The sequence below is a fragment of the Enterococcus sp. 7F3_DIV0205 genome, from assembly GCF_002141365.2.
Classification (GTDB): domain Bacteria; phylum Bacillota; class Bacilli; order Lactobacillales; family Enterococcaceae; genus Enterococcus_L; species Enterococcus_L palustris.
In genome coordinates this window covers 3,344,945-3,460,287 of record NZ_CP147244.1, presented here as the reverse complement: position 1 = coordinate 3,460,287, position 115,343 = coordinate 3,344,945, and the positions used below count along the sequence as shown (strand labels likewise).

Sequence of the window (115,343 nt, the reverse complement as noted above, 5' to 3'; positions counted from 1 at the left end):
TACATATAAAAATAAATACTTACTAAAACAATTTTGATTAATGAACCTCGACAATCCTACTTTTTTCCTCTTGATCCTTTTCTCATAGACAATCTTGTTATTATAATTGCTTAAAAAACGAATTGTACCAATTTAACTAAAAAAAGTGCTTGACTATACTATTGATAAAACATATTATTTAAAAGAAATTTAAATAATAAACATAGAAAGAAGTTTAAAAATTGAAAAATATATTTAAAAACAAGCCTTTGTTGACAATTTTAGGTATTTTATTAATCGGCACATTTACTTTATTTAGCTTAAAATCTGTAGCGGATAAAGTTGTCTTATGGGGTGGTGAGGAAAACGTTGAAAAAATCAACAACAACCTAGACCAATTAGATACAATGTTAACTTCAAAAGAAAAAAAAATTACCGATTTAGAAGTCCAACTTAACCAAAGAAGTAGTCAATTGACCCAAAATGAAACAGATTTAACGAATTTAAGAAGTCAAATAACAAATTTAACCAATGATAAAAATCAAATACAAGGAGCAATCACCTCCTTACAATCACAGCTAACTAATAAAAATGATGAGATCAAGCAAAAAATTGTTGAACTACAACAAAAAGATACCCAGATTCAGCAAAAAATTGAGGAAGGCAAGCAAAAAGAAGCCGCCAAACAATTAGAAATCGATGCAAAAAGTAAAGAAATTACTATATTAAATCAAAAGATCAATGATATAAACAATGAAAAAAATACACTTCAAGCTCAGTATGACGATTCACAACGAAAATTAGTCGATGCTACCAACCAAATCACCAGCTTGCAAGACTACGTCAAAAAACTAGAAAAAGCTAAAAATGATGCAGCTTCAGTGACTGCAAAATCCAATAGAATTATTGAGCAACATAAATAAAAATAGACCTCTGCTAAAGCTTCCGTTAGAATGTTCGAAAGTTTGAGACAGAGGTTTATTATTAATTAACTAATTGACTTTCAAAAAAATCGGCTACGACGTCCATCATCTCACCTTTGACCAAGTGCCCCTCTCCTTCTCCAGTAAGAAACTGACTATTCTTAGCATAAGGTTCAGTCTCTATCCTTCGATAAAAATCCGCCATATCTTCATAAGGTATTTTAGGATCTTTTGTTCCGTGCCAAAATAAAGTAGGACGCTGCGCTAACTTTTCAGGATTCTGTGAAAGGTCATAATTAGCGACCCAACTGAGCAATAAAGGTAAATCTTGCGGGACAAAAAAATCCAGTTCTGCAGACCGTTCCATTACACGCTCAATATAGCGTAGTGGAGCAGGTGTCCCCATCATACAAGCTGCCGTTTTTATTTCTGGATGTTGTGTCAATAAAGCACATGTAGTGATTCCCCCCATTGAAACACCTCCAACACCAATGTTTCCCTCTTCAATCAGTTGTTGCTTATCGAAGTGACGGACTAGCTGTGCAAATTCAATAATATTGTATTGAATACTCGACCAAAACGTTACTGACGGAATCGGAGACACTGGTCCAGTTTTTCTTTCACCATGGTTCATCGCATCAGGCAGAATCACACGTATTCCTTTTTTGGCTAACTTTCTAGCTTGAGTTAATGATAACTCCTTTGATGATTGCCAACCATGATAATAGATAACTAAAGGCAATATGTTGTTTTTATTTTCTTCCGCGACAACTTCTAATACGGGAATTTTTTTAATATATCGATGCCTAATACTAATTTTCATATTTTCACTCCTAAAAAAACTTCTTGTTTTCTAGTATACATCTTAAACTAACATTCACTACTATATTTAATATTACGCATTAAAAGACTCTATCGCTTATTTTTTTTTCGTCGTTTTAAAAGAACCCTTATGCGCAGCAGTGTTAAAATTATTACAACTACACCTATTATTCGAATAAAAATGATCATAACCATTCCTGATAAATCATTTTTATTCTTATTCTTTACCTCATAACTTTCTTTTATCACCTTTAAAGCCTCTGGTGGAATAGGATAATTCGTTACTCCTTCTTTTGTAATATCACAAGCATCCGCATAATTGCCTAAACCATCGCTTGCTCTGAGGTACATCTTTCCTTCAACAGCTTCTCGATTTAAATCAATAGTAAATCGGCCGTTTTTATCAACTAAAGCTTCTTGATAGTGATAGTCTTCATTATCCGTATAGAAAAGTTCGATTTGATACGTATTTATTGATAGTGGCATTTTCACTTCACCAGATATTGTTTTCTTTTCTTTATTAAAATTTATCTCTGAAAAATATATCGTTGGCTTATCACTACGAACCTGATACGGTACATTTTTGTAATGATAAATAACTCCTTCTTCTGAAGTAAAACATAAATCGGTTGAATAAATTCCAATTTTATTGGTTTTGACTGGATCCTTCTCATAATACATATCTTTGATCTTAATTTTATCCCGATAAAAAATCGTTTCAATGAATCCACTGTAACAGTTCGTTGGACCATTTAATACGAATTGCGCAAAACTCATGTATGGACTATTATCAAAAGGAAACTCCAAATAGACTTCCTCTTTTTTTCTTTTACTATTCGTTGTTTTCCCATTTAAAATCTGCTTACGAGCATACCTACTCGTCAAGTCACTTGAAGCATCGAAACTTGATTCAGAAGAAAACTCTCCAGTGTTCTCTCCGTAGCAAATGCTAGGTAAAAATAAAAATACCAGACTAAACAACACCATCATCTTTTTCATAAAAAAACTCCTTCAACAACCTTGTAACAAAATAGTAACACAACTGACATCATATAGACATCTTTTAGATATTTTTAATTTTTTCTTAACTTTTGGTCATTAAATAACTAACGTCACCTTTTATAAAGTATAAAGAATTTTTTCTATAAAGCAAAGTTTATTTTTTGCTTTTGCTTTTATTTGAGTATAATGACAAACAAAAAAGCTTTGAATCCATAGATGACAAGGATTCAAAGCTTTGAGTCAAAACCTTATTTTGTTTCACGGTGTAAAGTAACTTTTCTTTCACGTGGGCAATATTTTTGCTTTTCCAAACGATCAGGATTGTTACGTTTATTTTTGCTTGTAAGATAGTTACGTTCTTTACAAGAAGTACATTCTAAAGTAATGTTTACGCGCATGTGTTTTCCCTCCTATATCTAATTTCGTATTTCTAAGATATTTCTTAGCCTCAAATATCATATCATGTTTATTCAAGAATTTCTACCCTTTTAGCTAAATTTGTAAAGGAAAACTACTTTACAAATCTTATTGCGCTTTATATTCAGCATACGCATTAACGATGGCTGTAACCATTGATTGATTCGGTCTAGTACTTTCGCTGGTTAGATGAGGTAAAATCACACTAACGGCAATCTCTGGGTCATTATATGGGGCATAAGCCACTACATTACTATTGACGGTAACATGTTCCCCTACATTGGTTTCAGCTGTACCCGTTTTAGCCGCAATATCAAGTGCTGCGCCTTGCATATATTTTCCTGTCGTAAAGACGCCATTTCCGTGTACAACATCATAAAAACCTTTTTGTATAATTTGCATTTGTTCCGGAGTGATATCAACTTTATTCAATTCTTTAGGTTTCGTCTCTTCTTTTAATTCGCCAAGTGAACCATCTGATTTATTATCGTAAATCCCTTCAACCACATGTGGAGCTAATCGAGTACCGCCATTGGCTACAGTCGAAGCATATTGTGCTAATTGCATCGCTGTATACGTATCATACTGACCGAAAGACAAATCAAGTAAATGCCCTGGCATTGGCGCACGATCAGGATTATCAAAGTCTTTATTTGTGAATCCTGTTTCTTCTCCAGGCAAATCGATTCCGGTTGGAACTCCCATTCCATATTCACCAAATGTTTTACGTAATACGTTGAACAGGGTTGGGTCACCTGTTTTATAAGGCAATTGCATATTATATTGATAATCTGTGTTCATCATTTTTAATACTAATTTCATCATGTAAGCATTGGACGAATACTCCAGCGCTTGTTCCGCACTCAGAGGAATTTGATTTCCTACAATCGTGTTATTAAAGACAGAAGCTTTCTGCTTACTCCCAAAAATTTGAATTGGTTCATCGATCAACACATCATTTCCAGAAATCACACCTTGTTCATAACCTGCTGATATCGTGGCACCTTTGACGACAGAACCTGGTTCAAAAGCCTTATTGATCGTTGCCAGTGGATTAGATGTCAACTCATTTGTCGCTAAATCGCGATCTAACGCAACCATAGCCATCACAGCCCCTGTCTTAGGGTTCATGACAACAACATAAGCACCATCAGAATAAGCAGCATTTCCTGTTGCTAATAGTTGTTGATACTGTGCCCGGACCACTTCCTCGATTTTCGCCTGAAAAGCCATATCGATCGTTAATTTTAAGTTCTCACCTTTTTTACCTTCTGATACAGGTGTTTGTGTCACAATTTTTCCATTACTATCTAACGTTACTTCTGAAATTGCTTTTTGACCTTGAAGAACATCTTCGTATTGTTTTTCTAAGTAGCTAGTCCCTACACGATCATTTAGTTCGTATCCTTTAGCGATATACTCATCTGCTTCTTCTGCTGGTAACCCAGCCTTTTGAGAGGATACTTTTCCTAATAGGTTTTTGAGATCTGTATCGGTTGGGTATTCTCGATCCCAGTCCATTCCAGTTGAAACACCAGCGATTTCTGAAGTGTGTTCTCCGATTATCGCAATTTCATCTTGAGTGACTCCTTCATTTTTGATGAAGGCCGTATTTAATTCTCCCACAGAATTCATTCGTTTAAAAATTGTCGCAGCCTGTAATGTATGCTCGTCAAAATTGATCTCTTCCGGTGTTACTTTTTCCACCGTTTTAACATACAATGTTCCTTCATCCGTAATCTTATTCCCTTTTTCATCAACCTTGTCTGCATCTTTCAATCGCTTTTGGGCAGCTTTTAAATTCTCTGGATTAGCCAACCAAAAGTCTTTTTTGTCCCGCTCGGTCAATTCATCTGCTGGAACATGGATCAAATCATTTACTTTATTTGCAATCGGCACAAGATCTTTCGTCTGAACCTTTTTACCACGTGTGTAGGTAATAGCTAAATTAGCTTTATTCCCAACAAGTAAATTGCCTTTAGCATCATAAATCTGTCCACGAGGTGCACTACTTTTGATTTTTAATATTGAGTTCTCTTCGGCTTTTTGTGCATACTGCTGTCCTTCAGCAATCTGCAAATAGCCTAAGCGAACAATCAACGCCACAAACAAACCAAAAATCACAAAAAACAATAAGTTCAAACGGAACGGAATATGGGATTTTTTATTCTTTTGTGTGATGGGTTCTTCACTGTCATTTTTTAATTTATCTAAAAAGCTCATTTTTTTCATTTATTGTTAATCCTCCATATGAGAAAAGTCTCGCTTCTCTATTGTAACGAAAAAATGCAAAAAAAAATAGAGGGAATCCTCTTACTAAGAAAATATTTAATTTTTATTGAATAAATGAAGAAAAAAGTGTTTAGCCTCTCGTGATTTCCCAGAACTAAACACTTTTTCTTCATTTCTTTACGATTATCTTCTACTATAATTGCCTACATCAGCAACCATGCTATCAACAAAGATATTTAAATCGATGACTTCTGTTTCTTTACTGCCATAACGACGGATGTTAACCGTTGCATCATCCATTTCTTTATCTCCAACAACGATTTGATAAGGAATTTTTTGTGTTTGAGAGGCACGGATCTTGTAACCCATTTTCTCATTGCGATCGTCTACTTCTATACGTAAACCTTGTTCTTGCAAACGTTTTTTCACTTCATATGCATAATCTGAATGTGCTTCAACTGATACTGGAATAATTGTCGCTTGAATTGGAGCTAACCAAGTTGGGAAAGCGCCTTTGTATACTTCTGTCAAGTAAGCTACGAAACGTTCCATTGTTGAAACGATCCCTCTGTGGATAACCAGTGGACGATGTGTATTTTCACCATCTTCACCTACATAAGTCAAATCAAAACGTTCTGGTAATAGTGCGTCGATTTGAATTGTAGAAAGTGTTTCTTCCATTCCTAATGCAGTTTTTACTTGAACATCAAGTTTAGGACCATAAAAGGCTGCTTCACCTTCTGCTTCAAAATAATCAATTCCAGCTTCATCTGCTGCTTCTTTGATCATTGTTTGAGATCTTTCCCACATTGCATCATCATCAAAGTATTTTTCTTTATTGTTTGGATCTCTTAAGCTTAGGCGGAAACGATAATCTGTTACATCAAAATCAGCGTATACTTCTACCATTAATTTTAATGTACGCAAGAATTCTTCTTTGATTTGATCTGGACGAACAAACGTGTGGCCATCATTCAACGTCATTTCGCGTACACGTTGTAACCCAGATAATGCTCCTGATTTTTCATAACGATGCATCATACCAAGTTCGGCGATTCTAATTGGTAGTTCACGGTAACTGTGGATATCGTTTTTATAAACCATCATATGATGTGGACAGTTCATTGGACGTAGAACTAACATTTCGCCATCTCCCATATCCATTGGCGGGAACATATCTTCATGATAGTGATCCCAGTGTCCTGATCTCTTATAAAACTCAACATTGGCCATGATCGGTGTATACACATGTTGATAACCTAAGCTAATTTCTTTATCTGTGATATAACGCTCAATGGTACGACGAATTGTTGCACCTTTTGGCAACCAGAATGGCAAACCAGAGCCAACGTCTGGATTAAGCATGAATAAATCTAGCTCTTTCCCTAATTTACGGTGGTCGCGTTCTTTGGCTTCTTCACGCATTTTGATAAATTCTTTTAAGTCTTTCTTATCGAAAAAGGCTGTTCCGTAAATGCGTTGCATCATTTGGTTGTTAGAATTCCCTCTCCAATACGCACCTGCTACTGATAATAATTGGAATACTTGGATACGTCCAGTTGATGGTACATGGACACCACGACATAAATCAACGAAATCACCTTGGTCATAAACAGTGATAACTTCATCTTCTGGAAGCTCTGAAATCAATTCAACTTTGTAAGGATCGTCTGCAAACAATTCTAATGCTTCGTTCTTAGATACGACTTTACGGACGATTGGGTTGTTTTCTTTCACGATCTTCATCATTTCAGCTTCGATGGCTGGCAAATCTTCTGCTGTTATTGGATTTTCACCATTATCAGTATCATAGTAAAAACCAGAATCAATGGCTGGGCCTACACCGAATTTGATCTTTGGGAATAAACGACGTAAAGCATTGGCCATTAAGTGAGCAGATGAATGACGTAAGATACCTAACGCATCCTCATGATCTGGTGTTACGATTTCAATACTTCCGTCTTCTTCGATTGGACGAGTCAAATCTATTAATGTACCATTGAATTTCCCTGCTAATGCTTTTTTAGCTAAACTATTGCTGATGCTTTTAGCAATGTCTAACGTTGACGAACCAGCCTCAAATTCTTTGACTGCGCCATCTGGAAAAGTAATTTTGATTGACATTTTTGTTTCCTCCTTTAGTAAATTATGATTGAAAAGATCGTATATTCACTTTATTTAGATCGTCTTTTTCAAACTTTTTGCAAAATACAAAAAGTCCTAGTACCTGACACTAAATCAGATACTAGGACGAAAAATTCGTGGTTCCACCTATTTTTAAACACAGCAAACAGCCATGTTCCTCAAGCGTATTAACGGTACGACCGCCTTTGTTTCGACAAAGGTTGGAAAAAGTGGTCATTCCTTGCGCGGGTCTGGAAAATTTTCAGCCAAGATTTTCCTCTCTAAAAGACTGCTTACAAGTTCAGTTGTCTTTCTCATCAATCATTTATGTGTTAATTTAAACACTTCTTCAACTAAAAAGCAAGTATTTCTTAAAAATGATTATTTTTTCCATTTTCCGCCTTGCGCATAGCGGTCTTTTTTCATTTCATTTACGATAACATGGATATTTTCTTGTGGTGCTCCTGTATTTCTAGAGACAACTTCTGTGATCTCTTTGACCATGTTCGTTAGTTGTTCTTCACTACGACCTTCAATCAACTCTACATGAATAAATGGCATCTATTTCCCTCCGTTCACTTTTTTTAATTCTTTCTAGTACAATCATAACATGTTTAGATTCTATTCATTCATTTTTCTGCACTCAAAATAAATAGTGACGCCTCTTGATTCATAAATAGTTTCTCGCCATGATAAAACGTTCTACTTATAACAGATTTAAACCCAAGTTCCTCTAATTGCTTACCTAGTTCGGTCTGTGAAAAGCCGTTATGCACTTTCTCATGTTGAACGTTTTCATTTTTGTCAAAGTCAACGATCAAAATACGCCCCATTGGATTCAATGCTGAATACAATGATTTCAATAGATCTAGTGTGTCTGGAACATGTAACAGAACCAAAGAAACAACAATTAAATCAGCTTTTATATCAAAAGTATTCTCATTAGAAAAACTTCCAACAATCGTTTTTGCATTTGTTTCTTCCAGTTGGTCGATTTTTTGTTTCACGATACGAATCATTTCTTTTGATGGATCAACAAATACTATTTCTCTAAATTTATCTGCAATCTGAAGCCCAATCAATCCCGTCCCACAACCATAGTCTAGTGCGATTTCTCCTGAAAAATTTCTTAAATCTTTCTTGATTTCCTCAGCGATAATACTTGCTAATTCTAATTGTTTCGGTGAATCATACCGATGGGCGATTTGATCAAAAATATTCATATGCTCCTTCTCCTCTTTAAACATTCTTACTATGATAAAAAAAGAAGCCCTATCGGACTTCTTTTAGTTTCTTTTTAAGCAGGTTCACCATAGTCAACAGGCTTATCAAATTCTCCTGGGGCATCATCATAGATATGTCCATAAATGATTACAGGCATTCCTGCATACGCACCATTAAAGATTTGAGCTACAGCTGCTCCTGGTGTATTGATACACCCATTACTCCCAAAGTTGGTCTTATATGCTTCTTTGTTACCAAAATACTCTGCTTTATAATCTGCATCATGAATTCCAATTTGGGTTACCACACCACCGAAACTCTTCAATGGCATCCAATACTTGACCGGTACACTGTAACTTGATCCGTCTAACATTTCTCCTTCCAATTTTGTATCTGTGTCTTTATACAAAATTGTGTGGAAGCCAGGAACAGTTGCTGTTCCCTTATTGTAGCGACCTGTGATCACATCTGTTTCAACTACTTTTACACCATCTTTAAAGAAATACATTTTTTGATCATTTAAATCAATTTCCACATAATCTTTATCAACTGTGGTTGACTGATTTACATCTCCATCGATTGGCACTGTGATCGTTTCGGTATCTTTATCACTATTGATCGCTTGAACAAGTAGATCTCTTGTTTGCGGCATATTGATATCCCAACCATAGCTACCATTATTTTTATACTTAGTCGTCACACCATGAACATTTTTAAAGATGATCGGTTTGTAAATTGAACCATATTTTTGATTCGTTTGTTCCACCCAAGCATAAACTTTATTCGGATCGACATTTCCACTTTCATCCATAAAGGATTGCAATTCTTCTTTGGTCAAAGTTAATTTTTCACCATTGATGTCAAGTGTGATTGCTTTATTTTCTTTTTTTGATAAGAGCGTTAGTTTTTCTTGAAGACCTTTATCATCTTTTGTCACTGCTGGCTTTTGATAAAACTCTTTCACATCATATACATAACTACCCTTGTTTTCATCTACATCTTTTAAAACTTGGTTCATCAAGGCTTCTTTATCAACAGTTGTTCCTGTTTGCTCAGGTATAATTTGATAATTACCCTCAACTTTTTCGATTCTAGCATCCTGACTTGGCGTTCCTTCTTCAAACGTCAACTCACTTAATTTATTTTTCAATTCTGATTTATAATCTTCATTGATCGGTAACTTGATTGCTCGGTCACCAATATTTTGTTTCAAATATTCTTCTGTAATCTCATATTTTTCAGGTAACTCTATCTTTTCTTCTTTATCATTTACTTTAATGATAACAGATTCGGCTTTATTCAATTCTTCCAGTTTCTTTTTTGCAGCTTTTGCATTCAATAAACTGATATCAACACCATTAGCCTTTGCTGAAATAAAAAAGTGAGATTGGAAATAAACAAGCCCACCAGTAAAGACTAGTGCTAAACAAATCAACAAACCAACTACTGGAACTAACCATTTCTTTTTCTTATTCGGCTGATTTTTATTTTGGGGTGATCTTGCATTTTTCGCCGAGCGACTAACTGATTCTTCATTTTCCATTGAGCTATCTTCCTTTTTGATTATTTATATGCTTACTTTGATTCCACGCTTTTTCCTGTTTTAGACATAAATCGAAAGGAAGTCATCTTCCTGAGTATCTTGAAATTTTTCTACAATCTTCTGTAAGAAAGTTAGTTTAACGCTAGTTTAGTTAAATTTCTCTCAATCTTCAATTATTTTGCTTACATATGAGAAAAAATTCATATTTTATGTATAAATGCTAGTTTTTGACTTTTATCTGTTAAACAGGACTCAGCAACTCTCAAAATTTTGATACAGTGTACCTATCATTCTACCACACATGAGGGAGAGGAAAAAAGACTATTTGATGATATCTTTTATAAAATTCTAATTTATTTACGATAAACTTTAAAATGTGACTTGAACTTTGCTCAATACATCAAAAAAGTGCGATCTATTCAGTAAACTTATTGTCTGAAACTAAAATTTTTTGTATAGTCCATCACTTTTTCAGCGGTTTTTTGATCATAAATCAAGCTATTTTTTTGTGAGATTGCCTTTGCCACAAAATCAAATTGTTTTTGTAAAGTGAGCAAAGCAGTCCAAGCAGTAGAAACACTCGAAACATCCATTGTTTTTAAGACAGCTTTGTATTGTTCATCCGACAAATAATTAGGTAAATATTTATAATTTTTCCCTACACTAAAATGATCTCCCTGATCAAAGCCCACTTGCCAAGACAATAATCGGAAAAGTTCTTTTCGACAGTTCTCATTCAAATGATCAGCTGCATAAAACAACTCATTACGACACAACCCCTTAACAACATATGTGCTGACCCACCAAAATTCATTACAGCAATCCGAAAATTCAGCTTGATTAGGACGTTTGATCCAATATTCTTGATCTGTGGCTTCTGTTAAGCTAGGTAGTAATTGATTTTTATCTAATAAAATAGTAGCTAAACGATCTCCTTCATTCCAATTGTCCGCCTGCTCCTTTGGACAAAGAGTCAAATCAATCCGATTGCCATCTTCAAATAGCATCAAATAAGTAAATTTCCCGTTTCTTGATGGTGGAAACAAAACCATATCTTCTGGTGTCTGCATAATCAAACGTGACCCAAACTGATCGATCCACGTAGGATCTTCGATAAATTCCTCAATCGAATCCACAATATAAACAATATCATAATCTTGAAATGAATCTTTCGGAACATTCTTGTTTGTCCGAGAACCATTCATTCCAACAGCAAGTATTCTAACATCATTTGCGGCTATATCTAAAATCAATTGAAACATCTCTTCCTCTGCCCTCATAATTCCGCCTCCTATTTTTAGCTTTGTAACTATAGTATAAGACAAGAGAGCCTGCTATGTTATACTTTCTCTTAAAAACGTTAAAAAATTGTTAAAAAGAACCATATCCTATCTATTAAAATTTGTTTATCTACTACACTAGATATGAAAGGTTGTGTTGTTATGAAATGGGTGAAACGAATTATGTCGATTGTTGTAGGTTTAGGAATTATATATGCTGGACTGATTCTTTTTTTGATTTTAAGTGGAACAAAAGATCAGCCAACGAAAACCCCTGATACAGTGCTTATTTTAGGTGCTCAAGTAAAAGGTTCGTCAAAAGACAATGCCTATCCAAGTACTGTTTTAAAAGAACGATTAGATGCAGCGATCCCTTATTTGAAAGATCATCCAGATGCAACAGTCATTGTTTGTGGCGGTCAAGGATCTGACGAGCCAGATAGTGAAGCCAATGTGATGGCTGAATATTTAAGAGTACATGGGATCACACAAAAACAAATCCTGATCGAGAATACATCCACTCGTACAAAAGAAAATATTCAAAATGCTCAACATAAACAAGCGCTAGGAAACACAGTTATCGTTACAAGTGATTTTCATATGTACCGCTCAAAACTTTTAGCAAAGCGCTTAGGAATAACCAAAATCAGCGGACTTCCTGCGATTTCTAAGTCTTCTGCTACTTTCAAAACCTATGTTAGAGAAATCTGTGCGTTAGGCTATGGATTGCTTTTTGATCATTGATTTTATCTTAACATGAGAAAAAGAACCCGTCCTTTGGGGAAGGACGGGAAAGGAGTTAAAAATGAAAAAGTGTTTTGTTAGGGTTGTTTTTGGTATATTTACATAATACTAGGTAACTATGAAAAAAATGTGATATTTTTTCTTTTATTCTATTACTATTTACACTTTCCAATTTAAACCTCTATTCTTCTGATTTAGTTAAGCTTTTTTTTAACTCCTCATATTTTTCCTGTTGTCTTTTTTGTTCTTTTTTCATTTTTTGATTAAAGTAATAAATAATACCTAAAATCACTGCTAAAATTCCTGCTCCTATTCCAACAATCAAATTCCATGGAAATTGATTGTTGGAACCAGGAGGCAAGTTAAGTGCTGTCGCATTATATTTTTTTGCTTCTTTTTCCTCTATTTTGAACTTTCTTTCCCATGACCAATCTTTATAACCATCATTTGCCTTTAGCTTAACAGTGTAATTTCCCGCAACAAAAGGTTGGTCCTTTAAATCTATTTTATAGTTAAAATTCGTATTGGGTGCCATCGTTAAAGATTCTTGATGGTTTTCATAGCGTGGTTTGGTTTCATCTTCATAGTAAAGTTTCGCATCTAATTGTAGTTTTTTGATCATTGCCGCTTTTTTATCTTGAATATTCATAATGACAGCATTATTCCCATTTAATTGAGTCGCCTTAACATCATTCAATGCTAACTCTGGTTTGACTTCTTTATCTGTCTCGCTCAGTAAAACCCCTACAACATATGAAAAACGGTTACCAACTGCTAAAGCCCCTTGACTTTGTGCTTCTTTTTCTTCTTTTTGCTCAAAATAAAGACCACCTAAAACGTATCCGTCAAACGGATGTTTTGGGATATCCACTGTACATTCAATTGTCTTATTTGATTTTTTTGGTAAAATGATCTCCTTAGGCATAGAGGCGATTTCACTGAATGTAAAAACTGCAGATGAATCCTTTTTGGTATCCTTATAAGAGTAATCAACAACACCATTGTCGTTTGTGATAGCTGAATTTGCTGAAGCATAAACCGTAATCTCTTCGTCTGTATCATTTGTCAATTCTATACTAAGTGTTTGAGTTTCTCCAGGCACTACTCTTAAATCGAAATAACTAATCTCTTTACTACGCTGGTTTTCTGGTAAGATCGCCTTCACACTAAAATCGATTTCACTAGCTTGACTGACTGATCCAATAGTCAAAAATAATAATAAAATAATAGCGGCTAAATATCTCCTCTTCTTCATACCTAAAACTCCTTATAATTATACTGAAAAGAAGCCTATCACAAAACAGCTTCTTTTCAGTCTCTTAACACCCATTTTCAGATAACCTATTCGTTAAAGCGGACTATCATTCAATGTCCAAGTAAGTGTCGTTTTATATTGATTATTCGCAACTTTGGTCGTTGCGTTAGGCACGGTCAATTTAACTCCTTGAGCTGCTCCCGCACCTGATCCAAATGCAAGTGTCCAAGTCCCCATCCCTGTAGAAACTAATGCTGTAGCTACTGGTGATGAAGCTGCACCGGTAGGATCCAAAGTCACTGGTAATGTTGTCGGTGCTAATGCAATTAATTCTGTAGAATTAGGTGTTGCAGCTACAAAACTCATCTGAGCATTTGTTAAAACAGCTGGAGTACTATCGGCTGTTTGAAACTGACCATTTTGCTTCACAGTTAATTTCCAGCCAAGATTCAAGCCCCGTTTATCCGTTACTTGTGCGTAATTAGGGACACTGATCAGTGTCGAAAGTGAATTTTGAACTTGGTCTAATTGCGCATAGTAGGTGGCATCAACAGTTTGAATCACTTTAGTTCCAAAGTGAAAATTAGAGACATAGTCCAAACTAAGCGGACCGCTAGTTCCTGGTTGATGAGGATCTGCTGGATTAGGCGTTACTGGCTCAGTTGGGTCTGTCGGATTAACTGGTGGTGTTATTGTAGTGTCTTGAGAGAAACTGATATCTGCATTTGACGTCAACGACCCTACATTAACGGCTTCTCCAACTATTTCTCCTATAAATCCGCAAGAAGCAATGACACCAATTGTTAACAAAGAACCTAAAATCTTTTTCATTATTACTACCTTCTTTCAGTTTTTATTTTAACTTCTCACTATTTTAAGAAGCCAAATCAAAATTATAAAGGAGCATCTGATAATATCCATTGTAATTGAGCTGTGTATGACTCATTTACATTGATATTTACACTAGGTGTAAGATTTAAAAAAACACCGTTCTGTTGATTCCATGAAATCACAACATTATTATTATCAGAAGAAGTATAAGCATACGCTTCTGAAGCAATTGTAGTTATTGCAGCATCTTGACCATTTTTCCGATAGACAAAAGCTTGGTTAATCGTTTTATTCGTCGTTGTAGATTTCATCGGTTGACTTTCTCTAACAAGTAAGTGCCACTGACTTTTAGCCACTCGACCGTCAGCAACGATCATTGAAGTATCTACTACGCTCGGACTGTATGTTGTTGTTTTAGTCGGAACAGGTATACTTTTAAACGAGATCTGCTGAGGTGATTGAACAAAACGCAACGTACCATCTCCTACTGGAATTGAAGTGGCACTATTTTGCGGCGTGATTGCTGTGTTACCACCATCAACGCCTCCTATAATACTGGAAAACGGCAGCGATTGTCCTGTCATATTTTGAGCAATAACACCGGTATATTGCAATTTAAAACTTGTATTTGGCTGTGTAAAATTATTTATTGCCAAGGGATTTTGATAATACCAATATTGCATGTTCAAAGTAGAGTCCGTTAAAAGCTGTGCTCCTAACACCGGTGTTTGAACACCAGTATTGGAAATTCTGGTCAGAGTTACTGGACTTAACTGGGATAGTCCATTTGGAACGTATGCTTTTAACATTTGCTGTCCCCATGTTGCTGGCTGATTCGTCAAAGTTGTTGTCAGTGTATAGCGAATGGTTTGACCTGTGACTGCAGATGGTGCTGCTTCCCAATTTCCTTGAGCATTTAATCGTTCAATCGTCTGTATAACTGAAATAGTGGGTGTTAAATAAGGAATCGTTTGGCTGTATCCCGTGCTCGTTACCAACACATTTCCAGTACGGTCACTTAATCCTTGAACCGATAAACTAACTGTTTCCCCTCCATTAAACATTGGTAAATTTGAAAATTGAAAACTCCCATTTGCATTTAATGGCGTTGTGTATACAGTTCCCCCATTGATTTGCAGAGCTACTCGATATGTCCCTGCATTCGTTTGTCCTGCAGATCCAGAAAGCTGAGTACCGCCTGGTGTTGCTTGAATGGCTGTTACTGGCTGAATCGGCCAACTAACTGATCGCGCTATCGATGATGGACTTTGAATGTAATTACTTGTCGTTTTTGATTGGGCAATAATAAGTGCTGTAACACTATCACCATATTGTAAAGCAGATGCTAAAGATGTGCTAAAATTTCCCGCTGCATCAACTGGTATACTATTGATAACAATCGGCGCAGATGTCCCATCGGAGCGAGTAATTGTCAGTTGAACAGTGTAAGTATAAGCACTATTTTGGACTTGTTGAATCTTACCTCCAATAGATGTCTGTAAATTCAAAAGTGGGCTATTTAAACTAGGCGCTGTAACATTAGGAACACCAGTCCCGATTGACATAGAAGGCAGAGCAATCACACCAGACTGGGAAACATTTCCTAAAACTAAATTTATAATGTTCAAGCCATCCGTAGATGAACCAAAGACTCCTTTAATAGGATAGTTTACGCCGTTACTTGCTGGTGGAATCGTGATGCCATTTTGATACAAAACTGCTACATCAAAACTGAAACTAACTGCCCAACGGCTAAGGCCTAATAGACCGACAAGATTGGTAGGAAATGTGACATACACTGAATTATAGGTGCTACTATACGCCAACGTAAATCCACGTGTCGTATCATGAATATTATAAGAGGTACTTCCAATTATCGGAGCAGGAACAGTTACCGTACCTGTAAGCAGAGCTAAGAAACTCTGTTGCTTTGTCGTACTGCCGTTGATTTGATTTGCTATTTCAGCCGGCAATTGAAGCATGATTAGAGGTTGTCCTCCTAAGGATAAATCTAGCGTAGGTGTATAAGTATACGTCATTGTAATAATTGATTGCCCTGTTCCACCAGTTGTGTAAGTTCCACTTAGTGCACCAGATCCAACAGTAACTAGTCGTTCCTGAACATCCCTCATTACTTCTGGTTGCTCGTTTTCAACTTCAGTTTGTTCACTGATCGTTTCATCCTCTGCAAACGCTTGATTTACCCCGACCTGAAAAACACTCAGTATCAATCCTAAAAAAAATAGAAATAACCACTTATGTTTCACTACGACGCCTCCTTTTACTAGCGGTTGTTTAGCGTACCTGTTTCCAATAGTATAAAATAATAAATAATTATTATTTAAAAATTATTTTAGATAAAAAAAAGCCTAATAAATATTGGTTCAATTGTTTCGTTACATTGATTCTATACTGTGGTTACAATAAAGTAAAATATTTGCGATTGCTATTTTTCGTTTCAACGATTTGAAAATACTGGTCTAAAATTGGCTTCTCTTCTTTCTTATTGATAGTTTTTCATCAACTGGTTGATTACAAGTTCTCATCTATATTTTCACACGACACTAAATTCTCAAAAATTTAGATAAAATGCTAAATATTTGAGAATTTAAAACAAAAATGCTATTATACTATTGTTCTTAGTTTTTTCATATTGTGTTTCCCTTCATATAGTGTGTGTATGAAGGGTTTTTTTTGCTCAAAAAAATGGTTGGGCATAACTCTACGAGTCACATCCCAACCACTATTTTCTTACTCACCTAAATCAACATTGTGATAAACCTTTTGAACATCATCAAGATCTTCCAAAACATCGATCATTCGTTCAAATTTTTCTAGGTCTTCTCCAGTTAATTCCACATCATTTTGTGCAATCATTTCTAATTCAGCTACTGAAAATTCTTCAATGCCTTTTTCTTTCAGTGCTTCTTGTACTGCATGCAGTTCTTCTGGTTCTGTATAAACGATGATTTGACCTTCTTCTTCTGTAACATCACGAACATCAATGTCTTTTTCCATCAAATATTCAAGGATATCATCTGCATCATCACCAGCAAACCCAATAACACCAGTATGGTCGAACATATAAGCTACAGCACCACTGACACCCATATTTCCACCATTCTTACCAAATGCCGCACGAACATCTGAAGCTGTACGATTCACGTTATTCGTCAAAGCATCCACAATGACCATTGAGCCGTTTGGTCCAAATCCTTCATAACGTAATTCAGAATATTGTTCATCACCAGAACCTTTTGCTTTTTCGATTGCTCGATCGATGATATGTTTCGGTACATTATATGTTTTTGCGCGCTCGATAACAAACCGTAATTTCTGATTTGCTTGAGGGTCAGGATCACCCGATTTCGCTGCTACGTAAATTTCAATACCGAATTTTGCATAAACTCGGCTGTTATTTGCGTCTTTGGCAGCTTTTTTCTCTTTAATATTTGCCCACTTACGACCCATATTCTCACTTCGCTTTCATTCATTATTATTATTTTTGATTGTATTGCCTTTATCATTATACTTGGCAAATGGACTTTTGTTAAGTGTTTTTTGCTTTTAAGAGATACGAATTGGAAAACGGCCAAAACTTTGTTCTAAAATGCGCTGATTACCTAACTGATAAAGCTGATTACTGCGGATATCTAACGCTAATTGAGAATTCAAACGCTTTGACACCTTTGTGACCAAGGGCAATGCTAGATTCTTTTTTTCTTCTCGTAAAAAATGTTGTCCTTGTTCTGTGAAACCCAGAACTTGTAAATGACTGTTATTCCAAGAATTTTCTATTTCCTGTTGTTTCACATTATTTAGAATGTAAGTCGCCAATCGTTGCAAGCGCGTCCATGTATAGCGTTTTGTTTTTGCCTGCTCCATAAAATTTTGAAAAGAATCAGAAGTCTTAGCTGCTTCTTGCAAGCGATATTCGATGCCTTCTTTCATTTGGTAAATCTCTTGTAATTCAGTAATCGAACTGCTGATCAACTTATATTTTAATAAAGTCCAATAATCTTCCCATGAAACGGTAGCTGAATTCGCCAAATCAATTGCTACTTGCTCTGGCAATACTTGCTTAATTTGATCTAATTTCTCTGAGAAAACAGCTTTCCTAATTGCAGTAGCACTGGCAAAATTTTGATATATGTTGGTATCATGATACCCTGCTTGTTCTCTCTTTAAAGGATACAATGTCATCGGTTTTTCATACGCAGCATTTTCTTTTGCATAACTTAATCCTAAAATATGATTAGGTGAAGAAAAATCCAATCCATTTTGCGGATATAACCTACGAAAAACTTCTGTCATCTGTTGTGGATAGCTCATACCGTTATTTTTGATTTGTTGATACGTTTGATCGATTTCTGTTTGGTTCTTATTCACAAAATCCCCAAACTGTTCATAATCCATCTCTGTCTGATTATCTGTACCAAAACATAGTCCATCACAATGTAAAGCCTGAAGCAACTTGATTCCACCTGCGGCAAAATAGTCGGCTGATTGCACCGCATACGCAAACGGTAATTCAATAACTAAATCGATGCCATGATTCAAGGCTTCTTTAGCTCTTGTCCATTTGTCTATAATCGCAGGTTCGCCTCGTTGTAGGAAATTCCCACTCATTACAGCTATCACAACTTCTGCACCACTTAACTCTCGTGCCTTTTTTGCATGATACAAGTGTCCGTTATGAAAAGGATTGTATTCAACAATAATGCCGCAACTTTTCATCTTTTTCTCCTTCATTCAGATCATTTCTATTTGAATTTCATCATACCATGTTTATTTCGGTACGAAAACAAAAGAAAATGAGCGAACTAAACTTTTAAAAGTTTTGCTCCGCTCATTTCCTTGATTATTTTTTACACACAAAAAACCAGCGTTTGCTTTCTTCTGTAGGTGCATCGTCTGTGAAATCTGCATAAACTGAAACATCCATAAAACCAGCACTTTCCAACATCATCAAATAGTTCTCCATTGTATAAGTGCGTTCTTGATGCAATTCATCTTGTCGAATAAACAATTCGTCATTTCCATGCTCTTTCACAAAAAATGTTAAAAAGTGTTCGATGCTATGCTCTTTTTCTCCTGGATAGCTATCCCATAAGAAAGCAAATTCTTCTGTCTGGTAATGATAGCTGTATTCAGGAAATACTTTGTCGACTTGATAAATAGAATGGACATCAAAAATAAAGACACCCTCATCTTCTAAGGCTTGATAGACATCGTCAAAAACTTGTTGTACTTCCTGACGGTTTGCCATATAACAAAGTGAATCAGAAAAACAAGTGATGGCATGATATTGACCCATTTCAGATAAATCCATCATGTTCCCTTGGACAAACTGAACCTGAACTTCTTCTTCCGCTGCTCGTTTACTCGCCATCATCAACATTTCTTCAGATAAGTCCAACGCTGTTACTGTAAATCCCGCTTTAGCAAAATTCACAGCTAAAGCACCTGTTCCACAAGCCATTTCTAAGACATCCTTTTTTCCTTCTGGTAAATGACGTTTTGAAAACGCCAACCACTGATCATAAAGGCTGTCATCCATTACTTCATCATAAACGAAAGCAAATGTTTCATATGCCATATTACTCGACCCAAGCGTGAAGATCAACCATTGGTGCATCTGACCAAAGTTTTTCTAAATTATAAAATCCGCGTTCTGCTGATTGGAATACATGAACAATGATATCACCTAAATCGATCAATACCCATTTGCCGCCATCTTTTCCTTCAATTCGTTTTACTTCCACATTTGCTTCTTCTTCTTTTTCGATAATTTCTTCTACAATGGCATTGATTTGACGTTCACTTGTTGCTTGGCAAATCATAAAGTAATCTGCTAAAAGTGAAATCTCATGCACATCTAAAGCGACAATTTCCTCTGCTCTTTTTGAATCCGCTGCTTTTACAGCGATTTCTAAAATCTGTTGACTATCTATGATGGTTTCCTCCCATTATCTAATTAAATTTTTTTATCACTGATGAACGAGTTCAATCAGCTTTTCCTTGATTCAGCTTCTCAAAGCAGCCCTTGAGGAAATTAGACAATCTTCCCATGAAACAAGTAACCTCCCATGATCAGTTTCCTTAATCTCTAAAGAGCTAATTGCTCTGCTCAGCTTTTCCTACTACCCAATAATTATATGTCTCAATTGTTTTAGGATAAATTTTTTGCTCTTGTTCAATAAGATGTAACAAGGTATGTTTTGTTTCGTAAGCAACTGCTTCATCCAAATCAACTAAAGCAAGTTCTCGCGCTTCTTTTACACCAGGAAAATTCCGACCTGGTTCGATATAGTCTGCAACATAAATAATTTTATCTAGTAAACTCATTTTAGCAGCACCTGTCGTATGCAGTCGAATTGCTTCTAAAATTTCTTCATCGTCAATTCCAAGTTCTCGTTGAACCATACTCGCACCGACAAGACCATGCCAAATCGCATTGCCATAATCCAGTAAATCTTGATCGTAGCCATCACGCTGTATGATTAGCTGAAATTCTTCATCTGGACGTTCTTTAGCATAATCGTGGGTCAAAGCCGCAATACTTGCTTTTTCTTCTGAGGCACCATATTTAGCCGCAAGCGCCACAGCCATTTCTTCAACACCTAAAACATGTTTAAAACGGCGCTCACTCATATGCATCTGGACTTTTTGCATCAGTTCTTCTCGTTTAAACGTCGTATATTTTCCGCTAAAATCCATCTACATACAGCCCCTTCTCTTCTATATAGTGTATCACACTATCAGGCAATAAGTAGCGTGCTGAACAACCATTGTTGATTTTTTCGCGAATCAGTGTGGAACTAATATCCATTTGCGGAACATCTACCCAAATGATTGGATAAGGGGTAATCGTTCCATAATGCGGACGACGAATACCGACAAAACTTGTTAAGGTCAATAATTCATCAATTTTATGCCACTTTGGTAAATATTCTACCATGTCTCCGCCAATGATAAAATAGTAATCTGTATCTGGGTTATTTTGTGTTAAAGCTTTCATTGTGTCATATGTGTAACTTTTTCCTTTTCGGAACAATTCGATAGGCTCAACAGCTAAATTATGATTGTCAGCAATTGCAAGTTCCAACATTGCTAATCGATGTTTACTATCTATCGTCTTTTTTTCATCTACATGAGGCGGTAAATAAGTAGGCATCAAATAGACTTTGTCCAACCCAAGCTGTTGTTGTACTTGATCGGCCATTACTAAATGTGCCAAATGAACCGGATTAAAATTCCCGCCTAAAATTCCTACCTGTTTACGCTTTTGAAAAAGCTCTGCTTCTTCTACAATTACTTCTGCTTTTAATGCTGCATTCGTATTTGTCCCCATTTTTCTTACCTCCAAGTTTTAAATTGCTTTAACTTCTTTAGAGATCTTTTGATATTTTTCGTTAGATGATGGTTTAAATAAAACTAATACACGACCAATGATTTGAACGATATCACAATGAATATCTGCTTTTAATGCAGCGGCTACATCTTCAGCGATTTCATCGGTATTTTGTAATAATGTGACTTTGATCAATTCACGTTTTTCTAATGCTTCATTGATTTGTACCACCATCGCAGAATTTAACCCGCCTTTACCAATTTGAAAAATCGGTTGTAAATGGTGCGCTTGACTACGTAAAAAACGCTTTTGCTTTCCTCTTAAATCCACTAATTTTCCTTCTCTCTGTTCCTATCTCTTATTAAATCAAGGCTTTTCTTCTTAACACATCGACACCTTTTGGAGCCCAGCCAGCAACTACACATGGTTCTGTTACTGTGATCCAGCCAAGTCCAGCAAACACAATATCTGTCTTCTCTTTAATTGAAAATTCAAAGCGAACCAACTCTGGAAATGCCGTCACTTCATCTGGACGTGGTGGTTGCAATAATCCGCCCACATGTTTTTCGTAAAAGGCATCAGCTGTAACTGATTTAGTACGGTGGATCGATAAATCATTTGACACATAAGCAATAAATGAACTACGCTCTCCCTGAATGAAATCAAAACGAGCCAAGCCGCCAAGAAATAGTGTTTGTTCAGGATTTAATTGATACACTTTGGGCTTGATTTCTTTTTGTGGCGCAATGATTTTTAAATCTTTTTTCCCAAGATAATGCGCCATTTGATGACGATGAATGATTCCTGGTGTATCGATCAAGAAATGTCCATCATCTAAGGGAATTTCAATTTTGTCCAATGTCGTTCCAGGAAATTGTGATGTTGTAATAACATCTTGAACACCAGCAGTCTGCTTAATGATTTGATTGATCAACGTTGATTTCCCAACATTTGTCACCCCAACTACATATACATCTTTACCTTCACGGTATTTTTCGATCGTCTCAAGTAAGTTTTCCATTTCTTGAGGTTTCTTGGCACTAGTCAACAAAACGTCAACAGGACGCAAACCTTCTTCATGGGCGCGTTCTCTCATCCATTGGATCATTTTAGGTTTCTTTAATGATTTCGGCAGAATGTCGACCTTGTTTCCTACCATCAAAACAGGATTATCACCGATAAAACGATGTAACCCAGGAATCAGCGAACCATTAAAATCAAAAATATCAACGACATTTACGATCAATGCATCTTCTTTGCCCAATTCATTTAACAAACGTAAAAAATCATCATCCGTCAATTGAACGTCTTGAATATCATTGTAATGTCTTAAACGAAAACAGCGTTGGCAATAAACTTCCCCAGTCTCCATTCCCTTTTCAAATGCTGCTCTTGGCGTATAACCTAACTCATTTGGGTGTTCTGTTTGAATGACCGCACCACAACCGATGCAGTGAATTGCTTCTTGCTCACTCATTCTAGCCCGCCTTTCCATATCATATCTGGATGCTTCTTCGCTAAATGTTTCATGATTTTCCGTTCAAAAAAACGATTGATTCGTGTATTCCACCCGTCTGTATCAACGATTGGACGAACTAAAATATTTCTGATCCCAGCAGCATTTGCCCCACGAATGTCTGTCATGATCTGATCACCGACCATCACTAGTTCTTCTGGTTTTAACTGCAGTCTTTTTTCAGCTTCTCTGAACCCTCTTGTAGAAGGCTTCAATGCTCTAGATACATACTCTAGATCAAATTTTTCTACCGCACGTTTGATACGGCTAGATTTATTATTTGAAACGACCACAACTGGAATTCCTGCATTTTTCATTTCTAGAATCCACGTCAATAACTCTTCCGTTCCATCTGGATTATCCCAAGCGATCAAAGTATTGTCCAAATCTGTCAACACAGCTTTGATTCCTAATTTTTTTAATTGGTTCGGCGTGATTTTATAAATCGCATCGACCATCCAAGTTGGTTTAAATTTTAAAAACATAGTAACTCCTCTCATCTCCACGATGAACTTTCTCATAATGAAAGGAGTACTAAGCTAGCACTCCTCCAATTTGTATTATACTGCATTTTCCTAAAAAATTCTATAAATGCCAACCATAATTTCGCTCATTCAAAATATAACTAACAATCACTATTTTTCTCAAGTACCTATTAATGTGCTAAACTTCTTCTAAAGTAAAAAATGAAGTGAGGGAATTTAATGACGGTCAATATAAAAAAAGCATCTATCAATCTCTTTGTTCCAGATACAGAGATAGCGATGACACTTTATGAAAAAATATTTGATGCAAAGAAAATAGAACTATCGGTTACAGATAAAATAAAATCTGGACGTTTTAGTATTGGAGAAAGCCTCTTTGCTCTGGCAGATGAACAACCAGAAAGTGGTGGAAAATCCCCTTTGACATTACAAGGAACACCATTTTGCATTCAGTTAATCTGTGATAATGTGGAAGAACTTGTTGAAAAAGCATTAAATTCAGGTTTTAATCTAGAAATGCCGATCACCATTGTTCCTGAGAAATTTAAAGTAGCAAATATTAAAGACCCTTTTGGCTTTGTTTGGTCGATTTCTGAAGTTTATACGGATTAATGCATATATAAAAATGGAGCAAGCCAAATTGGGCTTGCTCCATTTTTTATACTCAATATTTACGAAAGCGTTGATAGCGATTGTCCAATAAGGTTCCTGTTTCCAGTTTGGAAAGCTCAGAAAATTTACTAATAAGGGCTTTTTGTATCATTCGATTAATCTTCGATTGTTCTAATACTTCACCATTCATTTCTTCTGGAATCACTCGATCAATGATTGTTAATTCTTTTAGCTCTGTCGCTGTAATTTTCATTAATTCTGCGGCTTCTTTAGCTCGACTTCCGTCTTTCCAGAGAATCGAGGCAAATCCCTCTGGTGATAATACCGCGTAAATCGTATGCTCCAGCATCCAAACTTCATCTGCTACAGCAAGTGCTAATGCGCCACCACTGCCACCTTCACCAATGATGATTGCGATGATTGGCACACTTAAATCAGCCATTTCTATCAAATTTCGAGCGATTGCTTCCCCTTCACCACGTTCTTCCGCTTCAATTCCGCAATAAGCGCCAGCAGTATTGATAAACGTAACAACCGGACGGCCAAATTTTTCTGCTTGCTTCATTAAACGCAAGGCTTTACGATAACCTTCTGGATGCGGTGCACCAAAATTCCGCTCAATATTTTCAGGTAAGTTACGTCCTTTTTGAATTCCAACAACTGTTACAGGTTTTTCTTCTAATGTTGCAACACCACCTACAACAGCTAAATCATCGCCAAAATAACGGTCTCCATGAAATTCAATAAAGTCATCAAAGATGGCAGCAATATACTCTAAGGTAGTATAACGATCCTGTGCTCGAGCTAGAGTGACAATATCATTGGCTGTTTTTTCCATCGCTATTTCCACCCTTTCATCGTATGAATCTTGACTAATCTACTAAGTACTTCCTGCAACTGATTTCTAGGAACAATTTTATCAACAAATCCATGATCCAATAAAAATTCAGCTTTTTGGAAATCATCTGGTAGCTCTTGACGAATCGTTTGTTCGATCACTCGACGACCTGCAAACCCAATCAAACTTTGAGGTTCAGCTAAAATAACGTCGCCATCCATCGCAAAACTAGCCGTGACACCGCCAGTTGTTGGATCCGTCAATACAGTAATATACAGTAAACCTGCATTACTATGTCGTTTAAGTGCACCAGAGATTTTTGCCATTTGCATCAGAGAAAAAATCCCTTCCTGCATTCGTGCTCCACCTGAAGCTGTAAAAATGATCACCGGCAAGCGCTGTTCTGTTGCTCGTTCAAATAAACGAGTGATTTTCTCGCCTACAACAGTTCCCATACTTCCCATAATAAAATTGGCGTCCATCACACCAATACCGATTTCTTGGCCGTCGATTTTAGCTTTCCCCGTCAATACTGCTTCATGTAATTCTGTCTTTTCCTGCATAATAGCAATTTTATCCAAATAATCAGGAAAATCCAACGGATCTTTAGTGACTAAATCTGTATCCCATTCTTCAAAACTCTTCTCATCTACCGTCAATGCAAGACGTTCCCAAGCACCGATTCTAAAGCTATAACCGCAATAAGGGCAGACTTTTTCTGCCCCCATATCTTTTGTGTATAACGTACGTTTGCAACAAGGGCATTTAGCCCACATGTTATCTGGAACTGCAGGTTTTTTTACAGAAGATTGGTCGCCCGGGCGATTTGGATTGATTCGAATGTAGTTTTTCTTTTTAAATAAAGCCATACACCTGCTCCTTTTTAATTATCGCTTTCTGGTTCCCAATTTGGTAAAAATGTTTCTTGTAAAAAACTCGTATCATACTCACCAGCTAATACATTTTCATGTGTAATAAGATCTAGCTGAAATTCTGCATTCGTGATGATCCCCTCTGTTACGATCTCATGTAACGCCCGCTGCATCTTCATCAGCGCATCCATCCGGTCATTTCCATGTACAATCACTTTAGCGATCATTGAATCATAGTAAGGCGGAATCGTATAGCCTGAATACATCGCACTATCAACTCTTAATCCCATTCCGCCACTTGGAAGCAACAAATTCTTGATTTTCCCAGGAGAAGGCGCAAAATTAAAGGCAGGATTTTCAGCATTGATCCGACATTCAATCGCATGACCTGAAATCATGATATCTTCTTGTGTATACGCTAATTCTTCACCAGAAGCCACTTGTAACTGTGCTTTGACAAGATCGATCCCTGTCACCATTTCAGTAACAGGATGTTCAACTTGAATTCGAGTATTCATTTCCATAAAATAAAATTCACCAGATTTATCCATCAAAAATTCGATTGTTCCAGCATTTTCATAATGAACAGCTTTTGCTGCACGCACAGCCGTTTCACCTAATAATTGACGTTTTTCAGGTGAGATTGCGATCGATGGTGATTCTTCAAGAACTTTTTGATTATTTCTTTGTAAAGAACAATCTCTTTCGCCCAAATGAATCACATGCCCATACTGATCACCTAAAATTTGTACTTCGATATGACGTGCTGGATAAATAATTTTTTCCAAGTACATATCATCATTACCAAAAGCTGCTTTTGCTTCTTGTTGAGCAGAAGTAAAGTGCTGAGGTAGTTCTTCTTTACTCATCACTTTACGAATTCCCTTACCACCACCGCCAGCTGCTGCTTTCAGCATAACAGGATAACCTATATCATCAGCAATTTTTAAAGCTTCCTCAACAGAACTGATCACACCAGTGCTTCCAGGAATAACTGGAACTTTGGCTTTTTGCATCAATTCACGTGCATTGATTTTATTGCCCATTGCATCAATCGTTGCTGCTTTTGGACCGATAAAAGTAATATTGCATTCTTCACACATTGCCGCAAATTGGCTGTTTTCTGATAAGAAACCAAAACCAGGGTGAATCGCTTCTGCGTTCGTTACGATAGCCGCACTTAAAACACTTTGAACATTTAAATAAGAGTCTGCCGCTTTCGCAGGACCTATGCAAATCGCTTCATCTGCAAGTTGTGTGTGTAACGCTTCTTTATCCGCTTCAGAGTATACGGCAACAGTCTGCACGCCTAATTCACGACATGCACGAATGATCCGAACTGCGATTTCTCCTCTATTTGCAATTAAAACTTTTGAAAACATAGCTCACCTATCCAATCATAAAGGTCAATTCTGCTTCCGCTACTTTTTTCCCGTTCACAGTCGCAGTTCCTTTGCCAATACCGGCTATTGATTTTACTTTCATAATTTCTACTTCTAACATCAAAGTATCACCTGGAACAACTTTTTGTCTAAATTTAGCTTTATCGATACCACCAAAATAAGCTGTTTTACCCTTAAAATCTGGCATAGACAGCAATGCTACCGCGCCTGCTTGAGCTAACGCTTCAAGAATCAAAACCCCCGGCATAACAGGCTCTCCTGGAAAATGCCCTTGAAAAAAAGGTTCATTGATCGTAACATTTTTTTTGGCAATAACTTTTTCACCCACGACGATTTCTTCAACTGTGTCTAACAGTAAAAAAGGATAACGATGGGGAATAATTTCTTTGATTTCTTGAATGTTCATAGCTACACTCCTTTGCTGTGAAATACAGCGGATATTTTTTATGAGCTGATGTTAAACAGTACAACGAATGAAGTGTTCGTTGATTCTTTATTTGTCTTTATATTATTTCTGCAGTAAATTTAATTCTAAGAAGTCGCTACACGGAATAGCGGTTGATTAAATTCAACAACATCCTCATTTTGTACCAACACTTCACTGATTACACCATCTACAGTGGACGTGATTTCATTCATAAGCTTCATCGCTTCTACAATACAAATGACCTCACCTTTTTTCACTGAATCTCCTACTTGCTTAAAGTTTTCTTTATCTGGAGCAGGTTTTAAGTACACAATCCCGACAATTGGAGAAATGACTTCTTCTGTGTTTTCCGGTTTTGTTTCATTTTTTACAGTCTCATTTACAGTTTCTTTCACTTCTACTGTTTGACTAGAAACTTCTGCTGTTCCTTGGCTTACTATGTTGCTGTCAGCTGCTTGTTTTACTTCATTTGATGATTTTAGTGCCACTTTATTTTTATTCATATAAAGACCAAAAGAACCTTCTTTAAGGTCAAATTCTGTTAGTGTTGATTGATCAAATTGTGATAATAACTCTTTTACTTCATTGATATTCATCTTAATCCTCCCAACGTTTTAAACAAAGTACTGCATTATGACCACCAAAGCCAAAAGAATTTGTTAAAGCATAATCAAATGTATGTTTTTGACTTTCATTGGTGACAATATCGATTTCGATGGCTTCATCCACTTGCTCAATATTGATCGTTGGTGGAATAAATTGATGTTGTAAAGCATTCAAAGTAGCAATTGCTTCAATACCACCGGTTGCACCTAATGCATGTCCTGTCATACTTTTCGTACTGCTGACACGAACATTTTTAGAAGCTTCACCCAATGCCGTTTGAATGGCTTTGGTTTCTGCAACATCATTTGATGGTGTACTTGTGCCGTGAGCATTGATGTAACCTATTTTAGAAGCTTCGATTGTCGCTTCATCAATTGCCAGTCTCATAGCTTTAGCAGCTCCACTTCCATCAGGTCTAGGTGATGTCATATGATATGCATCACAATTTGAACCATATCCAACAATTTCACCCAAGATTTTGGCGCCTCTATTTTGTGCATGTTCCAAAGACTCGAGAACTAAAATCCCCGCTCCTTCTCCCATCACAAAACCACTGCGGTCTTTATCAAAAGGAATCGACCCTCTATTTGGATTTTCTTCTGAGGTAACGGCTGTTAATGATGCAAAACCTGCAATGCCTATTTCGGTAATTGAGGCTTCGGTTCCTCCTGCTAGTATTACATCTGAATACCCATGTTTAATATTTCTAAAAGCCTCACCAATTGAGTTATTCGCTGTAGCACAAGCGGTGACAGTTGCGGTACATGTTCCTCTTGCTCCTACACGTAAAGCGATATTGCCTGCAGCCATATTTCCAATGGCCATTGGTATAAATAAAGGTGCCACTCTTTTAGGTCCTTTTTCACGCATTCGGGTCACCTGATCTTGTATGGTTTGAAGTCCACCGATCCCAGAACCTACCATAACACCAAAACGATCAACATCTATTTCATCTATATCCAATCTACTCATTTCCATTGCTTCTAATGCTGCATAAATACCAAAGAGAGAAAACATATCCATTCGTTTAGCATCTTTTTTGGCAAAATACTTATCAAAAGGAAAATCCTTTACTTCTGCCGCTAATGTAATACCCGTCTCATCTGCATCAAACTTTGTAATTGGACCAATCCCGTTTTTCCCTGTTTGTAAACTTTCTAAAAAGGTTTCTGCATCATTCCCAATTGGAGATGCTACACCATAACCTGTAATAACTACGCGATTCATTCAACCGCTCCTTTCATGCTTATTCATTAGCCGTGCATGACTAAACCGCCATCTACATTCAAGACTTGTCCTGTAATATACGGGCTTTTTGCTAAAAAGATAGCTGTATTCGCAACATCTTCCACTTGACCAAAAGATTGCAATGGAATTTGTTGATTCATTTGTTCTTTGACTTTATCAGATAACACTTCTGTCATTTCTGTTTCAATAAAACCTGGCGCAATAGCGTTACATGTAATGCCACGTGCAGCAACTTCTCTGGCTACAGATTTTGTTAAACCGATGACCCCAGCTTTACTTGCAGCATAATTAGCCTGACCAATATTCCCCATCAGACCGACAACACTAGACATGTTGATAATACTTCCACTACGCTGTTTCATCATCTTTTTGATTGCATGTTGTGTCATATTGAATGTTCCCGTTAAGTTAATTTGAATACAGCGAGTAAAGTCTTCTTCAGACATTCTCAATAATAGTTTGTCATTAGTAATCCCTGCGTTATTCACTAAAATATCAATCGAGCCTAAGCCATCAACAATAGCTTGAATCATTTCTCCAGCAGACTCAAAATTAGCAATATCTCCAGAAACACCGATACATTTAACGCCAAAAGATTCTATTTCTGCAATTAAATCAGTGCTGATTTCTCCACGTCCATTTAGGGCAATATTGGCGCCTTCTTTTGCAAAAGCTAAAGCAACAGCTTTACCAATGCCACGCGTACTCCCTGTAACAAAAACGTTCTTTCCTTTTAAATCCATTCGTTACCTCCCGTCCAACAGTGCTTGCGCTTCAGACAATGTTTTTTCATCTTCGACACGAGCTGTGTTGATTTCTTTATCGATTTTCTTGATAAAACCAGTCAATGTTTTACCTGGTCCAACTTCTATAATTACATCAACATTCATTTTTTTAATTGTTTCGATACTATCAGCAAAACGAACAGCAGACATGACTTGTTTTTCTAATAACTCTTTGATCTCTGTTTGCTCCATTACTTGTGCTGTAGTATTACTTATCACAGGAATCGTCATTTCTGCAAAATTTATTTTTTTCAGTTCAGCTGCTAATCTTTCAGAAGCAGGTTTTAATAGTGCTGTATGAAAAGGACCGCTGACCTTTAGCGTGACCGTCCGCTTCACTCCCGCTTCTGTTAATAACTCGACAGCTTTATCAACAGCAAGTGTTTCGCCACCAATCACGATTTGTTGAGGTGTATTATAGTTTGCAGGAGACACGATTCCAAAAGAACTTGCCTTTTGACAGCATTCTTCAATCAATGAACGATCTGCATTCATTACTGCAACCATTTTACCTGTTCCAGATGGCGCAGCCTCAGCCATGAATTTACCTCTTTTAGCCACTAGTTGAACAGCTTCTTTAAATGGAATCGCACCACTAGCAACAAGTGCACTGTATTCTCCAAGACTTAATCCTGCTACAATATCCGGCTGATATCCTTTAGCATTCAAAAGACGATAAAAAGCAACACTAACTGTTAAAATCGCGGGTTGTGTGTACATTGTTTCGTTTAACTTGTCATTTTCAGTAAAACAAAGCTCTGCCATATCATAACCTAGAGCATCGCTTGCTTCTTGAAATGTTTCGCGAACAATCATCTCTTGATCAAATAATTCTTTACCCATTCCAATATACTGAGCACCTTGCCCACTAAATAAAAAAGCTGTCTTCATTACTTTACTCCCTTACATTAAATGCTAGATAAATTTAATCGTTCTTACAGCCAGCGACTGCATTCAGCGGCCATAACTTTCTTTGTTTCACTAATATAAGATTCAATAATTTCTTTTGCAGTTTCTTCTTTTGTTACAAGACCTGCAATTTGTCCGGCCATAATCGATCCATGATTCACATCTCCATCTACAACTGCTTTACGCAATGCCCCTTGACCTAATTCATCAAATTGCACGAGATCTGGATTGGCTTTTCTTAGTTCTATTTTTTCTAAGCGATCATATTCATTGGTTAACTTATTTTTGATTGCTCTCACAGGATGCCCAAAATGTTGGCAAGTAACAGTTGTATCGACATCTCTGGCTTTGATGATCCTTGCCTTATAATTTTCATGTACTGTACACTCTTTTGCAACTAAAAAACGCGTACCAACTTGAACTGCATCTGCGCCTAACATTAGTGCAGCTGCCATTCCGCGACCATCACCAATCCCACCTGCGGCAATAACTGGAATAGTCAACGCATCTACAACTTGCGGTACAATACTCATTGTCGTCAGTTTCCCTATATGTCCTCCAGCTTCCATCCCTTCAACTATCACTGCATCTGCTCCAATTTTCTCCATTCGAACACCTAATGCAACAGAAGGAATCACTGGAATTACTTTAATTTTATGTTCTTTAAAACGAGCCATATATTTGCTAGGATTCCCCGCTCCTGTAGTAACTACTGGTACGTTCTCTTCACAAACTAAATCCACAATATCTTGTGCAAATGGCGATAACAACATAATATTGACGCCAAATGGTTTATCTGTTATTTTTTTGATTTTCTTAATCTCAGCTTGAACAACTTCTTTTGGCGCATTGCCTCCAGCAATGATGCCTAAACCCCCAGCTTCAGAAACAGCACCCGCTAAAGAAGCATCTGCAATCCACGCCATGCCCCCTTGAAAAATGGGGTATTCAATTTCGATCAGCTCACATATCTTTGATTGCATAAATTACATCCTTAAAATCCTAGAATCATTAATCAAAAAAGAGCTGGAACAAAACCCTATAAGTTTAGTACCAGCTTTTTTAATTCCAACGAGCGGTGTGAAAAAAGCAAGGCTTTTCAGCAATTGTTGAGAATCACAGAAAGACTTGCTCATCCAACTTTTTATTTTACCTAATCGCTTTAATTATTACGCTTTTTGTTTTTCTACGTATGTTACCAAATCTTGAACAGTAGTGATACCATCTTCAGATTCAATTTTAATATCAAATGCATCTTCGATTTCATTAATGATTTGGAATAAGTCTAAGCTATCCGCATCTAATTCTTCTTGAATGTTTGTTGTTAATTTTACTTCCTCAGGTTCTTTACCTAATTCTTCTACAATAATTGCTTGAATTTTTTCGAATACCATGTGTATATTCCTCCAATAATTTTCTTTTTTTAGTTTATATAGTTACAGGTTTTACAGCGTTAAGAGGATTGATCCCCACGTTAAACCGCCGCCGTAGCCTGTTAACACAATTTTTTGTTTGGAGCCTAATTGAAGCACTCCCTTTTCTATTGACTCATCTAATAACAACGGAATACTTGCACCAGATGTATTACCATTATGTTCCATATTTGTGAGAAATTTTTCTCTTGGAACTTTGAGTTTTTTTGATATTTTCTCAATGATGCGTTTATTGGCTTGATGCAACAATAAATAATCAACATCGTCTTCAACAATTTCCTGAATATTTCTGGTCACATCGTTTAATGAAAAATCATAGATATCTCTACCCGTCATTTGTAAATATGCTGAGCCTTCAGATACTCCAGAATAAAAAGGACTTTTATTCTCTACATAGCCGGAAGTCAGTGACTTTCCTCTTTTTCCATCAGATTGAAGTTTTTCTTTGAGGAAATGTTCTTCATCACTAGCTTCAATGAGTACACCTGCCGCGCCATCTCCAAATAATACAGCTGTACTACGGTCGTTCCAATCAAGAACTTTTGATAATGTCTCTCCACCAATGATCATTCCTAATTTATGACCAGTACGAATTAATTTTTCTCCCACACTTAATGCATAAACAAAACCTGTACACGCTGCACTGACGTCGAAAGCAAAAGCATGTGTGGCCGAAATACTTCCTTGAACAAGACAAGCTACAGAAGGTGTACCATAATCTGGTGTCATTGTTGCGACAAGAATAAAATCTAAATCTTCTGCTTTTCTACCAGATTTTTCCAATAGCTTTTCAGCTACTTTAATACATAAATCCGAAGTATTTTCATTCGTAGTAATATTTCTTGAGCGTATGCCTGTTCGACTAGAAATCCATTCATCTGAGGTATCCATCATCGTTGAAAGATGATCATTTGATACAGCATTTTCAGGAACATAACGGCTCGTACAAGTTATTTTCGCGTATTGATTCATCTTGATCCTCACTTTTTATTTATATTCCTTTAAGAAATCATGAAGATTTTTCAATGCTTTTAATAAAGCTTTTTCTTCTGCTTTATCCATTCCATTCAAAATTCTTTTGACCATTTCTCTATGGAAATGCTGATGAACACGAAAAAGTAATTTTCCTTTTTTGGTCAAACCTAACTTGACTACTCGGCGATCATCTTCACTTCGTAAGCGCTCAACATAGCCTTTTTTTACAAGGTTATTAATCGCTACTGTCAATGTTCCTACAGTGATTGACAATTCTTTAGCAACTTCTGAAGATGTTTTCTTCTTATACATTCCAATTGCTTCAATTGTGTGCATCTCAGTAATGGATAAGTCATTGAATTGCGATTTTTTCAATTCAGATTCTTCAATTGTCAAAATATCATTAAAAACACTGACAAGATAATCATTGACTGTTTCTAAATTAGGTTCCATTGTGTACACCATCCATATACTTTGATTATCAAATCATTTGATGTTCAAACTATATCGCATATAAAAAAAGATTGCAAGTAAAATCTTTAATTTTTAATTTTTCTTAATCATGGGATGAAGAAAATCAATCATTTAACCCAAAAAAAGAGAGTAGATCTTGACAATTTAACTATAGTTAAAAAACATTTGGCAGTTCTCTCTGAATTTACTATCATTTCATTTAGTTTGAATATCAAACTATTTCTAATTTATTAAATAGAACGGAACACGATAATGTCTTTGAATCCCTAGTATTAGATACACTTGTAGCATAAGTTCCTATCGTTCAAGGAGGAATTCAGTTTGACTAAATTAGCTGGTACTGTCGGACGTAAAGGTGGCATTGCTATTCTGTCCACTGCAAAAATCGGCTATCAGGAAGAACTTTTTTGAAAACTCACCAATGAGAGCTAATATGAATGCTATAAAAAAAACAGCAGACTTTTTTGTAATCGAAGGACCTAAAGCTGGTAGACATTTAGGATTTAAAGCTGAAAAGTTGGAAGAAAGTATTGCCCACATGAATGAAGAGATTATTAAAATTATAGAAACGGTCAATGGTTTTGCTAAAGAATTCAACCAAGCTATTCCAGTCATTTTTACTGGTTCTAATGCGTTTAGAATAAAAGGAAAAACAACCGTTAAAGCGATTTTTGCTGAATTAAAAACTTCATAAATAAAAAAATCCTGTGGCGCACAAAATTGTACGCCACAGGATTTTCGATTATTATCATTAATTTTTGTTAAATACTTACTGAAACTTTCTAATTATTGAATTAAATCATAAATTTCCATCGCAACAATATCAATATTATCAAATTGATAACTTTGTTGGGAATCAGTTTCAGTTAATTCGAATGTTTCAGTTGATTTATCATAAGTTACGATACATTTTTCTGCACCTTCACGTTCAAAACGACGAACTTGAATTTCATTGTCTGTTGCTTCAGTCATTGCTTCAAGTCGCTTGATAATCGCCACAAGTTGTGAATGTTTCATAAATGGGCCTCCCTTTAAAAACTAGTTCTGTACCATTGTATCAAAACATTGTCTTTCTTGCATGATTTTTCGTCATTTTTTTTAATTTTTTTGCTGTTCTTTAATTTTTAACAGATGGTTGTTTCCCATCTGACCACCAAAGCTTGATCAAGGCTTGTGTTCCATCATCCTCAAATCCTTTATTAGCAAGCTTTTCATAGAGTTCTGTAGCTAATTTAGTAGCGGGTAACTCAAGATTCAATTTCTCAGCTTCATCTAAGGCAATCTTTAAATCTTTGATAAAATGCTTTACAAAAAATCCAGGAGAATAGTTTTCGTTTAAAATTCTTTGGCTGTAATTACTTAACGACCAGTTAGCTGCACTTCCACCAGATAACGTTTCAATTACTTTATTTAAATCTAGACCAGCTTTATTAGCATACACCATCATTTCAGTCATTCCAGTCATTGTACCTGCAATCATAATCTGATTAGCCATCTTAGTATGTTGACCCTTTCCAGAAGTTCCGTGTAACGTAAAAGTTTTTCCAAATGTCTCAAAAATAGGCAAGACTTGATCATAGACTTCTTTATCACCACCCACCATAATGGTCAATGTCCCGTTTTTAGCTCCTAGATCGCCTCCAGATACAGGAGCGTCTAATGCATCTCCACCCAGTTCATTTGCTCTTGCAGCTATCTTTGTAGCCAATGTTGGTGTGCTTGTAGTCAAATCAACAACTATCTTATTCTTAATCTCTTTTGAAAAGATGCCATTTTCATCGAAGTAAATCGTTTCAACATCTTTTGGAAAGCCTACCATTGTAAATATAATATCGCTATTTGCGACAACATCAGCAGGAGTATCTTGCCAAAATGCTCCTTCTTTTACAAGCTCATCAGTCTTGCTTTTAGTTCGATTATAGACGTTTACATTTAATCCTTTTTTCATCATATTTCTGACGATTGCAGCACCCATGACTCCAGTTCCAATAAATCCAATTTGTGGCATTATCATAATCCCCCTATTGTTTTTAATCAAAAAACTTCTAACCTTAGTATAAACCAAGACTAGAAGTTTTAACATTTATTTTCTTAAAGATGTAAATTTGACTTTGATTCGTTCGATTGAAGCCGCAGCTTCTTTCTCTAAAGTCAATTGATCATAGTATTTGATCATATCTTCATAGAATTCAAGCATTACATTTCCAAAACGAGTTGCTGATATTTCATAAAGTTTTTCTTTTAAAACAGCTTCGTCTGGTTGGATTCCTGACTCAACATAGTCAATAAAAGTTGGTGCAAAATCTAAATCTGTTTTAAATGTCCGACCTAAACTTTCATGATCAAATAAATTATTCAAATAGGCATTTCCTTCGACTACACAAGGAACACCTGAAGCCATAGCCTCAGTATAGGTCAGCCCTTGTGTTTCTGAGGTCGATGCACTGACGAAGTAATCAGCTGCTTTATAATAGATAGCAACCTGATCATTTGGCACCTCGCCAACAAATTGAATCTTATCACTTAATCCTAGTTCTTCACCTAAACAGCGCAGTTTATCAACATATGGGCCATCTCCTACAATCACGAAACGTGCATTGGAAAAACGTTCAAAAATAGCAGGCAAACCGTTAACTATTGCTTGAATATTTTTTTCATATGAAATACGGCTCAAAGACAATAACATGATATTGTCTTCAGTCAATCCCAACTCTTCTCGAAGTGCTGTTTTCATCTCAACTGTAATATCTGGTCTTTCAAACTTTTTAATGTCGATTCCTGTTGGAATAATCCTCATCGGTGATGTTACACCGTATTCTTTTAACTTATCAATAACTCTTTCACTTGGACAAACAACACCAGTTGTATGATTTGCAAAAAAACGAGAAAAATACTTTACATGAGTTGGACGTACAACTTTTCCCTTAGCGATATAATGTAAATAATCTTCATACATCGTATGATAGGTGTGAATAACAGGAATTTTAAGCTTTTTCCCAACCATTTTTCCTAGCAAACCAGCCCCAAATTCTGTATGAGTATGAATCAAATCTAAATCCAATTCTTTCGCAATCAAGTAAGCATACCACATACCACGTACTACGATCCGACGATCTTTAAAAGATACAAACGGAACACTTGGCATCCGAATAACATCTTCTTCAAATTCTTTTGCATTTGGGTCAGTCGTCGTAAAAATATAGACTTCGTGTCCTTTTTGTTCTAATTCTTCTTTAAGTGTTTTAATTGATGTGGCAACCCCACTCACTTGGGGAAAATATGTATCTGTAAAGAAACCAAATTTCACTTTGTTCCCCTCCATTAATTTTTAATTTTCCTGATGTTTGCATTCAGCTTGTTCTACTACTGCAGTACCTAAAACTTTTTCATAAACACTTTTTAACTCATGACCGATTCGTTCAATACTTTTTTGTTTTGCAACATCATAACCTGCTTGGCGTGTATTCGGTATTTTATCTTCAATAAGTGCATCAATAAAATAAGAAAATTCTTCATTTGTTTTTCCCATATAACAGTTTACTTTATCTTCAAGCCAGCCTTTATATACAGGAATGTCCCTTACCAAAACTTGTTGTTTACTAGCCAGAGCCTCTAATATGACAATTCCTTCTGTTTCCTCATAAGAAGGAAAGAAAAATAAATCTGCTGCTGAATAGGCACCTTCAATGATATCTCCTTTAATGTAACCAGGGAATAAAACATTTTCAGGATGATCTTCCTTAACTATTGTTCTAATGGTCCGAGGGATCGAATACATAGGCGTATGTCCAAACCAGATAAAACGATAATCAGGAAATCTTCTTGCAAGTTCAACAAAATCAATAATACCTTTTCTTTCAAAATAAAGACCTACACAAATAATTACTTTTTGTTTTTCTTCTATTTTAAAATACTCTCTAAATTTTTGCTCTTTTTCTTCAGAACGTTCAAAGCGTTTCAAGTCAATCCCATTTGAAATTGAAGCAATTGGAACTGTTATTCCATACCCTTCTAATAAGTCCTTAGAGTAAGGTGTAGGTGTAATCAAATAGTCTGCTTTAGAATACAAACTAACTAAGTATTTTTTAACTAAAGGAGAGACCTGATTGGACCCGATAAATGAATTTCTGAAGTCTTCCTCTGTTGAGTGGGCGTGATAGATGACCTTTTTCCCTAATTTTTTTGCTTTATTTACCATACTATGGCTATTGATTCCATAAGTATTAATATGTAAAATGTCGTAATCCGTACAATCAGCGTCTAGTGTATACTCTATACCTACTTCAGAGAGTGCACGCTTCTGATGGTCTAACGCTCGTCCTATTCCAGACTTGGCTAATATTTTCTCACCTTCAAAATATAATAAAACCTTCACGTTGCCCCTCCTAACCTCTTAAAAATATTATAACATAGCTTAAAGAATCCTCACTCAATCTAAAGTCGTAATTTAATCGAATCACAAACATTATATCAAAAAATAGCTCATGAAAGCTATTATTCCACAAAATAGATCATTAACATGACAAAACTGTTAGATTAAGATAAGCAATTTTACTCCTTAAGATCATTATTTCATCTTTTGTTGTTTCTATCAAATAATAAAATTTATTTTACAATAAAATAAAAAAAAACGAAAACTTATTCAGTCTTCGTTTTTTTACTCCGGCAGTAGGACTCGAACCTACGACATCATGATTAACAGTCATGCGCTACTACCAACTGAGCTATGCCGGAATAACAACTAGCGTGGCGACGTCCTACTCTCACAAAGGGAAACCCTTCACTACAATCGGCGCTAAGAAGCTTAACTTCTGTGTTCGGCATGGGAACAGGTGTATCCTTCTCGCTATCGCCACCACACTGGGTGTTGTTGCTATTAAATTGAGTGATTATTCACTCAAAACTGGATTGAAGTAGTAATCAAAAGTCCGAAAAACTTTTTTATTTCGTTTCTTTGGTTAAGTCCTCGACCGATTAGTATTGGTCCGCTCCGTACATCACTGCACTTCCACTTCCAACCTATCTACCTGATCATCTCTCAGGGGTCTTACTTTCTTAAAGAAATGGGAAATCTCATCTTGAGGTGGGCTTCACACTTAGATGCTTTCAGCGTTTATCCCTTCCCTACATAGCTACCCAGCAATGCCCTTGGCAGAACAACTGGTACACCAGCGGTAAGTCCATCCCGGTCCTCTCGTACTAAGGACAGCTCCTCTCAAATTTCCAACGCCCGCGACGGATAGGGACCGAACTGTCTCACGACGTTCTGAACCCAGCTCGCGTGCCGCTTTAATGGGCGAACAGCCCAACCCTTGGGACCGACTACAGCCCCAGGATGCGACGAGCCGACATCGAGGTGCCAAACCTCCCCGTCGATGTGGACTCTTGGGGGAGATAAGCCTGTTATCCCCAGGGTAGCTTTTATCCGTTGAGCGATGGCCCTTCCATGCGGAACCACCGGATCACTAAGCCCGACTTTCGTCCCTGCTCGACTTGTAAGTCTCGCAGTCAAGCTCCCTTCTGCCTTTACACTCTGCGAATGATTTCCAACCATTCTGAGGGAACCTTTGGGCGCCTCCGTTACTCTTTAGGAGGCGACCGCCCCAGTCAAACTGCCCACCTGACACTGTCTCCCACCACGATAAGTGGTGCGGGTTAGAGGGTTCATAACACAAGGGTAGTATCCCACCAGCGCCTCCACCGAAACTAGCGTTCCGGGTTCATCGGCTCCTACCTATCCTGTACATGTGGTACAAACACTCAATATCAAGCTACAGTAAAGCTCCATGGGGTCTTTCCGTCCTGTCGCGGGTAACCTGCATCTTCACAGGTACTAAAATTTCACCGAGTCTCTCGTTGAGACAGTGCCCAAATCGTTACGCCTTTCGTGCGGGTCGGAACTTACCCGACAAGGAATTTCGCTACCTTAGGACCGTTATAGTTACGGCCGCCGTTTACTGGGGCTTCAATTCTGAGCTTCGCCGAAGCTAACCCATCCTCTTAACCTTCCAGCACCGGGCAGGCGTCAGCCCCTATACTTCATCTTTCGATTTTGCAGAGACCTGTGTTTTTGATAAACAGTCGCTTGGGCCTATTCACTGCGGCTGACCGAAGTCAGCACCCCTTCTCCCGAAGTTACGGGGTCATTTTGCCGAGTTCCTTAACGAGAGTTCGCTCGCTCACCTTAGGATACTCTCCTCGACTACCTGTGTCGGTTTACGGTACGGGCAGTTGTTTTCTCACTAGAAGCTTTTCTTGACAGTGTGACATCAGGAACTTCGGTACTATTATTTCCCTCCCCATCACAGCTTGTCCGTATAGAGTAAAGCATTTGACTCTACTCAAGACTTACTGCTTGGACATGCACTTCCAGTCGCATGCATTCCTTAGCCTCCTGCGTCCCTCCATTGCTCAAACAAAAACAACTGGTACAGGAATATCAACCTGTTGTCCATCGCCTACGCCTATCGGCCTCGGCTTAGGTCCCGACTAACCCTGGGCGGACGAGCCTTCCCCAGGAAACCTTAGTCATACGGTGGACGGGATTCTCACCCGTCTTTCGCTACTCATACCGGCATTCTCACTTCTAAGCGCTCCAGCCGTCCTCACGATCGACCTTCAACGCCCTTAGAACGCTCTCCTACCATCACACCAGAGGTGTGATCCACAGCTTCGGTAATATGTTTAGCCCCGGTACATTTTCGGCGCAGGGTCACTCGACTAGTGAGCTATTACGCACTCTTTAAATGGTGGCTGCTTCTGAGCCAACATCCTAGTTGTCTGTGCAACCCCACATCCTTTTCCACTTAACATATATTTTGGGACCTTAGCTGGTGGTCTGGGCTGTTTCCCTTTCGACTACGGATCTTATCACTCGCAGTCTGACTGCCGAATATGAATGAATGGCATTCGGAGTTTATCTGAATTCGGTAACCCGAGATGGGCCCCTAGTCCAAACAGTGCTCTACCTCCATCATTCTTAACTTCGACGCTAGCCCTAAAGCTATTTCGGAGAGAACCAGCTATCTCCAAGTTCGTTTGGAATTTCTCCGCTACCCACAGCTCATCCCCGCACTTTTCAACGTACGTGGGTTCGGTCCTCCAGTGCGTTTTACCACACCTTCAACCTGGCCATGGGTAGATCACATGGTTTCGGGTCTACGACTACATACTCATTCGCCCTATTCAGACTCGCTTTCGCTGCGGCTCCGGCTCTTCACCTTAACCTCGCATGCAATCGTAACTCGCCGGTTCATTCTACAAAAGGCACGCCATTACCCATTAACGGGCTTTGACTTGTTGTAGGCACACGGTTTCAGGATCTATTTCACTCCCCTTCCGGGGTGCTTTTCACCTTTCCCTCACGGTACTGGTTCACTATCGGTCATTAGGGAGTATTTAGCCTTGCGGGATGGTCCCCGCGGATTCCGACGGAATTTCTCGTGTTCCGCCGTACTCAGGATCCTCCTAGGTGTTGCCAACATTTCGTCTACGGGGCTATTACCCACTTTGGCGAACCTTTCCAGGTTCTTCGACTATCTTGACAGACTACCACAACGGAGTCCTACAACCCCAACAAGCAAGCTTGTTGGTTTGGGCTCTTCCCGTTTCGCTCGCCGCTACTCAGGGAATCGAATTTTCTTTCTCTTCCTGCAGGTACTAAGATGTTTCAGTTCTCTGCGTCTACCTCTAACCAGCTATGTATTCACTGGCAAGTAACATCCTATAAAAGATGTTGGGTTTCCCCATTCGGAAATCTCTGGATCATAGCTCACTTACAGCTCCCCAAAGCATATCGGTGTTAGTCCCGTCCTTCATCGGCTCCTAATGCCAAGGCATCCACCGTGCGCCCTTATTCACTTAACCTTATGACCTTACGGTCAGTTTGTTTGGTTCGTTTCTCTAGCGATAGAGGCGTCACCAATAAAATAAGCATTCGAACTATTTTAATTAAAAAACTCATTCAACGCGGTGTTCTCGGTTTGTTTTGATTACTTTTTTACTTCAATATCCAGTTTTCAATGAACAATACTAGTAACCCATTGGTTACTAATGGAGCCTAGCGGGATCGAACCGCTGACCTCCTGCGTGCAAAGCAGGCGCTCTCCCAGCTGAGCTAAGGCCCCGTGGTACTTATTAATTTGAGAGTAAACCTCTCAAAACTGAACAAAGTGTCGACGAATGTGTAAGTTTCCGTAATATTCCTTAGAAAGGAGGTGATCCAGCCGCACCTTCCGATACGGCTACCTTGTTACGACTTCACCCCAATCATCTATCCCACCTTAGGCGGCTGGCTCCACAAGGGTTACCTCACCGACTTCGGGTGTTACAAACTTTCGTGGTGTGACGGGCGGTGTGTACAAGGCCCGGGAACGTATTCACCGCGGCGTGCTGATCCGCGATTACTAGCGATTCCGGCTTCATGTAGGCGAGTTGCAGCCTACAATCCGAACTGAGAGAAGCTTTAAGAGATTTGCATGACCTCGCGGCCTAGCGACTCGTTGTACTTCCCATTGTAGCACGTGTGTAGCCCAGGTCATAAGGGGCATGATGATTTGACGTCATCCCCACCTTCCTCCGGTTTGTCACCGGCAGTCTCGCTAGAGTGCCCAACTGAATGATGGCAACTAACAATAAGGGTTGCGCTCGTTGCGGGACTTAACCCAACATCTCACGACACGAGCTGACGACAACCATGCACCACCTGTCACTTTGTCCCCGAAGGGAAAGCTCTATCTCTAGAGTGGTCAAAGGATGTCAAGACCTGGTAAGGTTCTTCGCGTTGCTTCGAATTAAACCACATGCTCCACCGCTTGTGCGGGCCCCCGTCAATTCCTTTGAGTTTCAACCTTGCGGTCGTACTCCCCAGGCGGAGTGCTTAATGCGTTAGCTGCAGCACTGAAGGGCGGAAACCCTCCAACACTTAGCACTCATCGTTTACGGCGTGGACTACCAGGGTATCTAATCCTGTTTGCTCCCCACGCTTTCGAGCCTCAGCGTCAGTTACAGACCAGAGAGTCGCCTTCGCCACTGGTGTTCCTCCATATATCTACGCATTTCACCGCTACACATGGAATTCCACTCTCCTCTTCTGCACTCAAGTCTCCCAGTTTCCAATGACCCTCCCCGGTTGAGCCGGGGGCTTTCACATCAGACTTAAGAAACCGCCTGCGCTCGCTTTACGCCCAATAAATCCGGACAACGCTTGCCACCTACGTATTACCGCGGCTGCTGGCACGTAGTTAGCCGTGGCTTTCTGGTTAGATACCGTCAAGGTAAGAGCAGTTACTCTCCTACTTGTTCTTCTCTAACAACAGAGTTTTACGATCCGAAAACCTTCTTCACTCACGCGGCGTTGCTCGGTCAGACTTTCGTCCATTGCCGAAGATTCCCTACTGCTGCCTCCCGTAGGAGTCTGGGCCGTGTCTCAGTCCCAGTGTGGCCGATCACCCTCTCAGGTCGGCTATGCATCATGGCCTTGGTGAGCCGTTACCTCACCAACTAGCTAATGCACCGCGGGTCCATCCATCAGTGACACCCGAAAGCGTCTTTCAAATCAACACCATGCGGTGTCGACTGTTATGCGGTATTAGCACCTGTTTCCAAGTGTTATCCCCCTCTGATGGGTAGGTTACCCACGTGTTACTCACCCGTCCGCCACTCCTCTTTTCAAATGAGTGCAAGCACTCGGTAGAAAAGAAGCGTTCGACTTGCATGTATTAGGCACGCCGCCAGCGTTCGTCCTGAGCCAGGATCAAACTCTCATAATAAAAGTTGAACACAATCCGAAGATTGTTAAGCTCATTTGTTTGCTAGCATATTGCTTCGCTTTGTTAAAAATTGTTGTTTGTTTTTACCGTTGTAAAAACAACCTACACATTTGGTTCGTCTTACTTTGTTCAGTTTTCAAAGGTCTACTGTGTTACCTCGCAGCAACTTTTATATCATATCAAATCTTCGATTTGATGTCAACACTTTTTTTAAAAAAGTTTCAAAGTTTTTTCTGCTTGATGTTATCGAATGTTTCGCGACAACTTCATTAGTTTATCAGGTTGTTTGTTATTTGTCAACAACTTTTTCCTGATTTTTCAAGTTTTTTTAAAACCTGAAATGTTATTCTATTTTTGTCGTTTGGCGTATTTCATCAGTGCCTTGCGACAAGATATAATATAACAAGTTTTTCTTAATTGGTCAACCATTTTCTTTAAAAAAATTAAAAAGTTTTTTCTTCGATTTTGTTACATTTAAACGTTCTTTCGTCTTTACGATATAAATTTCATTTCACATTATAGTTTACATTGAAATACTATCTAATCACGATTGTTATTTCATATCATACGAAAATAGTTCGAATTTATTTCCTTTTGAATCGGTTGAACTTCCCACGTTAATGAATTCATTGCTTCTATAAAATTGTACCAACTTCTGATTACTGGCTAAACAATCTAAGCGCAATTCAGAGACTTCACCGCTAAATCGTTGCTTTAATGCGTTTAACAATTCTTTTCCATATGCATTTCTTCTATAGAGTGGTCGGATGATTACACGATGAAGGTAACAGGCCGTTTGATCGAACCCAAACTCTTGCCAAAGCATTTTATCCCATTCCGTTGGTACTTTCCATGCAGCCGCCATTCCTACTAGTTCGTTTTTACTATTATAGAAGAAATAGACCTCTCCTTTTCCAACAGCATCAGCTAAGTCATGTTTATCTTCTCCTTGTAAAACATCTGACCATTGATCACTACCTGTTTCTTTCAGCCACTGCGCACTTTCTTTCAATAATCCGATAGCTGTTTTAGCATCTGTGATTTTTGCTTGCTCTAGCTTCATAATGTATCCTCCATAATAAATTTAAAAAAAGACGGGACAAAACCATACATTAGGTTTGCTCCGTCCTTTAATTCTAGAATAAAAGGTGTACAGTAAAAATATCCTTTTATCTTTATGTATCTGTTTAATTTTAAAACATCGGGACTCCTTCAATATCATAAGAAGCTAGTAAATTTTTTAATTCAGATGGTTTTTCCCACACATAGTTATCATTGATTGTAGGAACTGCATGATCTTCATTCATTTCAAATACAAATAAAGGCATATTTTCAGCATCCGTATGTGCATTTGTTAGCTCTACTAAATTAATTGAAGTAACATCTAGTTGAATTTCTTCTTTGAAAACTTGCAACATACTTGCTAATCCCGTCATATCTTCAGAAACTTTTGTTGTAACAAACGCCATTGACTCACCCACTGGATGAACAAGAAACTTCTTTGAACCATCATTTAGGTTCAGCATAATAGTACCAGCGACTTTTTTGTTAGACAAAACATCCACCTCAATTAATTTTTGTTTTCAGAAACTAGGAAAATTGTACCATATTTTCTGAAAAAAAACAGAATTATTTCTCGAACAATTCATCCATGGCTTCATCAGTCCAGATAGGGAGCTCTTTTCTTAACGTTTCAAAGCCAATTTTTTTATTTTTGTTCGTAAAATATTTTTTACGTCGGTGGTTTGGCGGCAATACTTGGGTTTCTAAAGTTCTTAAAGATAAACTAATTTTTTGTGAATATTCATCAATATCGATTACTTGAACTTTGACTTTTTCTCCAACCGTTAATATGCTATGAATGTTTTTAGTATACCCTGCCTGTACTTCTGAAACATGTATTAATCCTTGAACTGTGTCGCTCAATGAAACAAAAGCACCATAGGGCTGTAGTCCTGTGATTGTTCCGTTAAGAATCAATCCTATTTTGTATTCCATACTAGTATCCTCTTTTCATTATTCCCATCAAAATAATTATCTCAACTAAAATGATATCACGTTCCATTAAAAAGTGCATGACTTTATTTCTACTATATATATTATTGATTCTTTTTGTTCATATTTTATGAAAACTCTATTATACTATAGTTAAGTTTTATTTAACGAAAAATAGTTTTAATAGAAAGGAAGAATTGAATGATAGAATTTGATACAGTCTATAATCGCCGTAATACAAATTGCTCTAAGTGGGATTCCATTAAAGATACCTACGGAGAAGATGGCTTATTGCCATTATGGATAGCTGATATGGATTTTAAAGCGAATCAACCTGTGCTAGATGCATTAAAAGAAAGTGTAGAACAAGGTATTTTAGGGTACTCACCTGCTCCTGATTCATTATATGAAGCAATTCAGAGTTGGCAAAAGCGGCACCATGATTATTCTGTCAATAAAGAAGCAATCCTTTTCAATAGCGGTGTTGTGCCAAGTCTCTCTTTAGCTATTCAAGCTTATACTGAACCTGGTGATGCAATTTTGATCCATGATCCAGTCTATCCTCCGTTCGCTAAAGTTGTAGAACAAAATGATCGGAAACTCGTTCGAAGTCGATTACTAATTGAGCAAGACCACTTTGTTATGAATCTCGAAGAGATAGAAAAACAAATTATTACCGAAAATATCCGTCTTTTCATCCTTTGTAACCCTCATAATCCCGGCGGACGTGTTTGGACTAAAAGTGAGTTGGAAGCTTTCGGTAAATTATGTGCAAAATACGATGTGCTTGTTGTCAGTGATGAGATCCATCAAGATTTGATTTTTGCTCCTCACGTATTTACGACATTCACAAATGTTCACTCAACATTCAAAGATTTTTCGATTACTTTAACCGCTGCAACGAAAACATTTAACCTAGCTGGCATTAAAAATTCAATGATTTTTATTGAAAATCCAGATCTACGTAAAAAATTTCTGGTAGCCCAAGAACGTAATTCTCAAAATGAAATCAATATTTTCGGTTATGTTGGAACAGAAGCGGCCTATCAAAATGGCGATACTTGGTTAGAAGAATTGCTTGTTTATCTTAAAGAAAATATCGACACTGTCAGTGAATTCTTAAAAGCTGAACTTCCTGAAGTCAACATGATGAGACCTGAAGGAACTTACTTGATTTGGTTAGATTTTTCTGCTCTCGGTTTAACCGATGCACAATTACAAAAACAACTGGTGCATAAAGGAAAAGTTGTCCTGAATCCAGGAATTAGTTTTGGTCCTGGCGGCACACAACATATGCGTCTAAATGTTGCTTGTCCAAAAGAAACTCTTTTAGAAGGCTTACGTAGAATCAAAAATGCTTTTGAATAAAATAAAAAGTGGAGCCTAAACGGTCATATGTTTAGGCTCCACTTTTTTACGTTACAAAACTATTATTCGCTGATTTCGACTTTTTCGATCACTACATCAAAAGTTGGACGATCTTGAGAATCTCTTTGTACTCCGCCGATTTCATCAACTACATCCATGCCCTCTACAACATGCCCAAAGACAGTGTGGCGGAAGTCTAGCCATGGTGTTCCACCTTTTTTATACGCTTCGATCACCTCTGTAGGGAATCCTGCTCCTTCTAATTGACCAAACATATTAGCTGGTACGTTTTGATTGTTTACGATGAAGAATTGACTTCCGTTAGTGTTTGGTCCAGCATTGGCCATTGATAGCGCCCCGCGTAAATTGAACACATCTTTTGAAAATTCATCTTCAAATTTTTCGCCGTAAATACTTTCCCCGCCCATACCTGTTCCAGTAGGGTCGCCTCCTTGAATCATGAAGTCAGGGATCACTCGATGAAAGATTACACCATCGTAGTACCCTTTTTTCGCTAGTTGAACAAAATTTTCAACTGTTTTAGGTGCATGCTCTGGGAAAAGTTGAACCGTAATATCTCCGCGGTTCGTTTTTATCACGGCTTTAGGGCCTTTAACATTTGCTAAATCTAATTGTGGAAATTCTGACATACTTATTTCCTCCTCGTTAATTTTTACTTACTTATAATATCATAACGAAGTTCACTTGGAAATTCCAATATCTTTGATAATCTTTTAAGAGAAACTTTTTTTCACAAACTCCTACTTGCTTTTTTCTGTTACAAGTGATATTTTGTGAAAAACGATATACTACATTTTTGGTTTCATTTTTTATAGATGAAAACTTTTTTTATTATAGAAACAGGAGGAAATTTTGATGTCTGATTCAAAAAACATATATGATCTAACCATCGTCGGTGCAGGTCCTGTCGGTCTTTTCGCCGCTTTTTATGCAGGGATTCGTAAAGCAAAGACTAAAATCATTGATAGTTTGCCCCAACTTGGTGGTCAGTTATCGACGCTTTACCCTGAAAAATATATTTATGATGTTCCTGGTTTTCCGGCAATCAAAGCGAGTGAACTGATTGAAAATTTAGAAAAACAAATTGCTCCTTTTGCTCATGAAACTTGTCTAGAAGAAGAAGTGAAGAATTTGGTTCAAGAAGATGGCTACTTACGCATCGAAACATCCAAAGGTGTTCACTATTCTAAAGCGGTCATCTTTGCGATTGGAAATGGCTCATTCCAGCCTCGCCGTTTAACCATTGATGGTGCAGCAGAGCTTGAAGGGAATCATGTGCATTATTATGTTACAGATATGGACAAGTTTTCTGGAAAAAAAGTTGCTATAGCTGGCGGCGGTGACTCTGCTATCGATTGGGCCTTGATGTTAGAACCTATCGCTGAAGAAGTTTCGATTATCCATCGTCGACCTGAATTCCGCGGGCATGAGCATAGTGTGGATAATTTAAAAAACTCTGAAGTCTCTATTTATACGCCTTATGTTATTGACCAATTATTGGTAGAAAACAACTCGTTCAAAGGCATTCAATTAAAAGAAACAAAAGCCGATAATTTTGAACAACTTGATTTGGATTCATTGATTATCAATTATGGCTTTACTTCATCGCTAAGTCATTTAAAAGACTGGGGCTTAGATGTCAGCCGAAATGCGATTGAGGTCAATTCAGATATGTCCACAAATATTCCTGGCGTATATGCTGTTGGTGATATTTGTAATTATGACGGCAAAGTAAAACTGATTGCCACAGGTTTTGGTGAAGCGCCTACTGCTGTAAATAATGCATTGCACTATATTAAACCTGACGCAAGAACTCAGCCGATGCATAGTACTAGTTTATTTGAAGGAAAAGAAGCTAAAATACTTTAATAAAAAATGGAACCTGCCGTTTTACGGTAAGTTCCATTTTTTTTATCCCATATCTTCCTGCCAACGTAAAATAGCTTTTTTTACATTTTCAACCAGCTCTTCTGGTGTAACACCCGTTATTCGTTCGCCTTCAAACAAAACAAAGAATGTTTGAGCACAAAGAACACATTCATTCATACAAGAATAAGAGATTACATCACCATTTTCCTCAATAAACGGATCACTCAACAATAGTTCTGCGCCTTTGGCTAAATTTTGTTCACAACATTCTATTAGTGGATTCATTGATCTTCTCCTTGCATTTTTCTCTTTAAATAGTATACCATTGATGTATCTTAATTTTAAAATTGAAGCATTTGGAGGTTATCATTTTGGTCATACAAGGAGAAACGTTAGAGAAAAAGGCCCGTCAGCTATTAAAAGATCGCGGTGTCGAAATGGAAGATTTAGCAGAGTTAGTTTTATTTTTACAAAAACCTTATATTGAAGATCTTGATTTGGCAACTTGTATGGAAAATATTGATAGTGTTTTATCAAAACGTGAAGTTCACAATACGATCATTACTGGTATTCAGTTAGATATCTTAGCTGAAGAAAAAAAATTACTGCATCCTTTACAAGAAATTTTAGAAGAAGATGAAGGTCTTTATGGTATCGATGAAATTTTAGCACTTTCGATCGTTAATGTTTATGGCTCAATCGGTTTTACCAATTATGGGTATATCGATAAAGTAAAACCAGGTATTTTAGCTAAGTTGAATTCCCATGAAGGACCACAAGTTCATACTTTCTTAGATGACATTGTCGGTGCAATCGCGGCAGCTGCTGCCAGTCGCTTGGCTCATTCTCAACCAGACAAAAGTAGCATTACGCAATAACTATTTTAATTATAGAATAAGAGCAGAACCTGATTGTACTAAGTTTTTTTGTACTTAGATTTAGGTTTCTGCTCTTTTTTACATTTTTAACGGCTTTTCAATTGCTTCAATAGTAATTCTTCTATTATAATAAGTTTAAAGTATATGACATCCTCTTATACTTCTGTTTAAAGTTACCACTATAGGCAACAAGAGTTGCTTCTGATTTTAAATGAGCACATTTTTTCAGTCGTTGATTTTCTTCCCCAATAGATAAATCAAACGCCTATAGTGGTAAACTTTATTCATTATACCCCAAATCGTTAAATCATACTTACCTCCAATATATACGCATGTTCAACAAGGATATTTAAAATAAGAGATAGAAGTAAAAAATAAAAAACGGTATCAGAATTCCTTCCAATACCGTTGTATCGTACAATAAGTAAACGCTAGCATGTTCACCATAACAAGTATTTTTAGGGGTAGATATTTTCCTAAAAATTGAGTACAATGAATCATGTCAGTGCTTTTGCATTGACGAGGGCAACTTGATCGGTCAGTGTCTTGACTTATCAGGGCTTCGTAGTTTGGCGGCCACCAAACTGTGAAGTGCCTTTTTTATTTTATTATTTCACTTCTATCCTGTACTCATTGTACAAGATGAGTGAATGTTTCGTCAATGCTGATTCTGCTTTATTTTTCCATTGAAAATCGATCTTTCTTTAAACAAATAATAGGCGTAAGGCTTTCATCAATATTTTTTGATTAGTAGAATTTTTTATTAATCTGCTAATACTTTGTTTAAATTCCTTGAATAAACAATTATTGGCTTTATTGATTTGTCGATACAGCCATTTTAAGTGCTTGTATGGCATCGAAGTGTTGAATCGTGTAGACAGTCGTTCCGATTTGCCATACTACTGAATTCGTTTGGTAACTATCACTTACACTAGCAGTTAAAGAGATTTGACCAACATTTTGTGGTGCTGGCAGCATTGCTGTTTCTAAATAGGCCACTGCTTCTTTGGCCAAAGGTTCAGCCACTTCTCCACCAATATTAGATGCTCTCACAACCATGCTCCAGTTTCCTTCTTGCCATGATAAAAAACTAGATCCTGCCGCGCCTTGTTGATACCCTTTAATTCCATAGCCTAGATCAATCTGACTACCACCATTATCAATAATTTGATTTACTGCGCTGGCAGCCGCGTCAGCCGAACCATACGTTTTTTTCTCAAATGAGGCAATTGGTTGTAAATCATTCACTGCAAGATCATTGACCACAATCCCATGATCTTCAGCATAATATAAAATTCTGAAGTTTCCTTGATCAGCAGCGCTTGTCGTTGCTGCCGTTAAATATTCAGCTGTTCTGCTTGTTAGTATAGCTTGTGGTAAGCGATCATTTGGAAAATCTGAACTTAGCTGGCTTAAAACTGCATCTGCTTGTTTAGCAGGTGTATTATTTTCTGACTTCACAGCAGATTGACTTTCACTTGTTTTGGTTTCTGATGAAGCTGAAGACGAGTTTGTGGAACTTTGACTTGTGGTACTAGATTTTGTTGTACTCCCTTTAGTTGTTTGGCTTGTTTTTTCTGTATGCTTAGCGGAAGTTGAACTTTCAGCCGTCTTGCCTTTGCCTCCACAGGCAGCTAGCGATAATCCTGCTAGTAATATAAATGAATAAATCAGTTTCTTTTTCATCTTTTCCCCTCCTGTATACTTCTTTTCTTTAGTTTATCATCAAATAACGGAATACTCACTTCATATGATTATTATGATTGATCGGTCAAAAATAAACAAAAAAAGAGAACGCATATTCCATCTTTTAAACGTCCACAGACGCCGACAGAATACCATTCTCGTGGGCTTGGCACCCAATGGGTCGTAAGGGACTCGAACCCATGACCCGCTGATTAAAAGCGGTTTAATTCAAATCACATACAAGTAAATATTATCGCTATTCCCTTTTTATGCTCTTTCAACCGTTTTTATTAGTATAGTGTTCAAAAAAACTAGACCACTAAACTTTTTTATGAACAAAATATATTTCTCTGAATTAGTATTATGATATTGGAGTAACTGATATAATTAGACCTTTGTTCCCTGATTTTTTAAAGAAGGAAATGATAGTATTTTGCTTCAGTGACTTTACAATATCAGTAGAAGTATCAAACACAAAATCTTCTAAAACATTATTTATAAACCCCGTATTTTCGTTAATATCCTGTATTTGACAGAAAACTTTACCTTCCCCAATAATTTCAAATCTGTATTCTCCATTTATTGAATCTGGAACAAAAAAATTACCATAAGTATTTTTCAAACGAACGTTGCCGTTTTTTTCTAAAGGTAAATATTTTTCTTTTGACGGAGTTAAGTGGACTGAACTTTTCTTTGGTGTTTGAATCTTGTTTGTATTATAAAATGCTTGATTACGTATAACATCTTTTTTATTTAAATTTTCATTAGCTAAAAACAACTCTTTGCTGTTGATTTCAGATACATCGTAATATCCTGATGCTAGTTTCTCCGAGTTTGCTACTACTGTATAAGTATTATTACTTTTTAAAGTCGTTTCTTTAGCTGGATTATTTTCATAAGTAAAATTGTCGGAATTATTATTATTAAAAAGCTTTATTCCGACAAAAACAATCAAACATACACACACAATAAACAAAAATACTTTTCTCATGAAACAATACTCCCATCTTTGATAGCAATAATCGAATCACACAACTCTTCTATATCTTTTTTATTATGGCTAGCGATAACAATGATTCTTCCATTGGATTTTAATTCTTTTATAAGCTGATAAAATCTATCTATAGCTTCATCATCAAGCCCGTTCGACAGCCAAGACATTAACCACAGTACTTTCTTTTTCATTTTTCATCCTCCTAAAATCATTGGAATTCAATGAATTCCAGAGCTAATTGTAACATTCACAAAAAACAGAGTCAATTTAATCTTCCATTTTGTTTTAAACATCCGTTTATTGAAAAAACATGCGGTATCTACGAACAAAAACTATTGAAAGTTGGCATCGCTGATACGTAGATCATTTGATGTAATAGTTTGGGTAAAAGAGTTTCAAATACTTATGCCTAGTGTCTGAATTAAACAGATGTAATCTGTTTATTGCTATCTAAATTTTTTTTGATGTAAATCTATTAGGTTTTCTGAATTAATCTCAAACAGCTTAATTTTATATATTACTGCATATTTACTATTTTTTAGAAGGCAAGTAGTCTAGAAATACAAAAAAAGAGAACGCATATTCCATCTTCTAAACGTCCGAAGACGCCGACAGAATACCATTCTCGTGGGTTTGGCACCCAATGGGTCGTAAGGGGCTCGAACCCATGACCCGCTGATTAAGAGTCAGCTGCTCTACCAACTGAGCTAACGACCCAAATAGTTTAGTACTTAAATATTGTAGCACTTGAAAGTCGTTTATTCAAGAGGAAACGTCAGATACAACAAAATAAATTACGCTCGTTTTATCTCATTATATCTGACCTTTTTTACTCCCCTTGTTCTTTTTTTACAGGACATGTCGTATGACAATCATCGCAACTCTTCCCTTTTTTGATACGAGAATAAACAACATATCCAGCTCCACCAAAAATCAATACTGCTAAAATGAATGTTGCCATATACTTACCCTCTTTCTAAAGTCGCCATCGTCACTACAGGTTCTATTGTTACTTTTGGCTTTCTGACTAAGTAATAGCCCATGACTATCACAAGTAATGCTGCAATAAATATGCCAGCTCCAATTTGACCCTTCTCAAAGATCACGTGTCCAAATTGATAGATAATAAAGCTTACCACATAGGCTAAACCACATTGATACCCAATCGCGCCCCAAGTCCATTTCCAATCGCCCATTTCTCTACGAATCGCACCAATCGCTGCAAAACACGGTGCGCATAATAAATTAAAGACTAGAAATGAATACGCAGCGACAGGTGTAAAAGCACCTTGTAAGGCTGACCAAACTTCTACACCATCTTCCGATACTTCTCCTAAGTGTCCAAACAAGATACCAAAAGTGCCAATTACGTTTTCTTTTGCCACTAAACCGGTTATTGTAGCAACCGCGCCTTGCCAAGATCCCCACCCAAGTGGTGCGAATAGTGGTGCAATGACTTTCCCTAAGTTTGCCAAAATACTTTGGTCAGCCTCTGCCTCTTGCAATGTAAATGAATAAGTGGAAGTAAACCAAATAATAATACTCATCACAAAAATGATCGTTCCTGCTTTTTTCACAAATGATTTACTACGATCATAAGCATGACGGAGCACACCACGTAATTGCGGCATATGGTACGCTGGTAATTCCATGATAAATGGAGCCGGATCTCCCGAAAATGAACGTGTTTTCTTCAACGCGATTCCTGATAATACGATTGCGGCGATCCCAATAAAATAAGCGGATGGTGAAACCCAACTACTTTTTGGAAAAAAAGCGCCCGCAATCAAAGCAATGATCGGTAATTTTGCTGAACACGGCATAAACGTCGTAACCATGATCGTCATCTTACGATCTTTTTCATTTTCGATCGTACGACTGGCCATAACTCCAGGCACACCACAGCCTGTCGCAATCAACATAGGAATAAACGATTTGCCTGATAAACCAAACTTCCTAAATAAACGATCCATCACAAACGCAATTCTCGACATATAACCACAATCTTCTAAGAACCCCAAACATAAGAATAAAACGACTAATTGCGGCAAAAAACCCAAGACTGCCCCAACTCCCGCAATGATCCCATCTAAAATCAAACTTTGCATCCACGGAGCTACTTGCAAATTCACTAATAACCCTTCAACAGTATTTGGTACAAAATTGCCAAACAACTCATCATTGATCCAATCGGTTCCCATTGTGCCGACAGTTTGAATCGCTAAATAATAAACAAACCACATAATCAAAGCAAAAATCGGTAAAGCCAACCAACGATTGGTGACGATGCGATCAATTTTATCACTTGTACTGAATGTGATTTCATTTTTTTCGATCGAACAAAGAGCCGTTAAACGAGTAATAAATTCATATCGCTCATTGATTACGATCGCTTCACTATCATCTCCAAAAATTTGTTCTGTGATCTTAATGATCTCTTCTATTTCATTTTGTTGTAATGAGCTTAATTTTAATTCTTCTTGGACTCTAGCATCTCTTTCGAATAATTTAATACTATACCAACGGGCTTGTTTCTCCACTACATTGTTTCCTAATACATCCATGATTTCATTTAAGGCCGCCTCTAAGCGATTGTCATAGGTCGGATAATTGAATTCTGAAGAAGAGTCGTCTATTGCTTTAACTGCTTTTTTTACTAACTCGTCAAGTCCCCGATTTTTCAACGCGCTAATCCCTAATACATCCACACCTAAACCATAGGAAAGTTTTTCAGTATTGATTTTCCTTCCAGTTTTATCTAAAATATCCATCATATTCAATCCAACTACAACAGGAATACCCGTTTCCATCAATTGAGTCGTTAAATACAGATTTCTTTCTAAATTTGTCGCATCAACAATATTGACGATGACATCTGGTTCCCCAGTTAGTAAATAGTCTCTGGCAACTACTTCTTCTGGTGTGTATGGAGAAAGAGAGTAAATACCAGGTAAATCTTGAATGGTTATTTGTTTCTCTTTCTTTAGCTTGCCTTCTTTTCGCTCGACAGTCACACCTGGCCAATTTCCTACATATTGATTTGCCCCTGTTAATGCATTGAACGCTGTTGTCTTTCCACTATTTGGATTCCCCGTCAGAGCAATGTGCTGTTCTTTCATTTTTCTACCCCTCTTTCTGTACCAAGACTAATTCTGCTTCATTTTTTCTTAACGTTAATTCATACCCGCGAAGATTGATTTCGATTGGATCCCCTAAAGGCGCCATTTTTCTGACAAGAATATCCACCCCTTTGGTTAGTCCCATATCCATCAATCGTCTTTTGACCGCCCCTTGTCCGTGAATTCCAATTACACGGGCTTTTTCACCCACTGTTAATTGATCTAGAGATAGCCAGTTTTCTTCGTCAATGCTTTTTTCTACTATTGTAATCTGTTTTAATACAGATAAATTGATTGCAATTCGGCTGTTGCGCAACAAAACAATACCATTCTCACTAGAATAATTCACCAACACAACTTTCCCTCCCGGCACAAGACCAAGATTATTCAAGTGCTTTTTCGCAAAACCTTCTGCCTGTATCTCTTCAATTATATAAACTTTGTTCAACTTTGCCTGTGCCAGTGTCAACATTGTGTGGTCCTCCTATTTTTTGTCAGTTTTAGCTCGTGAAATTATCTATTCAAACCTATTTCATGATTGTGAAAAAGTTTCATAAAAAATACCATTGATATTGATAATCGTTCTCATTAAGTATACCTTTTTGTGATACTTAAATCAATCTTCTTTCTACCTATAGTAAGAAAATATTTCCCCCACAAAAATAGGTTCCCTTTTTTGTGTGTCTCTTATCGATTGGCCACTACATCTTGTGCTTTACGAATAAAAAATTTCAAGTCAAAATTTAATAAATTTCTTTTTTAAACACAAAAATAGCAATAAAAGTCGCTCAAATCTAGAGAATACGTGCTTTCATATTTCTTTCAAAAACACAAAACATGGTATTACATCTAAAAACAACCACAATATGTAGTGCCTAAGTGTTGACTTTTTCCGTGAGAGATTTATACTAGTGAAGTAAACTAATTGAGGGGGAATTAAAAATGAACGTAAAAATCTTTTCTAAAAATAATTGTATCCAATGTAAAATGGCAAAACGCTTTTTAAGCGAGAATAATATAGCATTTGAAGAAGTAAATATCGATATCCAACCAGACGCAATCGACTGGTTAAAAGAACAAGGATTCCAAAGTGTTCCGGTTATCACTTCTGATGCTACAACAGTTGTAGGATTCCGTCCTGATCAATTAAAACAATTGGCTAGCTAAAATGAAAATTGTTTATTTTTCAGTCACCGGACAAACGAGACGCTTCATTAAAAAATTGGATTTAGCAGCTTATGAAATTGAGCCTGCGAATCCTTTTTTTGAGATAAATGAGCCTTTTGTCTTAGTTGTTCCTACTTATGACCAAGAAATCACTGAAGTAGTGAACGATTTTCTTGATTACAAAAACAATCAAGAATACTTGCAAGGCGTTGCTGGAGGCGGAAACCTCAATTTCGCAGAGTTATATGTGTATACAGCCAAAGACATAGCACGTGATTACAACGTTCCAATGCTTTTTGCGTTTGAATTTAGCGGCACGAACGAAGACGTGGAATCCTTTAAGAAAGTAGTGAATGAACTTGAGTCTAAAAGAAATTAAAGATGTTAGCTATTTTAAGCTGAATAATGAGATCAATCGTCCTGTAGATGGACAAATTCCTTTACATAAGGATAAAGAAGCGTTGGAAGCTTTCTTCAAAGAAAATGTTCTTCCTAATACAAGAACTTTTAATACTATAGAAGAAAAAATTAATTACTTGATCGAAAATGACTACCTAGAAACAGCATTTATTGAAAAATATTCTATGGGTTTTATTGAACAACTATATACGTTTCTTGATGAACAACAGTTTGAATTCAAATCATTTATGGCAGCGTACAAGTTTTATTCACAATATGCACTTAAAAATAATGAAGGAACTGAATACTTAGAAAGCTACGAAGATCGTGTGGCTTTCAATGCATTGTACTTTGCTGATGGTAATGAAGAGTTAGCTCTAGTATTAGCGGATGAAATGATTCATCAACGTTATCAACCTGCAACACCTTCTTTCTTAAATGCAGGACGTAAACGTCGTGGCGAGCTTGTCTCTTGTTTCTTGATTCAAGTAACAGATGATATGAACAGCATCGGCCGTTCGATCAACTCAGCTTTACAATTATCACGTATTGGCGGCGGTGTGGGTATCACTTTAGCGAACTTACGTGAAGCAGGAGCACCAATCAAAGGATATGAAGGCGCTGCTAGTGGCGTGGTTCCTGTTATGAAATTATTCGAAGATAGCTTTAGTTATTCTAATCAATTAGGTCAACGTCAAGGTGCTGGAGTTGTTTATCTAAACGTTTTCCATCCAGATATCGAAATGTTCCTTTCAACGAAAAAGGAAAATGCGGATGAAAAAGTTCGTGTGAAAACTTTATCTCTAGGTGTTGTGGTTCCTGATAGATTTTATGAATTAGCTCGTAATAATGAAGATATGTATTTATTCAGTCCTTATAGTGTAGAACGTGAGTATGGCGTGCCTTTCTCTTATGTTGATATTACAAAAGAATATGATAATCTAGTTGCGAATCCAAAAATTCGCAAACGTAAAATCAAAGCACGTGATTTAGAAAATGAAATCTCTAAATTACAACAAGAATCTGGTTACCCATATATCATCAATATTGATACAGCTAATAGAAGTAATCCAGCTTATGGCAAAATCATTATGAGTAATCTATGTTCAGAAATTCTACAAGTTCAAACACCTTCTGTATTAAATGGCAAACAAGAATATGAAACATTAGGTACTGATATCAGCTGTAACTTAGGTTCAACTAATATCGTCAACTTGATGGACAGTCCTGATTTTGGTAAATCTGTTCGCGCGATGACACGTGCGTTAACATTTGTAACAGATGCTTCTGATATTGATGTTGTTCCTTCTATTCAAAACGGAAATAAATTAAGTCACACAATTGGGCTTGGTGCAATGGGTCTTCATACTTTCTTTGCTAAGAACCATATGGAATACGGCTCTGAGGACTCGCTAGATTTCACCAATGTTTACTTTACTTTATTAAACTACTGGACTTTAGTAGAAAGTAACAACATTGCAAAACAATACAATGAAACCTTCCATAATTTTGACAAATCAGATTATGCGAATGGTTCATATTTCGACAAGTATATTGAAGGAGACTTCACTCCTAAATCAGATAAAGTCAAAGAAATCTTTAAAGACATTTTTGTACCAAGTGCTTCTGATTGGGCAGCATTACGTGATGCAGTGAAAAAAGATGGTTTATATCACCAAAATCGTTTAGCCGTAGCACCGAATGGCTCTATCTCTTATATCAATGATACAAGTGCTAGTATCCATCCAATCACACGTATGATCGAAGAGCGTCAAGAAAAGAAAATCGGTAAAATTTATTACCCTGCTCCTTACTTGGCAAACGATACGATTCCTTATTACACATCTGCTTATGATATGGATATGCGTAAAGTCATTGATGTTTATGCAACAGCCCAACAACATGTGGATCAAGGCATGAGTTTAACGCTGTTTATGCGTTCTGAAATTCCAGAAGGCTTATACGAATGGAAAGATTCTCCAAAACAAACAACACGTGATTTGAATATTTTACGTCATTATGCTTTCCATAAAGGTGTTAAGTCAATTTATTATGTGCGGACATTTACGGATGATGCTGAGGAAATCGGCAGTAATCAATGTGAAAGTTGTGTAATTTAAAAAAGCTGAACAGACTCGTAAAAACAAACAAGGCGCCCCTCTGGTCGCCTTGTTCTATGATTTACTCTATTTTAATGTACAGGTAACGAGGAGGAAAATACATGGCAACATATTATGAAGCGATCAACTGGAACGCCATCGAAGATGTAATCGATAAATCAACTTGGGAAAAATTAACAGAACAATTTTGGCTAGATACTCGTATTCCTTTATCAAACGATCTAGACGATTGGAGAACCCTTTCAGACCTTGAAAAAACAACTGTGGGGTATGTTTTTGGCGGTTTGACACTGTTAGATACGGTTCAATCTGAAAGTGGCATGGAACAACTAAGAAACGATGTCCGTACACCACATGAAGAAGCTGTTTTAAACAATATTCAATTTATGGAATCTGTCCACGCGAAAAGTTATTCATCAATCTTTAGTACATTAAACACTAAAAAAGAAATCGATGATATCTTTGAATGGACAAATACAAACGTTTATCTGCAAAAGAAAGCAGAAAAAATCAATGAAATTTATAAAAATGGTACACCATTAGAAAAGAAAGTTGCCAGTGTATTTTTAGAGACCTTCTTATTCTACTCTGGTTTTTATACACCTCTTTACTACTTAGGAAATAACAAATTAGCAAACGTTGCTGAGATCATCAAATTGATTATTCGTGATGAATCTGTCCACGGTACCTATATTGGTTACAAATTCCAACTAGGTTTCAATGAATTACCTGAAGCAGAACAAAATGAAATGAAAGATTGGATGTACAATCTCCTTTATGAGTTATATGAAAATGAAGAGCGTTATACAGAAGAGTTATATGATGAACTAGGCTGGACCGAAGAAGTGAAAACATTCTTACGTTACAATGCCAATAAAGCGTTAATGAACCTCGGAATGGATCCATTATTTGCTGATACAGCAAATGATGTCAACCCAATCGTTATGAATGGTATTTCTACTGGTACAAGCAATCATGATTTCTTCTCGCAAGTCGGCAATGGTTACTTATTAGGAACTGTTGAAGCAATGAAAGATGACGATTATTTGATCGGTATGGATTAATACTTTCTCTTAAAAATCAAAAAAGTCCCGGATAAAACTGTTTCAGTATTTATCCGGGACTTTTTTATCTTTATTTACTATTTCTTTTTCTGCTATATATCGTCACAACACCAATAACTAAAATCAATAAGCCGATAACACTTAGGAAAAATCGATTTTTCTCCCCAGTATTAGGAAAAGCTGATTTTTTAGAAGTACTTGCTTTATCAGCAGTTTTTCCTTCAGGTTTTTCTTTTGATTCAGGTGTTTGTGTTCCAAACTTATTATCCGTTATCGTAGTCACAGCGGAATACGTTCCTAACTCCTCATCTAGAGCCATGAAGTAAGCATTTTTACCTGCTTCTAGAGTAAAATAGCCCGCTCTATCCGTAATAGTTTGTTTTGTTGTATAAGGTCTCATTTGTTTTATATCTGACAAATCTGCCTTAAAATCTAGTGTTGCTGCAACTTGATTACCATCTCCAAATATCGATACGTTTGGTACTGGTTCTCCATTTTTTGAAAGTACTCTTCCTCTTATAGTATTCGTACTTTCGTCAAATGAATCAAATTGAATATCGTATGCTGCTGAATTTTCGATCACTGTATATCTGAATACTTTAGTGACAGGAATCTTTCCTTCTGGTGTGTTATTTGTGAAACTTGCTTTTACATAGTTGATTCCTAATCTATCAGTCGGTGTTCCTAAAAACTTAAAATTATCATATGATGCATGATGAAAGTGAGCATTCGCTTCTAGCATATCCGTGCTCAAAGTATCTCCTTGGTATAATAAAATGGATGTAGGCATAAGGTCTTCTTCATTCATACTTTGCTCGTGAATAACCAAATATTTGAATAAGGCTGTAGCTTCTTTACTTCCTTTTTCCTCATTGACCGTAAAGCTTGCTCTAACTATCTGAGGACCTAACTTATCCGTTACAGGTACTTCCAATAACTTAAAATTTGCATAGGGTTTGTTATTTTCTTTTGCATCTTTTTGTAACATATCAGCGGTCAGTTTCCCGTCTATCATAACAGTAACATTCGTACTGATCACTTCTTCCTCTGCTGATTTACGTGCAATCACTTGGTATTCAAAAATTGCAGTATTATCAGAACTTCCACCAGGTCCGTGTGCTGTGTAACTGGCTTTTACATAATTAGTTCCAGTTTTTTCAGTTGAAGCTTCTTCTAGAAGTTTAACGTTATCATAAGGTGCATGCCCTTCATGCATATTCGCTTGCAACATTTCAGCGGTCAGTTTTTCTCCTTGAAATAGAAATAATGATGTTTTGATTATATTTAATTCTGTTTTAGATGCAGAAGACTCCGTTACGTCTTCTGAAGTTGCTGTTCCAGTCGTTAGATTCGTTTCATCTATAGCCGATGGAATAGTACTTTCCACAGTCGATACTGGTGTTTCTGATTCAGTCGATGAAGCTGACGTATTTTCTTCCGCCAATACGCCTATCGGAAATAGCCCCCCTATTAATATTAAACACATAACAATTTTTTTCATCTTAATCCTCCTGTTCTTTTCCAAAACCACTTCGTAACAACATTGTAACACAACGGTAACATTAGACAAGTGATTTTCAAAAGAATAAGTACTCTTAAAACTTTCTTAATATCTATTTATAGAAGCTGATTCAGATCAAATGCATATATTATGACATCAGTTTATATTACAAAATCATTACAAAACCATAATCATTACGGCTGAAAGAAGAGGATGGAGCAAAAACGTTTATTCAGATTTCAAAAAGCTGAGGTATCACGCAACGCATTATATATCAGTCCCAATTTGTTCCTCTAAGGCCTGCTTCTTACCTTCTTTTCTAAGACTATAAATCTTACTGATATTAATAACTAACGTCTTGATCACTGCATAAACAGGAATACAAATCAACATGCCAATAATGCCCCCAACGCTTCCAGATGCAATTAATACCAATATGATCGTCAATGGATGAATATTCAATGATTTTCCCATTAATAAAGGCTTGATTAAATTCCCATCTAATTGTTGAATCACTAAAATAGACAATGCCATATACAATGCCTGCCAAGGAGAAATAAATAGACCAACTAAAATCGCTGGAACTGCGCCAATAAAAGGGCCCACATAAGGAATAATATTCGTCAAACCACAAAATACAGCCAATAGTAAACTATAAGGTTGTTTAAAAATTGTCATCGCTATAAAACTTAGTATACCAATAATCAAAGCATCTAACACTGTGCTGCTGATATAGGCTGACAACGTTTGATTCATCTCTTTGACCGTTTGTCTTAATTCATTTCGAATACTTTTAGGAAAGAAATGCGACATTGCATCTAAAAATTTATGACCATCTTTAAACATAAAAAACAAAATGAAAGGTACTGTAAAAAGTAAAATGAAAAACTTCAGCAAGACACCAACGATTTTAGACAAACTACTCGTCACTCCAATAATCGCAAAATTCAAAATATTACTGATCGTAATATTTGCCTTATCTAATTGTTCCTGAATATTAAAACTTTTTACTCCTTCTAAATTCCCTAAATCATTCAACCACTGGTTCATCTCTTCTGCATAACTAGGAAGTGACTGACTTAGCTCTAAGGACTGATTCACCAATTGAGGAACAACATTCATGATGACAAGTGTAATCAATACAATTAAAAATGCAAACGAAAGTAGAAACCCAGCAATCCTAGGTAGTCCCCGTTTTTCTAAAAAAACGACGATTGGATCAAACATATAGTATAAAAATCCTGCAATCAGCAAGGGCATAAAAACTGCAGATACCATCCCTAATATAGGACTAAAGATATTCGGCATTTTTAGCAAAAAGAAGACGCCAATAATCGTCAGTACAATTTCTACTGTCCAAAATAACAATTTTGATTGTTTAAATAAAGAACCCATATAAAACCTCCAATTCATGATACATTCATTCTACCATTATTTTTCAGTATAAAAAGAGTATTCTGTATTTGGATAATTGAAATTTCTCCTCCGAATTTTATAATCATTCCATGATATACTTATTCTGTTAATATAAATCAATTGTTTAAAGAGGTGTCTCATGACTATTTTCCTTTATAAATTATTTCTAGGCTTTATCACAGGAAGTCTTATTGGTACATTCTCCTACATTACTAACTTACTCACAAAGTCTGGTGCTTTTGCTGTGCTTTTTATCGCTATAATCGTGTGTGGCTTTGGACCATGGTTAACTTGGGCCTTGCTTATTTTATTTTTTACCAGTTCAGGCTGTATCCATTTTGCAAAAAAGATGCTAAAAGTAAATAACATTGACACAATTACCGAAAAAGGACACACCCGAGATGCTTGGCAAGTAATTGCTAACAGCCTTCCAGCAATTACTTCTTTGATTATTTTCTACTACACCAAAAATCAATTATTCTTAATTGGTTATGTTAGTGCAATCGCAGGAGCAACTGCAGATACTTGGGGTTCCGAGATTGGAACGTTAAGTAGAACGGCCCCTCGATCAATCATTTCATTTAAATCAATCGAACAAGGAATTTCCGGTGGCGTCTCTGTACTTGGGAGCATCGCCTCGTTTTTTGGTAGTCTGCTAATTTCAGTGAGCTTTTGGCTGCTTTATGAGTTATATCACACTTCTAACCTTTCAGTATCTATGTTACTTCTCGTACCACTTATTTGTGGTGTTTCTAATGCTTTTATAGATAGTTTATTAGGAGCAACACTTCAAGTGAAGTACTCCTGTCCCGTTTGTGGGCAAGTAACTGAAAAAAGACAACATCACCTAAATCAAACACAACGAATCAGCGGTATTTCATGGTTAACAAATGATTGGGTCAACTTTTTTAGTGGTTGTTCAACTGTCATGTTAAGTTGGTCCATTGTTTTTTATCTGTAATAAAAATAAGGCACTCTGAAAAATTCCACTTTTCAGGATTGCCTTATTTTTTCTTATGCTATAGGATAAGTTTAAATACTGACTAATCGTAGTTTGGTTATATTTTTATAAATCGACAGATCTTCTATAACTTCAGCGTAGGTCATACCTTTTGGTAAATCAATGGTATAAATGTTTGTATAGATTTGTGTGTCTTCAACTAAAACTACATTAAAGTTTACATCTTCGATTTCTATTTTATGTTCTTCAAAATATTGATTGATAAATTCTTTGGTTTCCTGTTTGTGTATATAACGGATTTCTAATTTTTTTGTTGTTGGTACATGGATTACTTTTCTCACTAAGGTCAGAGCAGTGAAAACACCTATAGAACTGGTAAGCGCAATCGCATAGTACCCCATTCCGATCGCAATTCCTAAACCAGCCACCGCCCACAGCGAAGCAGCTGTTGTTAGTCCTGTGACAGACTGTTTTGTTACAATGATCGTTCCTGCACCTAAAAAGCCGATTCCGCTCACTACTTGAGCAATCAAGCGAGCTTGATCCGAACGAATCACCCCAGTCAGTTCTGGATGATTGATTGCATCTTGTAAGGCGCTTGCAGCAATTTCAACTTGAATCAATGCGATGATCGTAGCACCCATACAAACTAAAATATGCGTTCGCATACCAGCTGGTCGATTTTTATATTGCCGTTCAAAGCCGATCACTCCACCAATCAGCATCGCTAAGCATAGCCGAATAATAATTTCAGGAACTGTTAAATCTATATCCATCATACTCATTCCTCCTACCACTCTTCCATTTCATTATAGCACTAATTATAATGCTGGGCATGATGCTCATCCAAAAAAAAACTGTGACCCAAGTTAAATACTTCGATCACAGAGTCTTATTTTTATAATTTACTTCCTGCAGCTTCATCAATGATAACCACTACGTCAGAGTGATTTTGTAAAGCACTTGCTGGCAAATCAACAGAAACAGGCCCATCGATCATTCCTTTGATAGCATCCGCCTTAGCTTCGCCATATGCCATTAAAATCATTTTCTTGCCTTTCATGATTGAACCGATTCCCATAGAAACAGCTCTTGTGGGAACATCTTCTACTTTTTCAAAATTACGTTTGTTTGCATTGATTGTAGATTCTGTTAATTCAACTACATGAGTTAAACTATCTAGAGGCGTTCCAGGTTCGTTAAAACCGATATGGCCATTTTGACCAATTCCTAAAATTTGAATATCAATTGGATTGCTATCGATGATGCCTTCATAGTGCTTGCATTCAGCTGATAAATCCTCTGCCTTACCATTTGGTACGTATGTGTTCTTGAATGGTTTTTTGTTGAATAATTGGTCGTTCATGAAATAACGGTAACTTTGATCGTCATCTCCACCTAACCCAACATATTCATCCAAGTTAACAGAAGTCATATCTGTAAAATCTAAATCACTTGCAGTCATTTCTTTATATAATGTTTCCGGTGTGCTTCCTGTAGCAAGACCTAAAACTTTAGCGCCGTTGTTCATGCCTTCTTTGATCAATTCAAATGCTTTTTTTCCGCCTTCTTCAGCGTTCACTACTTTGATAATTTCCATTAAAAATTGCTCCCTTATGTCCATATTTGGTATAGTCCAATTATAACACCCTATAAAAAAGATTTCTAGTCTAAAATGATTAGAAAATAAAAAAACTTCTATTCCTTTTCAAGAATAGAAGTTTCTTAATTAATATCCGCCAGAATATACCTCATTCGCTGCATTTTGATCCGTATATGAATTTGGATCAGTATTTGCTGCATCCTGAGCGTAACCATAGCTATTCGTAGTATCTGACACGCCAGTGCCGTCATATTGATACGAACCAGTCTCATTACCACCGATATAATTACTATAGTTGCTATTATCTTTTGCTTGCATCTCTTTATTTTCAGGTAAACCTAACTGAGCTCGCAAGTTTGTTTGCACATCATATAATTTAGTCGGATCTAAAATTTGGTAATAAATACCGCCAATTTCTTGACCCTCACCTTCTAACTGTAAAGAGTCGATATCTTTGAATGCAGGCATATACTTCTTCTGAATATCTACCATATTATCCCAAGTCAAATCCGTTTTTACATTATCTTTTACAGCATCTAAAATCTTTCTATATTTGGCAACGCCATCTAAACTGATGACTTTATTCACGATTTTTTCAACAACTTCTCTTTGGCGACGTTGACGTCCAATATCCCCTTCCGGATCTTCTTCACGCATCCGAGCATAGGCTAAACCAGTCTCACTATCAAGCTTGATATGACCTTTTGGAACTGTAATACCATCTAATGTAAATTCAAATGGATTATCAACTTCAATACCACCTACAGCATCAATTAAATCTTTCATACCTTTCATGTTGATCGATACATAGTTGTCGATTGGAATATCTAATAAGTTTTCAACTGTATCAATCGCCATCTTTGCACCACCAAACGCATAGGCGTGATTTAACTTATCTTCTGTGCCGTATCCAACGATATCAGTTAAAATATCCCGATCCAAACTGATCATTGTAGATTTTTTTTCTTTAGGATTAATAGTAACTACCATTGTCGTATCAGAGCGACCTTGTTCTGTTCGTCCTAAATCGCCAGTATCAATTCCCATCAGTAAAACTGAAAAAGGTTCTTGAGCATCAATATTTACCGCTGTCTCTCTTCTTTTAGACGTACGATCAATTGACTCATATACACCTTTTACTGTACCAGTTGCATCAGAATACATTTTAATCCCGTATGCACAGAAGCCTGCAACTGAAACAAGAACTAATCCTAAAGCAGTTAATATTACTTTTTTCCATAGGTTCATAAGACACTTCCTCATTTTTGCAAGAATAATTCATGAAATCTATTTTCTCACAATTTGAACCACGCCGCAACTTTTTTGGGGAATTGGCATGATATCTTAATGTATTTGTAAAATAATGCTCAGTAAAGATAGATAATTACTAATCTCTTCTGAATAAATCCCGAGTGTAGACTTTCTCTTCACAGTCACTGAGCTCATCTTCAAACCGATTTGAGACAATAATATCTGAAATTTTTTTAAATTCTTTAAGATCTCTAATAACTTTAGAATTAAAGAAAGTATCCTCTTCTAAAGTTGGTTCGAATACGACTACTTCTATCCCTTTGGCTTTCAATCGTTTCATTATTCCCTGAATCGAAGAATATCTGAAATTATCTGAGTTTGCTTTCATTGTTAATCTAAAGATCCCTACAACTTTAGGCTTTTTCGCTAAAATTTGTTCAGCTATAAAATCTTTTCTAGTCGTATTTGCTTCCACGATAGCGCTAATAATATTATTTGGCACTTGATCATAATTTGCTCGTAATTGCTTCGTATCCTTAGGCAAACAATAACCTCCATAACCAAAAGAAGGATTATTATAGTGCGTGCCAATTCTTGGATCTAGCCCCACACCTTCAATGATTTGTTTAGCATCTAAGCCACGCACTTCAGCGTATGTGTCCAATTCATTAAAATAAGCAACTCTTAATGCTAAATACGTATTGGAAAATAATTTGATAGCTTCTGCTTCAGCAGAATGGGTCAACAGTATTTCACTGTCTTTTTTTACAGTATTCGCTAAGAACATATCTCCAATTTCCTGTGCTCGCTCAGAATTTTCACCTATGATAATTCTTGATGGATAGAGGTTGTCATAAAGTGCCTTCCCTTCACGTAGAAATTCAGGAGAAAATATGATGTTATTCGTGTTGTATTTTTGCTTTAAAGAATCTGTGTAACCTACTGGAACTGTTGATTTGATGATGAAACATGCATTTGGTTTAATTGCCAAAGCCTTTTCTATTACAGCTTCAACAGTTGAAGTATTAAAGTAATTCCTCTTTTCATCATAATCTGTCGGTGTTGCAATGATAAGATACTCACCAAATTTAACTGCTTCTTCAAATTTTTTTGTGAAACTGATTTTTAATTTTTTTGATATTAAAAAATCATCAATCTCTCCATCCTCTATAGGGGAAATGCCTTTATTTAATTTATCAATCTTTTCAGTAATAATGTCATAGGCTAAAACTTGTTCGTTTTGTGATAGTAATAATGCGTTTGCTAACCCAACATAACCTAAACCAAATACAGATATTTTTCTCATTGTTGACTCCTTATTTTTTTCTAATTTCACTCATTAAAGGATTAACTCTAAATATAATAGTAATAATAAAATACGAAATTAAACCAATAGAAACTTGGATTAACGTTGTTTTTGCAGATGTTGGAAGATTTTCAGTTAGTCCATTTATTAAAACCAGCATAATTATTCCAGCTGCAATATATTTTCCAATCCAAACATAATTAAATTGAAAACCTGTCTCTCTTTTTAACGGAATAATACGCATGGCACAAATCAAAAGCTGTCCAAAAATGTTTCCGAGAATCGCTCCATAAATACCAATAAAAGGGATTAGGAGAATATCCAATACTGCAGATACTATTGCACCATAGAGAATTGACAAATTATATGACTTCATATCTCCTTTTGGTATTAAATACTGCGTAGCAATCCCATTATAAAGTGACTGCAATACAACTGATATAGAAAGCAACGGAACCGTATTCACCATTGAATAAAACTCTGATCCATAGAACCAACCAATCATTTTACCGTTAATTCCAATAATCCCAAACATAATTGCTATCGTAAAGTATAACTGCAGATGAATTGTTCGTTCCAATATTTTTGTCATTTTAGCAGGCTCATTACTATCTACCAATTTGCTCATGTGAGGGATCATTACAGTATTCAATGCACCTACGATACTTCCAGACATAAAAACCAGTGTCAAAGAATTAGAATAAATCCCTACAAAAGTCATTGTTGTAAGCATTCCTAAAATCGTTTTAGTAATACTCGAAAATATAGTTGCACCTACTTTAGCTATAAAAAATTCAAGAGCTGGTCGAAAATGAGCCCATGATTCACGAATACTGACTGCGTGCCAAGAAACTTTTTTAGGTAAAAAAAGCCATAGTCCAAGTTGAGAAAAAAAAGTGCTTAACGACTGGATAAGAACATATAAAAATAAATCAGATCTATTTTTTACAAATAATAGAACACAAACAAAGCTTAGTACTTTTATAAAGACGTTTAAGAGGGATATTTTTTTAAAATCTTCTATTCCAGCAAAAAACCATGATATATCAAATAAAGCTCCCAATACGACAAAAGACTGCGCTAAGTACAAATCTTTATTTGGCAAAAATAAAATCATTGTTAAATATACAATAAATGTTCCTAATGAAAAGAAAGCATTGAAAATTTGTAATTCAAAAAATTTCTTTGACAGGAGTTCTTTACTTTTTTTTACTATCGCAATCTCTCTTACTCCATAATTTGCTAACCCCAATCCAGCTACTAATGTAAAATAACTAACGATAGAACTAACATAATTCCACAATCCTAACCCCTCTGCTCCTAGTGCATGAGAAATAATTGGGATTGTCACTATGGGTAAAACAATTAGGGTCGCTTGATATATAGCTTGGTATAAAAAATTCATAGCGATTTTCTTATTCATCTGATCTCCTCAAGTATCTATTAAACTTTGTTTTTTATATAACCATCAGTAGCGTTAAGCGATTTTTTTATTACACAAGGATTGCCAAATACAATAGAATTATCAGGAATATTAACATTCACGAAGCTATTAGGAGCTATCAATACATTTTTTCCTACAGTTATTTTTCCAACTACTGCAACATTTTGTCCCAACCATACATTATCCCCAATAGTAGGTACACCTTTAGTCTTTCCTCTCGGTGAATGTCCTACAACAAGTCCCGGTGATATGGTCACATTTTTACCAATTGTTGCATCAGGATGAATAGCGACTTGTCCTTCATGATACATCACGATTCCTCGACCAATTTTTGTTTCTAGTGGAATATCCATCTGTATTTTTCTACCGAGTAACTTTGCTTGAATTTTATATAGACATTTTAAATATTTATTAGACACAGTTTGATATTTTCTAAAAAGAATAAAATACTTCACTTGCCTAGGCATTATTAAATACTTGAACAAACCAATCTTATATTGTCCAAAATATCTAAACACATCGCAATGTAATATCTCCGCTTTTCTTGATTCCATTTACTTTCCCTCGATTATGAGCTGCTCAGCAATTTCAAAGAAATCCTCTTGCTCAGCTATAATTGTTTTTATCTTTTTGGATAATGTTTCTCTTCTAAATTCATCTATCTCAAAAAATACTTCTAGCTTTTCTGCTATGTTGTTTTCATTATTGTAATCTATTGAATAGTCAGCAATGTCTAAATACTCATATGTTGCTTTTCCTTTTTCTTCATAGGAAATGTTAAATGCTGGTACAGAATTTAACAAGGAAAGAATACACATATGGAGCCTAGTTCCAATAACAAAGTCAAAGTCTCGTATGGCACACTGCAACTCGTTTAGATCATGGTAATCACTATCAATCGAGATTGATGTACACTCTTTTAAATTAAGTGTTTTTATAATATCTTCTGCAACTTTTGAATCATCCACATAATCGTCTAAACCTTGGCATGTTGATAGGAAAACTATCTCAAAGTCTTTTTCCAAACATATATTAATTATAGTTCCAATTAAATCATAATATCTAGTCTTAGAACGCCCTTCTTTATCCCATGACCTTACTGAAATTGCAACTTTTCTTTTCTTTTTGTCTATCTTATCTTGTAAATCTTTTTTGCCTAATAAAAATGCAGCGTCTTTCGTTAAATAAACATTTTTTAAATCACCATATTCTAAAACTCTGCGATAAGAAATCTCATCCCTAACAAAAATAAAGTCTAAGTTTGTAGCATATTTTATAAATATTTTTTGATCTGACCGAGTGAGGTTTCCTATTGATTGAGAATAAATACCTACCTTTTTTTTCAATATTTTTTTACACAAATAAAGGATATACATTCTAAATTCAATGCCATAGTAACTATGTATATATCCCCCGGGTGCTGAAATAATAGCATCCGATTGTCTATACTCTTTTTTTAAAATAATTGGGAAAAAAAATATGATTTTATTTAGAAATGGCAGCACTTTCCAAATAAATCTATAGATTCGTCTATCTAAAAGACTTCTACTCCAACTAGTTTCAGGATATTTTTCTTTTACCTTTTCAAAGTTATTGGTATTGTATATAACCTGATTTTCATTTTCAAATTTCTCTCCGACACTAAAGATAAGAGCAGCATCTCCATTATTTAATGGTACGCAATTATCAATCACTATTTTCATTATCAATCACTTTCTTTTAATTTATTTGAGGCTGCTATCCCAATAATTATTCCTAAGACAATATTTTGAGGACTACTATTAAATATTGCTTCTCCAAAAGATTCTAAAATTGCTTGTCCAAAAATGAACAGTGATAAAACAGCCATAAAGTAGGAATAATTTTTTTCAATCTTATTTTGATTAAATTTTTGTATCAGCTTTTTGGTGATTAGCAATAATATCCCTATATAAATTACAGTCCCCATAATACCAGTTTCACCTAATATTGCAGGCCAGTATGTGTCCGTCGCAAATTTGGGATCACTTGGTGTCAATCCATAAATCGAACTCATCCCATATTTGTAGTAATACTCACTATAGTTAACTCTTGCAAACCAACTTCCATATTTTGAAAAACCTACACCTAATGGAAAATAGTCTCTTACAATTTGAATGCTATTTGATAGCAAAGCTGATCTAGCACTCGTTTCTACACTAACACCATATAAACCAACATTGAAAATATACTTTTGTAAATTCTCTATAATCATATTTTGGAATACTACCAAAAATATAACCATTGGAAAAGCACCAATAACAACATTCCTCATTCGACTTTTTCTTGCAGATACAAATAGAATATAAAAGGAAATCAGGGCAATCATACTAAGAATCACTTTTACTCTTAACGATAACAAAGCAATAAAAAAGTGAAATATAGTAAAGACAAGAGTCGATTTTTTAGCCTTCTGAGAATACCTAGATAGGTAAATACTTCCCACTAATAAGCTAAACCATCCAGCTATTCCAGGATGAACAAATAAACCCATTGCTCCTCCAAAACCCAATATACGCGCATTATCTATATAAACAAAAGGAAATAATCGATGGTAAAAATCAGGCATTATAAAATTAATAATGACAAAAAGAGAGTTTATAAACGCTAGTACTAATAGAACTGATAGAGCATAATTCACTGTCGATTTTTTTACCGTTATATTCATAAAAGAAATAACTAAAATAAGAAATTTTACTGATAGAAAAGCACTATTCAACAAATTGGATGTACTTCCAATACTATTGAATTTAAATGAAAGTAACCCTATAGTTATAAAAATAAGAGTCAATAATAATAAATGAACACTCGTCTTGTTTATAGATTTTTTCATAAAAATTGATATTAATGAATATAAAAAGAAGAATGTGATGATAAACTCATCCAAATACGATATTAATGGATTATCCCAATAAAATTGAATTGTCTTTTGAAACAAAATAGTTACTATCATTACAAAAATAATGAATCGTTTAAAATTTCGCATTAGAAACCTCCTGGTAAACAAGAACTAACTGAGTAAATAGCTTTTGTTCATCAAAATTTCTAATTATGGTATTTCTAGAATTCTCAGAATAACGTTGCCATTTTTTTTGATCATTAAGTAGCTTTTCAATAACTAAAGCCAGTTCTTCAACATCCCCTGGTTTAACAAGCAAGCCATTTTTACTATCTGAAATCACAGATGAAATACTTCCTACATTTGTCGAAATCATTGGTAATCCATAACTCATACACTCTAGCAAACTCATCGGTAACCCTTCATTATATGACGGAAGTACTCCTATAGTCGAGCCCAGTATTTCCTTTTCCAGCTCTTTTTTGTCCCCTATCCATCCTAAAAATCTTACATGATTTTCCAACCCAAGCTCTTCAACTTTTTCTTTTAACCTTACTTCTTCTTCTCCAGTACCTGCAATTTTCAACGTTATACAATTTGTTTTTAGATAATTACTTTTTTTCAAAATCACCATAGCATCAATCAAATCATATATTCCCTTTCTTTTTAGTAACACTCCCGAAAAGAAAATCTTTTTTGATTCATTTTTCCACAATACAGTTTCTTCTGGAATAGGAACGGCATTGTGTATTACAGATATATTGATATCAGAATCAATACCTCTAAAGAAATTAGCCCATTCTTCACCTAAAACTATTACTTTTTTTTGTTTCAAAAGAAATTCCTTTACTTCTTCCTTTTTTCGCTTTGTTAGATTATCATACCAAATCTTAAACTCAGAACCGTGAATATGTAAAATAGTAGGTATCCTCTTTTTCCAAAAAATATTACATAAAATCCTTTTTCTGACATAACTTCCTTTATACGACATATGTATATGTACCAGATCAATCTTTTGAGAGGAAATTTTTTTTTTAATTCTAAAAATCGCATCACAAAAATATAAGCTTTTCATAATGAAGTTTTTATCTATATATGTTGAAATAAACTGATAGTTTAGCTCATCAGAATTTTTTAGCCAACCATCAATTTGTTTTATCACTGTACTGATCCCACCTTTTGCAGAAGAATGAGAGCCTATCATTAAAACATTAATCATTACCAACATAACCCCTTCTATCAATCTTAGCTAACATTTTTATTTGGTATCATTAATAATACTTATCAATGTCTCAACAAATTTTTTATTATTTGAAACAAATTTTTTGAATTGAAAACTATTAGATTGCGTTATCGCCTTTTCAAGCTCCCTCACGTCGTTTACTCCAATAATATATTTTGACGTAGAAAAACTATCAACTATCTGTTTCTGATGATTGTCAACATGCTCTCCAAACTCCTTTTTCCTAGGAACAGCAATAATCTTTTTTTCTTTTTTTAAAGCCGTTATAATCGCACCTGTTCCGCCATGCGTTATTACTAGTTCAGCTTTCTCCATTCTATTTTGGAAGGTTTGTCTATCTACAAACCTTTCGCTGTCAATAAATTGTGGTTCATATTCACTATAACCAATTTGTGCAAAAATTTCTTGAGTAATAATTTGTTGACCTTTCAATTTATCTAATTCTTTTAGCAATCTATCGAATTGGAATTTTTGAGAGCCTAATGTTACAAATATCATCTTTACCTCCTAATATACAGGTCCATTAAAAATAGCATCTGGATAAAATTGTTTCATTTCTTCCCATTGGACAAAAAACACATCAGAAAATTTATAAATAAATTTTCCAGTAAGTGTTTGTGAATTAATTTTAGCAAAAGATTCAATAAAAATTAGCTTTTTCTTGAATACTTTTCCTAAAATAAAAGTGGGAATAACAGCCAATGCCCCTGTGGAAATGATTATATCTGGTTTTTCCTTCATAAATATTTTAACGGATTGAAAAAAAATTTTTACGATATTTATAACAAACAATTTTTCGCGTCTATTTATTTGTTTTATGTAGTACGTGTTTTGATCATTGCCATTATAATCAGTTTTTTCAGTAACATAGTATACATCAAAACTTTCTTCTAGTATTTTTAACATTAATAATTGCTCAAAATGTCCTCCTGAAGAAGCAATTAAACATATTTTTTTGTTTGCTAGATTTTTTTTCTTATTTTCCATTTAATATGCTCCTTTAGAAAAAAACATAACCTTAGCTGTTTGAAAAATAAGCTTAAAATCATTGTAAAGAGACTGATTTTGAATGTATTCCAAATCAAAATCAACCATATCTTCAAAGTGAACGTCATTTCTGCCCCTAACTTGCCACAAACCTGTGCAACCAGGCTTAACACTTAATCGTTGCAGATCACGCTGACTATATTCAACGACTTCTCTTTGTAACGGCGGGCGAGGTCCTACTAGCGACATGTCTCCTTTTAGTACGTTCAATAGTTGAGGTAATTCATCAATACTTGTCTTCCGAATTTTTTTCCCGATTTTTGTCACTCTAGGATCATCTTTTATCTTGAACATAGCGCCTTCGATCTCATTTAATTCAATCAAATCATGAAACTGCTCCTCAGCATCTGTACACATAGAGCGGAATTTGTACATGGTAAATAAACGGCCTTGTTTTCCCACTCTTTTTTGTGAAAAGATAACAGGACCGTTTGGATCTTCTTTTCGTATTAAAATAGCAACAATTAAGAACACCGGACTTAACAAAATCAAACCAAGTAAACTACCAAATATATCTATCATTCTTTTAGTCAGTCTAAAAGATAAAGATCGTTGTTCAGAAAATTCAATTTTTTTGTGCATACTTCTACCAACATCTACAAACTTTCCCTCCAAATTTAACCACTCCTTTAGCATAAAAACCTATACCAACAATGTATTTAATTCTATGTTTTCTTTGACGATTATTATGTAGCCTCTATTCCTAAAAAAAAACAACTTCACCCTTTAAAATAAGCCGAATTTTTTCTTTTTGATTTCTCTAAAAATAGGCTTTTGGATATCATCCCCATTTAAAATATCTCTAGCCATTCGCTGCATTGCCTCGACATATTTATCGCCCATATCTTTTGCAATAGCATCATATGCTTTTTTCATAAAAAAGCCGCGCTTGCTAATATTATGTGCATCTGAAGCCATCATGTAGACCATATTATGTGCAACCATCAGTTTCGCAGTTCGCTCAATTTGTTTACCGAAAACACCGACATAACTTGGCGCCGTCAATTGAGTCAACACACCCATCTCTAAAAATGGCAATAGTTTGTTGGGCTCTTGAATAAACTTGCTATTTCTTTCTGGATGAACGATTACAGGTATGTGACCAGCTTTTAGCAACTCAAAAAATAAATGCTCTGTATATGCAGGAATGTCATTGCTAGGAAGTTCAATCAAAATATAGCGATTATCAAGATCTGCAAATAAAATATTTCCTGTCTGGATTTGCTCTGTTAAATCTCCGCTGATTCGCACTTCTTGTCCTTCAAATAAGGTAAGCGGGATACTTCGAAAATCTAATTCTTTCTGTAACTCTGCGACATGAGTAATTACCTGACCAGCAGGATTATCATATCTGCCATTATTATGATGAGGTGTACAAAGAATATGAGTAATTCCCTGCTTTACGGCCATCCTAGCCATATCAAGCGAATCGTCGATTGTTTGTGCACCATCATCAATTCCTGGTAATATATGGCAATGTAAATCAATCATTGGCTTTTTCCTTTCCTGCGATTATTATGAACCGTAGTAATAGCCTTGATCTGCTACATTTTTAGAGCCATTGTATACGACACCTAAAATATTCGCATCTACTAGTTCTAATAAACTTTTAGCTTTCAATAAAGAATCTCTTTTTGAGACATTTTCCCGGACGACTAAAATCGTTCCGTCTGATTTTGATGATACGATTTGTGCATCTGTTACCGCTACGACTGGTGGCATATCAAAGATTACCAAATCATACTGTTGTTTTAATTCCATCATCAATTCTTTCATTCGTCTAGAGTCCAACAACTCGGAAGGATTTGGCGGCTTAGGTCCACTTGTCATTAAGAACAAATTATCAACACCTGAAGCTTGCACCACTTGATGCAGTAATGTTTCACGGCTCCCTAATAAAGTACTTAATCCACGGATATTATCCAAAGAAAATGTTTTGGCTACTGTTGGTTTACGCATATCTGCGTCTACTAACAGCACACGTTTACCCGAATTAGCAAATACAATAGCCAGATTGGCTGAAGTCGTAGACTTTCCTTCGCTTGGTCCTGAAGATGTGATTACTAATGTTTTTAGATCTCTATCTACCATAGCATATTGGATATTTGTTCGAATCGTTCTATATTGTTCAGAAATTGGTGAAGACTTATCCGCTAATGTAATTAAGCTTACTGCTTTAGTTTTCTGTTTTTTTTGAGGCCTTACTTTATTTGTCATTCTATACTCCTTTAAACTCGTGGACGACTTCTACGTGCTGGGGGTGTAGAGTTATCTGGTTTACTGTTTTCTTTCGGTGCAGATCTAGGAACATCTCTGTTTGGATATCTTGAATCGGTAGAAAATGATTCTGAAGGTGTGCGGACAACTTTTGCGTTTAATTCTTTCGCTGTCATATTAGGAACAACTCCCAATATCGTAAATCCAAGTTCATCTTCCACAAATCCATCATCCTTAATCGTTTTGTCAAATAATTCTAGAATAAAGGCTAAAACTACTCCAAACATAACACCTAAAGCCAATCCAATAATCAAGTTTATCTTATTATTTGGTGACACTGGGTTCACATTGGCTGTTGCTGCCGATATAATCGTGATTTTATCCACATTCACCATATCTTTGGCTTGTTCTTGAAAAACTAAAGCTGTTTGATTGGCGATATTTTGTGCTACTATTGGATCTGTTACTTTAGAAACAATAGAAAACATTTGTGAGTTTGGTGACTGATTTACAGAAATACTTTCTCCTAGCGCTTCAACTGATAAATCATTTTCATGCTCTGTTTTCATTCTTTGTTGTACTTCAGTCATTACAGTATCGCTTTTAATCAAGTCTTTATAGGTGTTGATCATTTGTAGATTTCCATTGATATCATTAACATTCGTTGTTTCATTTTGCGGTAATCGAACAATTAATTGAGCTTGAGAACTGTATTTAGGCGTAATCACAAAATAGGTTAACATTCCAGCAACACCTAATCCCAAAAACATACTGACAATAATTAAACCAACACGTTTCTTCAATACTCCAATTAATTCTTGTAAACTGATCGTCTCTTCCATTTCTTCCTCCAATTAACTACATACAAATAATTATAAATTCTAGTTGAATCAAGTACAAGGTTATTTGCAAAGAATACACTATCAATTATTTCAAGAATTATTGAAATAATTGATAGACAGGTCATTATTCATTTGGTTGAACTTCATCTTGTTCAGTTGCTGAACCATCGATTGCTTGCTTTTCTAGCAACTTATCAATGACATCCAATTGATCTGATAATTCTTTTTTCAATGTTTCATTTTTAATCTCAGATAGCTGATTGAAAATAAAAATAAAGTTTTCCATATTTGCTTCACTCGTCAGGACTCCATCACGATTCATTTCAGCGATGGATTGTTTTATCTCATTGTATTGTTTAACTTGAACATCCATTTGATCTAATACACTAGTGATTGCCTCGCTCCATTGATCTTTCATTTTGGAAACATCATTGCGTATCTTTATAATATCCTCTGCAGTTGTATTTTCTTTTATAACAACATCTAAATTTTCTGTTGTCCAGTCAGTCGGAGCTTGAACAAGTAAGTCACTTACTCTTTTTTGAATGCCGCTTTTATTTTTGACCTCTTCTATTTTAAGCAATAGTTCTTTTTTGCCTTGCCATACTTCCGAGTTGTCTGTTAAGAAATCTTTGCTTTTCAGTCCAAAATCTACTGCTTCGGTTTTTAATATAATGATATCTCTTTCTATATCTTTTATTTTTGCTTTTTCTATTGGTTCTACTAAAAATTCTTCTTGATCATTTTGATACAATTGACGGATTTGTTTATTCAAGCGTTTGATTTTTACAGCTTCGCTTTTTATTGTTGATTTTGCATACTCAACTTTTCTTTGTTGTTCTTGATTTGCCTTTGACCTTATCCCTATTAAACAGATGCTAATTGAACTTAGGATAACAATTATGTAAATAATTTTACCAACCCAACCACTTTTTACCACTATTACACTCCTTTTAAAGATACCTTTCTTTTCATAACCAACCTTTTATTATTGCCATTTAGACATACCAACCTTGTACGTCTGCTAATTATTTCTTTTGATAGATTCTAAAAATGCTATATAGTCTGTTTGCTCAATCGTTTCTATAATACTTAACTGTCCAAATTGCCCTAGGGTAACTTCTGCTAAAGTACCAGCTATCAAATGTGTCACCGTCGCATTTCCTATCAATTCCATCCAATAACCGTCTGAATCCTCTTCATGCACTACGGTTTTTACCATACCGCCAGTATTTTTGACAGTAATCGTTTCGTTAAATTCACCATTGTACAACAATACATACATCAAGCTACTCGCACACATTGCAGTTCCACAAGCATTAGTAAAACCAACTCCACGTTCAAACGTTCGAACAAAAATTTGATTTTCACCTAGTATTTCTACAAAACTTACATTGACCCCATCAGGAAATAGAGGATTATCTCCATTTACATATGTTGCAATTCGCTCAAACTCTCTGCTCATCAGTGTTTTATGATCTACAAATGCAATCAGATGAGGATTAGGAACTGCTACAGCTGAAAATTTTAATTCACTTGATAATTCTGGAATCACTTCATTCATGATCGTATTTTTGTTAGTGTTCATTGGGAGTGCTGCCGCTTCAAAACGGACAGGTGAAATCTCAACTTGATAGGTTACTACTTTTTCAGCAAGTTTAGGTGCTTTACGTACCTTGAGATCTGCAAACATTGTTTCTACAGTAAAGGATTCTTTGTTGTATTTTTCAGCTAAATACCTAGCAACCGTACGCAATCCATTACCACACATACTCGCTTCACTGCCATCACTATTGATCACACGCATCTTCGCTAGTGACTCTCCTTTAACGACTTTTTGTACCAGTAATAGACCATCTGCTCCACCCAAAAGTCCTGTATCTCTGTCACACAAAAAAATGCGTAAATCATTGATTTCCTTATCGGTTAATGGTCGTTCCAACTTTGTTTCATCTATCAAAAAGAAATCATTTTCTGATCCATGAACCTTCTGCATAGTTATATCCATGACAAAACTCCTTTATTCTCTGCCTTTACAGATTTTCTATCCTTAACTATTAGTATGCCATAAACAAAAAGAGGAAAACAGTGTATTTTACTGTTTTCCTCAAAAAGTTTATAAAAATATTCTTTTTTTCTGGTTATTTAGCCGCTGCAAAACGTTTGTTGACTTCATCCCAGTTTACAAGATTCCAAAATGCGTCAATATAATCTGGACGTACATTTTTGTAATTTAGATAGTAAGCATGTTCCCACACATCTAGTCCTAAAACAGGTGTTTTACCATCCATCAAAGGAGAATCTTGATTAGGTGTTGAAGTAATTTCTAGTTTGCCGTTATTTAAAACTAACCATGCCCAACCTGAACCAAAACGGCCAGTTGCAGCTACTTTAAATTCTTCTTTTAATTTATCGAAACTACCAAATGTTGAATCAATTGCCTCTTTGATATCACCTGTTGGTGCGCCACCTGCATTAGGTGCCATGATTTCCCAGAAGAAGGCATGGTTAGCATGTCCGCCGCCATTATTACGTACCGCTGTACGAATATCTTCAGGAATACTATCCATGTCAGCGATCAACTCTTCAATTGATTTAGTGCCAAGTTCAGGATGTTTGTCGATTGCTGCATTTAAGTTTGTCACATACGTGTTATGGTGTTTGTCGTGGTGTAGATGCATTGTTTCTACATCAATATAAGGTTCTAATGCGTCATAAGCATAAGGTAAATCTGGTAAAGTGTAAGTCATAAAAAAATCCCTCCATTAATTAAGTATAAAGTTTCATACATTTATAGCATAACAGATTTTATAGCAACCTTCAAAGTAATTGCTTACAAAGTTTGGTATAAACTTGTTTTTCCCTGTTAACTCCTTTAAAATGACGTGTGTACTCAATTTCAAGTCAGGAGAAAATTTATGAACTCATTTACGCTCTTTAAACACTCATTATTTCAATTAAATGACCTCCATCAAGCAAAAAAGATGCCGTTTTGGAAAGTCATTTTATATGTTCTTTTTCTAAGTATTATTCTTGCACTTCCTATAACAAAACAAATCTTTTCCATAATGCAAGACATCAAAAATGATGGACAAAAAATTGCTGCAAAACTGCCCGATTTTAAAATTACTGACGGAAAATTCCAAACAGCAAAAGGTGCTGAAGGATTCATTTACCAGACAAATTCTATCATCTTTACCTTTGACCCTGATGGAAAACGATCCGTTAATGATGTAACTGCTGATTCCGTTGGAAACGCTGTTGGTTTAGGCTTTTTACAAGATGAATTTGTTATCGCTCTGCCCAACTCAGGTGCTGCGGATTCACTACTGGGAGCTAGTCAATTTGAAGTCCCTTATTCTAAAGGAACACTTGATGGGCTAAATAGTGATAATTTAAAAAAATCATTAGATGAAGCCAATGTTCCTTTTTGGATAAAGCTAGTTGTTTTTATCTTTACCTTGTATCCAACTTTCATTAACTTGATCATCAATCTACTAATGGTTACAATCGGTGCTAACTTATATAGTAAAATTCGTTTATATAAACTACGCTTTTTAGACTGCCTAAAGATTTCAACTTATTGTGCGACATTACCTGTAATCATTAGCAGCGTTCTTCATTTTATCAATTCGGCTTTTGATGATAGCTTTTTGATTGTCTTCATTTCTTTATTGATATTTTTCTTTGCTATCCGTAAAGAAGAACGACAAGTACCGCCTTTAGCTTAAACCTAAATAAGAAATAGCCGCTCTATTCTTAACCTTTTCTTAGATTCTCAGTTCTATTATTATATGTTAAGATAGACCATGAATTATACTTGTTGAAAATTAGTAACCAAAATAATCGCGAAGCATTAAGGAGAGAATTCATTATGGGAGAATTGACCCATCGTAAAAATACACGTCGAGTTAAAGTTGGAGACTTAACAATCGGTGGCAGTGATGAGCTTTTTATTCAAAGTATGTGTACAACCAAAACACATGATGTTGACAGCACTGTAGCTCAAATCAAACGCTTAGAAGACGCAGGTTGTCAAATCGTTCGTGTTGCCGTTCCAGATGAGGCTGCTGCGGATGCATTAGGGGCAATCAAACGTCAGATCTCAATTCCCTTAGTGGCTGATATTCACTTTGACTATCGTTTAGCTCTGAAAGCAATTGAACAAGGTGTAGATAAAATCCGAATCAATCCTGGTAATATCGGACGTAAGGACCGTGTAGAAAAAGTTGTTACTGCTTGTAAAGCAAAAGGAATCCCAATCAGAATTGGTGTAAATGCTGGTTCATTAGAAAAAAAATTCTTGCAACAATATGGTTACCCCACTGCTGAAGCTATGGTTGCTAGTGCAGTTGAACACATTAAAATACTTGAAGAATTAAAGTTTTACGATATCATTGTGTCACTAAAAGCTAGCGATGTTAATTTAGCTATCGAAGCCTATTCTTTAGCTGCTCAAACTTTTGACTATCCTCTACATTTAGGAATTACTGAAGCTGGGACAAAATTTTCTGGTGGAATGAAATCTGCAGCAGGCTTAGGTGCCTTGCTTTCTCGAGGCATTGGAAATACTTGTCGTGTTTCCCTTTCAGCTGACCCTGTAGAAGAAATCAAAGTAGCCAAAGAAGTCCTAAAAGCCTTCGGTCTGGCAAGTAATGCTGCCACACTGATTTCTTGTCCAACTTGCGGACGAATCGAAATTGATTTGATTCCGATTGCGAATGAAATAGAAGAATATATTGAACAGATCAAAGCACCGATCAAAGTGGCTGTTTTAGGCTGTGCTGTTAATGGTCCAGGTGAAGCTCGCGAAGCAGATATCGGAATTGCTGGTGGAAACGGCAAAGGAATGCTGTTCAAAAAAGGGAAAATCATCCGTACTGTTCCAGAAGAAATAATGGTTGACGAATTAAAAAAAGAAGTGGATATCCTTGCAGCAGCGTATGCTCGTGGAGAAAAAATATAAGTTACATGATCCTAAAAAAGATTGAACTGTTTAATAAGCAGTTCAATCTTTTTTTGTTTGCGGTACATTTTTGTTACAATAGACTAGCAAGGAGGAATTCAAATGGGACAACCACTAATCTATCTTTATGAACAAATGAAAGAAGAACAAGTTGAAACAATCAGACAAAGTGCTCCTGATCATATAATCATTGATGCGAAAAGAGAAGTACCGCAAATAATTGAGGATGATATTGAAATCATGTTAGGCTGGGACAAGGACTTAGGACAACGTTTGCTTGACTCAAAAACAAGCCACTTGAAATGGGTCCAATCTGTTTCTGCCGGTGTTGACTCATATGATTTAAATCGTTTTGCTGAGAAAGGTATTTTACTATCCAACGCTAGCGGCATCCATAGCATCTCAATTGCAGAACATGTTTTAGGTGTTTTATTGGCTGAATTTAGAGGAATCCGCGCCAGTATCGATAATCAGTCAAAAAAGGAATGGTCCACCAATAACATTTCCTACCAACAATTATCTATGCAAAAAATGTTGATTGTTGGAACTGGCCGCATCGGTCAACAACTTGCTGTCTTTGCACAAGGCTTAGGTATCCAAACATATGGAGTCAATACTTCCGGTCACGTAACAAATGGTTTTATCGAGTGTTATTCTCATAAGAATATGAGTCGCATTGTTAATGAAATGGATATTGTTGTGAATATTCTACCTCTAACCGATGAGACTTATCAAATGTATAATGAAAGAATGTTTCTTTCGATGAAACCAGGAACTGTTTTTGTTAATGTTGGACGTGGGCCTTCTGTTAATACAAGTGATTTGATTCATGCATTAAATACAGGCCAACTAAGTTTTGCAGCACTAGATGTCTTTGAAGAGGAACCTTTACCTGAAAACAGTCCACTTTGGACTATGAAAAATGTTTTGATTACCCCTCATATCTCTGGCTTAACGCCTAAATTCAAAACAAAATTGTTGACTATATTTATGCAAAATCTCAAACAATATTTGACCGATAAAACTTTAGCTAAAAATGAAATAGCGTTACACCAAGGTTATTAAAAAATACTGACTCGAATCACTAATGAATAGTTTCGAGTCAGTATTTTATTATTTTTGATCTTTTTCTGTTTCTTTAACAAGATAGATCGGGCGTTTTTTTGTTTCCAAGAAAATTTTACCAATATATTTTCCTATAATTCCAAGGCAAAGTAACTGAAGTCCTCCAACAAACAAAATGATACAAACCATAGACGGCCATCCGCTAGTAGGGTCCCCTTTGATAATCGTTCTAAAAAAAATAACAAGCATTGCAATAACGGATCCCGCACATGAAAAAGCCCCCACATAAGAAGCCAGATTCAATGGCGCTTCTGAAAAGTTCACGATTCCATCAATCGAATAACTCAGTAAACTCCAGAATGACCATGAGGTAGCCCCAGCTACTCGTTCACGATTCTCGTAAGAAATATACTCTGTATTAAATCCTACCCAGCTGAAAATCCCTTTTGAAAAACGGTTATACTCTGTTAATTCTAAAATCCCATCAACCATTTGTCTTGTCATCAAGCGAAAATCTCTAGCTCCATCGACCATTTCAGTTTCACCGATTTTATTGACTAAACGATAAAACATCTTAGCAAAAAAGCTGCGGATAGGCGGTTCACCTTCGCGGTCACCTCGTCTGGTGCCAACACAATCTAATTCTTTATTCGTCTCTAACATTTGAATCATTTTCGGCAATAATTCAGGAGGATCTTGTAAATCCACATCCATCACGGTAACTAAACTGCCTTTCGCCTCTTTAAGTCCAGCATATAAGCCCGCTTCTTTCCCAAAATTTCTAGAAAAAGAAAGAAAACGAACCTTTTCAGGATGTTCTTTATATAAGTTTCTCAGTGTATTTAATGTTTGATCTTTTGACCCATCGTTAATAAATATATATTCTATATCATGGTGAATTTGCGAACTCACTTTCTCCACTTCTTCAAAAAACAATGGAATGGATTCCTCTTCATTGTAACAAGGAACAATAATTGATAGCATGAAATTTCCTCCAAAAAAAAGTATTATTTGTTGATTATAGCATACATCTACGCCTTAGTAATAAAAAAATTACGAATAAGATCATGACCTATTTCCACACGCTCATGACAGTACCATAAAAATCACCTAAAACAAATTTACGCGATATAAATAACACGCATTTTTTAATCGATTCATTTAAAAAAAGCGAACACCTCAATAATTATAAGGTTTACAAACAAAAAAATAATATTAATGTAACTTTAAATAATTATTACATTTTTGATTTATATTTAATTTACAATTGAAATCTATTGAACAAATGGTTATTATATAAAGAGAAAATGATTTTTAATCTATTAATATATTTATTTTTGTGAAATATATAACTTTCAATTATTATAAAAATCATAATTTATTACTAAGGGAGACTACATATGCTAGAAGACATTTTGTTAGATGACGTTGCGCAGCGTAAAATAAGCGTTTTTAATCAGTTATTGAACACCGCAAATGGTACATATAGCGTTCACTATTTTGAACAATTCACAGATTTTTCTTACGCCCGCTTAAACTCGTTGTTCTCTGAAATACATGAAGATCTCATGGAAAAACAAGGGCTTGCGTTATTAACTAGCCAAGGCAAAGTACATATTGATTTATCTAAGTTACGTGATATTCCATATTCACAATTTCTATTTCGTAAAAGTTTGCCTTATAAATTTTTACTGGCAACCATTTTAGAGAAGAATTATACAATAGAAAATTTTTGTAGAGACCATTTTATTAGCCGGGCTTCCATTATCCGTAGACTACAACCATTGATCAATTATTTAAAGGATTTCGATATTCAGTTAAACTGTTCAAAACTTCAGTTAACTGGAAAAGAAAACTTGATTCGTATTGTTTATTTAAACTTCTTTTGGATCGCATCTTATGGAGAAGACCTATTTTTAGCGTTGGATGAAACCAAACGAGGCTTTGATTTATTTGATCCGGAAGATCGTCAATGGATGACATACACAGAACCTAGAGAATGGTATTTGCTGACAACGATTTCTCAGCTACGTATCAAAAAAAAACATTTCATTATCGAACCTCCGTTTAAACAATTGGCTTTTCCTAAAGTAAATATGTCCTTTATTAAAAAATTAGAACAAGTAAATCTACCTCAACATTTCATAGAACGAGAATCCACTTTTCTTTCTTTTATGATGTTTTACTGGAATATTTATTTTTATGCAGATGATCCTAGAATTAGCTATGTAAAAGAATATATGACTAGCGAGCAGCAGCCTTTAAGTAATCTGATTGAACGTTTTGAAGATTTTTATCTTCCTTTATTCACAGAAAAACAACTTTCTGAGGCTGAGAGAGAGGTATTGAATATCAATATCTTTACTACTTGCCTCAATCACTCTGTGATAAAAGACTCACTACCACTAGCTATCAACTTTATGGAAACGTGTATAAAAAAACAAAACCCTTTATATGCTCCTCTTTCTGCAAAAGTGAGAGAATTCCTTAAACAAATTGTTTTAACTCCTGAATTTACGTGGATAAAAAATTGTTTGGAAGACTTAACCTATATTTGTTCATTTTTATTACTTCCTTTTTATGAACGAAGTAATCCAAAATATCAATTGAACGTGGGTATTATTTTATCACCAAATGCTATTTTTCTGCAGTCTCTTTTTGATTTTTTAGAACAAATTTCCTTTATTTCAGTTTCTTTTGTTTCTTCAGCTTCTGAGGATGACTACGATTTTTACATAGCTGCATCAAAGCTTTTGATACCAGATAAAGTCAAGGATAATGGTAACTTCCAAGTCATTCCATTATCTCCTGCATTAGATTATCAAGTAGGACTTATTGATACGTTACATAAAAAATATACAGCCAAGTCTTCTTCTTTAGACAGCTGATACCGTTAAATCTATTTTTCTCTGTACACTAAACAAGAATATCTAGCTCCTTCGCCGCTATGTCGAAGGAGCTTTTTCCAGTCACTTGTCCCGCTTACTCTGTCTTTTCTTTCTAAATAAGTGAAATACGAGTCAGACTATTGTTTCAAGTCTTCTTTATTTCCAGCAAATTTATATTGAGGTTCCTCTTTTTCCTCATCATAATCCACTAATAAATCATATCCTTTAAAGAACCAATCGTCTGTCTCTTCGATAAAATAAGTAATTCCATCGATTACTTCTTTGACTAATGGCTGATCTGGTGCTTCTACAGACATTGCGATTGAAAATCCTTCATGAACATCTGTTTTACCATAAATTTTACCATAAAAACGAATACCACTATCTGAAGTGACACCTACTTCATCTTTGAACCATTGTTGTGCACGTGGTGTAATTGTTAATTCCATCTTTCATTTCCTCCTAACATAAAAGCATTGCAATCTCGTTCAGCCGAGACTAATGCCATCTCACTCCTTGTCATTTTAGCATATAGTCAAATTTTCAGGGAATAAACTGCTTACCCTACTCATTCATTTTTTCATCTAACAAATCAACGTCGTCTGTTTCACCTACGACTAATAAGTTATCATTTTCTCTAACCATTTCTTCTGCTGCAGGTGATGTGATGACTTCAGATTTTGAGCGACGTATAGCAACAACCGTCAATCCAAACCGCTGACGGAAGTTTAATTCTCCTAATGTTTTGCCATAAAATTTTGGATTCGAGACACGCACCTCGGCTAAGGAAACTTCATTTGATAGCTCAATGTAATCTAAAATATTTCTAGAAACCAGTTTATGGGCAACCCTGATTCCCATATCTCTTTCCGGATGAACAACTAAATCTGCACCAATTTTTTCTAAGACTCTTGCATGGTATTCATTGACTGCTTTAGCCAAAACATTCGGTACACCCATTTCCTTCACCATTAAGGTGACCAAAATACTCGCTTGAATATCCTCTCCAATAGCCACAACTACATGATCAAAATTGCGAATACCCAAAGAGCGCAACGTCGCCTCATCCTGTGCATTTGCCACAACTGCGTGTGTTGCTATATTCATATATTCATTTACTCGATCTTCATTACTATCAATCGCCAGAACTTCTTGACCAGATTCAATCAACGTCTGACAAATACTGCCACCAAATCTCCCTAATCCAATAATTGCAAAATTTTGCTTCATGTTTATCATGCTCCTAGTGTTAAGTTTAATTTAAGTATAACAAACTGATACACAATTGAACAGAAACAGCGGTTCTATTTTATTATGCTTACCTATTGTTATGCAAAGAGGTATAAAACGTTTTGAGAAAAGTTCAAAGCCACAGAGGAGCCAATCGATTTTTCTTTTATTTCTTATTATAAATGCTAAAAAAAATAGAGAATAGAGTCATTAGTGGATGACTCTATTCTCTATTTCTTTATTTTGCCAATCCATGTTGAAACGCATAAATAGCTGCTTGTGTGCGGTCTTCAACATCTAGTTTCGCTAAAATATTTGAAACATGAGTTTTAACTGTTTTAAGCGTGATAAATAACTCATCCGCAATTTCCTGATTGCTGCGTCCTTTGGCAATCAACATTAAAATTTCATGTTCACGATTCGTCAAATCTTCATGCAACACGGGTTCGTGTTTTTTCGTTAAACGTTCCATCATTTTTGTTGTTACTTCTGGTTCTAAAACACGTTCTCCTCTAGAAATTGCTCGAATAGCATCTGCAATCTCATGAGCTGTCGAAGTTTTCAAAAGATAACCAGCAGCTCCTGCTTCAATTGCCGGATATACTTTTTCATCATCTATAAAACTAGTAACAATGATGATTCGAGCTTGCGGCCAATCTTTTAAAATCGCCTTCGTTGACTCGATTCCATCCATGACATCCATGACTAAATCCATTAGAATTACATCAGGTCTTAATTCTAATGCCTTCTCATAGCCAATCTGACCATTTTCAGCTTCTCCAACCACTTCAATATCTTCTTGAATCGACAAATAAGAGGATACGCCTAATCGTACCATTTCATGGTCATCTACTAACATTACTTTGATCACTTGCTAATTCCTCCTTTATTACAGGCACTTTGATCTCAACACTTGTTCCTTGACCTTTGAAGCTGATTATCTTAACAATACCGCCCATACCAGCTACACGTTCGCGAATATTTTTTAAACCGTAACTACCGGCTTTATTATCATTCTCACTCATATCGAAACCAACACCATCATCAACTAAACGCAATAACACATTTTTATCCACTTGATGTAAATAAACTTCAAGTTCTTTTGCTTTGGCATGTCGCAATGTGTTTGAAAGTAACTCCTGAACAATTCTAAATAGATGATCTTCGATGCTGTTATTCAAATGAACATCTTCAACATCCCAAGTCAATTCGATCTTGATTTTTGTTTGCAATTCTTTTAACAATTGCTCTATCCCTTTACGTAAGCTTTTTCCTTCTAAACTTACTGGACGCAAATGTAACAATAATGCGCGCATCTCAGATTGAGACGCGTTGATGATATCTGTTACCGTTACTAATTGTTTACGAAACATTTCAGGTGTCTCACTTCGTTGTGCTTGTTCATTCAGTGCTGATAGCATCATCATCGCAGCAAACAGCTGTTGACTGACAGAATCATGCAGTTCTCTAGCAAGCCTGTGCCGTTCTTCTTCTAAAATTTCTTCTTTTGTTTCCCCGTCCATCAATTGCGGACGGCTATTCAATAATTGCAATTCCTTTGACATTTCTAATAATTTCGTTCGGATTTTCAAGATATCTTGGTCAACTTCACCAATATATTGATCGTTACTTGCATGCGGTACATTCTTAGTAAGAGCAGGGCTTTCATAGCTACCTCTTGCTAATAAGCGAAGTTTTTCTTCAATTCTACCATATTGTGATTTTTGTACAATAGATACGAGTAAAAAAGTTGATAATCCGACTAAAAGAGAAATCAGGATCATATGGAAAATCAAAGGAATGTAAAATACTTTCCTTTGAAGTAATTCCAACATCCAATTTTTCTGTTTGATTGAATGAAAATATGAAAATAATGTTAGTAAAACAACAATAAATGTGCTGCAAGATGCGTATAAAGAAAGCATCTGTCGAGACATCTTACCCATCATACGCGAATCACCTCTAGATCCCCGACTAATGTATTTGTGATGATTTTCAATCGACGATTATTCGTATCAAAGTCATTGCTATAGACTTTTAAAGATTCATTTTTCAGATGGTATTTTTCTTCTTCAAAGTTAACATTTCCATAGAAAGTTGAATGTTCCAACATCACAGCAACACCTAATGGAACCAAAATTCTCGTCCGACCAAAACCTTTACGAATAATGATAATGCTATCATCTTTAGGTAATAATGTATTGCCTAAGTCAACGATCGTATCACCAGAAAGAATATCTATATTGATGTCATTCCACTCGTAAACATTGCTTCCTATACGCTCATTGGCAAACCATGGACGCTTAAAACGACGACCGCTTTTCGGTTCTACATTTGTCGTTTCTACCATAATCATTTGTTTCTTTCTCCATGGAGCTCGTTGTGTGATATCAACGCCAGCGATCTCTACACCCTTTAAGCCAACAAACAAAACAGCAAATACTAACATCAGCCAAAAAGCGGGACTATTCATTACTCCGATCAAAATTAAAATGATTCCTAATACTAATTGAAAGTTATTGAAATTACTGCGATGAACTTTTTTCATTGCATATACAACACTTAAGATACCCAACACTAATAAAACAGCTAGACCTGGGTTATGTATAATTTGCCATAAAGCTAAAATAAAAAGTAATGATTCTACTACAATAAAAAAACGCCATGGGTTATTCATCATAATCCCCCTTCCTATGAAATTAGTATACCTTGATTCCCATATTAATGTTAGTTGCTAAAGCCCCATTTTACTATAGGACTTTAGCCCTAATTTTTTCAGTATCTATTCAGGTTTAAAGGGCAAGTCAAAGCTAATAATAGCTTTGGCCCGCCCTTTGTGCTTATTCATTGTTTTGTTAGCCAACTTTTATGATTCTTACCTGCATATCTCCACCCGGAGTTGCAATAGCCACTTGATCGTTCAAGCGTTTACCAATCAATGCTTGTGCAATTGGTGAATCATTTGAAATTTTACCAGAAAATGGATCTGCTTCTGCACTGCCTACAATAGTATACTCTTCCTCATCACCATCTGGCAATTCAATAAATGTCACCGTTTTTCCAATCGAAACTTCGTCTGAATCAACACCACCATTATCAATGATCTGTGCAAAGCGAATCATATTTTCTAAGGTTGTGATTCGACCTTCTACAAAAGCTTGCTCATCTTTAGCGGACTCATACTCAGAGTTTTCTGATAGATCCCCAAAGCTTCTTGCAATTTTTATACGTTCAACGATCTCTTTTCGTTTAACTGTTTTTAGTTCTTCTAATTCTTGTTCTAATTTTTCTTTTCCTTCAAGTGTCATAGGAAATACTTTTTCTACCATGTTAATTTCTCCTTCTAAACTTACCACAATGTTTTATTTTGTTTTCATTGAAAAATTCCGCTTTCAATCCACAAAAGAGTACCACGCTTTAAGCAAATTGTAAATAATATTCACTTAATTTTTATAAATACAATAGATTTTCCTTGTAACAGAGCCCTTATCACGGTTCTCTTTGACTGGATTAATGGTAAAGCGAAACGAGCCGCCTAAATTATAGGTTGGCTCGTAATAAGATACGCAAACTTAAAAGCTATTCACTTTTTTCAGTTTCTGTGTTATTAACATATTTGTCCACAAATTCTTGATGTTGTTCATATGTCTCTGCAAAATAAACATTTCCAGTTGAGATATCCGCAACAAAGTAAAGATAATTATTTTGGATTGGATTTAAGACAGCGTTGATTGCTTGCTCACTTGGACTATCAAACGGTCCAGGACCATATCCAGTATTTTTATAAAGATTATACGGTGAATCTACTTCTAAATCTTTATACGTTACCAGTTCTTTGTGTTCACCTAGAGCATATAAAATTGAAATATCTGATTGCAATGGCATATTCGCTGCAATTCTATTAAAGAAAACTTGAGCGATTTTTTTACGGTCTTCTTCTTTCACGCCTTCTTTTTCTACCAATGACGCTAGTGTTAGTACTTGTTGGATCGTCATTCCCTTAGCATGAACCATTGGAATAAATGGCTCGATCACACTACTGGTCTTTGCGATCATTTGGTCAACAAAATCTTCTAACTTAGCATCTTTGTAATAGTCATAAGTTGCAGGGAATAAGTAACCTTCAAAGCGATAACGAACATCGCTTGCTTCAGCTGCACTGCCTAATAACTCTGGATACTTCTCTTTCATCTTATCGAAGAATGCTTGATTCTTCATTAGTTCGATAAATTGATCTTTCTTAAATTCGGTATTTTTCTCAATGGCATCCCCGATCTTATCAATATCAAAGCCTTCTGGAATCGTTACTTTTCCATCAGCCAACTGTGTGGGTTCAGCTGTTCCACCTTCTCTTAACAGTGCACCGATCTCATCCAATGTCATGTTAGGCGACATTTGGTAGTAGCCAGCCTGAAAATCAGTCAAATTTTTAAATTTTGCGTAATAATTGAAGACCATTCCGCTTTTGATAACTTTACTGTCTTCTAAAATGTTGGAAATTTTTTTATTCGACGAGTCTTCTGGAATGTGTACTTGAACCAATTTTGTATCTTTTTTATCGAGTGGTTGCAATCCTGCATTGACATACTTATAAAAAGTGAAACCAAAAATGGCAATCACCAGTAATAGGACTGATGCAACGATCAATACGATCCGACTAACAATACGGTCTTCTTTCTTTCTGGTACGTTTGTTGGAATTATCCTCTTTAGGACTCTGCATGTTGTCAGTCTCTGATGGATCACTTGGATTTTCAACTCGGCTTGCATGATGCTCTGCACTGCGAGAACCGACTGATTCTACTACATCTGTTTTTTCTGGTTCACTCGGGTTTTCTGACTGGAAATGGTATGCCCGATTATATTCTGCTTCGTTATGCTGCGATAGGTTCTGAGCATTATGTTCAGAAGAAGCTGAATCCTCATTCTCAATTTCTTCTCCACGCAAAGAACGCAAGACCTGATCTTTGAATGAAGACTTGGAATGATCTTGATTATTTTGGTTATCTTCTGCCAAAACAAATCCTCCTTACTTTCTATGTATCTTCTTTAACTTTTACCATTATACATGAAAGCTTTTTAAATTTAAACTTTTTTAGAGAAAAGTCACTAACTTGTAAGATTTGTTTTCTTGATTTGTTAAAGAAATAAGGATCGGGATAGACGTTTATTTCTGAAAAAATTACCTCTGTTTTCGCTGTTCATTCATGCATAGAGCCCAAAACAAAACTGTTTATTCGTTTTGTTTTGGGCTCTTTGATTTCAAATTATTCTGCGCTAAGCGCTGCCATTGTAATATAATTATAAGGTTGATTAAAATGTGGCAAGAAGAAAATGTCTAGTAACTTCAGTTTGTCGATCGTTACTTTTTCTTCGATGGCTAGTGAGAACATATGGATTCCCATCGAAATATCTTCATAGGAAGCCATCTGGGCTCCGACAATACGCCGAGAATCCTCTTCATAAACGATTCTGATTTTGACTTTATTGTTTTCTTTCATAAATCCAGGTTTTTGTAGATCTTCAAATTCAGTATATTTTATTTTCAAACCTAATTTTTCTGATTCTTGCACTGTCAATCCTGTAGAAACCATATGATAGCCAAAAATAGAAATCCCGTTTGACCCTTGAACACCAATTGATTCTAAAGGTGTTCCACCAACGTTATGCGCTGCGACGATTCCAGAACGAACTGCATTGGTCGCTAAAGCAATATAAGTTGTCTGTTGGACAGCATTTGAAAAAATCGTTGAACAATCCCCTACTGCATAGACATCAGGATCACTTGTTTGTTGATGAAGATCAACAAGGTATGCACCATTGTCAAACAACTGCAAATGATCTTTTCCTAAACCATTATTTGGTCTAAATCCAATTGCATTGATAACTAAGTCTACAGCATATTCTCCTTTGTCTGTTACGATAGACTCAACTTTTTCAGTTCCTTTGTACTCTTTTGCTAATTCACCATAATGAAGCTCAATCCCATTATCTGATAAGACTTTATCCATATCATCTGTGAACCATTTATCGTAGTAATTTGGCAAACATCTTTCTGCTGCGTCAAATAATAGAACATTCTTACCACGACGTTTTGCAGCTTCTGCAATTTCAACACCAATATACCCTGCTCCAATTACTGCCACAGTTTTAATTTCTTCTTTTGACATAGCAGCATCTACCGTCTGACCGTCTTGGAAAAGCTTTAAGAATTCAACATTTTTCAAGTCTCTCCCTGGAATGGTTGGATTGATTGGTGCTGATCCTGTAGCTAGAATCAATTTATCGTAACTTTCCGTAAATTCTTCACCGCTATGTGTTTTACAATGAACTATTTTTTTATCAAAATCAACAGTTTCAACACTTGTTTCCATATAAATTTTAGCACCTTTTGCTTCAAAGGCATCCTTATTCGTATAAAATAGATTTTCGTATGATTCGATTTGACGACCTACCCATAGCGCTGTCCCGCAACCAAGATAGCTAAGATTCGTATTTCGATCGATCATGACTACTTCTTGATCTGGATAAGTATCCAACAATGTGTTTGCTGCAGCGATTCCAGCATGATTGGCACCTACAATAACTGTTTTTGTTTTGCTCATAAGACTCTCCTTCATGTGATTTATTGAACTTAATTATACCCTAAGAAAAGGCTTTCTTTTCTCAATTTATCGCTATTTCATTAAAAAATTTGAGAAACTCTCATCTTTTTCACTAAATTACCATAATTTTTCCGTCTTCAAAAAATAAAGATTCAATTTCAATGACATAACAGGTAAAATGAATTATTGAAAGGGGTTAAATAAAAGATGCAATTTAAAAAAATATTACTGGGGTTGGTATCCGGATCAATGATTTTCTTTTTTACAGCTTGCACTTCGACTACTGAATCTGATGGTAAAGACGCGAAAACTATTGGATCAGTCACGTCTACTGAACGAACATCACGTTCTCAAAAAGAATTAGAAGAAATTTTAGAAAAAACAATTCCAGGCACTGATAATCATTTTGAGACGAACGAGGAAGGATTAGAAGACTTCGTCAGATATGTGGAAGAGTTTTCACCACTTATTGAGCAGTCGATGATAGATAAAATCAGAGAAAATGGCGAATTATATTTTACTGAAGATCAAATGGTACGCTTAAATAAAGCATTTGATGAGTCAAGTGCGTTATAATTTGCTTGTCTTCATTTGTTGATTTTCTAAAAACTCAGCAAACTACTTTTAATTTGGAGGAATGATCATGGAAAAAAATCAAGCTTACTGGATCGAACAACTTAAATTAGAACCACATCCAGAAGGTGGTTATTTTAGACAAGTTTTATGTTCTGAGCAATCGTTACAAGTATCAGCTGGCACAACGCGTCCTTACTATACGAGTATTTATTTTCTATTGACGAAAGGGAATCCTTCTCACTTTCATCGTTTAGCCTCTGATGAAGTCTGGTATTATCATGTTGGTTCCACTTTAAGTATTCATTTATTACATCCGAACCGCCGATATGAAAAGATTCGATTGGGTGCTGATTTGGAAAACGGGGAAGTATTGCAAGCTGTTGTACCAAAAAATGTGATTTTTGGTTCAACTATTGATGGAAACGATGAATTCGCTTTAGTGAGCTGTATGGTTTCTCCTGGGTTTGACTATCAAGATTTTGAATTATTTACAAAAAAACAGTTGAACATGCTCTATCCAGAGCACCAGAATATTATCGAGCTACTTGCTTATGATCAATTGCCGCAATAATAGAACGTTTAAAAAGAAGAGCCCATAACAAAACTAAAAATCAGTTTTGTTACGGGCTCTAAATCCGAATAAACAGCAAGAAAAAGCAGCTCTTTCGGAAATAAACGCTTTTGTCTAGGTCTCTTCTTGCTTTACTATTTTGTAATTATTTCTTCGATTTCTTCAGGTGTTGAGACAATATAATCCGCCCCAGATTTTTCTAATTCTGCCTTATTTCCAAATCCATATAACACACCTATACAATCCAGTTCGTTCTCTTTTGCACCTAATATGTCATGGCTTCGGTCACCGATCATTATTATTTCTTTCAACTGAGTGAGATTTGCTTCATTTAGGGCATAACGAATGACATCTCCCTTTTTTGATCTTTCACCATCTAAACTCGCACCATATATTCCATCAAAATAATGAGCTAAATCAAAATGAGCTAAGATTTGTTTTGCATAAATTTCTGGCTTAGAGGTTGCAATATACACGTTACAACCAGCTTGTTTTAAATCAGCCAACACTTTAGGTATCCCTTTATATATACGGTTTTCATACATTCCTTTTGCTTGATAATATTCCCGATAATAGCTCACAGCCTGCTCAGTTGATTCATCATCTAAATGATATGAATTTTTAAACGTATCATTCAAGGGCGGACCGATAAACGAATATAATTCTGTTGAATCAGGTACAGCTATATTCAATTTCTTTAAAGCATAAATTACAGAATGAATGATTCCTTCACCAGAATCAGTAATGGTTCCATCTAAATCAAATAAAATCGTTTTATACTGCATGAGAGACTCGCTTTCTTTCATTTTATCTTTCGTGAACTTCACCAGTATTTATAACAGGTTGTGTCCCCTTATCTGTGATGATCGATACTAAAAGATTATTGATCAATTGAACTTTTCGGTCATCAGTAAAATTAATTTCCTGACCATCTTCAATCTGTTCTAACGCCATTTGAGTCATTGATACCGCACCTTCAACAATGATTTGTCGCGCTGAAAGAATCGCTTTGGCTTGTTGTCGTTGTAACATTGCACTCGCAATTTCAGTTGCATAAGCAAGGTGGTTTAATCTTGTTTCAATCACTTCAACTCCTGCTACAGATAGACGTTCTTGTAATTCTCTGGCCATTTCTTCTGAAACTTCTGTTGTATTTCCACGTAATGTCAAATCATCATCGTTAAATGTATCGTATGGATATTGTGTCGCAATATGACGAATTGCTGTCTCACTTTGAATTTCTATGAAATCTTGATAACGGTCAACATCAAACAAGGCTTTCGCTGTATCAACTACTTTGAAAACAACCACTGCAGAAATTTCAACTGGATTTCCATCAGAATCATTCACTTTCAATAACGAACTATTGAAATTACGCACTTTTAATGAAACATTGATTTTTTGAGTCAATGGTGTTGTAACAAATAAGCCATTCTCTTTGATCGTACCTAAATACTGCCCAAAAAATAGAATTGCTTTGGCTTGATTTGGACTCACGATCGTTAATGAACTTAAAAACAAAGCAGAAATTGTCCACAATACCAAAGCAATCGTGATCATACCAAAACTTTCGTCTGTTACACCACTATAAAAACTATACCCACCGATAACAATTAAAATAACCAAAACTATTAATGCAATATAGCCATTAACATGAAACGTTTTTTTCTCTTCCATGATTTCTCCCTACTTTCTTTAACCACTTAATATCAATATAGTACTCCTCTTTATTCTTTCCATCAATAGTTAGGAAAAGATAAAAGAGTTGCTTAATTCTTAGTTTAGATGTAAACTTACTTTTAGTAAGTAAATTAATAATAATACATTCGGAGGTTTTATATTATGGATAAACAAATTCACGGAATTCACCACGTTACAGCAATGACATCTAGTGCAGAAAAAATTTACCGCTTTTTTACAGATACGTTAGGATTACGTCTGATCAAAAAAACAGTCAATCAAGATGATATCCAAACCTACCATCTATTTTTTGCTGATGATCTTGGATCTGCCGGTACCGATATGACTTTTTTTGATTTTCCAGGGATTCCACAAGGGAGTAAAGGAACAAATTCTATTTCTCGTACGTCATTTCGGGTTAAAGATGATGCTTCATTAATTTATTGGATCGAACGTTTTAATGAGCATCAAATTGAGCACGGAGAAATCCAAGAACGTTTCGGTAAAAAATATCTTGAGTTTGAAGATTTTGATAAGCAGCAATATCAATTGATTTCTGATGAAAACAATCAAGGCGTATCAAGTGGGATGCCTTGGAAAAAAGCAAATGTTCCTGCTGAGCATTCTTTGACTGGATTAGGACCTGTTTTTGTAACGGTAGCAGATTTTGAACATATGCAGCGTGTTTTAGTTGAAGTTTTAGGATTTAAACTAGTTGATGCTGAAGGGAGTTTCCATTTATTTGAAGTTGCTGAGGGAGGCAATGGGGCTAGTATTATTGTCGAACATCGAAACGATCTCCCAGATGCTCAAGAAGGCTTTGGTAATGTGCACCACCTGGCTCTTCGCGTAACGGATCAAGATGCTCTACGTTTTTGGATCAATAAAATCAATCAGCTTCAATTCCCTAATTCTGGATTTGTTGAACGTTTCTATTTTAAATCAGATTATTTCCGAGCTGCTCCTCATATTTTATTTGAACTGGCAACTGACGGTCCTGGTTTCTTACAAGATGAAACATATGAAACAGCTGGCGAAAAGTTGTCCTTACCACCATTTTTAGAAGGAAAACGCAAAGAAATCGAAGAATTTGTTCGTCCTTTTGATACATCCGATGCTAATAAGCCACGTTAAAAAAAGAATTGGAGCTGACTTATGCTACATTATTCAACGAAATACTTATCACAAAAACAAGCATATAAGTTTCTGTCTGGCAGTATCATTCCGCGCCCAATTGCGTGGGTAACAACAATGGATGATGCGCATAAAATTATAAATGCAGCACCTTTTAGCTTTTTCAACGCAGCTGCTGCCGATATACCATTGGTCACCTTATCCATTCTTAGACGAAATGGCGAAGTAAAAGATACTGCTAGAAATATTCTCGAAACAAAGGAACTCGTCATCCACTTGGTTAATGATCAAGTGATTGAATCAATGAATCAAACAGCCGCTTCTTTACGACCTGACCAAAGTGAAATCGTTGTAAATACGATTGAAACAACTGCCAGTAAATCTGTTTCAGTTCCTGGAATCACAGCTGCACCGATTCGTATGGAAGCGCGTCTACATCAGTATGTTCCTATCAAAGATCATGAAGATCAAATTATTACTGACTTATTTATTGTCGAAATTACCGATTTTTATTTTGATGAAATTGTCTTTGATCAAGACAATGAATACATTCTACCAGAAGTATTCAACCCGATCGCTCGATTAGCTGGTAATACCTATGCTCATATTGATGGTCTGTTTGATTTGACTAGACCCGATTAAAAGAGGATGGGGCTGGGACATAAGCGCTGTCCCAACCTCATCCTTCATCTGGATTCAGCATAAGTGGGATATGACCTGAAGAGTCATATCCCGCTTATGTTTATTGTCATCTATTTTGTTTTGTTCGTAAATCTACGATTGGCACATTGCCATCTAAAGTACCACTAGGACTTTTAAGCTTAAGAACTTGTAAGCGAGGATCAACCTCCAACGTCATTTCTTCATCTAAATACCGTTTAGAATAATCCTTGATGTAAATAGCCCCAATATCTGAATCTAACACCAATCCAAAATCTGTTTTTTCTTGTAGTTGATCCAATATCAAAATACGAAAACTTGTGTCAAGTGAACACACACCCATTTTAGAATACTTTCCAACACCATCATCTAAATCTAAAATAATCACTGATTTATTTTCAATGTAAGGGGTCAGTTTGACTTGAGCTGCATCGCTAATTTTTAAATACATGATTCTTCGCCTCTTTCTTATAAAATAAGTCTAACAGTATAGTAAGCTTTTTTCGAAAGATAAACGTTTAGTAACAGGAAAAAAATCAAATCATCCTTGCTATTTTTCCATCATTAAATTCTTTTGATAGTTCAACATAGTGTTGAGCATTTTCTTTATTCTTACGAATCTCTTCTCTTGTCAATGGACGGATCACCTTAGCTGGTCGGCCAAATGCTAAAACATTTGGTGGAATTTGTGTTCCCTCAGTAACTAGTGAACCTGCTCCAATCAAACTATTTTTCCCAATCACTGCGTGATTTAATATCGTGCTACTCATCCCGATCAACGCGCCATCTTCTATCGTGCAGCCATGAAGCATGCACTGATGGCCGATCGTTACATTCTCACCTATCATAACAGGCGCATCTTGGTCAACATGGATCACTGTGCCGTCTTGAATATTGCTTCCAGCTTGAATAGTAATGGAATTATTATCGCCTCTTAGAACTGATTGAAACCAAATACTCACATCTTTAGCAAGTTTCACTTCACCATAAACATCAGCACTTGCTGCAATAAAATATTCTTTTGTCATATCGTTCACCTCTTCTAGTATAGTTAGTATACCAAATTAAACTTAAATACTTCACTAGATACGCTTTTTAAGATTTTAATAGCACAAAAAAGGAAAGACACCCAATCGGCTTGTCTTTCCTTTAGAGTTATTAATCGTAATCGCCATCTTCAGCAAATTGGCTGTTATACAATTTTTCATAAAAACCGCCTTGCTCTAATAGTTCATTATGTGTCCCTTTTTCAATGATTTCACCTTGATTCATTACGAGAATCAAATCGGCTTCACGAATAGTTGATAGGCGGTGAGCGATCACAAAACTTGTGCGTCCTTCCATCACTCGCTCCATCGCTTTTTGGATCAAGGCTTCTAAACGAGTGTCAACAGAACTTGTTGCTTCATCAAGAATCAAAATCCTTGGATCAGAAATCACTGCTCTAGCAATCGTCAGTAATTGTTTTTGTCCTAGAGAAACGTTATCTCCTTCAGAATTGATTTCCATCTCATAGCCATCTGGCATCGTGCGGATAAAGTGGTCAACATTGGCTGTCTTAGCCGCATCAACAACTTCATAATCTGTCGCATCTAACTTACCAAAACGAATATTGTCGGCAATCGTTCCTTCATATAACCATGCATCCTGTAAGACCATCCCGAAGACTGAACGAACATCACTTCTATCCATCGTCTTCGTATCAATACCATCGATTTTGATCGCCCCTTCAGTCACATCATAAAAACGCATCAATAAGTTGATCAATGTTGTTTTCCCTGCGCCTGTTGGACCAACAATAGCAACCGTTTGTCCTGCTTGAACCTCAAAATTCAAATTTCTAATCAATGGTTTTGCAGGATCATAACTAAAGCTGACATTATCAAAGTGAACGGCCCCCTGCACATTTTCTGGCAATGGAACATCGTGTTCATTTAATTCTTCTTCTGGCTCATCTAAAATTTCAAACACACGTGTCGTTGCCGCTGAAGCACTTTGTAATGCAGCAGACAATTGAGTGATATTTCCCATTGGTTGGCTGATCTGCCAAATGTATTGAATGAATGCCTGCAGTTGACCAACAACGATGACACCCGTTATAACATAGTAGCTTCCTAAAACTGCCATACCAATATAAGCACTATACGCTGTCATCTGAACCAACGGAAGCATCAACCCAGAAATAAAGGCCGCTTTAAATCCAAAATTATTTAAGTTATGATTGACTTTTTTAAAGCCATCTAACGTTTCTTTTTCTCGCCCATACAATTTTAACACGCTAAAACCAGTCATATTTTCTTGAACATAACCATTTAAGTTCCCTAGTGCGTTTTGCATCCCTTGGAAATATTTCTGTGAAATCCCAACGATTGTTTTAGATATCAATAAAGATAATGGAATCATCACAATCGAAATCAGCGCCATCAGCCAGTTGATATAAAACATCATGACAACGGCCATCACGATCCCAAGAATAGCCGAAACAATGTTGATAAAACTTTGCTGCATGGCATTACTAACGGCATCAACATCATTCGTGACGCGAGACAAAATATTTCCCTGTTGATTTTTATCAAAATAAGAAACAGGTAAACGATTGATTTTTTCATCGATATCCCGACGCAAATCACGCATAGAATGTTGAACAACTGATGCCATCAAATACCCAGATAAAAATTGTGCTGCACAATAACCTAATCCAACAACTAATATCCAAATCAAACACTGAATAATATATGAATAGTTCAGGCCCTCACCTGCTGCAACATTATTACTGATCTCCGTAATAGGCAGACCTGAAACATACGGCAAAGCCGCATTAAAAGCAACAGTCAAAATCGTGAAAATAACGACTAAGATAAAGGTACCTTTATAAGGTCCAATATATCTACCTAAGCGTCGAATGGAAGAAAGTGCGTTTTTCATGCTAATTCCTCCTCTGACAATTGAGAAGCAGCAATATCATAATAGATAGGGCAATTCTCAAGTAATTCACGATGGGTACCGATGCCAACGACATCCCCTTCATTTAACACAATGATCTTATCAGCATGCATAATCGTTCCTACACGCTGTGCTACGATCAAAACAGTGGATTCTGTTGTTTCCTTTTTCAAACGTGCTCTTAAATTCGCATCCGTTTGATAATCTAGTGCTGAAAAACTATCATCAAATATATAAACTTCTGGACGACGAATGACCGCTCGGGCAATCGCCAAACGTTGTTTTTGACCACCAGAGAAGTTTGTTCCGCCTTCTGAAAGAAGTTCATCATATCCATCAGGTTTTTGTGAAATAAACTCAGTTGCTTGGGCAATATCTGCTGCTAATTCCATTTCTTCTATTGTGGCATCTTCTTTACCATAGCGCATATTTTCTGCGATCGTTCCAGTAAACAATAATGCTTTTTGCGGAATATAGCCGATTTTATTGCGTAATGTACTTAATTTATAATCACGTACATCTACTCCATCCAGTAACACTTGTCCTTCAGAAACATCATAAAAACGCGGAATCAACTGAATCAATGTAGATTTTCCACTCCCAGTACTACCGATAAAGGCCACTGTTTCTCCTGGCGAAGCTGTAAAGCTCACATCTCGAATAACAGGACTTTCTGAGTGTCCAGGATAAGCGAATGTTACATTTTTAAATTCTAAATACCCTTTTGTCTCAGTTTCAGTGACGCCTGCTTCATTTTCACGAATCACAGGTTCCATATCAAATGCTTCTTGAATACGACGAGCTGAAACAGCTGCACGAGGATACATCATGAAGACACTTGCAAATAACATAAACGAAAATAGTGCATGGAAAATGTATTCAATAAAGGCAATCAAATCTCCAACTAATAAGCCGCCTTGATCGATTTGCAGTGCACCATTCCAAATAATCAAGACCATGACGATATTAAATAAGAAGAAAAATCCTGGTTGGGCTGCTGCCATCAAACGGAAAAGACTCTTAGAACTTTTCGTATAGTCTTCATTCACTTTGCTAAAACGGCTTTCTTCGAATTTTTCGTTTACAAACGCACGAATCACTCGCAAACCAGAAAGATTCTCTCTTAAAATCCCATTGATTCCATCTAAGTTTTTTTGCTGTTTATTCGACAAAGGTTCAGATATTTTAGCAATCACAACTACTGCTGCTAAAAGAAACGGCAATGCGCCTAGAACAAACCAGCCTAATGAAGGACTTGTCCGCATAACCATATATAAACTGACAAAAAACATCATCGGTGTCATAAAGCCTATTCGTAAAATATTTCCCATAAACAACATGATTTGATAGGCATCATTTGTCGTTCTTGTAATGAGTGAAGAAACACCTATTGTTTCATATTCACGATGAGAAAAAGTCTGAACTTTTTCAAATAGATCATCTCGAATATCGCGTACAATATTTGTTGTCATTCGTGCGCCAAAATAACCTAACATGATATTCATTGCTACACCAATGACCGTGATCACAATCATCAACAAACCTTGTTGTTTTACATAATCATAATCATTGTTTTTGATTCCAACATCGATCATTCGTGCCAAAATCGTTGGTAATCCTAGTTCTATCAATATAAATCCAAAAACACAAATGAAATCTAAAAATAATAATTTCTTATATCTCATCGTGTAACGCCACATCAATTTCAATCAATCATCTCCTATTCCAATTTTTGACCCAGTGCTTTCACTATAGCATAAAACCAATAGCTAGGTAAATTATATTTAAACGAAAAACATACTTTTCACTCGAATCATCAACTGGACTATTTTTACTATGGTATAATGAGAATTACTTTAATTTTCACACTAAATATAAAATGAAAGTGATGGGATCGAAGCAATGAAAAAAATACTTTATATTTCTTTAGGTTGTCTCACATTTGGATTAGGGACAATAGGAATATTTCTGCCAATTTTGCCTACAACGATTTTTTATATCTTAACGGCATTTTTCTGGATGCGCAGCTCTGATTATTTATATACGAAGTTTATCAACTCAACTTATTACCAAAAATACATTCAAGAATCCATTGTTGAAAAGAAAATCACGCCTTTAGGTCGCGTAAAATTATTTACAACTTTATTTATTGTTTTCGCAATTCCTTGTATTATTGTACGTAATTCGTTCATGACAACTACATTAGCGCTTGTTTTTTTGGCACATCTGATCGGTCTTAATTTGTATTTTAATAAAAAGAAAATTCCTCCTTTAAATGAAACAAATGAATAATAAGGTTTTCGTTAAAGTCACAAGTCTGTTTCTATACTTATTCACTATTTTATGATAAAATACGTTTAATTGTTGTACAGCACAACACAATGAACGGTTGAAAGAAAGTACAGTTTCCATAAAACAAGTAAAGTGAAGCAAAGTCGAGGCTTCATTTCATCATCAACATCTGTTTTTGATGTCAATTGTTTTTAAGGTGGACAGCCACCTCATTTTGTTGTGTTCAAAATTACAGTAAGAAATTTATAAAAATAAATAATTAACTGCTCTGGCAGATAAAGGAGAAAAAACAATGATATATAAAGTTTATTATCAAGAAACAAAAACAAGAAACCCAAAAAGAGAAGATACAAAATCTATTTACGTTGAAGCCGAAAGTGATGTTATTGTGCGCCAACAAGTAGAAGAAAATACCCCATATAATATTGAATACATTCAAGCGCTGGATGAAAATCATCTTGCTTATGAGCAAGAACATGCGGAATTCTCTTTAACGGAGTTTTAATATGAAAGTAAATATAAAAAACAATGAGACTGGCGTTTTTGCGATAGGCGGTTTAGGCGAAATCGGGAAAAACACTTATGGGGTTCAATTTCAAGATGAGATCATCATTATTGATGCTGGAATCAAGTTTCCAGAAGATGATTTACTTGGGATCGACTATGTTATTCCGGATTACAGCTATATCGTTCAAAATCTGCACAAAGTCAAAGCGTTAGTCATCACGCATGGACATGAAGATCACATTGGTGGTGTACCTTACTTATTGCGTCAAGCCAATATCCCTATTTATGCTGGACCGTTAGCATTAGCTTTGATCACTAATAAATTGGATGAACATGGTTTATTACGTGATGCTGAGTTACATGAAATCAATGAAGATACAGTCATTCGTTTCCGTAAAACTGCTATCAGCTTTTTCAGAACCACACATAGTATTCCTGATGCGCTTGGTGTAGTCGTTAAGACACCTTCTGGTAATATTGTTGCAACAGGAGATTTTAAGTTTGACTTTACACCCGTTGGTGAACCAGCAAACTTGCACCGCATGGCAAAATTAGGGGAAGAAGGCGTCTTGTGTCTGCTTTCGGATAGTACAAATGCGGAAATTCCAACGTTTACTAAATCAGAAAAAACCATTGGTTCTTCTATTTTAAAGATTTTTGAAAAAATCGAGGGAAGAATCATCTTTGCTAGTTTTGCTTCAAATATTTTTCGTCTGCAACAAGCAGCAGACGCTGCCGTTGCAACTGGACGAAAAATTGCAGTATTCGGACGTAGTATGGAAAATGCGATTGTTAACGGCGAACATTTAGGCTATATCAATGTGCCTAAAGGAACATTTGTAGATGCCAGTGAGCTGAATCAACTTCCTGCTGGAGAAACAATGATCTTATGTACCGGTTCTCAAGGAGAACCAATGGCAGCCTTGAGTCGAATTGCAAACGGTACTCATCGTCAGATTTCAGTACAGCCTGGAGATACAGTGATTTTCTCAAGTTCACCGATCCCTGGTAATACAACGAGTGTTAACCGTCTGATCAACTTGCTTTCAGAAGCAGGTGCTGAAGTTATTCATGGAAAAATCAATAATATCCATACTTCTGGTCACGGTGGCCAAGAAGAGCAAAAATTAATGTTGAGCTTAATGAAGCCTAAATATTTTGTACCAGTACATGGTGAATTTAGAATGCTGAAAATCCATGCCTCACTTGCACAAGATGTTGGTGTGCCAGCAGACAATTGTTTCATTATGGAAAACGGTGATGTTTTGGCTTTAACAGCAGATGATGCTCGTGTCGCTGGACACTTCAACGCCAATGATGTTTATGTTGATGGTAATGGTGTCGGTGATATCGGTAATGTTGTGTTGCGTGATCGCCGCATTCTTTCTGAAGAAGGTTTAGTTTTAGCTGTGGCTACTGTAGATATTAAGAATAAAGAAATTCTAGCAGGTCCAGATATTTTATCTCGCGGATTTGTCTATATGAGAGAATCAGGCGAAATGATTCATGAAGGACAACGTTTATTATTCAATGCGATTCGTGAAGCCTTACGCGATGAGAATTGCACAGAAGCGAAATTATGTGATGCTATCTCAACTGCATTACAACCTTTCCTATTTGAAAAAACAGAACGTCATCCAATGATTTTACCAATGATTATGACTTCATAAGTTTGAATATAAAGAAGCAACTGACAAAAAATCTGTCAGTTGCTTCTTTTATTTCTATACTACATTGTTTACAACTAAAACGTTGGCCTTCGTATGGTTAACAACATAAGAAGTCGTTGAACCCACCATCAATCTTTCAAACCCATTTAAACCAGTTCTGCCGATTACAATTAAGTCGATTGGTTCTTTTGACTCTGTAAAATCAGCAATCAACGTTTTCGGATAGCCATACATAACGTATGTGAAAACTTGAGATACTCCTTTTTCAAGAGCTTTTGACTCTCTTTTTTTCATTTCTTCTTCTTCTCTTGTACGAAGATCTTCCATTAGCGTTCCCATTGACATTGTTAGTTCGCCAAAATAATTTCCCATTTCTTCAATGACAGATAAAATGTGCAATGTTGCACCATTTCGTTTAGCGATTTTTACTGCCTCTTGAAATGCTTTTTCAGATTGATCCGAACCATCTACAGCTACTAAAATATTCTTATACGACTCTCCCATGGTAAAAAACCTCCTTCTTTATTAATTATATTATACTACTTAAAAGGGCTTTCATCAAAAATACTGCTGAGGGTAAAACTTTCCTCTTTACACTTCTGACAAGCCATGTTATAGTAATCATGGAATTTCGTTATCAGATATCGTTGCCTTTCAGAAGAATCAAGAAAGGAGAATTATTATGACATTTGGTAATAAAGTATTAAAATACCGTGTAGCACTTGATACAAAGAAAAATTTGTTTATGGCCATCGATGCAAATGACCAAGCAAATGTAGCTTATGGTATCACGATTACACAAGCAGTAAAAGAATTGAAAAAATCTATTTAAGGAGTTATCAACCTAAATGAGCGATTCAAGTTCTAATACGATTTAAAGGCGTCTAGTGAATGTTAATCACAGATGCCTTTTTTGTTATTTTCATTTTTAAACGTTTCTCATATTATATTTTTGGATCTAAATCATTATCAGACTAATGACTAACAATTCAAAACCAAGCAGTGTTATCAGAATGCTCCTACCATTCCAAGATTTCTTATTCGTAAAGGCACGAAAGCGATAAAGAGCGCCCGCTAGTCCAAGGAAAGCTGTAGATATTAGTAAAGAATTATTCAACAAGTTTATCACCACTTATAAAAAAATATAAGGAGAGACTACCTTAGAAATGAAATAAAAGACCACTTTCTTCTCAGCAAATACAATCATCCCAACATAAAAAAAACACCTAGCAAATTTGCTAAGTGTTTTGGAATGGATTAAATTAGTTTTTTACAACGTTAACTGCTTGAGGTCCACGATCTGAATCTTCAACGTCGAAGCTTACTGATTGGCCTTCTTCGATTGTTTTGAATCCTTCACCTTGAATCGCTGAGAAATGTACGAATACATCGCTACCATCTTCGCGAGAGATAAATCCAAATCCTTTTTCTGCGTTAAACCATTTTACTGTTCCTTGTTCCATTCTTTGTTCCTCCTCGTGCTTAAGCACTAAATATTGTAACATTGCCCGTGTACGATAGAGGGTTTTAAAATTAAAACTTCTATATTGTCCCAAACAAGATTACACATACATTGTACATGCGAACCCTTAATTTTGCAAGAAATCTAGTTAATCTGAAGCAAAAAAATTTTCCTCCCGCATACTGATGTAGACTTGTTCTCCGATGATGATATGGTCTAATACTTCGATACCCATCATTTTTCCACATTCCTGCATTCTTTGCGTGAATAGGATATCACTTTCAGATGGAGTTGGATTGCCAGATGGATGATTGTGTGCAAGAATCAAACGAGCTGCAGAATATTTCACCGCACTGCGAAAGATTTCTCTTGGATGGGCAACACTCTGGTTCAGTGACCCTTTAAAAACAGTCTCTTGTTTAATAACTTCATTCTTAGTATTTAGATATAAACAGACCAAATGCTCTTGTTGAAAATCTTGTAATTCATAGATCAAATTTTGAGCAATTTGATAGCTAGAAGAAACTTTTCCCAGTTTCAGCTGCGTACTTTGCTGGATTCGATAACCAAATTCAATAGCAGCTCTTAATTCAATGGCTTTGATGCGACCAATTCCCTTGATTTCCATCATTTCAGTAAGTGTAGCATTTTTCAATTCGTATAAGTGATTGAAATAATTCAAGAATTTAGAAGCCACCTCCATCACATTTGTATTCTTCGACCCAGTTCTTAATAAAATCGCCAATAGTTCTTGATTTGATAAAGCCTTCTCCCCTACGATTTCTAGACGCTCACGAGGCAAACAATCTTCGGGCATTTCCCTAATAAATAGTTTTTCTTCTTTAAGCAAAAAAATCACTCCTTTACATGCTTCTAATAAAAGATACGCAAAGGAGTGAGAATGTTATTTTTTTAAATAGGCTGGTACTTGGGTCAAACTTTCAAAAATTTCTAAGGTTTTTTCTTTGATTTCATTCGTTGGAGCTAGTAAATCTGGAACCATAATCACGGGAATCCCTGCAGCATCAGCTGCCGTTACACCATGAAATGAATCTTCAAAAATCAAGGTATTATCCGCTTTTGTTCCAAGATTAGCGAGAGCTTTTTGGAATATTTCTGGATCAGGTTTTGCTCGAGTCACATCTTCTGCCGAAACAATTCCTGAAAAGCGTTCCTTGATTCCAGCACCATCTAGTAATAATTCAATTGCTGGACGAACATTACTCGAAGCAACGATTCTCGGAATTTCTTCTTGCTCAAGAAAATCAAGCAACTCCAAAACACCTTCTTTTAATGGAACTTCACCTGATTCAAACACTTGATACGTATCGTCATATGAGCGTTGGATAAACTCATCTACTTTTTCTTTCCCAAAATCTTGGTAGATCCGATGATAATTTTCTTGTACTTCTTCATCTGATACTCCTAAAAACTCCAAATAAACTTCTTTGCTGTATGGAAAATTCATCGCATCCGCTATTTTTTGTGTTGATTGATAATAAATCAGTTCCGTATCAAATAATAACCCATCCATATCAAAAATTACGCCATCAATTTTTTTCATCATTTCCTCCTTGTATAATCTTTAATGAACAACAGTTTTTATAACGCTTTTGTACTTTCCAATCTCTAGTAGTGTTGGAAGCAATGCTTCATTTAGTGCTTAGTAACATCTCTTGTCATACGACAAGTAATCACTTGAGCTATTGGCATCACCTCATTTCTTCGTTGTGTATCTTAGCATGTTTCATATCAAAAGCGAAGTTGACTCGTTAAAGCGAACTTGCATTATTAGAACCTAAATTCAACAACAATTCCCGTACTTGAGAAACAAAATAAAGTGATCCCGTAACTAACATCAAATCATCTGCTGACATTTTTTCTAAAATCTCACCCAAACCAAATTGCCATAGTGAAACGATTTCCGTCTTATTATCTTCAAAATGTTCCATTTTTGTTAATTCGATTGCTCTAGGATAATCAAAGGTTGTCAAATATAAATGGACATTGGGTACTTTTCTTAAGATGGCAATCATTTGATCGATATTTTTTGACGATAACGCTGAAAATAAAATATGGATATCTCGATTTGGAAATTCTTTTTTCAAGTTTTCAGCCAAACGACGCATTGCATGGTCATTATGAGCACCATCTAAAATAATCAAGGGCTCATCACTGATTTTTTCCATTCGAGCAGGCCATTGCGCTTGAGCTAAGCCATGATAAACATCTCTATCAGAAAAATTGATTTGCTGTATCTCACAATAAAGATAAAACAACTGAATGGCGACAGCAGCATTTTCCACTTGATGGCGACCTAACAAGGGAACTTTGATTTTAGGTAGCTTGCCTGCTTCACCATAAAAATCAAAAACCTCTCCCCAGTTTTTATCTGGATGCCGATATTCTGCTTTGTAGTCTTTTTCATAACGATACAATCTGCTATGTTTTTCTCTGGCAACTTCATCGATCACTGCAAATGCTTCTTCACCAATATTTCCAGTTACAACTGGAATTGTTTCTTTGATGATCCCGGCTTTTTGAAAAGCGATCTTTTCAAGAGTATCACCCAAAATTTCTGTATGGTCTTTTCCAATTGTTGTAATCGCCGTTAACATTGGTTTTACTACATTGGTACTATCTAATAAGCCACCGAGTCCAACTTCAGCGATTGCAATATCGACTTTTTCATCTAAAAAGTAGTCAAGTGCCATTGCAGTTAGAGTCTCAAATTCAGTAATGCCTGCACTCTCAGTTTGCTGATCCATCTCTTTGATCAACTCTTGATATTTTTCTACATACTGAATGATATGATTGTCCGAAATTCCCTGTCCATTGATTGCAATTCGTTCGTTAAAGTGCTCGATATAAGGAGAAGTAAAGGTTCCTACCTTTAGTCCTAATTCTTCTAACATACATCTTAAGTAAGTTACTGTAGACCCTTTTCCATTTGTTCCTGCAATATGGATCGTTGGAACTTTTTCCTCAGGGTTACCAACTCTTTTCAATAATGCTTCTACTCGATCAAGTCCTGGTCTAGAACCAAAAGGCAGTCTACTATGAATCCAATCGATCGCTTCTTCTATCGTTAATGACATCTTATCAACTCCTCGTTATCTATTATATCGAAAGCTGAGTTGCTTTTCACTAATTAACGACTTTAATTCCATAAATGATCTATTCTATAAAAATAAGTAAACAAATGACGCAGCTCTTTTAAATAAAAACAACTGTGATAAAATAAACAAGACTATATGTACGAAGTGACTACCGATTCTTTTGCATCACTACCTGATCCCGTGATAGACTAGAATCTTAGAGGTCGGTACTAACACTTTCTCATACATAGATAATTCTCAAAAATAGTATTTGTTGCAGGTAGTTCGTTTGATTTTCCATAATTGATTGGACCTTTATCCTAAAACAGTTACAAATCATTAGAATAGAGGAGCAGTATAAAATATGTCAAAAATAAAAAAAACATTATTGATCAGCGGGAGTTTTTTGATTCCATTCTTGTTGCTGATCATACTATGGTCGATTTTAGGTTTAGCACCTTTCGGAAATAACAATCTCTTAGTCAGTGACTTAGGGACACAATATATGCCTTTTTTAAGTTTATTTAAGCAGTTTTTTCAAGGAGAGACTTATTCTCTTTATTCCTTTTCTGATGCGCTAGGTGGAACGATTTTACCTTTAAGTGCGTATTATTTATTAAGTCCTTTCAATATTTTGGTATTACTTTTTTCATATGAACAACTTCCGATCGCAATTTTATTGATCATCACGCTAAAAATTTCACTTATGGGGAGTTCGATGTTTTACTATCTTCAAAAAACATATCGACACTCAACTAGTTCTACCTTGCTTTTTTCGACCTCATATAGTCTGTGCGGCTTTGTGACGGTTTATTGTTTAAATTTTATGTGGTTAGATGCACTGATTTTACTTCCCTTACTTGTCCTAGGAATCCAACACTTATGGGATCATAAAAAATATGGACTGTATTCGGCAGCCTTATTTCTATCGATCGTAACGAATTATTATATGGGCTACATGCTCTGCATCTTCGCTGTATGTTACAGCCTTTATTGGTACTATCAAAAAACAGAGTCATCTAAAAAGAAATCCATTTGGCAATTTATTAAAGACGGTCGTTTGTTCTTCGTTACGTCTTTTCTTACAGGGATCAGCACAAGTTTTATTTTGATTCCAGCCGTAGAAGGAATGCTGGCAACAAAAAAGACCAACTTTGACTTGGAAACCTTTTTACCTACGCCCAATTTTGGATTAAACTTTCTTTCGCAGTTAGGTCTTGGCAGTGTTAATTTTGAATGGCGTTTAGAACATTTACCAACGATTTTTTCTGGTATCTTGATGGTTTTACTTTTTATCGCCTTTTTCCAACTGTCGACAATTTCTAGAAAAGAAAAACTTGGAGCAGGCTTTCTGATTGGTTTTATTTTCTTGAGTTTCTGGCTAGAACTAGTGAATACGATTTGGCATATGTTTCAAAGTCCTGCGGGATTTCCGTATAGAAATACCTTTATCTTTAGCTTCTTGATGATTAAATTTGCTTATGAAGCGTTTCTTAAATTGAAGGAAGGTGCAACTTTACGTCTCATTGTGCCACTACTTTTCTCTTTATTTTTGATTGTCGGGTATGTTTCTCTAAAGCTTTCAAAAGAAAAAGTCTTTCTGTTATCGGACGATTACTTTATTATTAGCTTACTTATCATTTGGTTGATTTATGGTTTAGTTGTCTTGATTCAAAAAATGCAAGGAAGAAACAGAAAAAGTATTTATGTACTATTATTTTTAGTGGTCTGTTCTGAATTAGTCTTTAATTTTTGGATCAGTTTTAAAGATATTCCATTTGGTGATCAAGAAAAATTTGCGCAAACTTATCGAATTCAAGATGAGATCATTTCTGATTTGAAAAAAGAAGAAACAAGTTTATTTCGTATAAAACAAACAATTGATTCTGATGCTGCTGGCTATAATGAGAAAAATAATGGCTACAATAATCCAATTTTATATGGCTATGCAGGGGTTTCAAGTTATACTTCTACTTTAGATGCTAAAACGCAAGATACACTACATGCTTTAGGTTTATATCAAAAAAATGATCGTAGAATTGCTTACGTAGATGAATCCAAAGTAATCAACTTACTTTTAAATGTGAATTATCAACTGACGCCTGAAATAAAAACACATCAAGAAAATCGTTCAACTGATCCTTCCACCAATGTTTATGAAAATGATGAGGCAATTGGAATCGGATTTTTAGTCCCTCAGGAATTTGCTGACCTTAAACTAGCGAACAATCAACCGTTGAAAAATCAAGAAAATATTTTACAACAAATTCAAAAAAATACGCAAAATTATTTTCAAGAAACAAAAAAAATAGCTTGGACAGCTCATGAGGATCAGAATTATACACTCACTACAAAAACAACAGCAAATGGCGAACTCTACCTTTATGCACCAGAAATCAATTGGGAGAAGATCACTTCATTTAAAGTAAACGGTGAAAAAATCCAACCTGCAGTTTATATCGCAACAAATCAATTATTTAATCTTGGTTACTTCAAAAAAGATGACGTTGTTGAATTACAACTTGAATCTGAAAAAGAGCTTGAAGATAACACACTCGAATTAAGAAGCTTAAAACAAGAATCCTTTCACTCATTTATCGCCAAACAAAAGTCTCAAGCAATCCAACTTAAAGAGGAAGTCTCAGGTACATTGACTGGAGAAATCACCGTAGCAGAACCAGACAATTCATTACTTTACTTAGCGATTCCATATGACAAAAATTGGCAGATCACAGTTGATGGTAAAAAAATCAACGCGAAGTCCGTTTTAGGCAATTTCACAGGTATTGAATTAACTTCTGGAGAACATCAAATTACGATGCATTACCGGCAACGGAATTTTATTATCGGAGTTTTGATTAGCATTTCTGTTCTTTTGGGCGTATTATTTTATCAACTACTAAAACGTTTCATACGACCAAAATCAGCCTAACAGTGAGAGGAAACTGCGTACATGGGAAGAAGAATTCTGAAACGAATTATCTATGCACTACCTATTATAGGAGTTATTTGTTTTACTGGTCTAGTACTTTACGGTTATTATAAAGGTATTTTTCATTCTGTTCAGTCTTTGCAGGATTTTATGAAACAGTTTGGCGAATATGCTGTGTTGATTTTTATCTTTTTGCAAATAGTCCAAGTCATTGTGCCGATTCTTCCTGGTGGTATCTCGACATTAGTGGGCATGCTGATGTTTGGGAGTATTCCTGGATTGATCTATAGTTATATTGGTTTGATGATCGGTGATGTTATCGTCTACTGGTTGGCACGATATTACGGTAAACCATTTGCTCAACTTATACTTTCTAAAAAGCGTTATTTAAAATTCGAAAGAATGTTAGATCGTCCTGAAAAAGGGATTAAGAAGTTGATGATTGTTACCTTATTGATTCCTTTTGCACCAGATGATTTGACCTGTTTGGTTGCGGGACTTGCTGAACTTCCATTTAAAGAATATATGAAAATTTTAGTTATCTTTAAATTTTGGTCGGTTGGAACTTACGGATATGCTTTATGGTTCTTGTTTAATCATTTTTTGATTAGTTG

Annotated in this window: 114 protein-coding genes, 3 tRNA genes and 3 rRNA genes (1 of these 120 cut by a window edge); 26 read left to right on the top strand and 94 right to left on the bottom strand. The window is 35.9% G+C overall.

The window, feature by feature from the left end:
- Positions 1-221: 221 nt before the first annotated feature.
- Complete coding sequence (locus A5821_RS16125) at positions 222-902, top strand: hypothetical protein (protein ID WP_086311992.1); 681 nt, start codon at positions 222-224, stop codon at positions 900-902.
- A 61-nt stretch (positions 903-963) separates the two neighbouring features.
- On the opposite strand, the gene A5821_RS16120 is transcribed toward A5821_RS16125, so the two are convergent.
- From A5821_RS16120 to A5821_RS16080, 9 genes are all read right to left on the bottom strand, one after another.
- Entirely contained in the window at positions 964-1,725 is a 762-nt protein-coding gene (locus tag A5821_RS16120; protein WP_086311991.1) for an alpha/beta fold hydrolase, read from the bottom strand.
- An 89-nt stretch (positions 1,726-1,814) separates the two neighbouring features.
- A complete protein-coding gene (locus tag A5821_RS16115) occupies positions 1,815-2,723 on the bottom strand; it encodes a hypothetical protein (protein ID WP_086311990.1) in 909 nt (302 codons plus the stop codon).
- A gap of 251 nt (positions 2,724-2,974) precedes the next feature.
- Entirely contained in the window at positions 2,975-3,124 is a 150-nt protein-coding gene (gene rpmG / locus A5821_RS16110) for a 50S ribosomal protein L33 (protein WP_002296119.1), read from the bottom strand.
- Positions 3,125-3,251: 127 nt separating this feature from the next.
- A complete protein-coding gene (locus A5821_RS16105; protein ID WP_086311989.1) occupies positions 3,252-5,375 on the bottom strand; it encodes a penicillin-binding transpeptidase domain-containing protein in 2,124 nt (707 codons plus the stop codon).
- 183 nt (positions 5,376-5,558) lie between these two features.
- Positions 5,559-7,499, bottom strand: coding sequence for a threonine--tRNA ligase (gene thrS / locus A5821_RS16100; RefSeq protein ID WP_086311988.1), 1,941 nt, complete (start codon positions 7,497-7,499; stop codon positions 5,559-5,561).
- Positions 7,500-7,880: 381 nt separating this feature from the next.
- Positions 7,881-8,060: a 2-hydroxymuconate tautomerase gene (locus tag A5821_RS16095; RefSeq protein ID WP_086311987.1), complete on the bottom strand. Its 180-nt coding sequence runs from the start codon at positions 8,058-8,060 to the stop codon at positions 7,881-7,883.
- Between the two features lie 68 nt (positions 8,061-8,128).
- Positions 8,129-8,722: a class I SAM-dependent methyltransferase gene (locus A5821_RS16090; RefSeq protein WP_086311986.1), complete on the bottom strand. Its 594-nt coding sequence runs from the start codon at positions 8,720-8,722 to the stop codon at positions 8,129-8,131.
- A 74-nt stretch (positions 8,723-8,796) separates the two neighbouring features.
- A complete protein-coding gene (locus A5821_RS16085) occupies positions 8,797-10,266 on the bottom strand; it encodes a L,D-transpeptidase family protein (RefSeq protein ID WP_086311985.1) in 1,470 nt (489 codons plus the stop codon).
- Positions 10,267-10,694: 428 nt separating this feature from the next.
- Complete coding sequence (locus tag A5821_RS16080; RefSeq protein WP_086311984.1) at positions 10,695-11,546, bottom strand: aminoglycoside 6-adenylyltransferase; 852 nt, start codon at positions 11,544-11,546, stop codon at positions 10,695-10,697.
- 162 nt (positions 11,547-11,708) lie between these two features.
- Between A5821_RS16080 and A5821_RS16075 the strand changes: the two genes are divergently transcribed.
- Entirely contained in the window at positions 11,709-12,290 is a 582-nt protein-coding gene (locus tag A5821_RS16075; RefSeq protein ID WP_086311983.1) for a YdcF family protein, read from the top strand.
- Positions 12,291-12,471: 181 nt separating this feature from the next.
- Here A5821_RS16075 and A5821_RS16070 read toward each other — a convergent pair whose 3' ends face one another.
- From A5821_RS16070 to A5821_RS16015, 12 genes are all read right to left on the bottom strand, one after another.
- Positions 12,472-13,545, bottom strand: a complete 1,074-nt coding sequence (locus tag A5821_RS16070) for a DUF916 and DUF3324 domain-containing protein (RefSeq protein ID WP_086311982.1) — start codon at positions 13,543-13,545, stop codon at positions 12,472-12,474.
- Between the two features lie 93 nt (positions 13,546-13,638).
- Positions 13,639-14,376, bottom strand: a complete 738-nt coding sequence (locus tag A5821_RS16065; RefSeq protein ID WP_139844028.1) for a WxL domain-containing protein — start codon at positions 14,374-14,376, stop codon at positions 13,639-13,641.
- A 62-nt stretch (positions 14,377-14,438) separates the two neighbouring features.
- A complete protein-coding gene (locus A5821_RS16060; RefSeq protein WP_086311981.1) occupies positions 14,439-16,643 on the bottom strand; it encodes a hypothetical protein in 2,205 nt (734 codons plus the stop codon).
- Between the two features lie 484 nt (positions 16,644-17,127).
- On the bottom strand, positions 17,128-17,847 hold the full coding sequence (locus A5821_RS16055; protein ID WP_086311980.1) for a YebC/PmpR family DNA-binding transcriptional regulator: 720 nt from the start codon (positions 17,845-17,847) through the stop codon (positions 17,128-17,130).
- A 96-nt stretch (positions 17,848-17,943) separates the two neighbouring features.
- A complete protein-coding gene (locus A5821_RS16050; RefSeq protein ID WP_086311979.1) occupies positions 17,944-19,113 on the bottom strand; it encodes a nucleotidyltransferase in 1,170 nt (389 codons plus the stop codon).
- A 124-nt stretch (positions 19,114-19,237) separates the two neighbouring features.
- Complete coding sequence (locus A5821_RS16045; protein WP_086311978.1) at positions 19,238-19,975, bottom strand: class I SAM-dependent DNA methyltransferase; 738 nt, start codon at positions 19,973-19,975, stop codon at positions 19,238-19,240.
- Position 19,976: 1 nt separating this feature from the next.
- On the bottom strand, positions 19,977-20,315 hold the full coding sequence (rsfS, locus tag A5821_RS16040) for a ribosome silencing factor (RefSeq protein ID WP_071877577.1): 339 nt from the start codon (positions 20,313-20,315) through the stop codon (positions 19,977-19,979).
- A 178-nt stretch (positions 20,316-20,493) separates the two neighbouring features.
- On the bottom strand, positions 20,494-21,096 hold the full coding sequence (yqeK, locus tag A5821_RS16035; protein WP_086311977.1) for a bis(5'-nucleosyl)-tetraphosphatase (symmetrical) YqeK: 603 nt from the start codon (positions 21,094-21,096) through the stop codon (positions 20,494-20,496).
- Positions 21,086-21,730, bottom strand: a complete 645-nt coding sequence (locus A5821_RS16030) for a nicotinate-nucleotide adenylyltransferase (RefSeq protein ID WP_086311976.1) — start codon at positions 21,728-21,730, stop codon at positions 21,086-21,088. The genes yqeK and A5821_RS16030 overlap by 11 nt, the downstream gene beginning before the upstream one ends.
- A gap of 18 nt (positions 21,731-21,748) precedes the next feature.
- Positions 21,749-22,060, bottom strand: coding sequence for a ribosome assembly RNA-binding protein YhbY (gene yhbY, locus A5821_RS16025; RefSeq protein WP_025873132.1), 312 nt, complete (start codon positions 22,058-22,060; stop codon positions 21,749-21,751).
- Between the two features lie 31 nt (positions 22,061-22,091).
- Complete coding sequence (gene yqeH / locus A5821_RS16020; RefSeq protein ID WP_086311975.1) at positions 22,092-23,207, bottom strand: ribosome biogenesis GTPase YqeH; 1,116 nt, start codon at positions 23,205-23,207, stop codon at positions 22,092-22,094.
- Entirely contained in the window at positions 23,204-23,731 is a 528-nt protein-coding gene (locus A5821_RS16015; RefSeq protein ID WP_086311974.1) for a YqeG family HAD IIIA-type phosphatase, read from the bottom strand. The genes yqeH and A5821_RS16015 overlap by 4 nt, the downstream gene beginning before the upstream one ends.
- A 219-nt stretch (positions 23,732-23,950) precedes the next feature.
- Here A5821_RS16015 and A5821_RS16010 point away from each other — a divergent pair, with 219 nt between their 5' ends.
- Positions 23,951-24,343 (top strand): VOC family protein, encoded by a 393-nt coding sequence (locus A5821_RS16010; RefSeq protein WP_086311973.1) that lies wholly within the window; start codon positions 23,951-23,953, stop codon positions 24,341-24,343.
- Positions 24,344-24,395: 52 nt separating this feature from the next.
- Here the strand turns inward: A5821_RS16010 and A5821_RS16005 are convergent, their stop codons facing one another.
- The 12 genes from A5821_RS16005 to A5821_RS15950 all read right to left on the bottom strand — a co-directional run bounded on the left by A5821_RS16005 (position 24,396) and on the right by A5821_RS15950 (position 34,292).
- A complete protein-coding gene (locus tag A5821_RS16005; protein ID WP_086311972.1) occupies positions 24,396-25,181 on the bottom strand; it encodes an acetyl-CoA carboxylase carboxyl transferase subunit alpha in 786 nt (261 codons plus the stop codon).
- Positions 25,182-25,183: 2 nt separating this feature from the next.
- Complete coding sequence (gene accD, locus A5821_RS16000; RefSeq protein ID WP_086311971.1) at positions 25,184-26,050, bottom strand: acetyl-CoA carboxylase, carboxyltransferase subunit beta; 867 nt, start codon at positions 26,048-26,050, stop codon at positions 25,184-25,186.
- A gap of 14 nt (positions 26,051-26,064) precedes the next feature.
- A complete protein-coding gene (locus A5821_RS15995; protein WP_086311970.1) occupies positions 26,065-27,435 on the bottom strand; it encodes an acetyl-CoA carboxylase biotin carboxylase subunit in 1,371 nt (456 codons plus the stop codon).
- Positions 27,436-27,442: 7 nt separating this feature from the next.
- Positions 27,443-27,862 carry a 3-hydroxyacyl-ACP dehydratase FabZ gene (gene fabZ / locus A5821_RS15990; protein WP_010760451.1) on the bottom strand — a complete coding sequence of 140 codons (420 nt, stop codon included), beginning with the start codon at positions 27,860-27,862 and terminating at the stop codon, positions 27,443-27,445.
- A gap of 125 nt (positions 27,863-27,987) precedes the next feature.
- Positions 27,988-28,479, bottom strand: a complete 492-nt coding sequence (gene accB, locus A5821_RS15985) for an acetyl-CoA carboxylase biotin carboxyl carrier protein (RefSeq protein ID WP_086311969.1) — start codon at positions 28,477-28,479, stop codon at positions 27,988-27,990.
- Position 28,480: 1 nt separating this feature from the next.
- On the bottom strand, positions 28,481-29,716 hold the full coding sequence (gene fabF / locus A5821_RS15980) for a beta-ketoacyl-ACP synthase II (RefSeq protein WP_086311968.1): 1,236 nt from the start codon (positions 29,714-29,716) through the stop codon (positions 28,481-28,483).
- A gap of 26 nt (positions 29,717-29,742) precedes the next feature.
- A complete protein-coding gene (gene fabG, locus A5821_RS15975) occupies positions 29,743-30,480 on the bottom strand; it encodes a 3-oxoacyl-[acyl-carrier-protein] reductase (protein WP_086311967.1) in 738 nt (245 codons plus the stop codon).
- Between the two features lie 3 nt (positions 30,481-30,483).
- On the bottom strand, positions 30,484-31,413 hold the full coding sequence (gene fabD / locus A5821_RS15970; protein WP_086311966.1) for an ACP S-malonyltransferase: 930 nt from the start codon (positions 31,411-31,413) through the stop codon (positions 30,484-30,486).
- Between the two features lie 44 nt (positions 31,414-31,457).
- Positions 31,458-32,414 (bottom strand): enoyl-[acyl-carrier-protein] reductase FabK, encoded by a 957-nt coding sequence (fabK, locus tag A5821_RS15965; protein ID WP_086311965.1) that lies wholly within the window; start codon positions 32,412-32,414, stop codon positions 31,458-31,460.
- Between the two features lie 186 nt (positions 32,415-32,600).
- Positions 32,601-32,825, bottom strand: a complete 225-nt coding sequence (locus tag A5821_RS15960; RefSeq protein WP_010760445.1) for an acyl carrier protein — start codon at positions 32,823-32,825, stop codon at positions 32,601-32,603.
- A 51-nt stretch (positions 32,826-32,876) separates the two neighbouring features.
- Positions 32,877-33,836, bottom strand: a complete 960-nt coding sequence (locus A5821_RS15955; RefSeq protein ID WP_086311964.1) for a beta-ketoacyl-ACP synthase III — start codon at positions 33,834-33,836, stop codon at positions 32,877-32,879.
- Between the two features lie 15 nt (positions 33,837-33,851).
- Entirely contained in the window at positions 33,852-34,292 is a 441-nt protein-coding gene (locus A5821_RS15950; protein WP_170922906.1) for a MarR family winged helix-turn-helix transcriptional regulator, read from the bottom strand.
- Positions 34,293-34,746: 454 nt separating this feature from the next.
- On the opposite strand from A5821_RS15950, the gene A5821_RS15945 reads away from it, so the two are divergent.
- Positions 34,747-35,007, top strand: coding sequence for a hypothetical protein (locus A5821_RS15945; RefSeq protein ID WP_086311962.1), 261 nt, complete (start codon positions 34,747-34,749; stop codon positions 35,005-35,007).
- Between the two features lie 92 nt (positions 35,008-35,099).
- Here A5821_RS15945 and A5821_RS15940 read toward each other — a convergent pair whose 3' ends face one another.
- The 12 genes from A5821_RS15940 to A5821_RS15885 all read right to left on the bottom strand — a co-directional run bounded on the left by A5821_RS15940 (position 35,100) and on the right by A5821_RS15885 (position 46,081).
- A complete protein-coding gene (locus tag A5821_RS15940) occupies positions 35,100-35,330 on the bottom strand; it encodes a YkuJ family protein (protein ID WP_010760442.1) in 231 nt (76 codons plus the stop codon).
- Between the two features lie 100 nt (positions 35,331-35,430).
- Positions 35,431-36,321: an NAD(P)-dependent oxidoreductase gene (locus A5821_RS15935; RefSeq protein WP_086311961.1), complete on the bottom strand. Its 891-nt coding sequence runs from the start codon at positions 36,319-36,321 to the stop codon at positions 35,431-35,433.
- 75 nt (positions 36,322-36,396) lie between these two features.
- Positions 36,397-37,620: a glycosyltransferase family 4 protein gene (locus A5821_RS15930; RefSeq protein WP_086311960.1), complete on the bottom strand. Its 1,224-nt coding sequence runs from the start codon at positions 37,618-37,620 to the stop codon at positions 36,397-36,399.
- Positions 37,621-37,641: 21 nt separating this feature from the next.
- Positions 37,642-38,688: a cell wall glycolipid biosynthesis glucosyltransferase BgsA gene (bgsA, locus tag A5821_RS15925; protein ID WP_086311959.1), complete on the bottom strand. Its 1,047-nt coding sequence runs from the start codon at positions 38,686-38,688 to the stop codon at positions 37,642-37,644.
- A 285-nt stretch (positions 38,689-38,973) separates the two neighbouring features.
- Positions 38,974-39,047, bottom strand: a tRNA-Asn gene (locus A5821_RS15920).
- A 10-nt stretch (positions 39,048-39,057) separates the two neighbouring features.
- Positions 39,058-39,173, bottom strand: a 5S ribosomal RNA gene (gene rrf, locus A5821_RS15915).
- A 94-nt stretch (positions 39,174-39,267) separates the two neighbouring features.
- A 23S ribosomal RNA gene (locus tag A5821_RS15910) occupies positions 39,268-42,179 on the bottom strand.
- Positions 42,180-42,366: 187 nt separating this feature from the next.
- Positions 42,367-42,439 (bottom strand) — tRNA-Ala (locus A5821_RS15905).
- Positions 42,440-42,522: 83 nt separating this feature from the next.
- Positions 42,523-44,083, bottom strand: a 16S ribosomal RNA gene (locus A5821_RS15900).
- Together the 16S, 23S and 5S rRNA genes with 2 tRNA genes alongside form the textbook arrangement of a ribosomal RNA operon.
- A 553-nt stretch (positions 44,084-44,636) precedes the next feature.
- Positions 44,637-45,146, bottom strand: coding sequence for a GNAT family N-acetyltransferase (locus tag A5821_RS15895; RefSeq protein ID WP_170923061.1), 510 nt, complete (start codon positions 45,144-45,146; stop codon positions 44,637-44,639).
- A gap of 130 nt (positions 45,147-45,276) precedes the next feature.
- Positions 45,277-45,639 carry a hypothetical protein gene (locus tag A5821_RS15890; protein WP_086315680.1) on the bottom strand — a complete coding sequence of 121 codons (363 nt, stop codon included), beginning with the start codon at positions 45,637-45,639 and terminating at the stop codon, positions 45,277-45,279.
- Between the two features lie 73 nt (positions 45,640-45,712).
- The gene (locus tag A5821_RS15885; protein WP_086315679.1) at positions 45,713-46,081 is read right to left on the bottom strand and encodes a CvfD/Ygs/GSP13 family RNA-binding post-transcriptional regulator; all 369 of its coding nucleotides are present in this window, start codon (positions 46,079-46,081) and stop codon (positions 45,713-45,715) included.
- 198 nt (positions 46,082-46,279) lie between these two features.
- Here A5821_RS15885 and A5821_RS15880 point away from each other — a divergent pair, with 198 nt between their 5' ends.
- Positions 46,280-47,446 (top strand): MalY/PatB family protein, encoded by a 1,167-nt coding sequence (locus A5821_RS15880; protein WP_086315678.1) that lies wholly within the window; start codon positions 46,280-46,282, stop codon positions 47,444-47,446.
- Between the two features lie 62 nt (positions 47,447-47,508).
- Here A5821_RS15880 and A5821_RS15875 read toward each other — a convergent pair whose 3' ends face one another.
- Positions 47,509-48,096: a peptidylprolyl isomerase gene (locus A5821_RS15875; protein WP_025871441.1), complete on the bottom strand. Its 588-nt coding sequence runs from the start codon at positions 48,094-48,096 to the stop codon at positions 47,509-47,511.
- Positions 48,097-48,322: 226 nt separating this feature from the next.
- On the opposite strand from A5821_RS15875, the gene A5821_RS15870 reads away from it, so the two are divergent.
- Positions 48,323-49,336 (top strand): NAD(P)/FAD-dependent oxidoreductase, encoded by a 1,014-nt coding sequence (locus A5821_RS15870; protein ID WP_086315677.1) that lies wholly within the window; start codon positions 48,323-48,325, stop codon positions 49,334-49,336.
- A 42-nt stretch (positions 49,337-49,378) separates the two neighbouring features.
- Here the strand turns inward: A5821_RS15870 and A5821_RS15865 are convergent, their stop codons facing one another.
- Entirely contained in the window at positions 49,379-49,621 is a 243-nt protein-coding gene (locus A5821_RS15865) for a DUF1450 domain-containing protein (RefSeq protein ID WP_086315676.1), read from the bottom strand.
- 86 nt (positions 49,622-49,707) lie between these two features.
- Here A5821_RS15865 and A5821_RS15860 point away from each other — a divergent pair, with 86 nt between their 5' ends.
- Positions 49,708-50,214 (top strand): phosphatidylglycerophosphatase A family protein, encoded by a 507-nt coding sequence (locus tag A5821_RS15860; protein ID WP_086315675.1) that lies wholly within the window; start codon positions 49,708-49,710, stop codon positions 50,212-50,214.
- 813 nt (positions 50,215-51,027) lie between these two features.
- Here the strand turns inward: A5821_RS15860 and A5821_RS15855 are convergent.
- From A5821_RS15855 to A5821_RS15825, 7 genes are all read right to left on the bottom strand, one after another.
- The gene (locus A5821_RS15855) at positions 51,028-51,900 is read right to left on the bottom strand and encodes a hypothetical protein (RefSeq protein ID WP_086315674.1); all 873 of its coding nucleotides are present in this window, start codon (positions 51,898-51,900) and stop codon (positions 51,028-51,030) included.
- Between the two features lie 361 nt (positions 51,901-52,261).
- Positions 52,262-52,891: a hypothetical protein gene (locus A5821_RS15850; protein ID WP_086315673.1), complete on the bottom strand. Its 630-nt coding sequence runs from the start codon at positions 52,889-52,891 to the stop codon at positions 52,262-52,264.
- Positions 52,888-53,085: a hypothetical protein gene (locus A5821_RS15845; RefSeq protein ID WP_212637431.1), complete on the bottom strand. Its 198-nt coding sequence runs from the start codon at positions 53,083-53,085 to the stop codon at positions 52,888-52,890. Before A5821_RS15845 ends, A5821_RS15850 begins: the two co-directional genes overlap by 4 nt.
- A 453-nt stretch (positions 53,086-53,538) precedes the next feature.
- Positions 53,539-53,611 (bottom strand) — tRNA-Lys (locus A5821_RS15840).
- A gap of 112 nt (positions 53,612-53,723) precedes the next feature.
- Positions 53,724-53,855 (bottom strand): FeoB-associated Cys-rich membrane protein, encoded by a 132-nt coding sequence (locus tag A5821_RS15835; RefSeq protein ID WP_086315672.1) that lies wholly within the window; start codon positions 53,853-53,855, stop codon positions 53,724-53,726.
- A gap of 4 nt (positions 53,856-53,859) precedes the next feature.
- Complete coding sequence (gene feoB / locus A5821_RS15830) at positions 53,860-56,013, bottom strand: ferrous iron transport protein B (RefSeq protein WP_086315671.1); 2,154 nt, start codon at positions 56,011-56,013, stop codon at positions 53,860-53,862.
- A 4-nt stretch (positions 56,014-56,017) separates the two neighbouring features.
- Positions 56,018-56,485 carry a FeoA family protein gene (locus tag A5821_RS15825; protein WP_086315670.1) on the bottom strand — a complete coding sequence of 156 codons (468 nt, stop codon included), beginning with the start codon at positions 56,483-56,485 and terminating at the stop codon, positions 56,018-56,020.
- 470 nt (positions 56,486-56,955) lie between these two features.
- Here A5821_RS15825 and nrdH point away from each other — a divergent pair, with 470 nt between their 5' ends.
- The 4 genes from nrdH (at position 56,956) to nrdF (ending at position 60,763) form a co-directional block, all read left to right on the top strand.
- The gene (gene nrdH / locus A5821_RS15820; RefSeq protein ID WP_010760423.1) at positions 56,956-57,180 is read left to right on the top strand and encodes a glutaredoxin-like protein NrdH; all 225 of its coding nucleotides are present in this window, start codon (positions 56,956-56,958) and stop codon (positions 57,178-57,180) included.
- Between the two features lies 1 nt (position 57,181).
- Positions 57,182-57,559 (top strand): class Ib ribonucleoside-diphosphate reductase assembly flavoprotein NrdI, encoded by a 378-nt coding sequence (gene nrdI / locus A5821_RS15815; protein ID WP_010770961.1) that lies wholly within the window; start codon positions 57,182-57,184, stop codon positions 57,557-57,559.
- Positions 57,540-59,699 carry a class 1b ribonucleoside-diphosphate reductase subunit alpha gene (nrdE, locus tag A5821_RS15810; protein ID WP_086315723.1) on the top strand — a complete coding sequence of 720 codons (2,160 nt, stop codon included), beginning with the start codon at positions 57,540-57,542 and terminating at the stop codon, positions 59,697-59,699. Before nrdI ends, nrdE begins: the two co-directional genes overlap by 20 nt.
- Before the next feature lie 101 nt (positions 59,700-59,800).
- On the top strand, positions 59,801-60,763 hold the full coding sequence (nrdF, locus tag A5821_RS15805) for a class 1b ribonucleoside-diphosphate reductase subunit beta (RefSeq protein WP_086315669.1): 963 nt from the start codon (positions 59,801-59,803) through the stop codon (positions 60,761-60,763).
- 70 nt (positions 60,764-60,833) lie between these two features.
- Here the strand turns inward: nrdF and A5821_RS15800 are convergent, their stop codons facing one another.
- Complete coding sequence (locus tag A5821_RS15800; protein WP_086315668.1) at positions 60,834-62,264, bottom strand: LPXTG cell wall anchor domain-containing protein; 1,431 nt, start codon at positions 62,262-62,264, stop codon at positions 60,834-60,836.
- Between the two features lie 267 nt (positions 62,265-62,531).
- Positions 62,532-63,659 (bottom strand): AI-2E family transporter, encoded by a 1,128-nt coding sequence (locus tag A5821_RS15795; protein ID WP_086315667.1) that lies wholly within the window; start codon positions 63,657-63,659, stop codon positions 62,532-62,534.
- Positions 63,660-63,819: 160 nt separating this feature from the next.
- On the opposite strand from A5821_RS15795, the gene A5821_RS15790 reads away from it, so the two are divergent.
- Complete coding sequence (locus A5821_RS15790; RefSeq protein ID WP_086315666.1) at positions 63,820-64,641, top strand: DUF92 domain-containing protein; 822 nt, start codon at positions 63,820-63,822, stop codon at positions 64,639-64,641.
- 71 nt (positions 64,642-64,712) lie between these two features.
- Here A5821_RS15790 and A5821_RS15785 read toward each other — a convergent pair whose 3' ends face one another.
- From A5821_RS15785 to A5821_RS15700, 18 genes are all read right to left on the bottom strand, one after another.
- Positions 64,713-65,420, bottom strand: coding sequence for an MgtC/SapB family protein (locus A5821_RS15785; RefSeq protein WP_170923059.1), 708 nt, complete (start codon positions 65,418-65,420; stop codon positions 64,713-64,715).
- A gap of 119 nt (positions 65,421-65,539) precedes the next feature.
- Positions 65,540-66,241: a glucosamine-6-phosphate deaminase gene (nagB, locus tag A5821_RS15780; protein WP_086315665.1), complete on the bottom strand. Its 702-nt coding sequence runs from the start codon at positions 66,239-66,241 to the stop codon at positions 65,540-65,542.
- A 129-nt stretch (positions 66,242-66,370) separates the two neighbouring features.
- Positions 66,371-67,492, bottom strand: a complete 1,122-nt coding sequence (locus A5821_RS15775; RefSeq protein WP_086315664.1) for an LCP family protein — start codon at positions 67,490-67,492, stop codon at positions 66,371-66,373.
- Between the two features lie 139 nt (positions 67,493-67,631).
- A complete protein-coding gene (locus A5821_RS15770; protein ID WP_086315663.1) occupies positions 67,632-68,801 on the bottom strand; it encodes a nucleotide sugar dehydrogenase in 1,170 nt (389 codons plus the stop codon).
- 10 nt (positions 68,802-68,811) lie between these two features.
- Positions 68,812-70,224 carry a polysaccharide biosynthesis C-terminal domain-containing protein gene (locus A5821_RS15765; protein WP_086315662.1) on the bottom strand — a complete coding sequence of 471 codons (1,413 nt, stop codon included), beginning with the start codon at positions 70,222-70,224 and terminating at the stop codon, positions 68,812-68,814.
- A gap of 20 nt (positions 70,225-70,244) precedes the next feature.
- A complete protein-coding gene (locus tag A5821_RS15760; protein ID WP_086315661.1) occupies positions 70,245-70,799 on the bottom strand; it encodes a serine acetyltransferase in 555 nt (184 codons plus the stop codon).
- The gene (locus tag A5821_RS15755; RefSeq protein WP_086315660.1) at positions 70,800-71,948 is read right to left on the bottom strand and encodes a polysaccharide pyruvyl transferase family protein; all 1,149 of its coding nucleotides are present in this window, start codon (positions 71,946-71,948) and stop codon (positions 70,800-70,802) included. It abuts the gene before it with no gap.
- A gap of 2 nt (positions 71,949-71,950) precedes the next feature.
- Complete coding sequence (locus tag A5821_RS15750; protein ID WP_086315659.1) at positions 71,951-73,249, bottom strand: O-antigen ligase family protein; 1,299 nt, start codon at positions 73,247-73,249, stop codon at positions 71,951-71,953.
- Positions 73,236-74,321 carry a glycosyltransferase family 4 protein gene (locus A5821_RS15745; RefSeq protein WP_170923058.1) on the bottom strand — a complete coding sequence of 362 codons (1,086 nt, stop codon included), beginning with the start codon at positions 74,319-74,321 and terminating at the stop codon, positions 73,236-73,238. The genes A5821_RS15750 and A5821_RS15745 overlap by 14 nt, the downstream gene beginning before the upstream one ends.
- A gap of 39 nt (positions 74,322-74,360) precedes the next feature.
- Entirely contained in the window at positions 74,361-74,843 is a 483-nt protein-coding gene (gene pssE / locus A5821_RS15740; RefSeq protein WP_086315657.1) for a PssE/Cps14G family polysaccharide biosynthesis glycosyltransferase, read from the bottom strand.
- A gap of 9 nt (positions 74,844-74,852) precedes the next feature.
- Entirely contained in the window at positions 74,853-75,332 is a 480-nt protein-coding gene (gene pssD / locus A5821_RS15735) for a PssD/Cps14F family polysaccharide biosynthesis glycosyltransferase (RefSeq protein WP_086315656.1), read from the bottom strand.
- Positions 75,333-75,974 (bottom strand): sugar transferase, encoded by a 642-nt coding sequence (locus tag A5821_RS15730; protein WP_086315721.1) that lies wholly within the window; start codon positions 75,972-75,974, stop codon positions 75,333-75,335.
- Positions 75,975-76,118: 144 nt separating this feature from the next.
- Positions 76,119-76,883 carry a tyrosine-protein phosphatase gene (locus tag A5821_RS15725; protein ID WP_086315655.1) on the bottom strand — a complete coding sequence of 255 codons (765 nt, stop codon included), beginning with the start codon at positions 76,881-76,883 and terminating at the stop codon, positions 76,119-76,121.
- 24 nt (positions 76,884-76,907) lie between these two features.
- The gene (locus tag A5821_RS15720; RefSeq protein ID WP_086315654.1) at positions 76,908-77,609 is read right to left on the bottom strand and encodes a CpsD/CapB family tyrosine-protein kinase; all 702 of its coding nucleotides are present in this window, start codon (positions 77,607-77,609) and stop codon (positions 76,908-76,910) included.
- 11 nt (positions 77,610-77,620) lie between these two features.
- A complete protein-coding gene (locus tag A5821_RS15715) occupies positions 77,621-78,451 on the bottom strand; it encodes a YveK family protein (RefSeq protein ID WP_086315653.1) in 831 nt (276 codons plus the stop codon).
- A gap of 124 nt (positions 78,452-78,575) precedes the next feature.
- The gene (locus A5821_RS15710) at positions 78,576-79,391 is read right to left on the bottom strand and encodes a hypothetical protein (protein WP_086315652.1); all 816 of its coding nucleotides are present in this window, start codon (positions 79,389-79,391) and stop codon (positions 78,576-78,578) included.
- A gap of 84 nt (positions 79,392-79,475) precedes the next feature.
- Complete coding sequence (dapF, locus tag A5821_RS15705; RefSeq protein WP_086315651.1) at positions 79,476-80,459, bottom strand: diaminopimelate epimerase; 984 nt, start codon at positions 80,457-80,459, stop codon at positions 79,476-79,478.
- Positions 80,460-80,592: 133 nt separating this feature from the next.
- The gene (locus A5821_RS15700; protein WP_086315650.1) at positions 80,593-81,201 is read right to left on the bottom strand and encodes a superoxide dismutase; all 609 of its coding nucleotides are present in this window, start codon (positions 81,199-81,201) and stop codon (positions 80,593-80,595) included.
- A 168-nt stretch (positions 81,202-81,369) separates the two neighbouring features.
- Here A5821_RS15700 and A5821_RS15695 point away from each other — a divergent pair, with 168 nt between their 5' ends.
- The 3 genes from A5821_RS15695 to A5821_RS15685 all read left to right on the top strand — a co-directional run bounded on the left by A5821_RS15695 (position 81,370) and on the right by A5821_RS15685 (position 84,482).
- A complete protein-coding gene (locus A5821_RS15695) occupies positions 81,370-82,182 on the top strand; it encodes a DUF1189 domain-containing protein (RefSeq protein ID WP_086315649.1) in 813 nt (270 codons plus the stop codon).
- A 143-nt stretch (positions 82,183-82,325) separates the two neighbouring features.
- A complete protein-coding gene (ispG, locus tag A5821_RS15690) occupies positions 82,326-83,417 on the top strand; it encodes a flavodoxin-dependent (E)-4-hydroxy-3-methylbut-2-enyl-diphosphate synthase (protein WP_086315648.1) in 1,092 nt (363 codons plus the stop codon).
- Between the two features lie 102 nt (positions 83,418-83,519).
- On the top strand, positions 83,520-84,482 hold the full coding sequence (locus A5821_RS15685) for a phosphoglycerate dehydrogenase (protein WP_086315647.1): 963 nt from the start codon (positions 83,520-83,522) through the stop codon (positions 84,480-84,482).
- 48 nt (positions 84,483-84,530) lie between these two features.
- On the opposite strand, the gene A5821_RS15680 is transcribed toward A5821_RS15685, so the two are convergent.
- A complete protein-coding gene (locus A5821_RS15680) occupies positions 84,531-85,466 on the bottom strand; it encodes a glycosyltransferase family 2 protein (protein WP_086315646.1) in 936 nt (311 codons plus the stop codon).
- Between the two features lie 416 nt (positions 85,467-85,882).
- On the opposite strand from A5821_RS15680, the gene A5821_RS15675 reads away from it, so the two are divergent.
- On the top strand, positions 85,883-87,370 hold the full coding sequence (locus A5821_RS15675) for a helix-turn-helix domain-containing protein (RefSeq protein ID WP_086315645.1): 1,488 nt from the start codon (positions 85,883-85,885) through the stop codon (positions 87,368-87,370).
- 137 nt (positions 87,371-87,507) lie between these two features.
- Here the strand turns inward: A5821_RS15675 and A5821_RS15670 are convergent, their stop codons facing one another.
- From A5821_RS15670 to nox, 8 genes are all read right to left on the bottom strand, one after another.
- Positions 87,508-87,819, bottom strand: coding sequence for a HesB/YadR/YfhF family protein (locus A5821_RS15670; protein ID WP_086315644.1), 312 nt, complete (start codon positions 87,817-87,819; stop codon positions 87,508-87,510).
- 115 nt (positions 87,820-87,934) lie between these two features.
- Positions 87,935-88,600: a potassium channel family protein gene (locus A5821_RS15665; protein ID WP_086315643.1), complete on the bottom strand. Its 666-nt coding sequence runs from the start codon at positions 88,598-88,600 to the stop codon at positions 87,935-87,937.
- A 238-nt stretch (positions 88,601-88,838) separates the two neighbouring features.
- Positions 88,839-89,471 carry a response regulator gene (locus tag A5821_RS15660; protein ID WP_086315642.1) on the bottom strand — a complete coding sequence of 211 codons (633 nt, stop codon included), beginning with the start codon at positions 89,469-89,471 and terminating at the stop codon, positions 88,839-88,841.
- On the bottom strand, positions 89,446-90,549 hold the full coding sequence (locus A5821_RS15655; RefSeq protein ID WP_086315641.1) for a sensor histidine kinase: 1,104 nt from the start codon (positions 90,547-90,549) through the stop codon (positions 89,446-89,448). Before A5821_RS15655 ends, A5821_RS15660 begins: the two co-directional genes overlap by 26 nt.
- Positions 90,546-91,277 (bottom strand): cell wall-active antibiotics response protein LiaF, encoded by a 732-nt coding sequence (gene liaF / locus A5821_RS15650; RefSeq protein ID WP_086315640.1) that lies wholly within the window; start codon positions 91,275-91,277, stop codon positions 90,546-90,548. The genes A5821_RS15655 and liaF overlap by 4 nt, the downstream gene beginning before the upstream one ends.
- 178 nt (positions 91,278-91,455) lie before the next feature.
- The gene (gene greA, locus A5821_RS15645; protein WP_025871513.1) at positions 91,456-91,929 is read right to left on the bottom strand and encodes a transcription elongation factor GreA; all 474 of its coding nucleotides are present in this window, start codon (positions 91,927-91,929) and stop codon (positions 91,456-91,458) included.
- A gap of 250 nt (positions 91,930-92,179) precedes the next feature.
- On the bottom strand, positions 92,180-93,322 hold the full coding sequence (mltG, locus tag A5821_RS15640) for an endolytic transglycosylase MltG (protein WP_422392092.1): 1,143 nt from the start codon (positions 93,320-93,322) through the stop codon (positions 92,180-92,182).
- Between the two features lie 544 nt (positions 93,323-93,866).
- Positions 93,867-95,204 carry a H2O-forming NADH oxidase gene (nox, locus tag A5821_RS15635; protein WP_086315638.1) on the bottom strand — a complete coding sequence of 446 codons (1,338 nt, stop codon included), beginning with the start codon at positions 95,202-95,204 and terminating at the stop codon, positions 93,867-93,869.
- A 207-nt stretch (positions 95,205-95,411) separates the two neighbouring features.
- On the opposite strand from nox, the gene A5821_RS15630 reads away from it, so the two are divergent.
- Positions 95,412-95,780 (top strand): hypothetical protein, encoded by a 369-nt coding sequence (locus tag A5821_RS15630; RefSeq protein ID WP_086315637.1) that lies wholly within the window; start codon positions 95,412-95,414, stop codon positions 95,778-95,780.
- A 67-nt stretch (positions 95,781-95,847) separates the two neighbouring features.
- Positions 95,848-96,351: a cupin domain-containing protein gene (locus A5821_RS15625; protein ID WP_170923057.1), complete on the top strand. Its 504-nt coding sequence runs from the start codon at positions 95,848-95,850 to the stop codon at positions 96,349-96,351.
- A 134-nt stretch (positions 96,352-96,485) separates the two neighbouring features.
- On the opposite strand, the gene A5821_RS15620 is transcribed toward A5821_RS15625, so the two are convergent.
- Complete coding sequence (locus A5821_RS15620; protein ID WP_170923056.1) at positions 96,486-97,157, bottom strand: HAD family hydrolase; 672 nt, start codon at positions 97,155-97,157, stop codon at positions 96,486-96,488.
- A gap of 1 nt (position 97,158) precedes the next feature.
- The gene (locus A5821_RS15615; RefSeq protein WP_086315636.1) at positions 97,159-98,028 is read right to left on the bottom strand and encodes an SPFH domain-containing protein; all 870 of its coding nucleotides are present in this window, start codon (positions 98,026-98,028) and stop codon (positions 97,159-97,161) included.
- Positions 98,029-98,193: 165 nt separating this feature from the next.
- Between A5821_RS15615 and A5821_RS15610 the strand changes: the two genes are divergently transcribed.
- Both A5821_RS15610 and A5821_RS15605 read left to right on the top strand, forming a co-directional pair.
- Positions 98,194-99,165, top strand: a complete 972-nt coding sequence (locus A5821_RS15610) for a ring-cleaving dioxygenase (protein ID WP_086315635.1) — start codon at positions 98,194-98,196, stop codon at positions 99,163-99,165.
- 21 nt (positions 99,166-99,186) lie between these two features.
- The gene (locus A5821_RS15605) at positions 99,187-99,807 is read left to right on the top strand and encodes a flavin reductase family protein (protein ID WP_086315634.1); all 621 of its coding nucleotides are present in this window, start codon (positions 99,187-99,189) and stop codon (positions 99,805-99,807) included.
- A gap of 106 nt (positions 99,808-99,913) precedes the next feature.
- Here A5821_RS15605 and A5821_RS15600 read toward each other — a convergent pair whose 3' ends face one another.
- The 4 genes from A5821_RS15600 to A5821_RS15585 all read right to left on the bottom strand — a co-directional run bounded on the left by A5821_RS15600 (position 99,914) and on the right by A5821_RS15585 (position 104,477).
- The gene (locus tag A5821_RS15600; RefSeq protein ID WP_086315633.1) at positions 99,914-100,276 is read right to left on the bottom strand and encodes an iron-sulfur cluster biosynthesis family protein; all 363 of its coding nucleotides are present in this window, start codon (positions 100,274-100,276) and stop codon (positions 99,914-99,916) included.
- Positions 100,277-100,361: 85 nt separating this feature from the next.
- Entirely contained in the window at positions 100,362-100,853 is a 492-nt protein-coding gene (locus tag A5821_RS15595; RefSeq protein ID WP_086315632.1) for a gamma carbonic anhydrase family protein, read from the bottom strand.
- Positions 100,854-100,983: 130 nt separating this feature from the next.
- Positions 100,984-102,750 carry a multidrug efflux ABC transporter subunit EfrB gene (efrB, locus tag A5821_RS15590; RefSeq protein ID WP_086315631.1) on the bottom strand — a complete coding sequence of 589 codons (1,767 nt, stop codon included), beginning with the start codon at positions 102,748-102,750 and terminating at the stop codon, positions 100,984-100,986.
- Positions 102,747-104,477, bottom strand: coding sequence for an ABC transporter ATP-binding protein (locus A5821_RS15585; RefSeq protein WP_086315630.1), 1,731 nt, complete (start codon positions 104,475-104,477; stop codon positions 102,747-102,749). Before A5821_RS15585 ends, efrB begins: the two co-directional genes overlap by 4 nt.
- A 193-nt stretch (positions 104,478-104,670) precedes the next feature.
- Between A5821_RS15585 and A5821_RS15580 the strand changes: the two genes are divergently transcribed.
- The 3 genes from A5821_RS15580 (at position 104,671) to rnjA (ending at position 107,237) form a co-directional block, all read left to right on the top strand.
- A complete protein-coding gene (locus tag A5821_RS15580) occupies positions 104,671-105,060 on the top strand; it encodes a YbaN family protein (RefSeq protein WP_086315629.1) in 390 nt (129 codons plus the stop codon).
- 292 nt (positions 105,061-105,352) lie between these two features.
- Positions 105,353-105,565, top strand: coding sequence for a DNA-directed RNA polymerase subunit epsilon (locus tag A5821_RS15575; RefSeq protein WP_086315628.1), 213 nt, complete (start codon positions 105,353-105,355; stop codon positions 105,563-105,565).
- A 1-nt stretch (position 105,566) separates the two neighbouring features.
- Entirely contained in the window at positions 105,567-107,237 is a 1,671-nt protein-coding gene (rnjA, locus tag A5821_RS15570; protein ID WP_086315627.1) for a ribonuclease J1, read from the top strand.
- Positions 107,238-107,291: 54 nt separating this feature from the next.
- On the opposite strand, the gene A5821_RS15565 is transcribed toward rnjA, so the two are convergent.
- Entirely contained in the window at positions 107,292-107,741 is a 450-nt protein-coding gene (locus A5821_RS15565; protein ID WP_086315626.1) for a universal stress protein, read from the bottom strand.
- 178 nt (positions 107,742-107,919) lie between these two features.
- Between A5821_RS15565 and A5821_RS15560 the strand changes: the two genes are divergently transcribed.
- Positions 107,920-108,069, top strand: a complete 150-nt coding sequence (locus A5821_RS15560) for a hypothetical protein (RefSeq protein WP_086315625.1) — start codon at positions 107,920-107,922, stop codon at positions 108,067-108,069.
- Between the two features lie 430 nt (positions 108,070-108,499).
- Here the strand turns inward: A5821_RS15560 and A5821_RS15555 are convergent, their stop codons facing one another.
- From A5821_RS15555 to A5821_RS15540, 4 genes are all read right to left on the bottom strand, one after another.
- On the bottom strand, positions 108,500-108,700 hold the full coding sequence (locus tag A5821_RS15555) for a cold-shock protein (protein WP_010760372.1): 201 nt from the start codon (positions 108,698-108,700) through the stop codon (positions 108,500-108,502).
- Between the two features lie 147 nt (positions 108,701-108,847).
- Positions 108,848-109,516, bottom strand: a complete 669-nt coding sequence (gene radC / locus A5821_RS15550) for a RadC family protein (protein WP_170923067.1) — start codon at positions 109,514-109,516, stop codon at positions 108,848-108,850.
- An 87-nt stretch (positions 109,517-109,603) separates the two neighbouring features.
- A complete protein-coding gene (locus A5821_RS15545; protein WP_170923055.1) occupies positions 109,604-110,266 on the bottom strand; it encodes an HAD family hydrolase in 663 nt (220 codons plus the stop codon).
- 205 nt (positions 110,267-110,471) lie between these two features.
- Positions 110,472-111,797, bottom strand: coding sequence for a bifunctional folylpolyglutamate synthase/dihydrofolate synthase (locus A5821_RS15540; protein ID WP_086315621.1), 1,326 nt, complete (start codon positions 111,795-111,797; stop codon positions 110,472-110,474).
- 364 nt (positions 111,798-112,161) lie between these two features.
- On the opposite strand from A5821_RS15540, the gene A5821_RS15535 reads away from it, so the two are divergent.
- Entirely contained in the window at positions 112,162-114,729 is a 2,568-nt protein-coding gene (locus tag A5821_RS15535; protein ID WP_086315620.1) for a YfhO family protein, read from the top strand.
- 21 nt (positions 114,730-114,750) lie between these two features.
- Positions 114,751-115,343, top strand: the 5' portion of a protein-coding gene (locus A5821_RS15530) for a TVP38/TMEM64 family protein (protein WP_086315619.1). It continues 1 nt past the right edge of the window; 593 of the gene's 594 nt are visible here — the first part of the coding sequence; the start codon lies at positions 114,751-114,753; its stop codon straddles the right edge of the window (only 2 of its three bases are visible, at positions 115,342-115,343).

Excerpts from the sequence above, each read along its gene's own strand:
- A5821_RS16120 (WP_086311991.1), bottom strand. The coding sequence starts at position 1,725 with ATGAAAATTAGTATTAGGCATCGATATATTAAAAAAATTCCCGTATTA.
- A5821_RS16115 (WP_086311990.1), bottom strand. The coding sequence starts at position 2,723 with ATGAAAAAGATGATGGTGTTGTTTAGTCTGGTATTTTTATTTTTACCT.
- rpmG (WP_002296119.1), bottom strand. The coding sequence starts at position 3,124 with ATGCGCGTAAACATTACTTTAGAATGTACTTCTTGTAAAGAACGTAAC.
- A5821_RS16105 (WP_086311989.1), bottom strand. The coding sequence starts at position 5,375 with ATGAAAAAAATGAGCTTTTTAGATAAATTAAAAAATGACAGTGAAGAA.
- thrS (WP_086311988.1), bottom strand. The coding sequence starts at position 7,499 with ATGTCAATCAAAATTACTTTTCCAGATGGCGCAGTCAAAGAATTTGAG.
- A5821_RS16095 (WP_086311987.1), bottom strand. The coding sequence starts at position 8,060 with ATGCCATTTATTCATGTAGAGTTGATTGAAGGTCGTAGTGAAGAACAA.
- A5821_RS16090 (WP_086311986.1), bottom strand. The coding sequence starts at position 8,722 with ATGAATATTTTTGATCAAATCGCCCATCGGTATGATTCACCGAAACAA.
- A5821_RS16085 (WP_086311985.1), bottom strand. The coding sequence starts at position 10,266 with ATGGAAAATGAAGAATCAGTTAGTCGCTCGGCGAAAAATGCAAGATCA.
- A5821_RS16080 (WP_086311984.1), bottom strand. The coding sequence starts at position 11,546 with ATGAGGGCAGAGGAAGAGATGTTTCAATTGATTTTAGATATAGCCGCA.
- A5821_RS16075 (WP_086311983.1), top strand. The coding sequence starts at position 11,709 with ATGAAATGGGTGAAACGAATTATGTCGATTGTTGTAGGTTTAGGAATT.
- A5821_RS16070 (WP_086311982.1), bottom strand. The coding sequence starts at position 13,545 with ATGAAGAAGAGGAGATATTTAGCCGCTATTATTTTATTATTATTTTTG.
- A5821_RS16065 (WP_139844028.1), bottom strand. The coding sequence starts at position 14,376 with ATGAAAAAGATTTTAGGTTCTTTGTTAACAATTGGTGTCATTGCTTCT.
- A5821_RS16055 (WP_086311980.1), bottom strand. The coding sequence starts at position 17,847 with ATGGGTCGTAAGTGGGCAAATATTAAAGAGAAAAAAGCTGCCAAAGAC.
- A5821_RS16050 (WP_086311979.1), bottom strand. The coding sequence starts at position 19,113 with ATGAAAAGTTGCGGCATTATTGTTGAATACAATCCTTTTCATAACGGA.
- A5821_RS16045 (WP_086311978.1), bottom strand. The coding sequence starts at position 19,975 with ATGGCATATGAAACATTTGCTTTCGTTTATGATGAAGTAATGGATGAC.
- yqeK (WP_086311977.1), bottom strand. The coding sequence starts at position 21,096 with ATGGATTTTAGCGGAAAATATACGACGTTTAAACGAGAAGAACTGATG.
- A5821_RS16030 (WP_086311976.1), bottom strand. The coding sequence starts at position 21,730 with ATGGGGACAAATACGAATGCAGCATTAAAAGCAGAAGTAATTGTAGAA.
- yqeH (WP_086311975.1), bottom strand. The coding sequence starts at position 23,207 with ATGAGTGAGCAAGAAGCAATTCACTGCATCGGTTGTGGTGCGGTCATT.
- A5821_RS16015 (WP_086311974.1), bottom strand. The coding sequence starts at position 23,731 with ATGTTTTTAAAATTTAAACCAACTTGGATGGTCGATGCGATTTATAAA.
- A5821_RS16010 (WP_086311973.1), top strand. The coding sequence starts at position 23,951 with ATGACGGTCAATATAAAAAAAGCATCTATCAATCTCTTTGTTCCAGAT.
- A5821_RS16005 (WP_086311972.1), bottom strand. The coding sequence starts at position 25,181 with ATGGAAAAAACAGCCAATGATATTGTCACTCTAGCTCGAGCACAGGAT.
- accD (WP_086311971.1), bottom strand. The coding sequence starts at position 26,050 with ATGGCTTTATTTAAAAAGAAAAACTACATTCGAATCAATCCAAATCGC.
- A5821_RS15995 (WP_086311970.1), bottom strand. The coding sequence starts at position 27,435 with ATGTTTTCAAAAGTTTTAATTGCAAATAGAGGAGAAATCGCAGTTCGG.
- fabZ (WP_010760451.1), bottom strand. The coding sequence starts at position 27,862 with ATGAACATTCAAGAAATCAAAGAAATTATTCCCCATCGTTATCCTTTT.
- accB (WP_086311969.1), bottom strand. The coding sequence starts at position 28,479 with ATGAATATCAATGAAGTAAAAGAGTTATTATCACAATTTGATCAATCA.
- fabF (WP_086311968.1), bottom strand. The coding sequence starts at position 29,716 with ATGAATCGCGTAGTTATTACAGGTTATGGTGTAGCATCTCCAATTGGG.
- fabG (WP_086311967.1), bottom strand. The coding sequence starts at position 30,480 with ATGGATTTAAAAGGAAAGAACGTTTTTGTTACAGGGAGTACGCGTGGC.
- fabD (WP_086311966.1), bottom strand. The coding sequence starts at position 31,413 with ATGAAGACAGCTTTTTTATTTAGTGGGCAAGGTGCTCAGTATATTGGA.
- fabK (WP_086311965.1), bottom strand. The coding sequence starts at position 32,414 with ATGCAATCAAAGATATGTGAGCTGATCGAAATTGAATACCCCATTTTT.
- A5821_RS15960 (WP_010760445.1), bottom strand. The coding sequence starts at position 32,825 with ATGGTATTCGAAAAAATTCAAGCAATTATTGTAGAAGAATTAGGTAAA.
- A5821_RS15955 (WP_086311964.1), bottom strand. The coding sequence starts at position 33,836 with ATGAATCAATACGCGAAAATAACTTGTACGAGCCGTTATGTTCCTGAA.
- A5821_RS15950 (WP_170922906.1), bottom strand. The coding sequence starts at position 34,292 with ATGGAACCTAATTTAGAAACAGTCAATGATTATCTTGTCAGTGTTTTT.
- A5821_RS15945 (WP_086311962.1), top strand. The coding sequence starts at position 34,747 with ATGAATGCTATAAAAAAAACAGCAGACTTTTTTGTAATCGAAGGACCT.
- A5821_RS15940 (WP_010760442.1), bottom strand. The coding sequence starts at position 35,330 with ATGAAACATTCACAACTTGTGGCGATTATCAAGCGACTTGAAGCAATG.
- A5821_RS15935 (WP_086311961.1), bottom strand. The coding sequence starts at position 36,321 with ATGCCACAAATTGGATTTATTGGAACTGGAGTCATGGGTGCTGCAATC.
- A5821_RS15895 (WP_170923061.1), bottom strand. The coding sequence starts at position 45,146 with ATGAAGCTAGAGCAAGCAAAAATCACAGATGCTAAAACAGCTATCGGA.
- A5821_RS15885 (WP_086315679.1), bottom strand. The coding sequence starts at position 46,081 with ATGGAATACAAAATAGGATTGATTCTTAACGGAACAATCACAGGACTA.
- A5821_RS15880 (WP_086315678.1), top strand. The coding sequence starts at position 46,280 with ATGATAGAATTTGATACAGTCTATAATCGCCGTAATACAAATTGCTCT.
- A5821_RS15875 (WP_025871441.1), bottom strand. The coding sequence starts at position 48,096 with ATGTCAGAATTTCCACAATTAGATTTAGCAAATGTTAAAGGCCCTAAA.
- A5821_RS15870 (WP_086315677.1), top strand. The coding sequence starts at position 48,323 with ATGTCTGATTCAAAAAACATATATGATCTAACCATCGTCGGTGCAGGT.
- A5821_RS15865 (WP_086315676.1), bottom strand. The coding sequence starts at position 49,621 with ATGAATCCACTAATAGAATGTTGTGAACAAAATTTAGCCAAAGGCGCA.
- A5821_RS15855 (WP_086315674.1), bottom strand. The coding sequence starts at position 51,900 with ATGAAAAAGAAACTGATTTATTCATTTATATTACTAGCAGGATTATCG.
- A5821_RS15850 (WP_086315673.1), bottom strand. The coding sequence starts at position 52,891 with ATGAGAAAAGTATTTTTGTTTATTGTGTGTGTATGTTTGATTGTTTTT.
- A5821_RS15845 (WP_212637431.1), bottom strand. The coding sequence starts at position 53,085 with ATGAAAAAGAAAGTACTGTGGTTAATGTCTTGGCTGTCGAACGGGCTT.
- A5821_RS15835 (WP_086315672.1), bottom strand. The coding sequence starts at position 53,855 with ATGGCAACATTCATTTTAGCAGTATTGATTTTTGGTGGAGCTGGATAT.
- feoB (WP_086315671.1), bottom strand. The coding sequence starts at position 56,013 with ATGAAAGAACAGCACATTGCTCTGACGGGGAATCCAAATAGTGGAAAG.
- A5821_RS15825 (WP_086315670.1), bottom strand. The coding sequence starts at position 56,485 with ATGTTGACACTGGCACAGGCAAAGTTGAACAAAGTTTATATAATTGAA.
- nrdH (WP_010760423.1), top strand. The coding sequence starts at position 56,956 with ATGAACGTAAAAATCTTTTCTAAAAATAATTGTATCCAATGTAAAATG.
- nrdI (WP_010770961.1), top strand. The coding sequence starts at position 57,182 with ATGAAAATTGTTTATTTTTCAGTCACCGGACAAACGAGACGCTTCATT.
- nrdF (WP_086315669.1), top strand. The coding sequence starts at position 59,801 with ATGGCAACATATTATGAAGCGATCAACTGGAACGCCATCGAAGATGTA.
- A5821_RS15800 (WP_086315668.1), bottom strand. The coding sequence starts at position 62,264 with ATGAAAAAAATTGTTATGTGTTTAATATTAATAGGGGGGCTATTTCCG.
- A5821_RS15795 (WP_086315667.1), bottom strand. The coding sequence starts at position 63,659 with ATGGGTTCTTTATTTAAACAATCAAAATTGTTATTTTGGACAGTAGAA.
- A5821_RS15790 (WP_086315666.1), top strand. The coding sequence starts at position 63,820 with ATGACTATTTTCCTTTATAAATTATTTCTAGGCTTTATCACAGGAAGT.
- A5821_RS15785 (WP_170923059.1), bottom strand. The coding sequence starts at position 65,420 with ATGATGGATATAGATTTAACAGTTCCTGAAATTATTATTCGGCTATGC.
- nagB (WP_086315665.1), bottom strand. The coding sequence starts at position 66,241 with ATGGAAATTATCAAAGTAGTGAACGCTGAAGAAGGCGGAAAAAAAGCA.
- A5821_RS15775 (WP_086315664.1), bottom strand. The coding sequence starts at position 67,492 with ATGAACCTATGGAAAAAAGTAATATTAACTGCTTTAGGATTAGTTCTT.
- A5821_RS15770 (WP_086315663.1), bottom strand. The coding sequence starts at position 68,801 with ATGAGAAAAATATCTGTATTTGGTTTAGGTTATGTTGGGTTAGCAAAC.
- A5821_RS15765 (WP_086315662.1), bottom strand. The coding sequence starts at position 70,224 with ATGAATAAGAAAATCGCTATGAATTTTTTATACCAAGCTATATATCAA.
- A5821_RS15760 (WP_086315661.1), bottom strand. The coding sequence starts at position 70,799 with ATGGAATCAAGAAAAGCGGAGATATTACATTGCGATGTGTTTAGATAT.
- A5821_RS15755 (WP_086315660.1), bottom strand. The coding sequence starts at position 71,948 with ATGAAAATAGTGATTGATAATTGCGTACCATTAAATAATGGAGATGCT.
- A5821_RS15750 (WP_086315659.1), bottom strand. The coding sequence starts at position 73,249 with ATGCGAAATTTTAAACGATTCATTATTTTTGTAATGATAGTAACTATT.
- A5821_RS15745 (WP_170923058.1), bottom strand. The coding sequence starts at position 74,321 with ATGATTAATGTTTTAATGATAGGCTCTCATTCTTCTGCAAAAGGTGGG.
- pssE (WP_086315657.1), bottom strand. The coding sequence starts at position 74,843 with ATGATATTTGTAACATTAGGCTCTCAAAAATTCCAATTCGATAGATTG.
- pssD (WP_086315656.1), bottom strand. The coding sequence starts at position 75,332 with ATGGAAAATAAGAAAAAAAATCTAGCAAACAAAAAAATATGTTTAATT.
- A5821_RS15730 (WP_086315721.1), bottom strand. The coding sequence starts at position 75,974 with ATGCACAAAAAAATTGAATTTTCTGAACAACGATCTTTATCTTTTAGA.
- A5821_RS15725 (WP_086315655.1), bottom strand. The coding sequence starts at position 76,883 with ATGATTGATTTACATTGCCATATATTACCAGGAATTGATGATGGTGCA.
- A5821_RS15720 (WP_086315654.1), bottom strand. The coding sequence starts at position 77,609 with ATGACAAATAAAGTAAGGCCTCAAAAAAAACAGAAAACTAAAGCAGTA.
- A5821_RS15715 (WP_086315653.1), bottom strand. The coding sequence starts at position 78,451 with ATGGAAGAGACGATCAGTTTACAAGAATTAATTGGAGTATTGAAGAAA.
- dapF (WP_086315651.1), bottom strand. The coding sequence starts at position 80,459 with ATGGATATAACTATGCAGAAGGTTCATGGATCAGAAAATGATTTCTTT.
- A5821_RS15700 (WP_086315650.1), bottom strand. The coding sequence starts at position 81,201 with ATGACTTACACTTTACCAGATTTACCTTATGCTTATGACGCATTAGAA.
- A5821_RS15695 (WP_086315649.1), top strand. The coding sequence starts at position 81,370 with ATGAACTCATTTACGCTCTTTAAACACTCATTATTTCAATTAAATGAC.
- ispG (WP_086315648.1), top strand. The coding sequence starts at position 82,326 with ATGGGAGAATTGACCCATCGTAAAAATACACGTCGAGTTAAAGTTGGA.
- A5821_RS15685 (WP_086315647.1), top strand. The coding sequence starts at position 83,520 with ATGGGACAACCACTAATCTATCTTTATGAACAAATGAAAGAAGAACAA.
- A5821_RS15680 (WP_086315646.1), bottom strand. The coding sequence starts at position 85,466 with ATGCTATCAATTATTGTTCCTTGTTACAATGAAGAGGAATCCATTCCA.
- A5821_RS15675 (WP_086315645.1), top strand. The coding sequence starts at position 85,883 with ATGCTAGAAGACATTTTGTTAGATGACGTTGCGCAGCGTAAAATAAGC.
- A5821_RS15670 (WP_086315644.1), bottom strand. The coding sequence starts at position 87,819 with ATGGAATTAACAATTACACCACGTGCACAACAATGGTTCAAAGATGAA.
- A5821_RS15665 (WP_086315643.1), bottom strand. The coding sequence starts at position 88,600 with ATGAAGCAAAATTTTGCAATTATTGGATTAGGGAGATTTGGTGGCAGT.
- A5821_RS15655 (WP_086315641.1), bottom strand. The coding sequence starts at position 90,549 with ATGATGGGTAAGATGTCTCGACAGATGCTTTCTTTATACGCATCTTGC.
- liaF (WP_086315640.1), bottom strand. The coding sequence starts at position 91,277 with ATGAATAACCCATGGCGTTTTTTTATTGTAGTAGAATCATTACTTTTT.
- greA (WP_025871513.1), bottom strand. The coding sequence starts at position 91,929 with ATGGTAGAAAAAGTATTTCCTATGACACTTGAAGGAAAAGAAAAATTA.
- mltG (WP_422392092.1), bottom strand. The coding sequence starts at position 93,322 with ATGCAGAGTCCTAAAGAGGATAATTCCAACAAACGTACCAGAAAGAAA.
- nox (WP_086315638.1), bottom strand. The coding sequence starts at position 95,204 with ATGAGCAAAACAAAAACAGTTATTGTAGGTGCCAATCATGCTGGAATC.
- A5821_RS15630 (WP_086315637.1), top strand. The coding sequence starts at position 95,412 with ATGCAATTTAAAAAAATATTACTGGGGTTGGTATCCGGATCAATGATT.
- A5821_RS15625 (WP_170923057.1), top strand. The coding sequence starts at position 95,848 with ATGGAAAAAAATCAAGCTTACTGGATCGAACAACTTAAATTAGAACCA.
- A5821_RS15620 (WP_170923056.1), bottom strand. The coding sequence starts at position 97,157 with ATGAAAGAAAGCGAGTCTCTCATGCAGTATAAAACGATTTTATTTGAT.
- A5821_RS15615 (WP_086315636.1), bottom strand. The coding sequence starts at position 98,028 with ATGGAAGAGAAAAAAACGTTTCATGTTAATGGCTATATTGCATTAATA.
- A5821_RS15610 (WP_086315635.1), top strand. The coding sequence starts at position 98,194 with ATGGATAAACAAATTCACGGAATTCACCACGTTACAGCAATGACATCT.
- A5821_RS15605 (WP_086315634.1), top strand. The coding sequence starts at position 99,187 with ATGCTACATTATTCAACGAAATACTTATCACAAAAACAAGCATATAAG.
- A5821_RS15600 (WP_086315633.1), bottom strand. The coding sequence starts at position 100,276 with ATGTATTTAAAAATTAGCGATGCAGCTCAAGTCAAACTGACCCCTTAC.
- A5821_RS15595 (WP_086315632.1), bottom strand. The coding sequence starts at position 100,853 with ATGACAAAAGAATATTTTATTGCAGCAAGTGCTGATGTTTATGGTGAA.
- efrB (WP_086315631.1), bottom strand. The coding sequence starts at position 102,750 with ATGAAAAACGCACTTTCTTCCATTCGACGCTTAGGTAGATATATTGGA.
- A5821_RS15580 (WP_086315629.1), top strand. The coding sequence starts at position 104,671 with ATGAAAAAAATACTTTATATTTCTTTAGGTTGTCTCACATTTGGATTA.
- A5821_RS15575 (WP_086315628.1), top strand. The coding sequence starts at position 105,353 with ATGATATATAAAGTTTATTATCAAGAAACAAAAACAAGAAACCCAAAA.
- rnjA (WP_086315627.1), top strand. The coding sequence starts at position 105,567 with ATGAAAGTAAATATAAAAAACAATGAGACTGGCGTTTTTGCGATAGGC.
- A5821_RS15565 (WP_086315626.1), bottom strand. The coding sequence starts at position 107,741 with ATGGGAGAGTCGTATAAGAATATTTTAGTAGCTGTAGATGGTTCGGAT.
- A5821_RS15560 (WP_086315625.1), top strand. The coding sequence starts at position 107,920 with ATGACATTTGGTAATAAAGTATTAAAATACCGTGTAGCACTTGATACA.
- A5821_RS15555 (WP_010760372.1), bottom strand. The coding sequence starts at position 108,700 with ATGGAACAAGGAACAGTAAAATGGTTTAACGCAGAAAAAGGATTTGGA.
- radC (WP_170923067.1), bottom strand. The coding sequence starts at position 109,516 with ATGCCCGAAGATTGTTTGCCTCGTGAGCGTCTAGAAATCGTAGGGGAG.
- A5821_RS15545 (WP_170923055.1), bottom strand. The coding sequence starts at position 110,266 with ATGATGAAAAAAATTGATGGCGTAATTTTTGATATGGATGGGTTATTA.
- A5821_RS15540 (WP_086315621.1), bottom strand. The coding sequence starts at position 111,797 with ATGTCATTAACGATAGAAGAAGCGATCGATTGGATTCATAGTAGACTG.
- A5821_RS15535 (WP_086315620.1), top strand. The coding sequence starts at position 112,162 with ATGTCAAAAATAAAAAAAACATTATTGATCAGCGGGAGTTTTTTGATT.